Annotated in this window: 105 protein-coding genes (2 of these 105 running past the window's edge); 43 read left to right on the plus strand and 62 right to left on the minus strand. The window is 66.7% G+C overall.

The annotated features are described in order from the left end of the window. Together ACFPME_RS06540 and ACFPME_RS06545 are read left to right on the plus strand one after the other, a co-directional pair. Positions 1–1,601, plus strand: partial view of a TonB-dependent receptor gene (locus ACFPME_RS06540; RefSeq protein WP_377303314.1) — the 3' portion only. It extends 577 nt beyond the left edge of the window; only the last 1,601 of its 2,178 coding nucleotides appear in the window; its start codon lies off the left edge, out of view; it ends in the stop codon at positions 1,599–1,601. A gap of 145 nt (positions 1,602–1,746) precedes the next feature. Then, a complete protein-coding gene (locus tag ACFPME_RS06545; RefSeq protein WP_377303316.1) occupies positions 1,747–2,940 on the plus strand; it encodes a class I SAM-dependent methyltransferase in 1,194 nt (397 codons plus the stop codon). A gap of 31 nt (positions 2,941–2,971) precedes the next feature. Here ACFPME_RS06545 and ACFPME_RS06550 read toward each other — a convergent pair whose 3' ends face one another. The 3 genes from ACFPME_RS06550 to ACFPME_RS06560 form a co-directional block, all read right to left on the minus strand. Beyond that, positions 2,972–5,161: an LTA synthase family protein gene (locus ACFPME_RS06550; RefSeq protein WP_377303318.1), complete on the minus strand. Its 2,190-nt coding sequence runs from the start codon at positions 5,159–5,161 to the stop codon at positions 2,972–2,974. Between the two features lie 71 nt (positions 5,162–5,232). Next, entirely contained in the window at positions 5,233–6,468 is a 1,236-nt protein-coding gene (locus tag ACFPME_RS06555) for a multifunctional CCA addition/repair protein (RefSeq protein WP_377303321.1), read from the minus strand. Positions 6,469–6,679: 211 nt separating this feature from the next. Continuing rightward, entirely contained in the window at positions 6,680–7,375 is a 696-nt protein-coding gene (locus tag ACFPME_RS06560; RefSeq protein ID WP_377303323.1) for a class I SAM-dependent methyltransferase, read from the minus strand. Between the two features lie 186 nt (positions 7,376–7,561). On the opposite strand from ACFPME_RS06560, the gene ACFPME_RS06565 reads away from it, so the two are divergent. Then, a complete protein-coding gene (locus tag ACFPME_RS06565; protein ID WP_377303325.1) occupies positions 7,562–9,160 on the plus strand; it encodes a tetratricopeptide repeat-containing sulfotransferase family protein in 1,599 nt (532 codons plus the stop codon). Between the two features lie 15 nt (positions 9,161–9,175). Here the strand turns inward: ACFPME_RS06565 and ACFPME_RS06570 are convergent, their stop codons facing one another. Together ACFPME_RS06570 and ACFPME_RS06575 are read right to left on the minus strand one after the other, a co-directional pair. Then, positions 9,176–10,111 carry a complex I NDUFA9 subunit family protein gene (locus ACFPME_RS06570; protein WP_377303327.1) on the minus strand — a complete coding sequence of 312 codons (936 nt, stop codon included), beginning with the start codon at positions 10,109–10,111 and terminating at the stop codon, positions 9,176–9,178. A gap of 22 nt (positions 10,112–10,133) precedes the next feature. Further along, positions 10,134–12,173, minus strand: a complete 2,040-nt coding sequence (locus tag ACFPME_RS06575) for a transglycosylase SLT domain-containing protein (protein WP_377303329.1) — start codon at positions 12,171–12,173, stop codon at positions 10,134–10,136. Between the two features lie 163 nt (positions 12,174–12,336). On the opposite strand from ACFPME_RS06575, the gene ACFPME_RS06580 reads away from it, so the two are divergent. Continuing rightward, on the plus strand, positions 12,337–13,890 hold the full coding sequence (locus ACFPME_RS06580; protein ID WP_377303331.1) for a glycoside hydrolase family 17 protein: 1,554 nt from the start codon (positions 12,337–12,339) through the stop codon (positions 13,888–13,890). Here ACFPME_RS06580 and ACFPME_RS06585 read toward each other — a convergent pair. The 5 genes from ACFPME_RS06585 to ACFPME_RS06605 all read right to left on the minus strand — a co-directional run bounded on the left by ACFPME_RS06585 (position 13,807) and on the right by ACFPME_RS06605 (position 17,600). Then, on the minus strand, positions 13,807–14,205 hold the full coding sequence (locus ACFPME_RS06585; RefSeq protein WP_377303333.1) for a hypothetical protein: 399 nt from the start codon (positions 14,203–14,205) through the stop codon (positions 13,807–13,809). The genes ACFPME_RS06580 and ACFPME_RS06585 overlap by 84 nt on opposite strands. A gap of 11 nt (positions 14,206–14,216) precedes the next feature. Continuing rightward, complete coding sequence (locus ACFPME_RS06590; protein ID WP_377303336.1) at positions 14,217–15,029, minus strand: endonuclease/exonuclease/phosphatase family protein; 813 nt, start codon at positions 15,027–15,029, stop codon at positions 14,217–14,219. Between the two features lie 120 nt (positions 15,030–15,149). Continuing rightward, on the minus strand, positions 15,150–15,800 hold the full coding sequence (locus ACFPME_RS06595) for a thiol:disulfide interchange protein DsbA/DsbL (protein WP_377303338.1): 651 nt from the start codon (positions 15,798–15,800) through the stop codon (positions 15,150–15,152). A gap of 70 nt (positions 15,801–15,870) precedes the next feature. Then, on the minus strand, positions 15,871–16,749 hold the full coding sequence (locus ACFPME_RS06600; protein WP_377303340.1) for a thiol:disulfide interchange protein DsbA/DsbL: 879 nt from the start codon (positions 16,747–16,749) through the stop codon (positions 15,871–15,873). Between the two features lie 62 nt (positions 16,750–16,811). Next, positions 16,812–17,600, minus strand: coding sequence for a c-type cytochrome (locus ACFPME_RS06605; protein WP_377303342.1), 789 nt, complete (start codon positions 17,598–17,600; stop codon positions 16,812–16,814). Between the two features lie 115 nt (positions 17,601–17,715). On the opposite strand from ACFPME_RS06605, the gene yihA reads away from it, so the two are divergent. After that, positions 17,716–18,375, plus strand: a complete 660-nt coding sequence (gene yihA / locus ACFPME_RS06610) for a ribosome biogenesis GTP-binding protein YihA/YsxC (RefSeq protein ID WP_377303344.1) — start codon at positions 17,716–17,718, stop codon at positions 18,373–18,375. 30 nt (positions 18,376–18,405) lie between these two features. On the opposite strand, the gene ACFPME_RS06615 is transcribed toward yihA, so the two are convergent. Continuing rightward, positions 18,406–18,897 carry a GAF domain-containing protein gene (locus ACFPME_RS06615; RefSeq protein ID WP_377303347.1) on the minus strand — a complete coding sequence of 164 codons (492 nt, stop codon included), beginning with the start codon at positions 18,895–18,897 and terminating at the stop codon, positions 18,406–18,408. 59 nt (positions 18,898–18,956) lie between these two features. Here ACFPME_RS06615 and ACFPME_RS06620 point away from each other — a divergent pair, with 59 nt between their 5' ends. The 5 genes from ACFPME_RS06620 (at position 18,957) to ACFPME_RS06640 (ending at position 25,004) form a co-directional block, all read left to right on the plus strand. Then, a complete protein-coding gene (locus tag ACFPME_RS06620; protein ID WP_377303349.1) occupies positions 18,957–19,643 on the plus strand; it encodes a TMEM175 family protein in 687 nt (228 codons plus the stop codon). After that, positions 19,640–20,311 (plus strand): dethiobiotin synthase, encoded by a 672-nt coding sequence (gene bioD / locus ACFPME_RS06625; RefSeq protein ID WP_377303351.1) that lies wholly within the window; start codon positions 19,640–19,642, stop codon positions 20,309–20,311. Before ACFPME_RS06620 ends, bioD begins: the two co-directional genes overlap by 4 nt. A gap of 54 nt (positions 20,312–20,365) precedes the next feature. Next, positions 20,366–20,713 (plus strand): hypothetical protein, encoded by a 348-nt coding sequence (locus tag ACFPME_RS06630; RefSeq protein WP_377303353.1) that lies wholly within the window; start codon positions 20,366–20,368, stop codon positions 20,711–20,713. Between the two features lie 120 nt (positions 20,714–20,833). Next, entirely contained in the window at positions 20,834–23,029 is a 2,196-nt protein-coding gene (gene dcp / locus ACFPME_RS06635; protein WP_377303356.1) for a peptidyl-dipeptidase Dcp, read from the plus strand. Positions 23,030–23,168: 139 nt separating this feature from the next. Continuing rightward, positions 23,169–25,004 carry a monovalent cation:proton antiporter-2 (CPA2) family protein gene (locus ACFPME_RS06640; protein ID WP_377303359.1) on the plus strand — a complete coding sequence of 612 codons (1,836 nt, stop codon included), beginning with the start codon at positions 23,169–23,171 and terminating at the stop codon, positions 25,002–25,004. A gap of 60 nt (positions 25,005–25,064) precedes the next feature. Here ACFPME_RS06640 and ACFPME_RS06645 read toward each other — a convergent pair whose 3' ends face one another. Further along, a complete protein-coding gene (locus tag ACFPME_RS06645) occupies positions 25,065–28,514 on the minus strand; it encodes an ankyrin repeat domain-containing protein (RefSeq protein WP_377303361.1) in 3,450 nt (1,149 codons plus the stop codon). 80 nt (positions 28,515–28,594) lie between these two features. Continuing rightward, positions 28,595–28,888: a YcgL domain-containing protein gene (locus ACFPME_RS06650; RefSeq protein ID WP_377303363.1), complete on the minus strand. Its 294-nt coding sequence runs from the start codon at positions 28,886–28,888 to the stop codon at positions 28,595–28,597. 251 nt (positions 28,889–29,139) lie between these two features. On the opposite strand from ACFPME_RS06650, the gene ACFPME_RS06655 reads away from it, so the two are divergent. Then, a complete protein-coding gene (locus ACFPME_RS06655; protein ID WP_377303365.1) occupies positions 29,140–30,636 on the plus strand; it encodes an OmpP1/FadL family transporter in 1,497 nt (498 codons plus the stop codon). A gap of 100 nt (positions 30,637–30,736) precedes the next feature. Here the strand turns inward: ACFPME_RS06655 and ACFPME_RS06660 are convergent, their stop codons facing one another. The 7 genes from ACFPME_RS06660 to putA all read right to left on the minus strand — a co-directional run bounded on the left by ACFPME_RS06660 (position 30,737) and on the right by putA (position 41,866). After that, positions 30,737–32,149 (minus strand): coniferyl aldehyde dehydrogenase, encoded by a 1,413-nt coding sequence (locus ACFPME_RS06660; protein ID WP_377303367.1) that lies wholly within the window; start codon positions 32,147–32,149, stop codon positions 30,737–30,739. 7 nt (positions 32,150–32,156) lie between these two features. Beyond that, positions 32,157–34,607, minus strand: coding sequence for a TonB-dependent receptor (locus ACFPME_RS06665; protein ID WP_377303369.1), 2,451 nt, complete (start codon positions 34,605–34,607; stop codon positions 32,157–32,159). 65 nt (positions 34,608–34,672) lie between these two features. Continuing rightward, a complete protein-coding gene (locus tag ACFPME_RS06670; protein WP_377303371.1) occupies positions 34,673–35,839 on the minus strand; it encodes an SO2930 family diheme c-type cytochrome in 1,167 nt (388 codons plus the stop codon). 1 nt (position 35,840) lies between these two features. Further along, positions 35,841–37,076: a parallel beta-helix domain-containing protein gene (locus tag ACFPME_RS06675; RefSeq protein WP_377303373.1), complete on the minus strand. Its 1,236-nt coding sequence runs from the start codon at positions 37,074–37,076 to the stop codon at positions 35,841–35,843. A gap of 149 nt (positions 37,077–37,225) precedes the next feature. Beyond that, positions 37,226–38,311 (minus strand): AraC family transcriptional regulator, encoded by a 1,086-nt coding sequence (locus ACFPME_RS06680; RefSeq protein WP_377303375.1) that lies wholly within the window; start codon positions 38,309–38,311, stop codon positions 37,226–37,228. Between the two features lie 107 nt (positions 38,312–38,418). Next, a complete protein-coding gene (locus tag ACFPME_RS06685) occupies positions 38,419–38,586 on the minus strand; it encodes a hypothetical protein (RefSeq protein WP_377303377.1) in 168 nt (55 codons plus the stop codon). 124 nt (positions 38,587–38,710) lie between these two features. Beyond that, positions 38,711–41,866, minus strand: coding sequence for a bifunctional proline dehydrogenase/L-glutamate gamma-semialdehyde dehydrogenase PutA (gene putA, locus ACFPME_RS06690; RefSeq protein WP_377303379.1), 3,156 nt, complete (start codon positions 41,864–41,866; stop codon positions 38,711–38,713). A gap of 270 nt (positions 41,867–42,136) precedes the next feature. Here putA and ACFPME_RS06695 point away from each other — a divergent pair, with 270 nt between their 5' ends. From ACFPME_RS06695 to ACFPME_RS06715, 5 genes are all read left to right on the plus strand, one after another. After that, complete coding sequence (locus ACFPME_RS06695) at positions 42,137–42,574, plus strand: DUF2244 domain-containing protein (RefSeq protein ID WP_377303663.1); 438 nt, start codon at positions 42,137–42,139, stop codon at positions 42,572–42,574. Between the two features lie 24 nt (positions 42,575–42,598). Further along, a complete protein-coding gene (coxB, locus tag ACFPME_RS06700; protein ID WP_377303382.1) occupies positions 42,599–43,552 on the plus strand; it encodes a cytochrome c oxidase subunit II in 954 nt (317 codons plus the stop codon). Between the two features lie 75 nt (positions 43,553–43,627). Further along, positions 43,628–45,244 carry a cytochrome c oxidase subunit I gene (gene ctaD, locus ACFPME_RS06705; protein ID WP_377303384.1) on the plus strand — a complete coding sequence of 539 codons (1,617 nt, stop codon included), beginning with the start codon at positions 43,628–43,630 and terminating at the stop codon, positions 45,242–45,244. A 7-nt stretch (positions 45,245–45,251) separates the two neighbouring features. Further along, positions 45,252–45,395 (plus strand): hypothetical protein, encoded by a 144-nt coding sequence (locus ACFPME_RS06710; protein WP_377303386.1) that lies wholly within the window; start codon positions 45,252–45,254, stop codon positions 45,393–45,395. A 115-nt stretch (positions 45,396–45,510) separates the two neighbouring features. Further along, positions 45,511–46,398 (plus strand): cytochrome c oxidase subunit 3, encoded by an 888-nt coding sequence (locus ACFPME_RS06715; protein WP_377303388.1) that lies wholly within the window; start codon positions 45,511–45,513, stop codon positions 46,396–46,398. 207 nt (positions 46,399–46,605) lie between these two features. On the opposite strand, the gene ACFPME_RS06720 is transcribed toward ACFPME_RS06715, so the two are convergent. Then, positions 46,606–46,821, minus strand: coding sequence for a twin transmembrane helix small protein (locus ACFPME_RS06720; protein WP_377303390.1), 216 nt, complete (start codon positions 46,819–46,821; stop codon positions 46,606–46,608). 59 nt (positions 46,822–46,880) lie between these two features. Between ACFPME_RS06720 and ACFPME_RS06725 the strand changes: the two genes are divergently transcribed. The 5 genes from ACFPME_RS06725 to cyoE all read left to right on the plus strand — a co-directional run bounded on the left by ACFPME_RS06725 (position 46,881) and on the right by cyoE (position 50,924). Continuing rightward, positions 46,881–47,639 carry an SURF1 family protein gene (locus ACFPME_RS06725; RefSeq protein ID WP_377303392.1) on the plus strand — a complete coding sequence of 253 codons (759 nt, stop codon included), beginning with the start codon at positions 46,881–46,883 and terminating at the stop codon, positions 47,637–47,639. Continuing rightward, positions 47,636–48,208 carry a cupredoxin domain-containing protein gene (locus ACFPME_RS06730; protein WP_377303394.1) on the plus strand — a complete coding sequence of 191 codons (573 nt, stop codon included), beginning with the start codon at positions 47,636–47,638 and terminating at the stop codon, positions 48,206–48,208. The genes ACFPME_RS06725 and ACFPME_RS06730 overlap by 4 nt, the downstream gene beginning before the upstream one ends. Further along, positions 48,208–49,356 (plus strand): COX15/CtaA family protein, encoded by a 1,149-nt coding sequence (locus tag ACFPME_RS06735; RefSeq protein ID WP_377303396.1) that lies wholly within the window; start codon positions 48,208–48,210, stop codon positions 49,354–49,356. The genes ACFPME_RS06730 and ACFPME_RS06735 overlap by 1 nt, the downstream gene beginning before the upstream one ends. A gap of 163 nt (positions 49,357–49,519) precedes the next feature. After that, complete coding sequence (locus ACFPME_RS06740; RefSeq protein WP_377303398.1) at positions 49,520–49,930, plus strand: EF-hand domain-containing protein; 411 nt, start codon at positions 49,520–49,522, stop codon at positions 49,928–49,930. Between the two features lie 88 nt (positions 49,931–50,018). After that, entirely contained in the window at positions 50,019–50,924 is a 906-nt protein-coding gene (cyoE, locus tag ACFPME_RS06745; protein WP_377303400.1) for a heme o synthase, read from the plus strand. Between the two features lie 110 nt (positions 50,925–51,034). Here the strand turns inward: cyoE and ACFPME_RS06750 are convergent, their stop codons facing one another. After that, positions 51,035–52,633, minus strand: a complete 1,599-nt coding sequence (locus ACFPME_RS06750; RefSeq protein ID WP_377303402.1) for a tetratricopeptide repeat-containing sulfotransferase family protein — start codon at positions 52,631–52,633, stop codon at positions 51,035–51,037. Positions 52,634–53,463: 830 nt separating this feature from the next. Between ACFPME_RS06750 and mgtA the strand changes: the two genes are divergently transcribed. After that, positions 53,464–56,130, plus strand: a complete 2,667-nt coding sequence (gene mgtA, locus ACFPME_RS06755; RefSeq protein ID WP_377303404.1) for a magnesium-translocating P-type ATPase — start codon at positions 53,464–53,466, stop codon at positions 56,128–56,130. A 198-nt stretch (positions 56,131–56,328) separates the two neighbouring features. Here the strand turns inward: mgtA and ACFPME_RS06760 are convergent, their stop codons facing one another. Both ACFPME_RS06760 and ACFPME_RS06765 read right to left on the minus strand, forming a co-directional pair. After that, on the minus strand, positions 56,329–57,114 hold the full coding sequence (locus ACFPME_RS06760) for a LytR/AlgR family response regulator transcription factor (protein WP_377303406.1): 786 nt from the start codon (positions 57,112–57,114) through the stop codon (positions 56,329–56,331). Next, positions 57,111–58,244: a sensor histidine kinase gene (locus ACFPME_RS06765; protein WP_377303407.1), complete on the minus strand. Its 1,134-nt coding sequence runs from the start codon at positions 58,242–58,244 to the stop codon at positions 57,111–57,113. The genes ACFPME_RS06760 and ACFPME_RS06765 overlap by 4 nt, the downstream gene beginning before the upstream one ends. A 198-nt stretch (positions 58,245–58,442) precedes the next feature. Here ACFPME_RS06765 and ACFPME_RS06770 point away from each other — a divergent pair, with 198 nt between their 5' ends. Continuing rightward, positions 58,443–59,117, plus strand: coding sequence for a hypothetical protein (locus ACFPME_RS06770; protein ID WP_377303408.1), 675 nt, complete (start codon positions 58,443–58,445; stop codon positions 59,115–59,117). 597 nt (positions 59,118–59,714) lie between these two features. On the opposite strand, the gene ACFPME_RS06775 is transcribed toward ACFPME_RS06770, so the two are convergent. The 3 genes from ACFPME_RS06775 to dnaG form a co-directional block, all read right to left on the minus strand. Beyond that, a complete protein-coding gene (locus ACFPME_RS06775) occupies positions 59,715–60,716 on the minus strand; it encodes a bile acid:sodium symporter family protein (protein WP_377303410.1) in 1,002 nt (333 codons plus the stop codon). Positions 60,717–60,725: 9 nt separating this feature from the next. Further along, positions 60,726–61,346: a DedA family protein gene (locus tag ACFPME_RS06780; RefSeq protein ID WP_377303412.1), complete on the minus strand. Its 621-nt coding sequence runs from the start codon at positions 61,344–61,346 to the stop codon at positions 60,726–60,728. Between the two features lie 133 nt (positions 61,347–61,479). After that, positions 61,480–63,228 (minus strand): DNA primase, encoded by a 1,749-nt coding sequence (gene dnaG, locus ACFPME_RS06785; protein WP_377303414.1) that lies wholly within the window; start codon positions 63,226–63,228, stop codon positions 61,480–61,482. Positions 63,229–63,319: 91 nt separating this feature from the next. Between dnaG and ACFPME_RS06790 the strand changes: the two genes are divergently transcribed. Then, positions 63,320–63,967 carry a GNAT family N-acetyltransferase gene (locus tag ACFPME_RS06790; protein ID WP_377303416.1) on the plus strand — a complete coding sequence of 216 codons (648 nt, stop codon included), beginning with the start codon at positions 63,320–63,322 and terminating at the stop codon, positions 63,965–63,967. Here ACFPME_RS06790 and ACFPME_RS06795 read toward each other — a convergent pair. Then, on the minus strand, positions 63,962–64,135 hold the full coding sequence (locus tag ACFPME_RS06795; RefSeq protein WP_377303418.1) for a DUF1328 domain-containing protein: 174 nt from the start codon (positions 64,133–64,135) through the stop codon (positions 63,962–63,964). The genes ACFPME_RS06790 and ACFPME_RS06795 overlap by 6 nt on opposite strands. Before the next feature lie 153 nt (positions 64,136–64,288). Between ACFPME_RS06795 and ACFPME_RS06800 the strand changes: the two genes are divergently transcribed. Beyond that, the gene (locus tag ACFPME_RS06800; protein ID WP_377303420.1) at positions 64,289–64,591 is read left to right on the plus strand and encodes a hypothetical protein; all 303 of its coding nucleotides are present in this window, start codon (positions 64,289–64,291) and stop codon (positions 64,589–64,591) included. A 4-nt stretch (positions 64,592–64,595) separates the two neighbouring features. Here the strand turns inward: ACFPME_RS06800 and ACFPME_RS06805 are convergent, their stop codons facing one another. Next, positions 64,596–65,042 (minus strand): GatB/YqeY domain-containing protein, encoded by a 447-nt coding sequence (locus ACFPME_RS06805; RefSeq protein ID WP_377303422.1) that lies wholly within the window; start codon positions 65,040–65,042, stop codon positions 64,596–64,598. Between the two features lie 193 nt (positions 65,043–65,235). Further along, positions 65,236–65,451 carry a 30S ribosomal protein S21 gene (gene rpsU, locus ACFPME_RS06810; RefSeq protein ID WP_007081639.1) on the minus strand — a complete coding sequence of 72 codons (216 nt, stop codon included), beginning with the start codon at positions 65,449–65,451 and terminating at the stop codon, positions 65,236–65,238. Positions 65,452–65,519: 68 nt separating this feature from the next. On the opposite strand from rpsU, the gene tsaD reads away from it, so the two are divergent. Next, on the plus strand, positions 65,520–66,593 hold the full coding sequence (gene tsaD / locus ACFPME_RS06815) for a tRNA (adenosine(37)-N6)-threonylcarbamoyltransferase complex transferase subunit TsaD (protein WP_377303426.1): 1,074 nt from the start codon (positions 65,520–65,522) through the stop codon (positions 66,591–66,593). Between the two features lie 7 nt (positions 66,594–66,600). On the opposite strand, the gene ACFPME_RS06820 is transcribed toward tsaD, so the two are convergent. Genes ACFPME_RS06820 through ACFPME_RS06830 form a run of 3 tightly spaced genes read right to left on the minus strand, consistent with a single transcriptional unit; the run spans position 66,601 to position 69,065 of the window. Next, positions 66,601–67,320 (minus strand): pseudouridine synthase, encoded by a 720-nt coding sequence (locus ACFPME_RS06820; protein WP_377303428.1) that lies wholly within the window; start codon positions 67,318–67,320, stop codon positions 66,601–66,603. A 3-nt stretch (positions 67,321–67,323) separates the two neighbouring features. Continuing rightward, entirely contained in the window at positions 67,324–68,103 is a 780-nt protein-coding gene (locus ACFPME_RS06825; RefSeq protein ID WP_377303430.1) for an ABC transporter permease, read from the minus strand. Beyond that, a complete protein-coding gene (locus ACFPME_RS06830; RefSeq protein ID WP_377303432.1) occupies positions 68,100–69,065 on the minus strand; it encodes an ABC transporter ATP-binding protein in 966 nt (321 codons plus the stop codon). The genes ACFPME_RS06825 and ACFPME_RS06830 overlap by 4 nt, the downstream gene beginning before the upstream one ends. Positions 69,066–69,156: 91 nt before the next feature. Between ACFPME_RS06830 and ACFPME_RS06835 the strand changes: the two genes are divergently transcribed. Both ACFPME_RS06835 and ACFPME_RS06840 read left to right on the plus strand, forming a co-directional pair. Next, entirely contained in the window at positions 69,157–69,903 is a 747-nt protein-coding gene (locus tag ACFPME_RS06835) for a ferredoxin--NADP reductase (RefSeq protein WP_377303434.1), read from the plus strand. Between the two features lie 347 nt (positions 69,904–70,250). Beyond that, positions 70,251–70,565 carry a hypothetical protein gene (locus ACFPME_RS06840; protein WP_377303436.1) on the plus strand — a complete coding sequence of 105 codons (315 nt, stop codon included), beginning with the start codon at positions 70,251–70,253 and terminating at the stop codon, positions 70,563–70,565. Between the two features lie 36 nt (positions 70,566–70,601). On the opposite strand, the gene ACFPME_RS06845 is transcribed toward ACFPME_RS06840, so the two are convergent. The 4 genes from ACFPME_RS06845 to ACFPME_RS06860 form a co-directional block, all read right to left on the minus strand. Next, positions 70,602–71,534, minus strand: a complete 933-nt coding sequence (locus ACFPME_RS06845) for a fimbrial protein (RefSeq protein WP_377303438.1) — start codon at positions 71,532–71,534, stop codon at positions 70,602–70,604. Next, on the minus strand, positions 71,531–74,302 hold the full coding sequence (locus ACFPME_RS06850) for a fimbria/pilus outer membrane usher protein (protein ID WP_377303440.1): 2,772 nt from the start codon (positions 74,300–74,302) through the stop codon (positions 71,531–71,533). The genes ACFPME_RS06845 and ACFPME_RS06850 overlap by 4 nt, the downstream gene beginning before the upstream one ends. Before the next feature lie 23 nt (positions 74,303–74,325). Continuing rightward, positions 74,326–75,069, minus strand: a complete 744-nt coding sequence (locus ACFPME_RS06855; protein WP_377303442.1) for a fimbrial biogenesis chaperone — start codon at positions 75,067–75,069, stop codon at positions 74,326–74,328. An 88-nt stretch (positions 75,070–75,157) separates the two neighbouring features. Next, positions 75,158–75,679, minus strand: coding sequence for a fimbrial protein (locus ACFPME_RS06860; RefSeq protein ID WP_377303444.1), 522 nt, complete (start codon positions 75,677–75,679; stop codon positions 75,158–75,160). Between the two features lie 449 nt (positions 75,680–76,128). Here ACFPME_RS06860 and ACFPME_RS06865 point away from each other — a divergent pair, with 449 nt between their 5' ends. The 8 genes from ACFPME_RS06865 to ACFPME_RS06900 are packed head-to-tail and all read left to right on the plus strand — an operon-like array spanning position 76,129 to position 82,008. After that, the gene (locus tag ACFPME_RS06865) at positions 76,129–77,049 is read left to right on the plus strand and encodes an alpha/beta fold hydrolase (RefSeq protein ID WP_377303446.1); all 921 of its coding nucleotides are present in this window, start codon (positions 76,129–76,131) and stop codon (positions 77,047–77,049) included. A gap of 10 nt (positions 77,050–77,059) precedes the next feature. After that, entirely contained in the window at positions 77,060–77,668 is a 609-nt protein-coding gene (locus ACFPME_RS06870) for a hypothetical protein (protein ID WP_377303448.1), read from the plus strand. Between the two features lie 43 nt (positions 77,669–77,711). After that, positions 77,712–78,116, plus strand: coding sequence for a hypothetical protein (locus tag ACFPME_RS06875; protein WP_377303450.1), 405 nt, complete (start codon positions 77,712–77,714; stop codon positions 78,114–78,116). Beyond that, on the plus strand, positions 78,109–78,306 hold the full coding sequence (locus ACFPME_RS06880) for a helix-turn-helix transcriptional regulator (RefSeq protein WP_377303452.1): 198 nt from the start codon (positions 78,109–78,111) through the stop codon (positions 78,304–78,306). Before ACFPME_RS06875 ends, ACFPME_RS06880 begins: the two co-directional genes overlap by 8 nt. A 3-nt stretch (positions 78,307–78,309) precedes the next feature. Then, positions 78,310–79,890, plus strand: a complete 1,581-nt coding sequence (locus ACFPME_RS06885) for an alpha/beta hydrolase (protein ID WP_377303454.1) — start codon at positions 78,310–78,312, stop codon at positions 79,888–79,890. Between the two features lie 11 nt (positions 79,891–79,901). Further along, positions 79,902–80,075 (plus strand): hypothetical protein, encoded by a 174-nt coding sequence (locus ACFPME_RS06890; protein WP_377303456.1) that lies wholly within the window; start codon positions 79,902–79,904, stop codon positions 80,073–80,075. Then, positions 80,072–80,806 (plus strand): ABC transporter ATP-binding protein, encoded by a 735-nt coding sequence (locus ACFPME_RS06895; RefSeq protein WP_377303458.1) that lies wholly within the window; start codon positions 80,072–80,074, stop codon positions 80,804–80,806. The genes ACFPME_RS06890 and ACFPME_RS06895 overlap by 4 nt, the downstream gene beginning before the upstream one ends. Then, positions 80,803–82,008, plus strand: a complete 1,206-nt coding sequence (locus ACFPME_RS06900) for an ABC transporter permease (RefSeq protein ID WP_377303460.1) — start codon at positions 80,803–80,805, stop codon at positions 82,006–82,008. Before ACFPME_RS06895 ends, ACFPME_RS06900 begins: the two co-directional genes overlap by 4 nt. A gap of 111 nt (positions 82,009–82,119) precedes the next feature. Here ACFPME_RS06900 and ACFPME_RS06905 read toward each other — a convergent pair whose 3' ends face one another. The 3 genes from ACFPME_RS06905 to ACFPME_RS06915 all read right to left on the minus strand — a co-directional run bounded on the left by ACFPME_RS06905 (position 82,120) and on the right by ACFPME_RS06915 (position 84,576). Beyond that, positions 82,120–82,443, minus strand: coding sequence for an EF-hand domain-containing protein (locus tag ACFPME_RS06905; protein WP_377303665.1), 324 nt, complete (start codon positions 82,441–82,443; stop codon positions 82,120–82,122). 8 nt (positions 82,444–82,451) lie between these two features. Beyond that, positions 82,452–83,054 carry a GTP cyclohydrolase I FolE gene (gene folE / locus ACFPME_RS06910; protein WP_377303462.1) on the minus strand — a complete coding sequence of 201 codons (603 nt, stop codon included), beginning with the start codon at positions 83,052–83,054 and terminating at the stop codon, positions 82,452–82,454. Between the two features lie 79 nt (positions 83,055–83,133). Then, complete coding sequence (locus ACFPME_RS06915; RefSeq protein ID WP_377303464.1) at positions 83,134–84,576, minus strand: DNA recombination protein RmuC; 1,443 nt, start codon at positions 84,574–84,576, stop codon at positions 83,134–83,136. A 125-nt stretch (positions 84,577–84,701) separates the two neighbouring features. Between ACFPME_RS06915 and ACFPME_RS06920 the strand changes: the two genes are divergently transcribed. Then, positions 84,702–85,892: an NAD(P)/FAD-dependent oxidoreductase gene (locus tag ACFPME_RS06920; RefSeq protein ID WP_377303466.1), complete on the plus strand. Its 1,191-nt coding sequence runs from the start codon at positions 84,702–84,704 to the stop codon at positions 85,890–85,892. Between the two features lie 83 nt (positions 85,893–85,975). On the opposite strand, the gene ACFPME_RS06925 is transcribed toward ACFPME_RS06920, so the two are convergent. The 6 genes from ACFPME_RS06925 to ACFPME_RS06950 form a co-directional block, all read right to left on the minus strand. Further along, complete coding sequence (locus ACFPME_RS06925; RefSeq protein WP_377303468.1) at positions 85,976–87,148, minus strand: class I SAM-dependent rRNA methyltransferase; 1,173 nt, start codon at positions 87,146–87,148, stop codon at positions 85,976–85,978. Positions 87,149–87,208: 60 nt separating this feature from the next. After that, positions 87,209–87,646 carry a hypothetical protein gene (locus ACFPME_RS06930; RefSeq protein WP_377303470.1) on the minus strand — a complete coding sequence of 146 codons (438 nt, stop codon included), beginning with the start codon at positions 87,644–87,646 and terminating at the stop codon, positions 87,209–87,211. 105 nt (positions 87,647–87,751) lie between these two features. Beyond that, entirely contained in the window at positions 87,752–88,936 is a 1,185-nt protein-coding gene (locus tag ACFPME_RS06935; protein ID WP_377303472.1) for a glutathionylspermidine synthase family protein, read from the minus strand. Beyond that, positions 88,936–89,475: a DUF1190 domain-containing protein gene (locus ACFPME_RS06940; RefSeq protein ID WP_377303475.1), complete on the minus strand. Its 540-nt coding sequence runs from the start codon at positions 89,473–89,475 to the stop codon at positions 88,936–88,938. The genes ACFPME_RS06935 and ACFPME_RS06940 overlap by 1 nt, the downstream gene beginning before the upstream one ends. Before the next feature lie 105 nt (positions 89,476–89,580). Further along, positions 89,581–90,543, minus strand: a complete 963-nt coding sequence (locus tag ACFPME_RS06945) for a serine/threonine protein kinase (protein ID WP_377303477.1) — start codon at positions 90,541–90,543, stop codon at positions 89,581–89,583. Positions 90,544–90,625: 82 nt separating this feature from the next. Continuing rightward, positions 90,626–91,066, minus strand: coding sequence for a hotdog fold thioesterase (locus ACFPME_RS06950; protein WP_377303479.1), 441 nt, complete (start codon positions 91,064–91,066; stop codon positions 90,626–90,628). 63 nt (positions 91,067–91,129) lie between these two features. On the opposite strand from ACFPME_RS06950, the gene ACFPME_RS06955 reads away from it, so the two are divergent. Beyond that, positions 91,130–92,197, plus strand: a complete 1,068-nt coding sequence (locus tag ACFPME_RS06955) for a 2Fe-2S iron-sulfur cluster-binding protein (RefSeq protein WP_377303481.1) — start codon at positions 91,130–91,132, stop codon at positions 92,195–92,197. A gap of 60 nt (positions 92,198–92,257) precedes the next feature. Here the strand turns inward: ACFPME_RS06955 and ACFPME_RS06960 are convergent, their stop codons facing one another. The 3 genes from ACFPME_RS06960 to ACFPME_RS06970 form a co-directional block, all read right to left on the minus strand. After that, positions 92,258–92,704, minus strand: coding sequence for a rhodanese-like domain-containing protein (locus ACFPME_RS06960; RefSeq protein WP_377303483.1), 447 nt, complete (start codon positions 92,702–92,704; stop codon positions 92,258–92,260). Positions 92,705–92,776: 72 nt separating this feature from the next. After that, the gene (locus tag ACFPME_RS06965) at positions 92,777–93,190 is read right to left on the minus strand and encodes a hypothetical protein (protein ID WP_377303485.1); all 414 of its coding nucleotides are present in this window, start codon (positions 93,188–93,190) and stop codon (positions 92,777–92,779) included. A 70-nt stretch (positions 93,191–93,260) separates the two neighbouring features. After that, positions 93,261–93,734: a YiiD C-terminal domain-containing protein gene (locus tag ACFPME_RS06970; RefSeq protein ID WP_377303487.1), complete on the minus strand. Its 474-nt coding sequence runs from the start codon at positions 93,732–93,734 to the stop codon at positions 93,261–93,263. Between the two features lie 90 nt (positions 93,735–93,824). On the opposite strand from ACFPME_RS06970, the gene ACFPME_RS06975 reads away from it, so the two are divergent. From ACFPME_RS06975 to ACFPME_RS06985, 3 genes are read left to right on the plus strand one after another with little or no spacing between them, the layout of a single operon-like run. Next, a complete protein-coding gene (locus ACFPME_RS06975; RefSeq protein WP_377303489.1) occupies positions 93,825–94,595 on the plus strand; it encodes a uroporphyrinogen-III synthase in 771 nt (256 codons plus the stop codon). 57 nt (positions 94,596–94,652) lie between these two features. After that, the gene (locus ACFPME_RS06980; RefSeq protein ID WP_377303491.1) at positions 94,653–95,816 is read left to right on the plus strand and encodes a uroporphyrinogen-III C-methyltransferase; all 1,164 of its coding nucleotides are present in this window, start codon (positions 94,653–94,655) and stop codon (positions 95,814–95,816) included. Next, positions 95,813–97,069 (plus strand): heme biosynthesis HemY N-terminal domain-containing protein, encoded by a 1,257-nt coding sequence (locus ACFPME_RS06985; protein ID WP_377303493.1) that lies wholly within the window; start codon positions 95,813–95,815, stop codon positions 97,067–97,069. The genes ACFPME_RS06980 and ACFPME_RS06985 overlap by 4 nt, the downstream gene beginning before the upstream one ends. Before the next feature lie 177 nt (positions 97,070–97,246). On the opposite strand, the gene ACFPME_RS06990 is transcribed toward ACFPME_RS06985, so the two are convergent. The 3 genes from ACFPME_RS06990 to polA form a co-directional block, all read right to left on the minus strand. Continuing rightward, entirely contained in the window at positions 97,247–99,571 is a 2,325-nt protein-coding gene (locus ACFPME_RS06990) for a 3'-5' exonuclease (RefSeq protein ID WP_377303495.1), read from the minus strand. Positions 99,572–99,640: 69 nt separating this feature from the next. Next, positions 99,641–99,862, minus strand: a complete 222-nt coding sequence (locus tag ACFPME_RS06995) for a hypothetical protein (protein ID WP_377303497.1) — start codon at positions 99,860–99,862, stop codon at positions 99,641–99,643. A gap of 331 nt (positions 99,863–100,193) precedes the next feature. Beyond that, complete coding sequence (polA, locus tag ACFPME_RS07000; protein ID WP_377303499.1) at positions 100,194–102,947, minus strand: DNA polymerase I; 2,754 nt, start codon at positions 102,945–102,947, stop codon at positions 100,194–100,196. Between the two features lie 91 nt (positions 102,948–103,038). Between polA and ACFPME_RS07005 the strand changes: the two genes are divergently transcribed. Together ACFPME_RS07005 and ACFPME_RS07010 are read left to right on the plus strand one after the other, a co-directional pair. Further along, a complete protein-coding gene (locus tag ACFPME_RS07005) occupies positions 103,039–103,548 on the plus strand; it encodes a DUF2782 domain-containing protein (RefSeq protein ID WP_377303501.1) in 510 nt (169 codons plus the stop codon). Positions 103,549–103,624: 76 nt separating this feature from the next. Next, entirely contained in the window at positions 103,625–104,056 is a 432-nt protein-coding gene (locus ACFPME_RS07010; RefSeq protein WP_377303503.1) for an EamA family transporter, read from the plus strand. A gap of 10 nt (positions 104,057–104,066) precedes the next feature. Here the strand turns inward: ACFPME_RS07010 and ACFPME_RS07015 are convergent, their stop codons facing one another. From ACFPME_RS07015 to ACFPME_RS07060, 10 genes are all read right to left on the minus strand, one after another. Next, entirely contained in the window at positions 104,067–104,777 is a 711-nt protein-coding gene (locus ACFPME_RS07015; protein ID WP_377303505.1) for a glutathione S-transferase, read from the minus strand. An 83-nt stretch (positions 104,778–104,860) separates the two neighbouring features. Continuing rightward, positions 104,861–106,471 carry a bifunctional phosphoribosylaminoimidazolecarboxamide formyltransferase/IMP cyclohydrolase gene (gene purH, locus ACFPME_RS07020; RefSeq protein ID WP_377303507.1) on the minus strand — a complete coding sequence of 537 codons (1,611 nt, stop codon included), beginning with the start codon at positions 106,469–106,471 and terminating at the stop codon, positions 104,861–104,863. Between the two features lie 67 nt (positions 106,472–106,538). Then, a complete protein-coding gene (locus ACFPME_RS07025; RefSeq protein WP_377303509.1) occupies positions 106,539–106,736 on the minus strand; it encodes a helix-turn-helix domain-containing protein in 198 nt (65 codons plus the stop codon). A gap of 296 nt (positions 106,737–107,032) precedes the next feature. Next, on the minus strand, positions 107,033–107,884 hold the full coding sequence (locus ACFPME_RS07030; protein ID WP_377303511.1) for a zinc-ribbon and DUF3426 domain-containing protein: 852 nt from the start codon (positions 107,882–107,884) through the stop codon (positions 107,033–107,035). Positions 107,885–107,953: 69 nt separating this feature from the next. After that, entirely contained in the window at positions 107,954–108,853 is a 900-nt protein-coding gene (gene prmA / locus ACFPME_RS07035; protein ID WP_377303513.1) for a 50S ribosomal protein L11 methyltransferase, read from the minus strand. A 106-nt stretch (positions 108,854–108,959) separates the two neighbouring features. Continuing rightward, the gene (accC, locus tag ACFPME_RS07040; protein WP_377303516.1) at positions 108,960–110,327 is read right to left on the minus strand and encodes an acetyl-CoA carboxylase biotin carboxylase subunit; all 1,368 of its coding nucleotides are present in this window, start codon (positions 110,325–110,327) and stop codon (positions 108,960–108,962) included. 121 nt (positions 110,328–110,448) lie between these two features. Continuing rightward, complete coding sequence (gene accB, locus ACFPME_RS07045) at positions 110,449–110,904, minus strand: acetyl-CoA carboxylase biotin carboxyl carrier protein (protein ID WP_377303518.1); 456 nt, start codon at positions 110,902–110,904, stop codon at positions 110,449–110,451. A 72-nt stretch (positions 110,905–110,976) separates the two neighbouring features. Further along, positions 110,977–111,435, minus strand: coding sequence for a type II 3-dehydroquinate dehydratase (gene aroQ, locus ACFPME_RS07050; RefSeq protein WP_377303520.1), 459 nt, complete (start codon positions 111,433–111,435; stop codon positions 110,977–110,979). Between the two features lie 139 nt (positions 111,436–111,574). After that, positions 111,575–112,093 (minus strand): TlpA family protein disulfide reductase, encoded by a 519-nt coding sequence (locus ACFPME_RS07055; RefSeq protein ID WP_377303522.1) that lies wholly within the window; start codon positions 112,091–112,093, stop codon positions 111,575–111,577. 20 nt (positions 112,094–112,113) lie between these two features. Beyond that, positions 112,114–113,057: the final stretch of a protein-disulfide reductase DsbD family protein gene (locus ACFPME_RS07060; RefSeq protein WP_377303524.1), read on the minus strand. 1,237 nt of this gene lie beyond the right edge of the window; only the last 944 of its 2,181 coding nucleotides appear in the window; its start codon lies beyond the right edge, outside the window; the stop codon is at positions 112,114–112,116.

A 113,057-nucleotide genomic window follows, 5' to 3' on the forward strand; every position in this document is an offset into this window, starting at 1 on the left:
GCAGCAACGGTACGCTGAATCCGAACGCGTCGGTCTGGGGCGGCAATGATCGCTGGAGCTGGTTCTTCACCGGCAACTACCTGGAGAACGATGCCGGCATCGAGAATCCCACGCCGAGCCGGAAGCCGATCCACGACCGCACCAACCAGGTGAAGGGCTTCGGCGACATCAGCTACCTGATCGACGACGACACTCGCCTGAGCTTCCTGTTCGGCGTCGCCAACAACCGCTTCCAGATCCCGAACCGGCCGGGCTATATGCCGCAGTTCGGCTATCTGGATACGGTCGACTTCAACTCCGCCAACCTCGACGAACGCCAGCGCGAGAACACCCGTTTCGGCGTGCTGGCGCTGCAGGGCAAGCTGGGTGCGACCGACTACCAGGTGTCGGTGGGCCAGCGCTACAGCCGCCTCGCCTATGCGCCGGACCGGATCGGCGAGCTGATGTTCAACGGCGTCGCCTCCGACGTGACCCGCAGCAACCGCGCCAGCACCCTGCAGGCCGACTTCGCCATGCCGCTGGGCGGCCGCCACACGCTGCGCTACGGCATCTACGGCAGCTTCGAGCGCGCGGTCAGCGGCAACGACGCGTGGGTGTTCCCGGCCGATGCCGATGGCAACCAGGCCAGCACCACGCCGATCAACATCCTCGACAACAGTCGCCTCACCGCCAAGACGTGGTCGGCCTACGTGCAGGACGAATGGAGCCTCGGCGACAAGTGGACGCTGAACTACGGCCTGCGCGGCGACCGCTACCAGCTGGCGCGCAGCGAAAGCCAGCTGAGTCCGCGCCTGGGCCTGGTCTGGCAGGCCACCGGCAGCACCACCGTGCACGCCGGCTACTCGCGCTACTTCACCCCGCCGGCCACCGAGATGATCGCCAGCTCGAACATCGCCAAGTTCGACGGCACCACCAACGCCGTGTCGGACATGGGCAACAACACGCCGCTGGCCGAGCGCTCGGATTATTTCGATGCCGGCATCTCGCAGAACCTCGGTTCGGCCTGGACCGTCGGCGTGGACGCCTACTACCGCAAGGTGCAGCGCCTGCAGGACGAGGGCCAGTTCGGCTCCGCACTGGTCTACTCCACCTTCAACTACGCCGCCGGCCGGGTGAAGGGCCTGGAGTTCACCGTCAACTACGAGCAGGGGCCGCTGTCCGCCTACTTCAACGCGTCGCTCGGCAAGGCCATCGGCAAGCGCATCGTCACCAGCCAGTACAACTTCGCGTCGGACGACCTGGCCTGGGTCAATAACCACTGGATCTTCCTCGACCACGATCAGAAGCTCACTTCGTCCGGCGGAATCCATTACGCGTTGAACGAGAGCACCGGCGTCGGCGCCGACTACCTGTTCGGCAGCGGTCTGCGCAAGGACGGCGACGTGCCGAACGGCGCCTCGCTGCCGGCGTACTTCCAGTTGAACCTCAACCTGTCGCACGACTTCGCCTTCGACCGCTTCGGCAAGCTGCACACCCAGCTGGCCGTGCTCAACGTGCTGGACCGCAGCTACGAGCTGCGCGACGGCAGCGGCATCGGCGTCGGCGCGCCGCAGTTCGGCCCGCGCCGCGGTGTCTACTTGAGCGTGCAGAGGGATTTCTGATCGTCGCGCGACGTATCCTGCTCCCATCGCCGGTAGCGGGAATGATGGGCGCGTGCTCGCAGGGCTCCATCGCAGCCTGCTCCTGCGCTGCCGAGCTGGTCCCATCCGCTATGCTTGCCGCGATTTTCCGCTACCGGCAAGACCGATGCCCTCCCGCCTCCCCGAACCTTCCGTCGACGAGCGCGCGCACTCCGATCACTTGCTGCAGGTGCTGCGCGAACAGATTGCCTCGCATGGGCCGATGCCGTTCTCGCAATACATGGAGCGCTGCCTGTACACGCCGGGGCTGGGCTATTACAGCGCCGGACGCACCAAGTTCGGCGCGGCCGGCGATTTCGTCACCGCGCCGGAGCTGGGCGAACTGTTCGCACGCTGCGTGGTCCGCGCGGTGCAGCCGACCCTGGCGATGCTGGGCGACGATGCCGATTTTCTCGAACTGGGTGGCGGCAGCGGCGCCTTCGCCGAGGCCGCGCTGAAGGCACTGGCCGAAAGCGGCACCGTGCCGCGGCAGTATCTGATCCTCGAACCCAGCGCCGATCTGCGCGAGCGCCAGCGCGAGCGGCTGCGCGCCAATCTTCCTGCCGAACTCAACGCCCGCGTGCAATGGCTGGATCGCCCGCCCGAGCACGATTGGCGCGGCGTGCTGTTCGCCAACGAGGTGATCGACGCGCTGCCCGCCACGCGCTTCGCGATGCGCCAGGGCGAGGTCTACGAAGAATACGTGGCGCTGGATGGCGAAGGCCGACTACTGCGCGTCGACCGCCCGGCCGATGCGCTGGTGACCGCCGCCGTGCGCCATGTCGAGCGCGACCTCGGCGCCGACCTTGCCGATGGCTATCGCTCGGAGATCCTGCCGCAGCTGCCGTACTGGATCCAGGCGGTCGCCGGCTCGCAGGTTGCCGGGCTGATGCTGTTCGTCGACTACGGCTACGTGCGCCGCGAGTTCTACCTGGCGGAGCGCGACGACGGCACGCTGATGGCGCACTACCGCCACCATGCACACAACGACCCGTTGTACCTGCCGGGCATGAACGACCTCACCGCGTCGGTCGATTTCACCGCGCTGGCCGAAGCCGGCAACAGCGCAGGCTTTGGCGTGGCGGCCTACCTGCCGCAAGCGCAGTTCCTGATCGGCGCCGGCCTGCAGGACATTTTCGAAAGCGAGCAGACAAAGGTCGCCGACGAACATAGCCGCTATCGGCTGGCGCAGCAGGTGAAGAAGCTGATGCTGCCCGATCAGATGGGCGAACGCTTCCAGGCGATGCTGCTGGCGCGCGGCCTCGACGTGCTGCCGCTGCCGGCCGAACTGATGACCGCCGATCAGGGCGGTCGATTGTAGGAGCCGCTGGCGGGTGCCGCTTCTGCTGCAGCTAGAGCGCGGCGCTGCTGGCGGGAGCCGGCGCCGAGCCGCTCGCTGCAGGTGTTGCCGTGGGTGCCGGCAGCGGCTCCACGGGCGTCGAATCGGCGGGTCGATGCGCCAGGCCACCGCTCCGGAACAGCTCGCTGGCCACCTGGTAATACGCAATCGCCTGGTCGATCTGGTCCTGGTTCTGCGGCGTGATCGCGGTGGCATCGCCGGTGGCGTAGTCGGGCTTCATCTGCTCCAGCTTGCGTTGCGGTTCCAGCACGGTGAGCACGTCGTCGTGCAGGTAGCCCAGCTTCTCGTAGGTGGCCGGGAACGCGCGCTCGCGGCCGGGCTCCAGCTGGAACAGGTCGTAGCCGAAGAAGCGCGAGCGGTAGCTGAAGTTCAGCAACCCGAGCACGGTCGGCGCGATGTCGACCTGGCCCATCAAGCGCTGCACGCGCTGCGGCTCGATGTGTGCGGGCGCGTAGATCCACAGTGGCACGTGATAGCGGTTGATCGGCACGCTGGTCTTGCCGGCGCTGGCCGCGCAGTGGTCGGCCGTGATCACGAACACGGTGTTGGCGAAATACGGTTTCGCGCGTGCGCGCCTGATGAAGTCGCCGATCGACCAGTCGGTATACGCCACCGCGCCCGCACGGCTGAGCTGGGCCTGTTTCACTCGTCCTTCCGGGAAGGTGTACGGGCGATGGTTGGAGGTGGTCATGATATGCAGGAAGAACGGTTTGCCGGCGGCCTGCGCGTCGTCCATCTGCCTCAGGGCCAGCGTGTACAGGTCCTCGTCGGCCACGCCCCAGACGTTCTCGCTATGGATCGTGGTGCCTTTCGCGATGTCGCGGCGGTCGATCGTGCGGTAGCCGTTGTGGCTGAAGAAGTAATTCATGTTGTCGAATTCGCCATAGCCACCGTAGACGAAATCGGACTGGTATCCGCGATCGTTGAAGACGTTGGCCAGCGTGAACAGGCCTTCGTTGTTGTGCTCCTTCAACAGCGAGTCGCCAGGCGTCGGCGGCACCGACAGCGACAGCGCTTCCAGCCCGCGCACGGTTCGCGTGCCGTTGGCATAGAGGTTGTCGAAGAACAGGCTCTGACTGACCAGCGAATCGAGGTACGGGGTGATGTTCTCCTTGTTGCCGAACGTGCCCATATAGTCGGCTGACAGGCTCTCGACGCTGATCAGCACCACGTTGAGATGCTGCTCCGGGCCGACGCGGCGGATCGCGCGGGTAAGGTCGTGCGGATCATCGCTGAGGTAGGTTGCGTCCGGCGTCTTGAGGCCTTCGCGCACCCGCCGGAACGCCTGCTCGTCCGGCAGCGTGCGGTAGAACTTCGCGTAGTCCAGGTGATTGCTGCGGAACGCGTTGAAGAATTGGTAGATGCCATTGCCCGCCAGCTCGTTGACGTAGTTGTTGCCGGTGCGGTCCTTCATGCCACCATTCGCGGCCAGCGAGAGCACGGTCAGCAGCAGCCACAACAGCGCCACCTTGCCGCGTTGCCAGAAGCGGCTGCCGTCGTCGCGCGCGCGCAGGCCGCGCCGGCCGATCGCGAACGCCACCAGCGCGGCAGCCACCAGCAAGGCCAGCCAGCGGCCGATCGGGTAGGACTCGCGGATGTTGCCGATCACCTCGTTGGTGTAGACCAGGTAATCCACCGCGATGAAGTTGAAGCGCACGCTGAACTCGTTCCAGAACACCAGCTCCGACGCCGCCACGAACAACAGCGCGTACAGCAGCAGCAACGCGAAGCCGTACAGCACCCGTTGGCCCGCGCGCGAGGTATAGGTGAATCCCGCCAGCGGCAGCACGAACAGGAACGGCAGGATGACCGGCCAGGTCGTCTTCAGCGTGGCGTGATACATCAGGTGCAGCACGCCCAGGCAGAGCGCGCAGGCCAGTACCGCGGCGGCGGCGGAGAGCAGCCAGCGCCACAGCCCCGGCATGCGCCCGGACCGCGTCGGCACGAACCAGAGAAACAGCACCAGGGGCCACGCCACGTAGATGAAGGTGATCAGGTCGTAGCCCAGACCCACGCCGAATGCGTACAGCAGGTTCAGCGGCGTGTGCGGCACTTCATTGCCGGACATGATCAGCAGCACCACGCGGGTGACGAACGAGATCGCCACGAAGGTGATGGCCAGCCACCACAGCGGGCGGAACCGCTGACGCAGCGGGGAAGTCGGGGTGAATGCGCTCGGCACGGGCAACTCCAGCAAAAGTGAGATCGGCGGACGCCTTGCGGGCGATACCTATCCGGGCTTTATACCGCGGATCAGCTTGGCGATTGGTTAGTTTTCAGCACGTTGATGGCGGCGACGCGGGCGGCCGTCATGGCCGCGCCGATGGCCGGACCAGTCAGCCCCTGTGCCACGAAGTCCGCGGCATCGACGGCCGCCGCGGCGGCACGCGCCTCGCGCAGATAGGCTGCCTGCGGATAGGCGTCGTGTTCGTGGCGGAGCCGGCCACGCTTGTCCGCTTCGCAGGTCGCCAGGAATGCATCCAGCCGTGCGGGGCGACGCAGCGCGTCCAGGGCGTTCAACAACTTCAGCACGGTGGCGGGCTTCAATTCGAACGCGCGGTGCGCATTCAGATGCTCGCGGCACGCCAGCTCGGCCAGCGCCGCATGCTCGGTCGGCACCTTCAAGCGTGCCGCCAGCGCACGCAGCGGTGCCACGCCGCGATGTTCGTGGCCCACGTGCCGCGGCAGCTCGTCCACCGGGGTCAGCGCCTTGCCGAGATCGTGCACCAGCGCGCAGAAGCCGACCAGGTCGTCGCCGGGCGCCAGCTTCGCCGCCGCGTCCAGCACCATCTCCAGGTGCACGCCGGTATCGATCTCCGGGTGGAACTCGGCGCGTTGCGGTACGCCGTACAGCGCGTCGATTTCCGGAAACAGCACGCGCAGCGCGCCTGCCTCGCGCAGTACGCGCAGGAACGCCGATGGCTGCGGTTCGCCCAGCGCCTTGCGCGTTTCCGACCAGACCCGCTCGGACACCAGATGATCGACCTCGCCATCGCGCACCATCTGCTGCATCAGCGCCATGGTCTCGGCCGCCACGGTGAAGCCGAGCGGTGCGAAGCGCGCGGCGAAGCGCGCCACCCGCAGCACGCGCACCGGGTCCTCGACGAACGCCGGCGACACATGCCGCAGTACGCGCGCCCCGATGTCGCGCACGCCGTGGTAGGGGTCGGTCAGCAGGCCGTGTTCGTCCTGCGCGATCGCGTTGATGGTGAGGTCGCGCCGCGCCAGATCCTGCTCCAGTGTCACCGTCGCATCGGCTTGAACCACGAAGCCGCGATAACCGCGCCCGCTCTTGCGCTCGGTGCGCGCCAGCGCGTATTCCTCGCCGGTCTCGGGGTGCAGGAACACTGGGAAGTCCTTGCCCACCGGCTTGTAGCCCAGCGCCAGGAGTTCTTCCGGCCGAGCGCCGACCACCACGTGATCGTGATCGACCACTGGCCGGCCCAGCAATGTGTCGCGGACCGCGCCGCCGACCAGATAGATGTGCATGGGCGGGATTCTGCCATGCGCCGGATGGATTCGAGGGCCGGGCTCGTGAAGCGCTCCGAAAGGGAGGGTTCGAAAGCCCGGCCATTCCTCGCGACGCGAGCCGCGCGCATGCAAGCGCAACGCCTCGCGCGGCGGCGTTGCGATCAGGGAGTGATGGCGTAACGACGGTTCCTGTCGCCTGCGGTCGCGGCAACGGAAATCAGTCGGGCGTTCAGGTGTCGTGACCGACCTGTCCCTGGTCAAAGCCGCGGGTCTTGCGCAGCGCGAGTTGATTGGTGATGCCCAGCAGCTCGTAGTAGCCGGCGAGCGTCGCCAGCATGCCGTCCACCCCAAGTTTGGGCGTGTCGAGCGCCACGCTGGCAATCTGCTTGACCAGGGCTTCATGCAGCCAATTGCGGCCATGCCATTTGAGCCACTTGCGGATCAGCCGCCCGGGTCGCCGCGGCGGCCCCAGTTTCGGCGGCGCCCACATATAGTCATCGAAGATCATCACGCCCCCGACCTTCAGCAGGGGCCAGCTCATCACGCCATCGGCGAGTGCGCCAAATGCGGAGTGCCAGCCATCGATGTAGATGATGTCGTAGGGCCCGCTGACCCGACGCAATGCGTCGAAACTTGAACCGGCATACTCATGGATCTTGTCCCGCCACGGTGCGGTGTTGTTGCGAAAGCGCGCGTGGTAGTCACCGTAGACCGGATCGTGCTGGAAGAAGTCTGCGCAATCGACGCTGCTGGTTGGCGCCGTGAGGATGTTGTCGCACAGCCAGATGGTCGAGCGGCCCTCGAAACTGCCTATTTCCAATGCTCGCAGCTCCGGCTTTCCGCGCAGATGGGAGAGCCAGCGTTCCCAATGCGGAATGTTGTGATGGAACCAGTCGGTCGAGAACTCTCCCTGTTGGCCATTCATCGTCTTTTTCCAGAGGCAAACAAACGCCGAGAATAAACCAACTGCAAGCGGAAGCAGGCCTTCGCGGTGGAGCTGCCATCTCCCGTGCAAGCCAGGCGGGGCTGAAGCCGACGGCCCGCTTTATGTGGCCATCGCCCTCACGTAAGCTGGCATGCGGAGACTGGCGGGGCAGGGGGAGTTTCGACCATGACGGCAAGGCATGCGCATCCGTTGATGCAGGGACGTGCCGTGGGATTGTCGCCGGCGGCAGGTACCCTGCTGGAAGCGGCGGCGGCGGCGCTGGATCGTCAGGACCCGGCGGCGGCCGCAGTGGCCCTGGACCGCGTACTGGCACTGGAGCCCGATTGCGCAGAGGCCTTGCGCATGCGTGGGCTGATGCAGCATCTGCGGGGCGATTACCGGGCGGCGCTGGCCTTGCTGCGACAGGCGCACGATCTGCGCCCCGGTGACGCATTGATCCGGATGAACCTGGCCACGTCCCTGTACGCCAGCGGCGATGCCGAGGCGGCCGTGGCGTGGCTGCGGCGGGCCTGCGCGATGGTGCCGGATTTCGCGCCGGCATGGTTCAACCTCGGCAAGATGTACATGCTGCAGGGACGTCCGGCCGGGGCGATCACCGCCCTGCAGCGAACACTGGATGTCGACCCGGAGCATGTGTCCGCGCGGATCGTGCTGGCGCAAGCCCAGGCCAGCCTCGGCATGGCGGCGCTGGCGAGCGCGAACTATCGCGAGGTGCTGCACCGGCAACCCGGCCAGCCGAGCGCCTGGTTCGGGCTGGCCAATCTCGATGTCGAGCGTTTCACCGAGGTCGATGTGGCGCAGCTGCAGCAGCAACTGCGGCTGCCACAGGCAAGCATCGCCGCGCGCGTTTCGCTCGGCTTCGCGCTGGTGCGGGCGCTGGAGGATCAGCACGACCCGCGCTCGGCGCTGCGTGCCTTGCACAAGGCCAACGCACTGCAGCAGCGGCAGCTGAACTGGAACGCCATGCTGGCGAGTGCCCGGGTCGATGAAGTCGTCCGGGCTTTCCCGGAACCGATCCAGGCGACGGATCCGCTGCTGGGGGACGGAGTGATCTTCATCGTGGCGCTGCCGCAGTCGGGTTCCTTGCTGACCGAGCAGATCCTCGCCTCACATCCGCAGGCGGTGGCCGCCGCCGAGGGGACCGATCTGGGGCAGATCCTCGATGCCGAGTCGGCGCGGCGTCGGCAGCCGTTTCCGCGGTGGGTGGGCTCGGCGACGGCGGCTGACTGGTCGCGGCTGGGACATGCCTACCTGGCGCGCATCGAAGGCCGGCGTGGGCACCTGTCGCACTACGTCGACCGGAACACGGCCAACTGGCAGCTGGTGGGCGCGGCGCTGGCGATGTTGCCGGGCGCGCGCGTGGTGAACAGCCGACGCGAGGCGTTCGAAAGCTGCTTCGCCTGCTATCGGCAGTTGTTCGTCAGCGGCAACGAATTCAGTTACGACCTCGACCACATGGTCGGCTACTGGCGCGATTACGATCGGCTGAGTCGGCACTGGCAGCGGTTGTTTCCCGCCCGCCTTCTGGAGCACGACTACGAGTCCTGGCTGGTCGACCCCGAAGTGCGGGTGCGGCGGCTGCTGGCGTTCTGCGGTTTGCCGTTCGATGCAAACTGCATTCGGCCGGCGCGTGCAGCGGATGATGCGCACTCGCCCGGCGGCATCTCGACCGAGCAGCTGCTGCGCCGGGACAGCGCGCGCAGTGCATGGTACGGGGACAGCCTGCAGCGGCTGCGCGCCTTGCTCGGGACGGTCGCGCGCTGAGCGGCGCCGTGCGGCTCACCGGTGCGATGATCTCGCCTGTGCCAGCCGGCGCTGCCGGGCGGGCTCGTTGAGCAGCACCGGCAGCCATGCCGTGAACGGTTGCGGCACGATCCCGAGCGCGGCGTAGCCGTCGACCTTGCCGACCGAGTCGGTGCGCAGCGAGCGGAAATTGTCCAGCGAGAAAGGCTTGCCGGGCAACAGCTCGGCGAACTGCGCCTGCAACCGGCCGAGGCTGTCGGGCAGCGCGATGATCGGCGTGCGTACTCCGGCCGCATCGCGGATCCTGTGCACGATCTCGCCGAGCGTGAGCACCTCCGGACCGTATAACTCGTAGGTGCGCCGGGAGGCACGTTCGCTGTCGACGCAACGCGCGATCGCCTCGGCCACGTCGCCGACATGGGTAGGCGCCATGCGTGCGTCGGCACGCGCCAGCGGCAACACCGGCATGCGTCGCAGCAGGGTCGCAAAGCGGCTGACCAGCCCGTCACCGGCGCCGAAGATCACGCTGGGCTGATAGATCGTCCAGTCCAGCGCCGACGCCTTCACCAGCATCTCGGCCTCGCCACGGGTCTTCAGGTACTGCGACAGGCCCTGGCCCGCCTTCAGCGAACTCATCTGGTGCAGTCGCGGCACGCCAGTCGCCTGGCAGAGGGCAACCAGCCGCCGGGTCAGTTCCACGTGCGTGCGCTGGAAAGTGTGCTTGCCGCCGGCATTGAGAATGCCGATCAGGTTGATCACCGCGTCGGCGCCCACGAGTTGCCGACGCAGGGCGTCGTCGTCATAGACATCGACGCTGCGGATGCTTACCCCGGGCAGCACGCCCAGTGCACGATGCTGTTCGCGATTGCGCGAGAGCAGCACGATGCGATGGCCGTCGGCGACCAGCCGGGGCACCAGGTGGCTGCCGACGAAACCGGTGCCGCCGAGAATGACGAGTTGCTGTGCGGCCATGGGAGCGGTCCTCGGGATGAGTTCAGGGCGAGGCACTGAGCGTGCTGGAGGTAGCGGCCGGCGCGGCGGATGGGGCGCCGGCGGAGCAGGCGACCACGCGGTGTGGAGCGGTTCCGTTTGGCCGTCCATACGGCTGTCCGATGGCGCCCATGCGAGCAGCCAGCGACACCGCCTTGCCATGCAGTCGCCAGTCATAGATCACGCTGAAGGCCATGACCCGGGCCACGTACTCGCGGGTCTCCTTGAACGGCATGGTGGCCACGAACAGATCCGGCGCCAGCGAACCGCGCGCGGCCAGCCACTGGTCGATGCGGTTCGGGCCGGCGTTGTAGGCGGCGCTGGCCAGCCACGCCGAGCCGCCGAACCGCTCGGCCAGCTCGGCCAGGTAACGCGTGCCCAGCGCGATGTTGATGGCCGGGTCGTACAGCGTGTCGCCGCCACCCCAGTCGAGTCCGTGGCGCCGGGCAACCGCCGCGCCGGTTTCCGGCAGCAGCTGCATCAGGCCGCGGGCATCGGCGCCGGAATGGGCGTCGCTCATCCATGCGCTTTCGGCGCGCAGGATGCCGTAGGCCCAGGCCGGGTCGACGCCGGCTTGCTCGGCCTGCGGCACCAGGCCGTCCTGGCTGGCCAGCGGGAAGCGCAGGTCGTACAGCCTTAGCGCGTCGCCACTGCTGAAGGTGAACACCGCACGGTCATACCAGCCGCGCTGGTTGGCCAGGTCGGCAGCCACGCGCAAGGTCGACTGATCGGCGCCCTGCAGCGCCTGCGACCACTCGCGCCGCGCGAGCTTGGGCAGGCCGACGGCGTAGAGTTCGAACGCGCGCTGCAGGCCGGGCCTGGCCAGCAGCGCCTGTTCGCGTTGCGGGTCGTCGGCGAGACTCAGCGGACAGATCGCATACGGCTGGTCGAGCCGGTCGGCGGCGAGGAAACCGAAGAACGTCGCGTTGCCGGCCTGCGCCGCGAGCTGCCGGTGCGCTTCCTCGTAGCGGCCCAGTGCCGTCAGCGCGCGGGCGCGGAAGTACTGCCACTCGCCCTCCTGCTGCTGGCTGGCCGGCATGGCGTCGATGCCGGCCAGCACCGCCGTCCAGTTCTGCCTTGCCAGCGCCACGCGCACGCGCCATTCACGGCTGGCTTCGGTTTGCGCCGCGGCGGGCAGGGCGATCAGCCGGGCCAGAGCACCATCATCGAAATCGGTGGCGTGGAACAGCGCCAGCGCGTACAGCACCGCGTTGCGTTGCTGCTCGCTGAAGCTGAAGTGCGGCTGCAGCTGCTGCCACGCGCTATCGGCGCTGGCGGACTGGCGTCGGGCCAGTCGGGTCAGCGCGAGCGTGGCGGCATGCCGGGCGCGCGGAGTGTCCGGCCAGCTGGCCGCGCTGGTCAGCGCGGCGGCCGGATCGCGCAGCGCCAGCGCGAGTTGCTGCGCGCTGGCGCGCTCGTCCGCGGGCAGCCAGCCGGCCAGGCTGGCGATGGTGCCGGGCTGGCCCGCGTCGGCCGCGCGATCGATGCGGGTCCACAGGCGTGCGCTGGTCAGCAGGCCCTGGTCGTGGGCCGCATCGAGTACCGGGGCGCAGCTATCGGGCAGGTCCGGCTTGGCCCAGAGTGCAGCCAGATCCGCGTCGAAGTTCAGCGCGTCGCCGCCGGCCAGCCGTGCCTGCAAGGCGTCACAGGCGAGCGTGTCGCCGAGGCCGGGCTGGTAGAGCGCGCGGAAACCGGTCCAGTCCTGCCGGCGCGCCAGTTCGCGCAGGAAATCGCGGCGCAGGTCGGCGGCGGGGATCCAGTCGGGATATTGCGTGAGGTACTGCTCCACCGTGACGCGGTCGATCTGCTGGATGTCGTGCTCGAGCGCCGCCGCCTCCAGGTACGGGTAGAGCGGATAGTCGCGCAGGGCCGCCGCCGGCGCCTGCCAGCCCGTGCCGCCCTGCTGCGCGGCGGCATAGGCCAGCCGGAAGGCGGCGCGCTGGCCGGGTTCGGCGGCCTGCGCGATCGCACCGGTCAGCCACCAGGCGATGGCCAGCAGCAGCCAGCTCAACAGGACGCGCCGCGATGGGGTTGAAGCAAACATGAAGACTCCTGCGATCGATCCGCTGACCAGTGTAGTCGATGCCCCGCGACGACCCGTTGCGAGGCAGCGGCGTCGGCGCGCCTGCTAAGCTGACACGCTTCATCTTCCGCTCTCCGGGATAGGCATGCCGTCAACAGCTTCACCCGCTTTTCGTCGAAGTGGATTGACGTGGATCGTATTGCTGCTGCTGGCGCTGGCCGGCTTGTACTGGTGGTGGGCGATCGGGCGGCCGGTGGTGTTGCCGGATGCGCCGTCGGCGCGGATTGCCTGCGTGTCATATGCGCCGTTCCGCCGCGCTGGCGAGACGCCGCTGGATGCGACGGCCTTCATCAGCCCTGAACGCATCGACGAAGACCTGCGCGCGCTGTCGCAGCGATTCGATTGCGTGCGCACCTACTCGCAGGGCCAGGGGCTGAGCGCCGTGCCGCAGATCGCCGAACGCTACGGCATGAAGGTGCTGATGGGAATCTGGCTGGGTGGCGACGCGAAGGCGAACGCCCGGCAGATCCGGCTGGGTATCGCTACCGCGCAGGCGCATCCGCAGGTGGTGCGCGGGGTGATCGTCGGCAACGAGGTACTGCTGCGCGGCGAGTTGTCGCCGGCACAACTGGCCGGTTATCTGCACCAGGTGCGCGCGGCGGTCCGCGCGCCGGTGACGTATGCCGACGTGTGGGAATTCTGGCTGCGCCATCCGGAGCTGGCCAGTTCGGTCGACTACCTCACCGTCCACATTCTGCCGTACTGGGAGGATCGGCCGGTCTCGCCGGAGCGCGCCGTGCAACATGTGGCGACGGTGTACGCCAAGGTGCAGCACGCGTTCCCCGGGCGAAGCGTGATGATCGGCGAGACCGGCTGGCCCAGTGCCGGCCGGCCACGCCAGGCGGCCAGCGCCAGCGTCGTCAACGAGGCGCGCTACCTGCGCGAGTTCCTGCGCTACGCGGCGACCGTGCACATGCCGTACAACGTGATCGAGGCGTTCGACCAGCCGTGGAAGCGCGCGCAGGAAGGCGCCGCCGGCGGTTACTGGGGCATCTTCGATGCGCAGGCGCGGCCGAAGTTTGCGATGCAGGGGCCGGTGGTCGAGGAGTCGCTCTGGTGGGCCGGCTGGCTCGCCGGGCTGGCGGGAGCGGGCCTGTTTGGGCTGGCCGGCATCTGGCGGCGCGGGAACGATGGCTGGCGCGGCTGGACCGCGCTGGCGCTGGCCGGGGTCGCCAGCGGCTGCGCGCTGGCCTGGCAATATCGGCAGATGTGGTTCGCCTGTCGCGATGGCTGGGAATGGACGCTGTCGTCGCTCGCCTGCGTGCTGGCCTTGTTCACCGCGTTGTTGCTGGCGCGCCGGATCGCTGCGCGGCTGGCCGGCGCGAGGCCGCCGGCGCCACCGCGCTGGTTGCGCACGGGCTGGCTGTTCGCGCTGGCGTTCTACGGGTTGCTGCTGGTGTTCGACGGACGCTACCGGGATTTCCCGCTGGGCCTGTTCCTGCTGCCGTGCGCGGGCTTTGCGCTGCTCGGGGGATTGACCGACCGGCGCGAACGGCTGAAGCCGTCGCTGGAGGAATGTTTCCTGGCGGCCTGGCTGCCGCTGCTGGCGGCGGCGGTGCTGGTGCAGGAGTCCGGCCTTACCCCGGTGGCATGGCTATGGCTGGGAATGAACCTGCTGCTGGCCGTGCCGGTGCTGGTCGAATGGCGCGACACGCGCCTGCAGCCGCAGCAGCCGTAGGCTGCCGATCAACAGCGCCAGCGCACCGGCTTCGACGCCATACAGTTCCAGGGCAAGGATGCCGAGCGCGGCCGCCAGCCAGGCCAGCCACAGGCGCGGGCGCCACAACGCCAGCGCCGCGGCCGCCAGGGCGGCGATGCCGTAGACGTCGTGCAGGAATCCCAGCACCAGCAGCTGTCGCCACTGGCACCACGCGGGTGCGTCGCCGGCGCTGCATCGCTGGCCGATCACGCTGGATTCGATCAGGCCGTAACGCAGCCACGCCGTCGCCATCGCTACCGCTACCAGCAAGAGCCATGGCAGGGCTCGCCTCATCAGCTTCGGATTCATCGGCGGCGTCTCGGCGTGGCCTTGCCACCGACATGGGCGGGCAGGCGGATCTCCGCGGCCAGCGGCAGGTGGTCGGAGAACGCCTGCGGCAGCGCCCACATCTTGTCCAGCTGGATCGCTGGCGAGGTCAGGATGTGGTCCAGCGCCCGCCGCGGCTTCCAGCTGGGAAAGGTCGGCGTCGGCTGCGCCGGTGGCTGCAGGCTGCATTTGGCGAACAACTGGGCCATCTCGACGCTGTGCGGCTCGGCATTCAGATCGCCCATCAGCACCGCATGGGGGAAATCGTGCAGCAGCTCGGCGATGAAGCCGAGCTGGCGCGCGCGCGCCGGGGCGCTCAGCGACAGATGCGCGATCATCACGGCCAGCGCATTGTCGCCTTCGCCGAACTGCGCCAGCAATGCGCCGCGACCGGGGATCCGGCTGGGCAGCGGGTAGTCCAGCACCGAATGCGGCTTCAGCCGGCTGATCAGGCCATTCGCCGAATGCGCCAGCCGCGCCATCGCCCGATTCGGCTGATGACTCCAGAACGGCATGCCGGCGGTTTCGGCGAGGTACCGGGTCTGGTTGAGGAAGCCCGAGCGCAGGCTGCCGGCATCGGCCTCCTGCAAGCCGATCACGTCGAACTGCGGCAACACCTCGGCGAGCCGGTCGAGGTTGTCCATCTTGCTGCGGCCGGGCAACACCGCGTTGAGGCTGCGGGTGACGTACTCGCTGTAACGCGCCACGCTGGCGCCGGCGAGGATGTTGCAGCTGAGCAGGCGCAAGTGGCGCTCGACGGGTGCGGGTTCAAGAATGGTGGCGCGGGTCATCGCAACACCCTACAGGGGAAAGGGATGTCGACGCTCGCGGAGTGTGACGCGCCTTGCATCCAAGCATGGGCCTTCGCATGTGAACGACATGCCTCGCGCTCGGCAGGCGCGAGGTGCGGCTTATTTGCCGCTCAGTTCGCGTTTGGCCAGCCATTGGGCCACCGCCGCCAGTTCGTCGAGCGAATGGACGTTGGTGACGCGGTACTTGCCGTCGACCACGATGGACGGCGTGCCGTCCACCTGCCATTTCTGGATCAGCGCGAAATCGCGCTTCAGCTTGGCGGTGGTCTCGGCGGACGTGGCGATGCGCATGAACTGCGCCCGGTCGACGCCCTGGCGGGCGTAGAAATCGGCCAGCTCGTCCATCGAGCTGATCGGATAATGCTGGCCGAACTTGTCGGCGAACAATTGCAGGTGCGTGCGATCGACCACGCCCAGCTCTTTCGCCGCGTAATAGGCGCGCGCGTACGGCAGCCACTCGGCGCTGAACGGCGCCGGCAACAGCTTGAAAGTCACGCCCGCGGGCAGCTGCTTGCGCAGTTTGTCGGCGGTCGGTGCGAACTGGGCGCAGTGGATGCAGCCGTAGGAGAACACTTCGACCACTTCCACCTTGCCCTCGCCGCTGTAGCGCTGATGAGGGCCGGGCAGGGTCACGTACTCGCTGCCTTCGGCGTACGGCGCCGGCGCGCTGGATTGCGCCGTGCAGGCGCTGGCGAGCAGCAGGCCGGTGGACAGCGCGAGGAGGTGCAGCAGGACGAATCGCTTGAACATGGGGGCCTACTCTTCGCAGCGCGGCCAGGCGGCCGCTGGTGGGGCAGATCAGCTGACGCGGGAAACCTGTCTACTTGCCCGCCGCTTCCTTCGCCACCAGCCACTGCGTCAGCTCGATCGACTGGGCAAAGCCGCCGGCGGTGATCGGCGTGAAGCGATACTTGCCGTTGATGATCATGGTCGGCGTGCTGTCGACGCCGTAAGCCTTCATCAGGTCATCGGCGCGCTTCATGCGGGTGTTGACGGTGAACGAATTTGCCACGCCGGTGAATTCCTGCGCGGTCACGCCGTACCTGGCGTAGAACTTCGCCGCGTCGTCGATCGTGGGCCACGCTGCCTTGGGCTTCAGGTTGCTGGACCTGAGGTCGTAAGTGGACAGCTCGCCGCTCTTCCACACTGCATCGAACATCGCGTCGTGGGTCTTGCCGACAAGATCCAGCGCCTGCGCCGCGTAGAACGCGCGCTGGTACATCGGCCAGTTCTCGTCGGGGCGGAACGAGGCAGCCAGGTAATTCATCACCGCATTCGACGGCAGGCTCCGGGCGATCTGGTCGACGGTGGAATGAAAGCCGTTGCAGGCGGGACAACCGTAGGAGAACACCTCGGTCACCTCGATCTTGCCCGGGTGGCTGGTCGGCTGCGCCGGCTCGATCGCGAAGTAGTGCTTGCCTTCGACCCACTTGCCGTCGTCCACGAATGGCTTCGCCGCAACTGCAGGCGCGGGTTCGGCCGCGTCGGTGGCGGTATCGCCTGCGGCCGGTGTCGTGCTCCCGGCTGCGGCAGGCGCGGTGGTTGTCGTCGCAGCGGCGGGCGTGGCGGCAGCGACGGAAGCCGGCGTGGCCGCAGTGACGCTGGCTGCCGGTTGCGCGGGTGCGCCGGTGCCGCGGTCATGGCTGCAGGCGGCGAGCGCGAGCAGGGCGGCACACAGGAACGGCAGACGCTTCAACATGGCAAACCTCGCAGGTGGGGCATGAAACCGACAGCGCCGACCCTTCGGTCGGCGCTGGTCAATCAAGGCGTGGCGACAGGCTGGTCGCCGGCGCTGTGCAGGCCTTCGATGTAACTGGACAGCGCGGTGATGTCGGCGGGCTCCAGTTTCTTGGCGATGGCCGGCATGATCTGCGACTGCGCATCGTCGCCCCAGGTAGTGCCGTCGTGCCAGGACTTCAGGGTCGCTTCGACGTACTGTGCGTGCTGGCTGGTCAGCTGCGGATACTTCGCGCCCGGATTGCCGCGACCATCGATGCTGTGGCAGGCCATGCAAGCCGGTATGCCGCGGGTGGCGTCGCCCTGGCGGAACAGTGTTTCACCACGCTCGACCAGCGCCTGATCGGCCACGCCGGGCAGGGGTGTCTTGCTGGAGAAATAGGCGCCGACGTCGTGCATGTCCTGCGTCGACAGCGGTGCGGCCATGCCCATCATGATCGGGTTCTGCCGCTTGCCGGCTTTGAAATCGGTCAGCTGGCGCACGATGTACTGCTCGCTCTGCCCGGCCAGCTTCGGGTACTGCGCGTCACTGGAGTTGCCGTCGATGCCGTGGCAGGCGCCGCAGACGGCGGCCTTCGCCTGGCCCGCGGTGGCGTCGCCCGGTTTGACGGCGGCGGTTGCTTCGGCGGCCGTCGCCGCGGGCGCTGCCGCGGTGGTGGCGGTAGCCGGCGCCGCTGCCGTGGCCGCAGCGGCTGGCGCGGCAGTTTTCGGCTGGGCGTCCTGTGCCATCAGCGCACTGGCGGACAGTGCAAACACGAGGGCTATGGCAGACCCGAGAACAGCGGGCCGAAAACCAGCGGACCGAAAACTCATACACTTGACTCCCGAGAGACTTGCGAACACTGCCCAGATTGCGGCCACGAGGCTTGCAACAGGCAGAAACCGCAGAATTATCCCTGCGCCACCATAGCTTGGTCAAACCATTCCCATGTCGAATCCGCTTCAGGGTGCCCAGTTCGTGCTGGCCGCCCATCGCATCAGCCAGCTTCCTGCCGACCAGGGGGCCGAGGTGGCGTTCGCCGGCCGCTCCAACGCGGGCAAGTCCAGCGCGCTGAATGCGTTGACTGGCCACAAGGGCCTGGCACGCACCTCCAAGACGCCGGGCCGCACGCAGCAGATGGTTGCCTTCAGCCTGCCCCCGCCCGTCCAGGTGGAAGGTCAGCCGCCGCCGGACGTGCGCCTGATCGATCTGCCCGGATACGGCTACGCGAAGGTGCCGCTGGAGATGCGCGAGCACTGGAAACTTGAGATCGATGCCTATCTGCACCAGCGGCGCAGTTTGCGTGGACTGGTGCTGATCGTGGACATCCGCCATCCACTGAAGGAGTTCGACCGGCTGATGCTGGAGTTCTGCTTCGCCACCCAATTGCCGTGCCACCTGCTGCTGACCAAGGCGGACAAGCTCTCGCGCGGGCAGGCCACCCAGGCGCTGGCCGCCTTGCGCAAGCAATTCGCCGCGGAGGGTCTGCACGCCACCGCGCAGATCTTTTCCTCGTCCGCCGGCACCGGCGTGGACGAGGCAAGGCAGGCGGTGATGACGCTGCTGCGGCAGCCGCGCGAAGGCGCGCATCAGGGGCGCGAGCGCTAGAGAAGGTGCCCCGGCAACGGGCGAGCGCGCTCAGCCGCGCACGGATTCCATGAACACCGCACACAGCGCCTGCATCCCGGCGCGATCGTCCTCGTCGAAGCGGTCGATCACCGGGCTGTCGACATCCCAAACGCCAAGCAGGCTGCCATCGGACTTGATCAGCGGCACCACGATCTCCGATTGCGAGGCGGCGTCGCAGGCGATGTGGCCCTCGAACGTGTTGACGTCGCGCACCAGCTGGGTTTCGCGGGTGCGCGCGGCGGTACCGCAGACGCCGCGGCCGAGCGCGATGCGGATGCAGGCGGGTTTGCCCTGGAAGGGACCGACCACCAGTTCGTGGCCGTCGTACAGGTAGAAGCCGGCCCAGTTGAGTTCGGGCAGGCTGTGATAGATCAACGCGCCGAAATTCGCCGCGTTCGCGATCAGATCGCGCTCGCCGGCCAGCAGGCCGCGCGCCTGCGACAGCAGATCACCATAGTGCTCGCGCTTGCTGGCGTACGTGTGGGATTTCAGTTCGAACATGCGATGCGTCCAGCGGCAAAGCCCGTATTATGCGCCGAGCCATCAGACGGGGAGGCAGCATGAGCTTGACCGAGCAGCGCGAAGGAATCGAAGCGGGGCGGCTGGACATGTTCGTGGACGGCGCGTTCGCGTTCATCCTGACCCTGCTGCTGATCGGCGGCGAATCGATCCCCGACAGCACCGGCAAGCTGCTGCACGCGCTGGGCGGCATCCCCGCGTTCGCCGTGTGTTTTTTCCAGATCGCATTCTTCTGGCATGGCCATGTGCGCTGGCGCAAGCGCTGCCACAGCGCGGATGCCACTGGCCGCTGGCTGTCGTTGCTGCTGGTGTTCTTTGCGATGATCTTCGTCTACCCGCTGCACATGGTGTTTTCCGGCGTGTTCTCCTGGCTGAGCGGCGGTCGTCTGCCCAGCGACTTTCGCCTGGTCGGCGGTCCGCTGGACATGCGCACCCTGTTCGCCTGCTACGGCCTGTCGTATGCGTGCATGGCCGGCACGTTGACGCTGCTGTTCCTGCATGCGGCGAAGAGCGCGGCCCGGCGTGGCTTCGGCAACCTGGATGCGCGCCGCGAAATGCGCATATGGAGCGTGCCGGCTGCCATCGGCCTGGTCTCGGCGCTGACCGCGCTGCTGTTGCCGCTGTCGTCGCCCGCGTGGGCGTGGGCGATCCCCGGCTTCATGTACTCGCTGCTGTTCCTGATCGGACCGGTGGTGACGCGCTTCAATCGCCGTTACGCACAGGCGTGATGCCGGCCGTCTTCATTGCCGGCACCGATACCGGCATCGGCAAGACGCACGCAGCGTGCGCGCTGTTGCACGCATTGCGCCGGGCCGGCTACGGCGTCTGCGGCATGAAACCGGTGGCCAGCGGTTGCGTGGCAACCGTCGATGGCCTGCGCAACGACGATGCGCTGGCCCTGCAGGCAGCCAGCAGCACGATGCTGCCGTATGCGTCGATCAATCCGGTTGCGTTGCGCGATCCGCTGTCGCCGCACCTGGCCGCCGCACATGAGGGCGTGGAGATCTCGCTGGCACCGCTGCGCAAAGCCTTCGACCAGTTGCGTGCCGATCATCAATGCGTGGTGGTCGAAGGCATCGGCGGCTGGCTGGTGCCCCTGGCGCCAGGGCTGTTCGCGGCGGATATCGCCAAGCAGTGGCGATTGCCGGTGATCCTGGTGGTCGGGTTGCGGCTGGGTTGCCTCAACCATGCCCTGCTCAGCGCGCGCGCGATCGCCGCCGATGGTTGCCGCCTGCTCGGCTGGATCGGCAACTGCATCGATCCGGCGATGGAGGCGCAGGCGGAGAACCTGGCCACGCTGCGCGAGCTGCTGCCGGCGCCGTGCCTCGGCGTGTTGCCGCATGCGGTGGCGCCGGCGCAGGCGGCCAGCGAGTTGGCGGTATCGGTTTTGGGCTGAGCTTCACATCGGTCATGTTTGCATGGACGTCGATATCCACCGCTGGAGACACGCATGGCCCGCAATCACTACTACCTTTCGATCGCCGACCTGGCCCACGCACGTGGCGACGACCCGCGCTTCGCCTACGATGGTGCCGGGCCGAACGATTTTGCCGCGGCACTGCAGCAAGCCTTGCGCGACGACGCGCTGTTCCGGCGCTGGCGAGCGGCCCAGCCCGACCCGGATGCCGTGGACGGCAGCCTGGGTAGCGTCGACCCGACGGCGCAGGCCACCGCGCAGGTTTCCGACCTGCGTACCGATGTCGACCTGATTACCGATTTGCCGATGAGCGTGGTACGTCACCGGCTGTACCTGCTGATCGGCGCGGCGTGGCAATTGCGTGACCTGCGCGTCGCCTGAACCTGCCTGCGCTTCAGTTGGTGGTACAGCGGTGGTGGTTTGGAAAGTGGCGGCGGTGTGGGTACAGTCGGCGATCACGACTTTCGTGCCCGGCATGGGCACACCACCCGGGGACACCAGATGCTTCGTCTGCGCATGATCGCACTAGCCACCACGGTGGCGCTCGCCGCCTGTTCGCAACAGCCGGAAAGCGCCGCGAATCCACCTGCGCCAGCCGCTTCGGCGGCTGCCGCCAGCACTGCCGCAGCGGCCAGCAACGCCATGACCAGCAACCCGTTCTACAGCGCCAGCACGCTGCCGTTCCAGGCACCGCCGTTCGATCGCATCAAGGACACGGACTATCAGCCGGCCATCGAGGATGGCATGCGCCAGCACATGGCCGAGATCGAGAAGATCGCCGCCGACCCGGCGGCGCCGACGTTCGAGAACACCTATGTGGCGATGGAGAAATCCGGTGCCATGCTGAATCGCGTGATGGCCGCGTTCAATGCAGTGACCGGCGCGAACACCAACGACACGCTGCAGAAAGTGCAGGAGGACGAAGCGCCCAGGCTGGCCGCGCATTGGGACGCGATCCATCTCGACAGTCGTCTGTTCCAGCGCGTCGAGGCCGTCTACAACCAGCGTGACACGCTCAAGCTCGATCCGGAATCGGCGCGGCTGGTCGAGGTGGTCTACAAGAACTTCGTGCATGCCGGCGCAAAGCTTTCCGACGCCGACAAGGCGAAGCTGAAAGACCTCAACAAGGAAGAATCGACGCTGAGCACGGCGTTCACCAACAAGTTGCTGGCCGCCACCAAGGATGCCGCGCCGGTGATCACCGACAAGGCGAAGCTGGCCGGGCTGTCGGAGGGCGAGCTCGCTGCCGCGGCGCAGGCCGCCAAGGAGCGCAAGCTCGACGGCCAGTACGTGCTGTCGCTGCAGAACACCACCCAGCAGCCCGAACTGCAGGACCTGAGCGATCGCGCTACCCGCGAGGCGTTGTTCGATGCCTCCTGGAGCCGTGCCGAAAAGGGCGGCGTCAATGACACCCGCAAGACCATCGTGCGGCTGGCGCAGATTCGTGCCGAACAGGCGAAGCTGCTCGGCTTCCCGAACTATGCGGCGTGGAAACTGGACGACCAGATGGCGAAAACGCCGGAGACGGCGTTGAAGTTCATGCAGGATCTGGTGCCGGCCGTCACCGCCCGCGCCAAGGTCGAGGCGAAGGACATCCAGGCGCTGATCGACCAGCAACATGGCGGCCTCAAGCTTGCGCCCTGGGACTGGAACTTCTACGCCGAACAGGTGCGCAAGGCCAAGTTCGATCTCGATGAAAGCCAGATCAAGCCGTACTTCGAGCTGGACAACGTGCTGCAAAACGGCGTGTTCTACGCCGCCAACCAGCTGTACGGGCTGACCTTCAAGGAGCGCCACGACATTCCGGTGTACCAGCCGGACATGCGCGTGTTCGAGGTGTTCGACAAGGATGGCCGTTCGATGGCGCTGTTCTATGCCGACTACTTCAAGCGCGACAACAAGAACGGCGGCGCCTGGATGGACAACCTGGTCACCCAGTCCAGGCTGCTCGGCACCCAACCGGTGATCTTCAACGTGTGCAACTTCAGCAAGCCGGCCGCTGGCCAGCCGGCGCTGCTGTCGTTCGACGACGTGACCACCATGTTCCACGAGTTCGGCCACGCGCTGCACGGCCTGTTCGCCGACGAGCAGTATCCGACCCTGTCCGGCACCAACACGGCGCGCGACTTCGTCGAGTTTCCGTCGCAATTCAACGAGCACTGGGCGACCGATCCGAAGGTCTTCGCCAACTACGCGAAGAACTACAAGACCGGGCAGCCGATGCCGCAGGCCCTGGTCGACAAGATGAAGAAGGCCGGCAAGTTCAACTCCGGCTACGGCATGACCGAACTGGTTTCCGCCGCGCTGCTGGACATGAACTGGCACATGCTCGGCGCCGACGCGCCGCTGCAGGATGCCGACCAGTTCGAGGCCGCCGCGCTGAAGAAGGACAAGATCGATCTCGGCTACGTGCCGCCGCGCTATCGCTCCAGCTATTTCCAGCACATCTGGGGCAACGGCTACGCCGCCGGCTACTACGCCTACCTGTGGACCCAGATGCTGGCCGACGATGCCTTCGTGGGTTTCAAGGATCAGGGCGGCCTGACCCGCGCCAACGGCGATCGCTTCCGCGCGATGGTGCTCTCGCGCGGCAACACCGAGGATCTGGCGAAGATGTACAAGGACTGGCGCGGCCAGCCACCGCAGATCGAGCCGATGCTGGAGAACCGCGGCCTGAAGGACGCGCCGAAGAAATGATCGGCACGCGTCACCCCGCTTGAAGAACCGGCCCGCCACGTGCGGGCCGGTTCTTCTCCTGGCGGCCCATGGCCGGCGTGGCCCGCATGGATGCCGCGGCGTGGAATAATCGAGCCTCCCCGAACGGAGCCGCCCACGCGTGGACAACCACCACTATCTGCAGACGGCGCTGGTGTTCCTGCTGGCTACGGTGATCGCGGTGCCGTTGACCAAGCGGTTCCGGCTCGGCTCGGTGCTCGGCTACCTGCTGGCCGGCGTGGTGATCGGGCCGCAACTGCTGGCTCTGGTCAACGATACCCAGGGAGTGGCGACGATCTCGGAATTCGGCATCGTGCTGATGCTGTTCGTGATCGGCCTGGAGCTGTCGCCGCGGCGGCTGTGGGTGATGCGCCGATCGGTGTTCGGCACCGGCCTGCTGCAGGTGCTGGCGAGCAGCGTGGCGATCGCGGCGGCGGCCTATTTCCTGTTCGGCCTCACCGGCAAGGCGGCCGCGATCGTTGGCGGCAGCCTGGCGTTGTCCTCGACCGCGTTCGGTCTGCAGATCCTCGCCGAGCGCAAGGAAGCCGGCTCGGCGTACGGGCGGCAGGCGTTCGCGATCCTGCTGTTCCAGGATCTGGCGGCGATTCCGCTGATCGCGATGGTGCCGCTGCTGGCCAGTTCGTCGATCCAGCATGGCCCGGATCTGGTCGGCATCCTGCGCACGGTCGGGGTGATCGTGGCGGTGGTGGTGGGTGGGCGTTACCTGTTGCGCCCGGTGTTCCGTTTCGTGGCGAAGGCGGATGCGGTGGAAGTGTCCACCGCCACTGCATTGATGGTGGTGATGGGCACGGCGTGGCTGATGGAGCTGGCCGGAGTGTCATCGACGCTGGGCGCTTTTCTCGCCGGCGTGCTGCTTGCCGATTCGGAGTACCGGCATGACCTGGAATCCCACCTGGAGCCGTTCAAGGGTCTGTTGCTGGGTCTGTTCTTCATCAGTGTCGGCATGACGATGGATCTGTCGCTGCTGCTGCATCAACCCGTGTACGTGCTTGGTGTGGTGTGCGCCTTGCTGCTGCTGAAAGGCGTGTTGCTGTGGCCGCTGGGGCGCATCGTCGGCGGGCTCGATCATGCCGAGGCGCTGCGGTTGGCGGTGCTCCTGGCCTGCGGCGGCGAGTTCGCGTTCGTGGTGCTGAAGATGGCCGGTGAGCAGCGCATCCTCAGCGAACCGCAGCACAACCTGCTGGTGCTCGCGATCTCGCTGTCGATGGCGTTGACGCCCTTGCTGGTGGCCTTGCTGGGGCGTGTGCTCGGCAACAAGGCGAAGAAGCCGACACGCGCCTACGACGTCATCGATACGCACGTGCCGCGGGTGATCATCGCCGGCTACGGGCGTATGGGCCAGATCATTGCGCGCGTGTTGCGCGCGCAGGGCATCCCCTTCGTCGCGCTGGATCACTCGGTCGAACAGCTCGATCTGGTGCAGCGCTTCGGCAATGTCACCGACATCTTCTACGGCGATCCGGCGCGGCCGGAACTGCTGCGCGCCGCCCAGGCGGACAAGGCCGAAGTCTTCGTGCTGGCCAGCGACGATCCCGAATCGAGCCTGCGCGTGGCGCGCGTGGTGCGCCGGCAATATCCGCATCTGAAGGTCATCGCGCGCGCGCGCAACCGCCAGCACGTGTGGCGATTGATGGATCTGGGCATCGAGGAGCCCGTGCGCGAGACGCTGTATTCCAGCCTCAAGATGACGCGCAAGGCGCTGGAAGCGCTGGGCCTCACGGCGGAACAGGCAACCGATCAGGTGGAGCGTTTCCGCCGCCAGGATGCGGATCTGCTCAAGGCGCAGTACCTGGTCTACGACGACGAAACCAAGCTGGTGCAGACCACCCGCGAGGCGCTGTCCGATCTGGAAAAACTGTTCGAGGCCGACGCGGCTCCGCAGGCCGAGCGCGAGCGGCGGCGCGACGCCGGCGTTCCCTTGAGCGGCGACAACTGACGGGTTGCCGAAGAGGTCTTCCTCGCCCGCAACAGTCCGGGGTTGCGCCGCACCGCTCGCTCAGTCGGCCGGCGCGGAAGGTTGCCGCAGGGTTTGCCGCACGCTGGGAATCGCGCTGGTGCGGGCGGCCAGTTCATGGGCGATGTCGACATAGCCGACCTGCCGCGCCACGTCCGCGGCGGTGCGACCGAAAGCGTCGGCGGCGTGGCGATCGGCGCCGCGAGACAGCAGCACGCGCGCCGGGGGCAGCAAGGCGTGCATCGCGCAGGCGTGCAGCGCGGTGACGCCGCGCTGGTCGGCGTGTTCGACCCGGGCGCCGGCATCCAGCAGCAACGGCACCAGCGCGCCGATGTGGGTGGCATCGCACTCGCTGCCCGGACGCAGCTGTGCGCCGAGCAGCAGCAGCAACGGCGTCTTGCCTTCGGCATCCGCATGGTTGATGTCGGCGCCGTGTTTGAGCAGTACGTCGAACAGGCGCCGCGCGCGCAGGCTGTCGTTGTGTTCGAACCCGAACTGGGCCGCTGCATGCAGTGCACTGCGGCCACCGGCATCGACGGCGTTGACGTCGGCGCCGGCGCCGAGCAGCAGTTCGATGATGTCCGGATAGCCCATGGCCGCGGCCACCATCACCGCGGTGGCGTCGTTCGGCAGCCGCTGGTCGACGGCAACGTGGTGTTGCAGCAACAACGCCACCAGCGCCTCGCGCCGCGCCGCCACGGCCGCCGCCAGCGCGGTCACGCCACTGCGCGCGGCCACCGAGGTATCGGCACCCGCATCGAGCAGGCAGGCTGCGACGTCGCGATGTCCGGCGCCGCAGGCGCGTACCAGGGCGGAAGCGCCTTGGTCGTCGCGGGTGTCTACCGCGAAGCCCAGTTCCAGCAGGCGTTGCACGGTGGCCAGAGCGCCGGCGGTCGCGGCGGCCGGCAGGTCGTCGGGGCGCAACGGGCGATCCGGCCGCTGCCAGTCGCGCCAGTCCAGCCAGCGCTCGACGCCCGGGTGTTCCAGCGCCAGGCCCAGCGGGGTTTCGCCGTTGGCGTCGGCAGCCTCCGGGTCGGCGCCATGGGCGATCAGCGCGCGTACCAGCGGCAGCGCCTGCGCGCCATGTTCGAGCGCGGCAAACAGCGGCGTGCGGCCGTCGCGATCGCGCGTGTTCGGATCGCAGCCGCGGCTCAGCAAGGCCTGCAGCAGCCCGGACTGCCCGTTGATGACCGCCAGATGCAGCGGGGTACGCTCGCGTGCATCCGGACCGAACGGATCGGCCCCCCGCTCCAGCAGATCGAGCGGCAGCGCCGCACTTTGCGCGACGCCGTTCAAACGCGACAGTGCGTGTGCCAGCAAGCCGGCGCCGGCCGGGCTGGCACCGGCCTGCAGCAGGTCGTCCAGCGCCTCGGTCGAACTCGGCAGCTGCTGCAGCAACGCGTCGAACAGGCGTCGGCCCAGCGGCGGCGGAACCGGGTTGCCTACAGTGTCGGCGTCGTCGATGCGCGGCGCTTCCAGCCGCGCTTCGGCATCGAGGCCGTGATCGAGCAGCCAGCGGCGGGCGGCGGCGAGGCCTGGCGTAGCCAGATCCAGATACAGCTGCGCCAGTTGTGGCTGCGGCCATTCGCGCACGCGTTCGGCGAAGCCCGAAACGATCGCCCAGTGGCCGAAGCGCAGCGCATCGAGCAGATGCGCCGGGGTATCGGCGCCCTCGGCGAGCAGATCGTGGCTGAGGCTGGTCGGCAGCGGAGTATCCGGGTCGAGCAGGGCGACCAGATCCCAGCGACCGGCCGCGGCAGCATGGTCGAGTGCACTGCGGCCATCGCTGCCGGGCGCTTTCGGCTCGGCACCGAGTGCCAGCAGGGCGCGCACGGTTTCGCCGTGGGCATGCGGCGACTGGCAGGCCAGGGTCAGCGCATCGCGGCCATGCTGGTCGCGCACCCGCGCATCGGGTTGTGCCTCGGCCAACAGCTGCACGATGCCGCACGCGCCAGCGCGCGCCGCTTCCATCAAGGCGGTGCTGCCGTGCTGATCGGCCAGCTTGACGTCGGCGCCAGCGGCGCACAAGGCGCGGGCGATCTGTTCGTGGCCCTCGGCGGCGGCACTCAGCAAGGCATGCCGGTGGCGCGCATCGACGGCATTGACCGCCGCACGGTGCTTGAGCAGCAGCTTGATCCCTTCGACGTCATCGTCGGCGATGCCGGCGGCGGCGACCAGGGCGGGCTCGCCGTCGGCCGGCGCGGGCTTGGCGCCGCGCTCCAGCAAAAACTTCACCAACGGCCAGTTGGCGGCACGGCAGGCGGTGGCCAGCGGACTGACGCCGGCCTTGTTCAAGGCGTTGATCGGTGCGGCGGCGTCCAGCAGCATAGCGGCCACGCCGGGTTCGGCGCTGAGCACCGCGCCATGCAGCGGGGTGTTGCCCTCGGCGTCCGTGACCAGCGGGCTGGCGCCGTTGGCGAGCAGGGTCAGCACCGCTTCGGCGCGGCCGTGCCAGCTGTCGCGGGTGGCCGCCAGCAGCGCCGTGATGCCGCCGCTGGCACGATTCACGTCGGCACCCCTGGCGATCAGCGCGCGCAGCAGGCGGGTGTCCGGCAGCAGCGCGGCGAGCATCAGTACCGGGCGCTGGTCGCGATCGTCGGCGTCAGGAGAAGTGTCCGGATTCGCGCCAGCCTCGACCAGCGCCAGCGCGCGTTCGATGTCGCCGCCGCGGGTGGCTGCCAGCAGCGCTTCGGCCTGCTCGGGCGTACCGGCCGTGCGCTCCTGCTCGGTCAGCACCGGACGCGACGCCGGTTCACGATTCGCCGACGATGCTCCGTGATCGCCGCGTCGGCGCGGCTGATGCCGCTCGCACAGCAGCGCGCGCAGCGTCCGGTTGGCGATCACCAGACAGCCTAGCGGCAACAGCACCACGCCATAGATCGCCAGCGCGGCGATGCGCGGCTCCGGAGGCAGCACGCCGTACAGCCCGGTCAACGCGATCGCGCCGAACGCCAGCACCAGCAGCGACAATGCGGCCGGCAGGAAATGGCTGAAGAAGCGCTCCTCGTGCGAGAGATGGCGACCGAACGCGATGCTGCGCAAGGTGGCGGTGAAGATCCATGAACCGTCACGCTGGCTCGGGTATGCATCGTCCCAGACGAACACCAGGCCGAATGCAGGCCACAGCCGCCACAACGCGCTCAACGCCAACACCAGGGCTGCCGCCAGGATCAGTGCCGCACCGAGACTGGGGGCCCGACTCAGCTGCAGCATCGGCCAGGCCACCAGCACGAACACCAGCACGCTGTAACCGGAGAACATCACCAGATGTGCCGCGCCACGGCGGAGGACGGTACGGCCGAAGCGCGGCTCCGGGTCGAAACCGATCGCATGACAGATCGCCGCCATGGTCAACGCGTTGGCCAGCAGCAGCGGAATCAGCGTCAGCGGATGGGTGGCCAGCCCGGCGACCGCGACCGCAAGCAGGCCCGGTATGAACCATGCGAGGGCTTGCATGAAGGGAGGGCGGCGTCGCGATTTGGGCTGGGTCATGGCGGCAGTATAGAAATCGTTGGACATGCAGACGGTAACCAAGTGTTAACGCCGATGACAGGTGCCGCGGACGATGGCGATCAATCGTCCCGACGGTCCCGCGGAGAATGGGTGTAATCGGGGTGATTGGCCGCGACCAGGGTTTCCTGTGGGGGCAACTGCAAATGCCAGCCCTGCTCGCGCAGGTGGACGAGCACCTGTTCGGTGTCCTCGACCGGCAGCTTGCGCTGTTCGTCCAGTTGCACCTCCATCACGAAGCGCAGGTCGCCGAGCAGCAGCAGCAGCGATTCGGGCAGCTGGTCGAAGGCGTCGCGCTGTGCCAGCCACAGGTAACTGTCGACCTTGCGCAGGCTGGCGTAGACAAAGCACTGCATGACAACTCCGGTAAGCGGACGGGCGGACTGCGCAGGGTAGCAGTGCAGGGCTGTACCGGCCCGCTGCGGAAACCGGCGATGGTCGGCGGCCGCGCCTGTTCATTCGTTAGTTAAATGTTGCGACCGCACTTGCAACGCCTTGTGCGAGCGGGCAAAGTGCGGCCCAGCGGCTTCAAACGTCCGTATGAATTTGCATGGAACGCTGTCACCGCCATCCATCCGAGCCACATCACGACAAGCAGGAGCAAGCGATGCATATTTCTCACCGTTCCCTCAAGGGCGCCACCCGTCCGCTCGCACTCGCTGCATTGAGCGTGGCCATTGTCGGAGCCTTGTTTGCGCCGGGCAGCGCCAGCGCCAGCGCCTTCCAGCTGAAGGAAAACAGCGCCAAGGGCCTCGGTCGCGCGTATGCCGGCTCGGCCACGGCCGGCGGCGACGTCTCGGTCGTGGTGAACAATCCGGCCGCGATGACCGACCTCAAGGGCACCTATCTGCAGGCTGACATCACCGGCATCAACTTCAGCACCAAGTTCAGCGGGTCCGCACATGACGCCCTGGGCCGGCCGATCAGTGGCGGCAATGGCGGCGATGGCGGCACCACCTTGCCGGTGCCGGCTCTGTTCTTCGCCACCCAGGTCGGCGACCGGGTGCATGTGGGCGGCGGCTTCTCCGTGCCGTTCGGTTTCCAGACCGAATACGACAAGAACTGGGTGGGCCGTTACAACGGCATCAAGTCCAAGTTCGAATCGCTGGATGCGACGCTCTCGGCCTCGTTCGATGTCACCGATACCTTCAGCCTCGGCGCCAGCGTGATCGCGCAGAAGACCAGTGCCGAGTTGACCAGCGCGATCAACTACAACGCGGTGGGCCTCAGCATCCAGCAGGGCATCGGTGCGCAGACGGCAGCCGGCGTGGCGCAGATCCAGGCCGCGGCCGCGGCCGGGCAGATCCCGCCGGCGCAGGCTGCCGCGATGATCCAGGCGGCGGTGCAGCAGGGCCAGGCCGCGGCGGCCGGCGTCGCCGCGCTGACCCCGCAGGGCGCGGATGGCCTGGCCCGCATCAAGGGCGACGACTGGGGCTACGGCTGGCAACTGGGCGGCTACTGGAAGCTGACCCCGAACGACAAGCTGGGGCTCAACTACCGTTCCAAGATCAGTCATCGCCTGGAGGGCACCGGCAATTTCACCACGACGCCGGGCTACGACGTGTTGCTGTCAAATCCGGCGCTGGCCGCCTCGATTCCGCCGTTCAGCCACACCACCGGCACCGCCGACTTCACCACGCCGGCCGTAATCAGCGCGAGCTACTGGCATCAGGCGGAGAAGTTCGGCCTGGGCATCGACGTGGCGTACACCAAGTGGGACGTGTTCAAGAACCTCACGGTGAACTACGGCAATTCGCAGCCGTCGACCTCGGAGGCGTACAACTGGCGCAACACGGTGTTCGCCTCGATCGGTGGCGACTATTACCTCAGCGACAAGCTCACCCTGCGCGCCGGTATCGCGGTCGACAGCACGCCGACCCACCTCGCCACCCGCAGTCCGCGCGTGCCGGATTCGACCCGCCAGATGGCCTCGGTCGGCATCGGGTACAAGGCCAGCGAGCACTTCGAGATCAATGCGTCCTACGCGCATATCTTCGTCAACCAGGCGCACGTGAACACGACGAGCGGCACCGGTGACACGCTGACCGGCAACTTCGACGACTACGGCAACTTGCTGAGCTTCTCGGCGCAATACAAGTTCTGATAGCGGTCGGTCCAGATGCGTGGAAAACAACAGCCTCCCCGTGCAGACGGGGAGGCTTTTTCATGGTCGCGAGGTTGTTGGTGCGGGTCCGCGCGGCCACTCAGCCGCGTTGCAACAGCAGCTTCAGCATGCGTCTGAAGCGCGCGCCATATGGCGGGTTGAGCAGCCCTGCCCCATTGAAACGGGCTTGGCGGAATACCGGTTTCAGATGCGAGAACGTGCGGAAACCGGCCTCGCCGTGGTAGCCGCCCATGCCCGATGCACCCACGCCGCCGAACGGCAGGCCATGCTGGGCGATGTGATACAGGGTGTCGTTGACGCTGACACCACCGGCCTGGGTGCGCGCCAGCACGGCGTCGATGCGGCCTTGATCGTGCTCGAACAGATATAGCGCCAGCGGGTGCGGGCGGGCGCGGACATGGGCGATCGCCTCATCCAGCGTGTCATAGGGCACCAACGGCAGCAGCGGCCCGAAGATCTCCTCGCGCATCACCGCCATGTCGTCGCCGACTTCCGTCAGCAATTGCGGCGGCAGCAGGCGGCGGGCCGGATCTTCCGCGGCATCGCCGAGCGGGTGCAGCCGGGCGCCCGCGGCCAGAGCGTTCTCGCGCAACGCGACGAGGCGCTGATACTGGAGATCGGAAACGATGCTGGCGTATTGCGCGTGCTGCGCAAGTTGCGGATACATGCGGGCCGTGGCGCGCGTGGCGGCCTCGACGAAGTCCGCCAGGCGCGCCCGCGGCAGCAGCACGTAATCCGGCGCAATGCAGGTTTGCCCGGCGTTGACCAGCTTGCCGAAAATGATGCGCTCCACCGCGTGCTCGAAACGCGCGCCGGGACCGATGATCGCCGGCGACTTGCCGCCCAGTTCCAGCGTCACCGGGGTCAGGTTGGCGGCGGCGGCGCGCATGACATGCCGGCCCACTGCTGTCGAACCGGTGAACAGCAGGTGGTCGAACGGCAGGGCTGAAAAGGCTGCGGCCACATCGGCTTCGCCGGTGACCACGAGCACTTCGTCAGCCTGAAAATACTGCGCGGCGAGGGTCGCGAAATACGCGGAGAAGCGGGGCGTGTGCTCGCTCATCTTGACCATCACGCGATTGCCTGCAACCAGTGCGTCGACCAGCGGCCCGACGGCGAGGTACAGCGGATAGTTCCACGGCACGATGATGCCGACCACGCCGAGCGGCTGCGGCCGCAACTCGGTGCGCGCGGGCAGGAACAGCAGATCGGCCAGCTTCCGCCGAGGCTTCATCCAGTGCCGGCCATGCCGCAACGCATGGCGGATCGCCGACAGGCTGGGAAAGACCTCCAGCAAGTCGGTCTCCTCTGTCGGGCGCTGGCCGAAGTCCGCATTGATCGCCGCGGCGAGTTCGACGCGATGCGCCTGTAGCATCGTCCGCAACGCCTGCAGCCGGGCGGCGCGCAGCGGCCAGGCGACCAGCGGATCGTTCGCCTGGGCAGTGCGCAGGCGCTGCAGTTGTTCGTTCAAGGTGGCGGCATGATCTGTCATCGGCTTCTCAGAACTTGGCGCGCCACTCCACACCCCACATGCGTGGCGGCGTGATCGAGGCGTAGGGCGTGCCGAACACACTGGCGGAGATGTTGCTCACCCCGGTGACGTAGCGTTTGTCGAACAGGTTGTTGACGTAGACCGCCACGCCCCAGTGATCGTTCGTCGCGCTCCAGTCCAGCCGCGCATCGGTGCGTTGCTGGCTGGCGCCGGTGCTGAAGTTCGGGCTGACATGGCAGGTGCCCTGCAGCTGCGAGTCGCGGTTGCAACGCGACTCGCCGCGGAACGCATGGTTGAGATTGGCCTCCAGTGTGCCGCCCGCCACCGCGCGCCAGGTATAACCAAGCGCCGCGGCGAACGAGAATTTCGGTTCGCCGGTGGGCTGGCCCGACAGGCTGACGCCGGACGGCGCCACGGCCTTGCTGTAAGTGGCGTCGATGTAGGCCCCGGTGAAGCTCAGACGCAGGTCGTCCACCGGTTGCCACTGCGCCTCCAGCTCCAGCCCCCGGGCCTCCTGGTCGGTGCTGTTGACCAGGTAGCGCGGCACGCCGGAGCCGGCCGCGTTCGGGTCCAGCGTCAATGCCTGCCGGTTGCTGTACTTGTAGTAGTAGACCGAACTGTTCAACAGCAGGTGCTGCTCGGGAAACACGGTCTTGATGCCGGCCTCGTAGTTCCATACCTTCTCCGGCTGGAAACGCGAACCCACCTGCACGCTGTTGTAGCCGCCAGCCTTGTAGCCTTTGGTCGCCGACACATAGCCCATCACGTCAGGGGTGAACTTGTAGTCAAGCACCGCGCGCGGGCTGAAGTCGCTCCAGTTGTCGCCGAACTGCACCGGCACCCCGACCGCGTCGGTGAAGATGATGTTGTTGCCGAACGCGGCCAGCGCGTACTGCGCCTGCGGCGGCAGCATGCCGATCACGCCGGCCTGGCCGAGCGCCGCGATGGTGGCGTCGAACTGGTCGGCGCGGCGTGGCATGTTGTACCAGGAGAACCGCTTCTGGTCGCGCGTGTAGCGGATGCCGGTGGTGAGGTTGAGTTTGTCGCCGAGGTGCCAGATCACGTCGCCGAATGCCGCGTACGCCTTGAAGTGGCCGACATTGCTGATCGCCTCGTGCCAGGGATCGCCGAGCAGCGTGTACGGCAGGCCCATCGCAGCGAGCCCGTTGCTGATGTCGGTCAGCGGGTGGCCCACGCCCATCACGTTGCCGGCCAGGGTGTCGATGCTGTCGGTGAAGACATTGGTCTGGCTGGTCTGGCGCGCGTGCTCGTCGTAGTAGCTGACGCCGCTGACCCAGTCGATCAGGCTGTAGTTGCCGCTCAGCTTGAACTCCTGGTACCAGCTGCGGTTGCTCTCCAGGTTGGCGGTGTCGAGGTAGCTGACGATGTGGTTGGTGCCGTCGTAGTCGCCGCGGTTCTCGGTATGGAAGCGTCGCCACGCGGTGGTCGAAACCAGGCTGCCCCAGGCAAACGAATGATCCACGCTCAGCGTGGCGCCATCGAACTTGCGCCTCTCCACCGCGCCGACGGCGTCGTTATAGAGCGGTGCGTGCAGCGGGTTGAGATAGGTCGCCGGATCGGGCGGATACGGTGGGCGCTGCTGGGTGTCGTTCGACAACGCAATCAGCCCGATCGCCGGCTTCGGCAGTTGCTTGAGGTTCTCGTGATCCCATGACAGCAGCACGCGGGTGTCGTCGGAAAGGTTCCAGCGCCACACGGTGCGGGTGCCGAAGTCATGGTCGCCGCCGTAGCGCCTGCCACTGCCGGCATCGGTGATCCAGCCGTCGCTGCGGTTGCTGTAGCTGCTGAAACGAAGCGCCATGTCCTTGTTGAGCGGCACGTTGAGCAGGCCATCGAGATACTGCCGGCCGTAGTTGCCGAAGCGCGCGCGCACGCGGCCTTCGAATTTGTCGCGGGGTTCGTTGGTGACGATCGAGATCGCGCCCGCGGCAGCATTGCGGCCGAACAGCGTGCCCTGCGGACCCTTCAGCACCTCGATCCGCTGCACGTCGTTGAACGCCAGCAGGGCGGCGCCCGATCGCGCCGCATACACGCCGTCCACATACACGCCGACGGCCGACTCGGTGCCGATGCCGAAATCGTCGGTGGAAATACCGCGCAGCTGGTAACTCGGCTGGGTCGGCTGATCGCCACCGACCACCAGGCCGGGCACGAACAGGCTCATCTTGCTGAGGTCGGTGGCGGCCAGCATGTCCACTTGTTTGGCGGTGACGATCTGCAAGGGAATCGGCACCGACTGCATTTCCTGGTTGCGGCTCTGCGCGGTGACCGTGATGTTGCCAAGTTGCGTGGCCTTGTCCGGAGTCGTCGACTGCTCCGCACGCGGGCGGTCGGTCGGCGACGCCGTCTGCGCGAGCACCGGGCCGCACAGCAGCATGCTGCCGCCCAGCAAAAGGCTGCGCAGCGCGGTCGAAAGTGGACGTTGGCGAATGCTCATTCGGTGCTCTCCCCTTGCATCGGATGCGTGGCGGCGGACATTGCGCCACAAGTCAGGTAGCGGAATCAGTGGATGGCCACGCAGGTTCCCGGCAGGGCGGCGATCCAGGCCCTGATCAGGGCCACGCCTTCGCGGTGCACGGTGCTGCGGCCGATCTCCGGCATCATCACGCCGGGCTCCGTGGACGATAGCCGGTACGGCAGGATCGACTCGTCCGGCTGGCCCGGCACGATGTCGAAGAAGTGGTCGCCGGTGCCCTGGCCGGCCGCGGTCGGTGGCTTGCAGACGCCGAGGTGACGATCCTCCGGCGTGTCGTGGGTCAGCGAGAGGCCGGTGGTGTTGGCGGCGCCGTTGCCGTTGTGGCAATGCCCGCAGTTGATGTCGAGATAGGCGCGTGCGCGTGCGTCCAGCGGCGCGCGGGTGTCTTTCCAGCTGGCCTCGCGCGGCACCTCGGACAGCGCGGGTACGCCGTTGAGATAGCCGAGAGCCGCCAGATGCGCGAGCTGGTTCTGCGCGCCATCGGCGTAGTGGTAATCCTTGTTGAGATGACGCGCCTTCGGCCCGATCGGGTGGATCTTGCGGTCGACCCAGTCCTGGGCGTGGCAGCTCTGGCACTGGCTCTCGTCCGGCACCACGTAGTTGAAGTCCTCGCGGGCGGGGTGTCCCGCGGCAGGCTGCGCATCGACCAGGGTCAGCGGCAGCACGGCGCCGGTGCGCGCCAGCGTGGCTTCAGTCTGCGCCTCGTTCCACACGTACGGCAGCGCAACCCAGCCGCTCGCGCGATGCACCAGGATGCGCGTCTCGACCAGGCGCACATGCGCCATGTCCAGACCCGCGCCGGCGAAGTCGTGCGCGTAGTCGTCGGTGCGCGCCACGTCGCCGGCCTTTCCGCGGCCGGCGCGCGGGTAATAGAACGTCTTGCTGATGACGGTGCCGACCGGAAAGTCGAAGGTGTCGGCGGGCTGGTACGTCGCCGCCGTGCCCTTCGGCATCCAGATCGTGCGCAGCTTGTGCGCGTAGTCGCTGAACAGCGGCGTGGCGAGGTCGTACGGCACCACGCCGTCGTTGAGCTGCAAGGTGCCGTCATGAACCTCCACGACATGCCAGTCACTGAGCTTCTGCGGCCGGCCGTCGGCGTGGAAGGCCACCGGCGACATGCCGCGCTGGCAGCCGCCCAGCAGCCACAGCGCCAGCAGCACCGGGGCGTATTTCGCGAGTTTCACGGCCGCCATGTCAGACCTTCGGTTCGGGGTTCAACACGACCGGCGGCAGCTTCGGCAGCGTGCACTGGTACGGCTTCACGTCGTTGCTGGGATTCTTGTAGTCGTGGGGGCCGTCGGCATTGATGACGCCGTTGACGTCCTGGATGCAGATGCGGTCGTTGGCCGGCGGCAGGCCGTTCACCAGGTCCTTCGGGTCGACATAGCCGTCCCAAAGCACGTCCGGGAAATGGCCGCCGAGACCGTACATGGCGGTCTTCAGCGTCTTCAGCTTGAGCCCGTCGGGCGAATCGCCGCCGCCCTTGAGCCGGTTGCCGTAGATGGCAATTCCTTTCGGGTACGGGTTGTAGTCGGCCGCCACGCCGCGGGTGTTGTAGTAGTTGGTGGAGAAGTAGCTGGAAATGATGACGTTGGCGGTCTTGTTGTCGGCGATGTCGTTGTCGAAGACCTCCACCTTGTCGTTGGAGTTGATGACCACGCCCGAGCCCGCCGGCACGCTGGCCACCGCGGCGCCCTTGGCGGCGAAGTTGTCGAGGTTGTTGGCGTACACCTTGTTCCTGAACACGCGCGTCGCATGCCCGGCCTGCGACAGGTTCGGCATGTTGAACACCAGGATGCCGCCGGTGTTGCCGGTGGCGGTGTTCTCGTAGACGTCGGCGTTTACCGAGTTCTCGATCTCGATGCCGGCGACGTTCCGCTCGGCGCGATTGCGCCGCACGACGATGTTGTTCGATTGGCCGACGTAGATGCCCGCGTCGGATGCGCCGATCACCACCGAATCCTCGACCAGCACGTTCTGCGTCTTTACCGGGTACAGGCCGTAGGCGCCGTTGGTGGTCTTCGGGCCGTCGGTCCACTCGATGCGCACGCCGTGGATGGTGATGTTCCTGCCCTGGTTGATCTTCAGCGCATCGCCCTTGGTGTCCTCGATTGCCAGGTTGGCGATGGTGAAATCATTGGCGTTGACCAGCAGGCCCTCCGGCCCGACCAGCTGGCCTTTGAACGACAGCACGGTCTTGTCCATGCCGGCGCCGCGGATGGTGACGCCGTCGGTGCGCAGGCTGAGGCCGCGCTTGAGCGCGTAGTGGCCGGCCGGGATCTCGATCACGCTGCCGGGCTTGGCATCCAGCAGTTGCTCCTGCAGCTTCGCCTCGAAGCTGGCGTCGACGGCGTTCTGCGGCGGTGCCTCGTGCTTGCCGCAGCCGGCGAGTGCCGCGCCCAGCGCGATGGTGATGAACAGCTTGCGCATGATCATGAACTCCCCATTCGAACGAAAAATCTGCAGATGCTGCGTCTGGCGCAGTACGACAGCGACTGTCGCGCATCGACCAGCAAAGGGGGAGGGCAAAACGGCCAGACGACGGGGGGCAAGCCGGCCAGTTATGGCCTGCGGCCCGCTCAGGCAGCGGCGCGGCGAGCCTGCTGCGGCGCCATCCCGGTCCAGCGCTTGAACGCGCGACGGAACTCGCGCGGATCATTGAAGCCGACTTCGCCGCCGATCTCCGCCACGCTCAGCGTGCCGGCCTGCAGCAGTTGCAGCGCGTGCTCGGCGCGCACGCGGTCGTGGATCTCGCGAAAGATGCGCCCGCTCTCGGCCAGCTTGCGGCGCAGCGAACGCTCGCTGAGGTTGAGCGTGCGCGCCACGTCGTTGAGCTTCGGCTGTTCGCGCAACTGGCCGCGCAGCAAGCGCTCGACCGCAGCGACTATCTCCTGGTGCGGCTCGCCGCCGTCCGGCGTGCGCTGCTGCGCACACAGCGCCAGCGCCTGCTTCGCGGTCAGCGGGTTGTAACCGGGCAGCGGGTGGGCCAGCCAGCGGGTGTCGAGGATGAGCCGGTTCATCGTTGCGCCGAACTGCAGCTCGCACTGGAACAGCTCGGCGTATTCGTCCGCATAGTCCGGCTGCGGATAGCTGAACTCCACGCGCAGCGGGCGCAGTTCGGGGCCGACCAGTTCGCGCGCGATCATCGTCGAACTGGCGAACAGCTCTTCGCAGAAGAACGGCAGCAACTCCCGGTCGCCGAACTGCGGCGCGGCGACGAGTGCCACGGCGTGTTCGCTGACCGCCTCGAACGAAAGATCGAGCAGGCAGCCGCAGATCTTGTGGTAATGGATGCCCGACTGCATCGCCTCGCCGAACGTGCGCGAGGTCATCATCGCCAGCCCGAGCAGGCCGAAACCGCCGATGGTGCCCTCGCGCCCGATGCGCAGCCCGGCATCGGGCACGTCCAGCGTCCGCAACGCGCGGCGCACGAAGGTGCTGGCCTGCCGGTACGACACCCGCAGCGCCGGATCGGCAATCTGGGTGCGGCTGAGCGCCAGCCCGGCAAACCATGGCCGGCTGTCGATACCGCGCGCATCGGCGAGCTGCATCAGGTACAGCAGCTTGTTCGGCGGGAATTCCGCCGCGGTAAAGCGGGCATCGTCGGTCGCCAGCAGTGCGCTGTGGGCCGGGGAGAGACCGATCGTGCCGACGGGACGTGACATGCTGCGGATGCTCCAGCGCATGCCTGCGGGCGCGGGCCGGCAGGCGAGGCGGTCTCTATAGCACGCGAGTCCACTGCGTCGTTTGCGCGCCGCACAACCGGTGCCGGTCAGTGGCCGCTATCACGATCACGATCGTGATCATCATGGCTAACGGAGTCGTCGTGATGCCCCGCCGCACACCCGCGGTCATGCACCGGCACGGTACAGCCGCCGAGCGCGAAGGTGCCCATCACGACACTGAGCGTGACCGGCGCGGTGGAAACGAATCGACGCATGGGATGAGCCCCGGCTCATTGAATGGAACCGGGGGAATGGCCGGCTGCGCGTGATGGCGGCGGGTACGCCGCCGGCTGACGAGAGGTTCGTTCAGCCGGATGGGGCAGGGACAGACGTGGCGGCTTACTCGCCGATCGTCAGCAGCGAAGCATTGCCGCCGGCGGCGGTGGTGTTGATGGTGAGCGTGCGTTCGCCGGCGAAGCGCAGCAGGTAATGCGGGCCGCCGGCCTTGGGGCCGGTGCCTGACAGGTTCTCTCCGCCGAACGGCTGCACGCCGACCACCGCGCCGATCTGGTTGCGGTTGACGTAGCAGTTGCCGACGCGCGCGTGGCTGGCGATGTAGTCGACGGTGTCGTTGATGCGGCTGTGGATGCCGAGAGTGAGGCCGTAGCCGGTGGCGTTGATCTGCTCGACCACCTGCTTCAGCTCGCTGCCTTTCCAGCGGATCACGTGCAACACCGGGCCGAACACTTCGCGCGTCAACGTGGCGAGCGACGGAATCTCGTAGGCGCGTGGGGCGAAGAACGTGCCGTGGGCGGTGGTGGCCGGATCGAGCGCGACTTCACCGATCTTCTTCGCCTCGGTGTCCATCCGCGCGGCGTGGTCGACCAGGATCTTCAATGCATCCGCGTCGATCACCGGACCGACGTCGGTCGACAGTTGCCCGGGATCGCCGACCTTCAGCTCGGCCATGGCGCCGGTGAGCATGGTGCAGACCTTGTCGGCGATGTCCTCCTGCACGAACAGCACGCGCGCGGCCGAGCAGCGCTGGCCGGCGGACTGGAACGCCGAGGCGATCACGTCCTTGACGATCTGCTCGGGCAGGGCGGAGGAGTCGGCGATCATCGCGTTCTGGCCGCCGGTCTCGGCGATCAGCGCGGCGATCGGCGCATTGCGTGCGGCCAGTGCGCGGTTGATCGCCCACGCGGTATCGGTGGAGCCGGTGAACGCGACGCCGGCGACGCGCGGATCGCGGGTCAGGGCGGCGCCGACGGTGGCGCCGTCACCCGGCAGGTATTGCAGCACGTCGACCGGCACGCCGGCGTCGTGCAGCAGTTTCACGGCGGCATGGCCGATCAGCGAAGTCTGCTCGGCCGGCTTGGCGATGACGGCATTGCCGGCGGCGAGCGCGGCGCTGACCTGGCCGAGGAAGATCGCCAGCGGGAAATTCCACGGGCTGATGCAGACGAACACGCCGCGGCCGTTGAGGAACAGCTGGTTGCTCTCGCCGGTCGGGCCGGGCAGTTGTTCGGGCTGGCCGAACAGGCGTCGCGCCATGGTGGCGTAGTAGCGCAGGAAATCGGCCGCCTCGCGGATCTCGGCGATCGCGTCGGGCAGGCTCTTGCCGGCCTCGCGCACGCACAGCGCGATGAACTCGCCGCGGCGCGCTTCCAGCTGCTCGGCGGCGTGTTCGAGGATCGCGGCGCGGCTGGCCGCGGGCAGGCGATCCCAGCCGTGCTGGGCGGCGACCGCATTGCCCAGCGCCTTGTCGACGGTGGCGCTGTCCGCGCTGACATAGCTGCCCACGTTTTGGCGGCGGTCGGCCGGATTGGTCACCTGTACGGTCGGGCCGCTGGCGGTCGCGCCCGGCACCAGCGGAGCTGCGGCCCACGGGCCGGCGTTGGCGTTGACCGCGTCGGCCATCGCCTTCAGTTCGTTGTCGTTGGAGAAGTTGACGCCCATGGAATTCTTCCGAAGTTCACCGTAAAGATTCACCGGCAGCGGAATGCGCGGGTGAGGGACCGAGGCAAAGGCTCGCACCGTTTCGCACGGATCGCCGACCAGCTCGCGCACCGGCACGCTCTCGTCCACCACGCGGTTGACGAAGCTGGTGTTGGCGCCGTTCTCGAGCAGGCGGCGCACCAGGTAGGGCAGCAGATCCTCATGCGTGCCGACCGGCGCGTACACGCGGCACGGCACATTGAGGTTTTGCGGGCCGATCACTTCGGCATACAGGTCGGTGCCCATGCCGTGCAGGCGCTGGTACTCGTACGGACGGCCCTGCGCGATGTGGTGCACGGCGGCGATCGAGTGCGCGTTGTGGGTGGCGAACTGCGGGTAGATCAACTCGCCGCCCGCGTTGAACAGGCGCCGCGCGCAAGCCAGGTACGACACGTCGGTGTTCGGCTTGCGCGTGTAGACCGGGTAACCGGCCAGGCCATTTTCCTGGGCGCGCTTGATCTCCGCGTCCCAGTAGGCGCCCTTGACCAGTCGCACGTACCAGCGGCGGTTCGCGGCGCGTGCGGTCTCGATCAGCCAGTCGATCACGAACGGCGTGCGCTTGGCGTACGCCTGCACCACGATGCCGAGGCCGTTCCAGCCTTCCAGCGAGGGATGCGCGAATACGTCGCCGATGATGTCCAGCGACAGTTCGAGGCGTTCGGCCTCTTCGGCGTCCACCGACAGCGCGATGCCGTACTTCATCGCCAGCTGCGACAATTCCAGCAGCTTCTCCCCGAGCTGGCGACGGGCCAGTTCGCGCTTGGCGACTTCGTAGCGCGGATGCAGCGCGGACAGCTTCACCGAGATCGACGGCGCGTCGGTGTGGTTGGCGAACGGGCCGCGCGCGCCGATGGCGGCGATCGCGTTGCGGTAATCCTGCTGGTAGCGTTCGGCCGTCTCCGCGGTGAGCGCGGACTCGCCCAGCATGTCGTAGGAATACCGGTACACCGCGTATTCCTTCTTGGCGCAGCGGTCCAGCGCCTCGTCGATGGTGCGTCCCATCACGAACTGGTGGCCCATGATGCGCATCGCCTGGCGTACGGCCAGGCGGATCGCCGGCTCGCCGGCGCGGCCGACCAGGCGCTTCAGCGAGCCGGTGAAATCGTGACGGGTGTTCTCGCTCAGATTGACCAGGTGGCCGGTCAGCATCAGGCCCCAGGTAGAGGCGTTGACGAACAGCGATTCGCTCTGGCCCAGGTGCTTCTTCCAGTCCGCCTCGCCGAGTTTGTCGCGGATCAGCTTGTCCGCGGTGCCCTTGTCGGGAATGCGCAGCAGGGCCTCGGCCACGCACATCAGCAGCACGCCTTCTTCGCTGGACAGATCGTACTGGCGCATGAAGGACTCGACCGCGCTCTGGTCCTTCGCGCGCGCGCGCACCCGCGTGACCAGCCCGGCGGCGAGGTCGATCACCTGCTCGCGTTCGGCGGGCGGCAGGGTGGCCTGGGCGAGCAGATCGTTGACCGCCTCGGTTTCATCGCGCAGCCATGCTGCGGTGATGCGCGCGCGCGCCGGGGGGCTGTCGATCGGAAGTTCGGGGCTGAGTATGGGCTGGGTCACGGACTTGTCGTAAAACGCGCTGCTGCGCCGGGAGCGCGGGATTGTACGCTGCGTGGGCGGATTCGGGCAGGATCCGAAACCTCGCCCGCACGGGCCGGAAGCGCTGTGCGGGCGGGGTGTCCGGCAACTGGCCGCCGCCTTGATCCAGGTCAGGCGACTGCGACATTCTTGCCCGCCGCCTCGCCGCGGCCTATCATTCCGCTGTTCCAGGCACGCCGGATCATCATGATCGTGCTTCGACCAGCTACCGCCGGCTTGCCGCGCGTGACGATGTGGCTCAAGCCCAATCGCGCGCTCAGCCGGCGCGGTCTGCGTCGACTGATCGTGGTGCTGGCGGCGCTGGCGCTGATAACGGCTGCACTGGGTGCGTGGCAGGGGAATGTATTTGCTCCGCTGTTTGCCCTGGTGGAATCCGCCGCCGTGGCTGTCGCCTTGAGCGTGGCCTGGCGGGCCGGCGATCGCAGCGAGCGCATCACTCTCGACGCATCGTCGCTGGAGGTGCAGTCGTTGCCGGGCCGGCGCCGCATGCGTTTCCAGGCGTACTGGGTTCGCGTGTTGCTGGAGCCGGGCAACGGGCGTCAACGTCTGCTGCTGTCGTCGCATGGTCGCGAGCTGGAAATCGGTGCTTTCCTGGCGGAACCGGAGCGCGTCGAGCTGTCGAAGAAACTCATGGTGTTGCTGGCCGATTTCCATGACCAGCCACGCTAAGCAAGTTCAACAAAGGTGCAAGACATGACATCTGGCGGCATCAGGCGATCATTCACGGCAGCGGCGGCTCTCGCCCTTGCGTCGTTCGGCAGCGTGGTTCAAGCCGCCCCCGGTCCGTGGCAGCTCAACATGGAGCGCGGCGCGAGCACCTGGTCGCAGGTGCCGTACCACCTGAACAACATTTCGCTCGCCGTGTGCACGGTGATCGGCATCCTGGTGTTCGGCGCGATGTTCATCGCGATGTTCCGCTTCCGCAAATCGCGCGGGGCGGTGGCCGAGAAGTGGTCGCACAACACCATGGTGGAAGTCGTCTGGACCACCATCCCGGTGATCATCCTGGTGGTGCTGGCCTACCTGGCCACCGGCGGCCTCACCACCTGGGCCGACACCACCGGGTCGCAAATGACGGTCAAGGTCACCGGCTTCCAGTGGAAGTGGCGCTATGACTATGTCGAATACCAGGGCAAGCCGATCGCCAAGGTCGGCTTCATGTCCAAGCTCGATTCGCAGAGCAACCAGACCCGTCAGCTCGATTCGGGCATGGATCCGTTCGCGGTCAAGGTGAACGGCGAGAACACCTATCTGCTGGACGTCGACAAGCCGCTGGTGGTGCCGGTCGATACCAAGATCCGTTTCGTGATCACCAGCGGCGACGTGATCCACTCCTGGTGGGTGCCGGCGACGGGCTGGAAGATCGATGCGATCCCCGGAATCATCAATGCCGCGTGGACCAACTTCCGCACGCCCGGCACCTATCGCGGCCAGTGCGCCGAGCTGTGCGGCCAGGATCACGGCTTCATGCCGATCGTGGTGGTGGTCAAGTCCAAGGCGGATTTCGCCCAATGGCTGGCTGGCCAGGAGGCCGCCGCTGCTGCGCCGGCGCCCCCCGCCGGCGCCTCCACCGGGGCCGCACCGCAATCATCCGCCCAGATCACGGTGCCGGTCGCCGCGGTTCCGGGCAGCGCCAAGCAGGGCTGAACCAGCTCCCGCGCGGTTTCCGCACACGTTCTCAAGCAGTCGCATTCAAAAATTACAGGTTAGAGGTGCACGGCCATGTCCTACGCAGCCACCCATGATCATCACGATGATCACCACGGCGCGCCGAAAGGTTTCTTCCAGCGCTGGTTCATGTCGACCAACCACAAGGACATCGGCACGCTGTACCTCGTCTTCGCGCTGACGATGTTCTTCATCGGCGGCAGTTTCGCGATGTTGATCCGTGCCGAGCTGTTCAAGCCCGGCCTGCAGCTGATGCAGCCGTACTTCTTCAACCAGCTGACCACCATGCATGCGCTGGTGATGATCTTCGGCGCGATCATGCCGGCCTTCGTCGGCCTCGGTAACTGGATGATCCCGCTGATGGTCGGCGCGCCGGACATGGCGTTGCCGCGCATGAACAACCTGTCGTTCTGGATCCTGCCGTTCGCCTTCATCCTGATGCTGTCGACGCTGCTCCTGCCCGGCGGTGGCCCGGCCGGCGGCTGGACGATGTACCCGCCGCTGTCGCTGCAGAGCGATTCGCTGGCCTACGTGGTGTTCGCGGTCCACCTGATGGGCATCAGCTCGATCATGGGCGCGATCAACATCATCGCCACCATCCTCAACATGCGCGCGCCCGGCATGGACCTGCTCAAGATGCCGGTGTTCGTGTGGAGCTGGCTGATCACCGCGTTCCTGCTGATCGCGGTGATGCCGGTGCTGGCCGGTGCAGTGACGATGCTGCTCACCGACAAGTACTTCGGCACCAACTTCTTCAACCCGGGCGGCGGCGGCGATCCCGTGCTGTACCAGCACATCTTCTGGTTCTTCGGCCACCCCGAGGTCTACATCATGATCCTGCCGGCGTTCGGGATCATCTCGGAGATCGTGCCGACCTTCGCGCGCAAGCCGATCTTCGGCTACAAGGCGATGGTATTCGCAATCGCCTGCATCGCGTTCCTGTCGTTCATCGTGTGGGCACATCACATGTTCGCGGTGGGCCTGCCGCTGGGCGCCGAGATCTTCTTCATGTACGCCACCATGCTGATCTCGGTGCCGACCGGCGTGAAGGTGTTCAACTGGGTCGCCACCATGTGGGGCGGTTCGATGACGTTCGAGACGCCGATGCTGTTCGCGATCGCGTTCATCATCCTGTTCACCATCGGCGGCTTCTCCGGCCTGATGCTGGCCCTGGTGCCGGCCGATTTCCAGTATCACGACACTTACTTCGTGGTGGCGCATTTCCACTACGTGCTGGTGACCGGCGCGCTGTTCGCCATCATCGGCGCCGCGTACTACTGGTTGCCCAAGTGGACCGGCAACATGTACAGCGAGTTCTGGGGCAAGGTCCATTTCTGGAACAGCGTGATCTGGGTCAACGTGCTGTTTTTCCCGCAGCACTTCCTGGGCCTGGCCGGCATGCCGCGCCGCATCCCCGACTACAACGTGGCCTTCGCCAACTTCAACATGATCAGCTCGATCGGCGGTTTCCTGTTCGGCGCCTCGCAGCTGATCTTCCTGGGCGTGCTGATCCATTGCGCATGGTTCTCGAAGAAGAAGGCCACCGATCGCGTGTGGGAGGGTGCGAAGGGTCTGGAGTGGACGGTGCCGTCACCGGCGCCGCACCACACCTTCGAACTGCCGCCGGTGATTCATGACGACGAACTGGCCCACGGCCACGTCAACGACTGATCTCGACGTGACCAGGCCGACGGCGCAGCAGAAAGCGGACCGAACCGGCGACGACCGGCGCAAGGGCGTGCGGCGCACCGTGACGATTCTTGTGTTGATCGTGGCGGCGTTCTTTCTGGTCTCGTTCGTGCAGATCGTGTTGATGAAATAGCGGCACCGCGGCGATATGTTTTCCTTCAACCGGTCGGGTTTGGACGATCGGCATGCAGTTCCCCGGCCGGTACGGCGGGGCAGAAGTCATCAAGAGAAATCCACGGGGTCTCACCATGGGTCAGCAGCACGACGCTTATTTTGTTCCGGCCAAGAGCTACTGGCCGTTCGTGGCCGCAGTGGTCATGTTCACCACCGTGTTCGGTGCCGCGCACTGGCTGAATGCCGAGCCCGGCGATGCCGGTTTCGGCAAGACCGTGCTGATGGTCGGCGTGATCGGCGTGCTCGGCATGTTCTTCGGCTGGTTCCGCTCGGTGATCAACGAATCGCTGGCCGGCGACTACAACCACCAGGTCGACACCTCGTTCCGCATGGGCATGATGTGGTTCATCTTCTCCGAGGTGATGTTCTTCGGCGCGTTCTTCGGCGCGCTGTTCTACATCCGCATGTTCTCGGTGCCCTGGCTGGGCGGCCACGGGCACGGTGCACTGACCCACCAGTTCCTGTGGAGCGACTACGCCGCGTCGTGGGGCGCCAGCGCCGGCAATGGTCCGGAACATGTCGGCGGCGCATTCAGCACCGTGCCGGCCTGGGGCCTGCCGTTGCTGAACACGCTGATCCTGCTGACCTCGAGCGTCACGGTGACCATCGCCCATCACGCGTTGCGCGCCGGTCATCGCGGCAAGATCCTGTTGTTCCTCGGCCTCACCGTGCTGCTGGGCGCGACCTTCCTGTACTTCCAGGCCCACGAGTACATGGAGGCCTACAAGGAGCTCAACCTGACCCTGCACAGCGGGGTCTACGGCTCGACCTTCTTCCTGCTGACCGGCTTCCACGGCCTGCACGTGACGCTGGGCACGATCATGCTGGCGGTGATCTGGCTGCGGGTGCTCAAGGGCCATTTCAGCAAGGAGCACCACTTCGGTTTCGAGGCGGTGGCCTGGTACTGGCACTTCGTCGACGTGGTCTGGCTCGGCCTGTTCATGTTCGTCTATATTCTTTGACGCGAAATCCGTGTCGCGAAGAGCAGAGCCGGCGATCGGTGCCGGACTGCTCCACAGAAAGTCGCCATCCGGATCCCCGACAAAAAAACCCGCCGATGGCGGGTTTTTTGCTGTTTGGCCCGGGGCAATTCGACCGTCCCTGCCGCTCCGCAACCGCGTCGCGCCATTTGTCGCAACCGGCCCGCGTGGAAGGCGCAGACGCTACAATTACTGGCCTACGTCGTGCGGATGCAGCCAACCCATCCAGATGCCCAGCGCGACCATGCCGATCAGCAGCAGTGACAGTCCGATGCGACGGGTCAATGCCCACACCGTGCGCTTGTCGTCGTCCTTGTCGGTCATCATGAAATACAGCGCCTGGCCGAGGCTGAAGATCACCACCAGCAACACCACCACCAGCGCGATTTTGTAGACGGTTTCCACGTGATTGATCCGATCCATTTCGACCAAGCCAGTATAGCCACCAGGGGCGGGCTCGCCGCGTGATCCGTTTTCGGCGGCCACCGTGGTGGGCCTTGCTGCTGACGGCGGCTGGCGCCTTGCTGTTCATACGTTTGGGCGTCTGGCAGCTGCATCGCGCGGACTTCAAGGAAGCACTTCTGCGGCGGTATGCCGCATCGGCCTCGGCGCCATGGCGAGACTTTGCGGAGGTGGCCGCGAAGCCGCTCGCCGATGGCTTTCCGCGGGTGCGCGTGAGCGGCCACTATCTCGCTGGCCGAACGTACCTGCTGGACAACCCCAGGCATGATGGCCGCGGTGGGGTGGAGGTATTCGCGCCGTTCGTGGTGCGCGATCAGCCGCATACCCTGCTGCTGGTCGACCTGGGTTTCCTGACCGGCAACGGCACCCGCCAGCGGCCGTACCTGCCACCGCTGCCGGACGCCGAGGTCACGCTGCAGGGGTTGTACGTGCCACCGCCGCCGACCGGCTTCGAGATGGGTGGCGACGCGCTGGCGCGGCAGTCCCGTTGGCCGAAGGAAAGCATCTTTCTCGACCCGGCGGAAATCGCCCGCGACCTCGACCAGCCGCTGTATCCGCGGGTGCTGGCGCTGGACGCCGATCCTGCCTCGGTCTACGTGCGCGTGCACGCGCTCGACCTGTCCTCGATGCCGCCGGCGCGGCACCGGGCATATGCCTTCCAGTGGTTCTCGTTCGCGCTGGCGGCGGTGGTGATCCTGCTGGTGCTCAATCGCCGCAAGCCGCGCAAACCCCGTTATCCGAATGACGATGAAGCCCGATGAACAATGTTGATCCGAAATCGCTGCGTCGCAGCCGTCTTTTCCTGCTGCTGATCGCGTTGGTGTTCGCCGCACCGATGATCGTCGCCGGCCTGCTCAACTGGAGCGGCTGGCAGCCGGGCGTCAAGGGGACCGGTCAGCCGATCCAGCCGCAGCGCAATTTCGTCGACGAGAAGCTGCCGGTGCGGCTGGCCGATGGCCGCCTGTATGCGTGGCGCGACAGCGAGCCGCGGCTGACCCTGGTGGCCCTGGCGGGGCCGAACTGCGCGTTGCATTGCTTCGAGGCGCTGACCGGGCTGGCGAAGGCGCGCCTCATGCTCAACCGCAGCCAGGACCGGCTGCGCCTGCTCTACCTCGGCGCGCCGCCGACGGATGTGTCCCGCCGCGCGGCCATGCAGACCTACTGGTCGCTCGGCAGCGACGTCGATGGCAAGCTTGCCGAGTACCGGCCGACCACGCCTGACAGCGTGAGCGCGTTGCTGGTCGAATCCAACGGCACTGCACTGGCTTTCTATCCGGCCGGCTTCGACGGCCCGGGCCTGCTGCGCGACATGAAGAAGGTGATCAAGTGATGGCGCCGCGCGCGCTGAAGATCCTGCGCGGATTGTCGCTGCTGGCCGCCGTGTTCGCGTTCGGGCTGGTGATGTTCGGCGCGTTCGTGCGGTTGTCCAACGCAGGCCTGTCCTGTCCGGACTGGCCGACGTGCTACGGCCAGGTCACCTGGCCGCAGCACGCGCAGGCCGTGGCGCACGCGGACGCGGCATTTCCCGAACGTCCCTACGAGGCGCACAAAGCCTGGCGCGAGCAGGTGCACCGCTTCCTCGCCGGCACGCTCGGCGTGATGGTGCTGTTGCTGGCGCTGCTGGCGAGCGCGCGCAAACGCAGCGCACTGCTGATGGTGATCGCGGGCGCGGCGTTCGCCGCGGCAGGCGTGGGGCTGTACATGCGCGGCGAACACCTGTGGTCGTCGTTGCTGGCGGCATTCGCCATCGCGCTGCCGCTGTTCGCGGCGATCAGGCTGCCGCAGCCGGGTGCGTCGAAGATCAGCGTGCTGGCGCTGGCGGTGATCATCTTCCAGGCCATGCTCGGCATGTGGACGGTGACGTTGCTGCTGAAACCGATCGTGGTGATGGGTCATCTCCTCGGCGGCATGACCACGTTCGCGCTGCTGGCGTACGCCGCGCTGCGTTTTGCCGGCGCGGCTGCGCCGGACGAGCGCATGGCAGACCTGCGCCGGCTGGTGGCCATCGGCATTGCGCTGCTGTTCTGCCAGATCGCGCTGGGTGGCTGGACTTCGGCCAACTACGCGGCGCTGGCCTGCGGCTATGGTCCCGGCTCGTTCCCGCAATGTCTGGGCCAGTGGACACCGCCGACGGACTTCCACCAGGGCTTCGTGCTGTGGCGCGGGATCGGTGTCAACTACGAAGGCGGCGTGCTCGACATGGCTGCGCGCAGCGCGATCCAGATCGTGCATCGACTTGGGGCGCTGGTGGTGCTCTGCTATCTCGGCTGGCTGGCGATCAAACTGGCGCGGCGCGGCCTGCGCCTGTCCGGCACGGCGGTTGCACTGGCACTGGTGAGCCAGGTGCTGCTCGGGATCAGCAACGTGTACTTCGGACTGCCGCTGATCGTGGCCACCGCGCACAATGGCGTCGCCGCGGTGCTGCTGTTTACCCTGCTGGCCGCGCTGGCGCGCACGCAGCAGCGAACGACGTGGTAGCGAAGGGGAAGCGGGTCCGCCTGCCTGATCCGTGGAACCTGGAACCTGCCGAAAGCAATGTTCTCAAGCTTCGTTGATGTCCGCTAAGGTGGAGCCTGCTGGCGCGGTTCAGTGGCATCCGTGACCGTGCTTCCTCGGTACCAATCGGGAGGGAATACCCATCATGAAGAGGCATTGGTCGGTCATTCTTTGTGGATCCCTGGCGATCTGCCTGAGCTCGGCCGGCGGCGCGGCGGCGCAGGAGCAACCGCAGAAGGGGCAGTCCGCCGGCAGGCTGGAGATGAGCCAGCAGATTCGCGCCGCCAGCGGCGACTCGTTCGAAGAGAAGCAGGCCGAGTCCCTGCGGCATTCGCGCAAGAAGCCATTGATGACCCCGCTTCAGTCGACGGATGCCTTCCTCGAACTGGATCGAAATCACGACATGCGGCTGACACGTTCCGAGCTGCCGGAAAGAATGTCCATCCTGCGCATGCAGTTCGACAAGTACGATCTCGACCACGATCATCGGCTGAGCTACTCGGAATTCGCGAACTACACCGACGTGGCTTCGGGCGAGCTGGTTGACTCGCCATGAGGCTTTTGCCGGAGCAGCGGGCCCCGGGCGGCTGTCTGGCGGGTCCTGAGGCATTACACTACGCAGTCGCCCGCTGCCGAACCCCGCCGTGAATCTGCAATTCTCCCAGTACCTGCAACTGACCAAGCCGCGCATCGTTGCGCTGCTGGTGTTTTGCGCAGTGATCGGCATGTTCCTGGCCGTGCCTGGCCTGCCGCAGTGGCGTTCCCTGGTGTTCGGCACCCTGGGCATCTGGCTGGCGTCTTCTTCGGCTGCCGCGTTCAACCAGCTGATCGACCAGCGCATCGACAAGGTGATGGTGCGCACGTCGCATCGGCCGCTGGCCACCGGCGAGCTCAATGCGACGCAGGTGTTCGTGTTTGCGCTGGCTCTGGGCATCGCGTCGATGCTGGTACTGGTGCTGCTGGTCAATACGCTGACCGCGGTGCTGACGTTTGCGGGTCTGATCGGCTATGCGGTGATCTACACAGCGTTCCTCAAGCGCGCCACGCCGCAGAACATCGTCATCGGCGGTCTCGCCGGTGCGATCCCGCCGGTACTGGGCTGGACCGCGGTGACCGGCTCATTGCACCCATACGCATTGCAGCTGTGCCTGATCATCTTCGTGTGGACACCGCCGCATTTCTGGGCGTTGGCGATCTTCCGACGTGACGACTATTCGCGGGCGCAGGTGCCAATGCTGCCGGTGACCCATGGCGTCGTCTTCACGCGCTGGCACATCTTGTTCTACACCGTGCTGCTGGTGATGGTGACCTTGCTGCCCGCATTGACCGGCATGAGCGGGCCGATCTACCTGGGTGGTGCGGCGGTGCTCGGCGCGGCGTTCCTGTATTACGCGGTGCGACTGTTGAATCCACCCGATGAGTTGTATGCGATGAAGGTGTTCAACTATTCCATTGTCTACCTGATGGCGCTGTTTGCGTTCCTGCTGGCGGATCATTGGCTGGCCGAGCCGATCGTGCGGCAGGGCCTGGCACTTCAGCAGCTGGCCTGATCGGGCATCCGGGTCGCAGTGGCCAGGATGCTTCGGCACTGGCCATGTATCGACGGGCTGCACGGGCGATGGGCCTCACGCCGGCCGCCGGACAGGAAACAGTTTGCAGATCATTGATCGCAATCAATCCCCGCGGCCGTCAACAACTCGCGCAACCCAGTCAGTTGGGCCTCGTACTTTTTCCAGCGCCTCACCGCGGACTGATGAATCGGTGCGCGCACCTGCACGGAACTTGCCGTACTCGCCGGCGCCTGGTTGCGCTCGAAGTGAAGGCAGGCGGCGTTCCACGGCAGGCCGCAGTGCTCGAGCAGATGCCGGGTGCTGGCTTCCTGCTCGGTCACGAGAGTCTCGTAATCCACTTCCAGAATCCGGCCTGGCAGAACGCGCTTCCAGTGCGCCATCAGGCGATCGAACAGCACGTAGTAGCGACCCGTATCGAGCAGGTCGAACGAGTAACCGTGGAACGGCGATGTTTCGGCAAAGGGTTCGCGGAAATTGCTGAGGCATGTGTCCAGCGGATTGCGCCGCAGGCAGATGATCCGGGCGTTGGGCAGTGCGTTCGCAATGAACCCGGCATACAGGAAATTGTGCGGCAACTTGTCGATGAAGCGCGGTTTGAGACAGGTCGCGGGGCGCGTGCTGGCGAGATAGAGATCGCCCAGTTGCTCCCAGTTGATGTGACGGGCCCGCTCAATCACGCCCTGGTCCAGCATCACGGGAGACCGGCCGCCGGACAGGCGCTCCAGCATGACGCCGAAGTTCTGCAGCTCGCCGGCGGCATAGACCTCCGGATGGCTGGACAGGATCCGTTCCAGCAACGTGGTGCCCGAGCGCGGCATGCCGATGATGAAGATGGGTTCATCGGTCTGGCAGCCGGGTGGCTGCAAACGCGGTTCGGGGAAGGCATCGATCAGCGCGTTCACGATGGCTTCGTCCCGACCGATCGTGTAGTTGCGCGCATGCCAGTTCGCCGCCTTGCCGACGCACAGATGCTCGAAGGCTTGCGGGTAGTTGCCCAGATCCTCGTATTCCTTGGCCAACGCCATGTGCAACTGCATCTGCGCGGCAGGATCGCCACTGGTCCGCTGGGCAAGCAAAAGCAGGCGCTCGATGTGATTGCTGGCCGGGGACTGCTGGCGCAGTCTCGACAACACGCCATAAGCAGGCCAGTAATCGGGGGCCAGCGCCAGGCAGGTTTCGAGTTCGCCCTCTGCCAGCTCGACATTTCCGCCAAAGACCAGCGACGTGGCGAAATTGAAGTGGCAGATCGGATTGGCGGGGGCAAGCGCCACCGCGCGGCGAAACACCGAGGCGGCACGCTCATGGGCATGGCATTGCGTATATACCGTGCCGAGCATATCCAGCATCAGTGGATCGCGTGGCGACAAGGCGAGCGCAACATTGGCGACCTGCAGCGCTTCACCAGTGCGATGGGCCCGGACCAGTGCCCGGGCGAACTGCACGGCGTAATCGGAGTGGCGCGGCCGCATGCTGGCTGCCTGATGCAGGTGTTCGAGCGACTTCGGCATCTGTCGCAGCTCCAGCGCAGCGCAGCCCGCCAGGTAATGCGCATCCGGATGGTTGGGCTCGGCCTGCAGGAGGCGCGCGGCGAATTCACCGGCATGGCGCGCGTCGCCACGCTTGAGCGCCGCCCTGGCCTCGGCGAGAAGCTCATGGGCGCCAGGCAGCAGTGGGGATGGGTTCGTCATGGCATTCCGCTGGAAGGTGGACAGAGCAATGCATAGCTCCGTAAGTGCGTTCTCGATTTCTGACCGCCTTCGGCCTTTCACGCGACCGACGGCGTCAAACCACCGAGAGCTCAGGTGTGCATGAGTCGGCCGGTGAATATAACAAGACGACCACGGCACGATGGTTCGCCCAGCGAAACAAGTGCACCTGGCGATTGACACTTGCGCAGCGCAGCACGACAATGCGCGCGCCCTCCGGCGCGCTGCGCCGATGGGCTCCCAGTCCTGACAAACCAAGGCATATGGACGTTTACCCTAGTCGCAACGTCGACACCCGCTCGCTTCGGGTGCCGGCGCCGCATAACAAGTTGAACACCTGCGGCGACCGCCTGCGGTCGGCTGGCGCTTTCCACTAGGGAAAGCCTGGCCCACCCCTGACGACGCCGTTGGCGTCGTTACGAGGAGATGGGCCGATGAAGCTCCTTCGCGATTTCTACCGCCTGTGCGCTGCAGGCGTCCGTACCGCATCCGGTCGCGGTGCCGCCGCGTCGCGCGGATTCCATGTGACCGTGCCCGCCGCCTTGGGTCGGACGGCCAGTGAGGGTTCCGTGGTGGTCGAGCTGACGCAGGCCGGGCGGTCGCCCGCGGTTCGGCGTGAGCCGGCGTCGTTCCTGAGGACGCCGCGTCACCGGCGTCTCGGTGCGGGTCGCGGATGAGCGCCGTGCACCGCAAGGGCTGGCCTCCCCCACGTCCGGATTGATCTGCGGCCCGCGCGAGCGGGCAGGATCGTGGCGTGGCGGACTGGTGCCGCCGCGCTTCGCCACACAGCATTCCGATAGCGGTAGCGAATCATGAACAGGATTTCCAACCCGTCCGTCATGCGACCGGCAGGCAAGGGTGCAGCCAGGCCGCTGGCCGTTGCCGCGGCAGAGCAGGCTCTTTGCGACGCGGACGTGTTGCTGCGGCAGCTGGACACCACGTCAGCCGGCCTGGACGCCGAACAGATCGGAGCGCGGCTGCATCGTGATGGCTTGAACGAAGTGGCGCATGAAAAACCGCCGCACTGGTCGCTGCAGTTGCTGCGCGCGTTCAAGAACCCGTTCATCGTGGTTCTGCTGGTGCTCGCTGGCGTGCAGCTGGTCACCGAGGGCAACGACCTGACCGGTCCGATCATCATCGCGGTGATGGTCGGCATCAGCGTGCTGCTGAGTTTCAGCCAGGAGTATCGCTCTTCGCGCGCCGCCGAAACCCTGAAGGCCATGGTGCGCAATACCGCCACGGTGACGCGGCGTGCCTCCGACGGCCACAGCGAGCAGATCGAAGTGCCCGTGGTCGAGCTTGTCGTGGGCGACATCGTGCATCTCGCGGCCGGCGACATGGTGCCGGCCGATCTGCGTCTGCTCGGTGCGAAGGATCTTTTCATCAGCCAGGCGATTCTCACCGGCGAATCGCTGCCGGTGGAGAAGTCGGCGCCGGCGCGCACCCGCGCCGATGACGGCCACGGCAGCACTCTGCCGGATCCCGATCCGCTGGATCTGCCCAGCGTCTGCTACATGGGCACCAACGTGGTCAGCGGTACCGCGACCGCCGTGGTACTGGCGACCGGTGCGCGCAGCTATCTCGGCTCGTTGGCGCACAGCATGAGCGGTCAGCGCGTGCAGACCAGTTTCGATCGCGGCGTGAGCAGCGTCAGCTGGCTGTTGCTGCGCTTCATGGCGGTGATGGTCCCGGTCGTGTTCCTGATCAATGGACTGGACAAGCACAACTGGACCGAGGCGTTCCTGTTCGCGCTCTCCATCGCGGTGGGGCTGACCCCGGAGATGCTGCCGCTGATCGTCACGGCGAACCTCGCCAAGGGTGCGCTGGCGATGTCGCGGCGCAAAGTGGTGGTGAAACAGCTCAACGCGATCCAGAACTTCGGCGCGATGGATGTGCTGTGCACCGACAAGACCGGCACGCTGACGCTGGACAAGATCGTGCTTGAACGGCACCTCGACCTCGATGGCGAGGAATCCGACGAGGCACTGGAGTACGGCTATCTCAACAGCCGTTTCCAGACCGGGCTCAAGAACCTGATGGACAAGGCGGTGCTGGCGCATCGCGACCTGGAAGCAGCGGCGACACGGTACCGGGTGGTCGACGAGATCCCGTTCGACTTCCAGCGCCGGCGCATGTCGGTGGTGGTCGCCGACGGCGGCGGCGAGCACCTGCTGATCTGCAAGGGCGCGGTCGAGGAGATGCTGTCGATCTGCGCGTTCGCAAAAGTCGGCGACGTCACCGGGCCGATGACCGATGAACGTCGCCGCGAGATCAAGGCGATGACCCACCGGCTCAACGAGGACGGCCTGCGCGTGCTGGTCGTCGCGGTGCGGCGCCGGCCGGCGCATGAACGGCCCTACAGCGTGGCCGATGAAAGCGACCTGATTGCGGTTGGCTGCCTGGCGTTTCTCGATCCGCCGAAAGACTCCGCCGCCACCGCGATCCGTGCGCTGCACAGTCACGGCGTCGAAGTGAAGGTGATCACCGGCGACAACGAGGCGGTGACGCGCAAGATCTGCCGCGAGGTCGGTCTGGATGTCACCCATTCCGTGCAGGGCAGGGATGTCGAAGCGCTGGATGATGCCGCGCTGGATGCGCTGGTCGCGCGCGTCACCGTGTTCGCCAAGATGTCGCCGCTGCAGAAGGCGCGCGTGGTGCGCGCGCTGCAGCGGGTCGGCCACACGGTCGGATTCCTCGGCGACGGCATCAATGACGCGCCGGCGCTGCACGATGCCGACGTGGGCATCTCGGTGGACACCGCCACCGACATCGCCAAGGAATCCGCGGACATCATCCTGCTGGAAAAAAACCTGATGGTCCTGGAGGAGGGCGTGATCGAAGGGCGGATCACCTTCGGCAACATCATGAAGTACATCAAGATGACCGCCAGCTCGAACTTCGGCAACGTGTTCAGCGTGCTGGTGGCCAGCGCTTTCCTGCCGTTCCTGCCGATGCTTCCGCTGCAGATCCTGGTGCAGAACCTGCTGTACGACATCTCGCAGTTGTCCATTCCGTTCGACCGCATGGACGAGGAGTACTTGAGCAAGCCGCGTCGCTGGGACGCCGGCGACATCGGCCGTTTCATGGCGTGGGTGGGCCCGGTCAGCTCGATCTTCGACATCACCACGTTCTGGCTGATGTGGCACTACTTCGGCGCGAACACACCGGCGCGGCAGTCACTGTTCCAGTCCGGCTGGTTCATCGAGGGCCTGCTGTCGCAGACGCTGATCGTGCACATGATCCGCACGCGGCGAATCCCGTTCGTGCAGAGCATCGCCTCGGCACCGGTGCTGGGGCTGACCCTCGCGATCATCGTCATCGGCATGCTCATCCCGTTCAGCGCGCTCGGCGCGAAGATCGGCATGGTGCCGCTGCCGCCGATGTACTTCGCGTGGCTGGCGCTGACCCTGATCAGCTATTGCGTGCTGACCCAGCTGATGAAACTGATCTACATCCGCCGCTACGGGCGCTGGCTTTGATCGCTGCCCGCCTGCTCCATTGCCGATAGCATTCGGCGGGTGTTTCGTAGCTGGGGGTGTCCCAGATTTTGTGTAAACGGGCCACAGGCAGGAAACTGCCACGAGATCCCGCGTGATCGGCAAGGCAGCTTCGAGCCGCAGCGAGCTCCGTTTACACAAAATTCCGCACGCCCTAGTGACTGCGCTGATAGGCGCGGGTCACATCTGGCGGAACAGGTGCAGGTACGTGCGGCTCACGGGCAGCACGTCCGCGCGGCCCTTCAGGTGGATGTCCGCGGTCTCGTTTTCGCCACGCAAGACATGGCTGATCGCGCGGAGATTCACGACCACGGAACGGTGCACCTGCACGAAATGCGCAGCATCCAGTTGCGCCACCAGTTCCTTCAGCGGCGTCCGGATCAATCCCCCGGCTGTCTTGCCGTCGTCGCCGCGCCATGCAACCAGGGTGTACTTCTCGTCAGAGCGCAGGAAGTCGATCTGGTCGACCGAAACCAGGCGCAGCGCCTGCCCGACCGAAACGCGGATCCAGCGCAGCGGCGTCAGTGCCGCCTTCTTGCAAAGGTGCGCTTCCAGTTGCTCCAGAAGCGTGCGGGTGTCGGGTACCGGTTGCGCGGCGCGCAATCGTTCCTGCAGACGCGCCACCGTGTCGCTCAGGCGCGCCAGTTCCACCGGCTTCACCAAGTAGTCAAGCGCACCCTGTTCGAAGCCCTGCACAGCGTACTGGTCGAACGCGGTGACGAAGACGAGATGTGCACGGCGATCGATGAAGCGCGCCACCTCCACGCCGGACAGGGCCGGCATATGCACATCGAGAAAGCAGATGTCGGGCCGCAGCGCCTCGAACTGCTCGACCGCCTCGCGGCCATTGCGCGCCTGAGCGACAACATGCAGTTCGGGCCAGGCCTGCGCAAGCAGCCGCATCAGCTGCTTGCGCAACAGCGGCTCGTCATCGGCGATCAATGCAGTGGGGCGCGAACTGCTCATGCCGGCCTCTCCCGCGCAGGAAACTCGAGTTCGGCGCAGACGCCCTTCGGTTCGAGCGGCAGCAACCGCAGCTGCGTATCGCCGCCGAAGGCCAGCTGCAGGCGCTCGCGCAGGTTCGAAAGTCCGGTGCCCAGCCCATCGCCGGCCTGCCCCAGGCCTACGCCGGTGTCGATGACTTCAGCGCGGCAGCGCCCGTCCCTCACGCGCACACGCACATCGATCCGGCCGCCTTCCTCGCTTGGGTCGATGCCATGCCGTACAGCGTTCTCGACCAGAGTCAACAGCGTCATCGCCGGAAGATGCGATGCCAGGGCCGCTTCATCGGCGTGCAGCGTGAACTGCAGGCGGTCGGGCATGCGCATGTGCATCACTTCCAGATACGCGCGCACCAGCTCGATTTCCTGTGCGAGTGTGGTCATCGGCTCGTGCAGGCGCGGGACCGCCGCACGCAGGTACGCGATCAGGCTGCCGAGCACCGCGGAGGCCTGCGGCGATCCGGAATCGACCAGCTCGCGCACGTTGGCCAGCGTGTTGAACAGGAAATGCGGCTCGACCTGCGCCTGCAACAGCCGCAGACGGGTTTGCGCGGCATTGCGCTCGTACTCACTGCGCTCCAGCTCGAAGGCCAGCGCCTGGCCGTTGATGTGCCGGTACAACGCCGTCATGGCGATCCATGGCGTCAGCAGGATGCCGAGCCCGGTGATCATCGCGAAGCCGGACAGCCGGTCTTCACTGTGCGGCCACGGCACTGCGTCGCCAAACGTCGTCAGCGAATAGGCGATCGCCACGGCGAACGGCACCGCAATCGCCACGCCTGCGACCTGCAGCACCCAGCGCGCCATCCAGCGCGGCAGACGCCTGGGCCAGCGCTCGAACAGTCCGAAGACCATCAGTTGGAACAGGCCCAAGAACATCATGCGGACAAACAGCACGACCCACGGACCCTCCCAACTCGGCAGCAGGAGAACGCTCAGCACCAGGCTCGTCATCAGTACGAGCCGCACGCGTCGCCAGCCCAGCATGCGGGGAGCTAGGCCTCGTGGTTCTACTGAGGGAACAGTGGTCGCCATTGACCAACTATAGAATAGGGTGCGGGCGGATTCGCACTGTGCGACCCGGCTGCGCAGCACATTTCCGCCGTTCGTCCGCGGCAATCGTCAGCCGACCCGCCCAGGCCGTCGTCCATCGCAAACAGCTCGCTTTCGCGCCTTCCCACGGTCAATGTTTCGCTCGCGAGGTCCGGAACGGGAGAGGGGTGAGATATGACGTGGCAGTTGGTGGTGCACATCGTTGGCGGAGCCCTGGGTCTATTGTCCGGAGCCGCGGCCATGATCGCGGCGAAAGGCAGTCTGCCCCATCGCATCGCAGGTCGCGTCTTCTTTGCCTCGATGTTGGTGATGGCGGTCATGGGTGGATATATCGCCGCTTTGGCGGAGGTGCGTGTCTCGATGCTGGCGGCAGCGCTGACGGCCTATCTGGTCAGTTCGGGCGGGCTGGCCGCCAGGCGCGCCGACGGCGAGGCCGGCATCCTGGAATGGCTGGTACTGGCCCTTGGGGTTTCGGTCGCCGCCTATGGCCTGCACCTTGGTATCGAGGCCCGGAACGGCCACGCCGACGTGCTCGACGGCACGTTCGTCGTTCCCGCGGCGATCTATTTCGTCTTTTCCGGGATCGCCGCCTTCGGTGCCGTCAGCGATGCATGGACGCTCGCGCGTGGTGGCCTGAAACGCCGATCCCGAATCCTGCAGCACCTCTGGCGAATGTCCGTGGCGCTCTATATCGCGGCGAGTTCGTTTTTCATCGGGCAACAGGACGTCTTTCCGGAGACCTTGCAGGGCTCGTTCCTGCTCCAACTGCCGGAGCTTCTGGTGATCGGCCTGCTCGTCTTCTGGGTGCTGCGGGTCGCGCTCTCAAAGCGGTACCGCGGGCAGAGGCTTGCGAAGGCGGATCAAAGAATAGAAGTGAAATCGCCATCACTTCGAAGAAACGACGGATTCTCGTAACTTCGAAATTCGCCAGAGATGCGCAGGGGAGCGGAATTCGTCGGCAATCGCTATCGTCCCGCGAGCAGGCCCAACCATTCACTCAAGGCGAACCCGCCATACAGGTCGGCTCAGTTCACGCCTATCCGCTTATGGCCGATAGCAGACTCCCTCCCCCGCTTGAACAATCGTCCACTGCCGCCTGCCTTTTGCTGTCGCAACCGCGCAGCGGTCGCGTATCGAGTGCGGACCAGGATGGGCCCGCTGCTCTGCCGGGGCCCCTGTGCGGCGGCGAGCCCGGCTCGACAGGCCGCGCAGCGGGAACCGACATGGATGTCGGTTCCTTTTCGCATCGGCGGGATGCCCGTTCGCAAAGCCCGGCTCCGACTCGCGGACGTGCCGCCCATGGATGGGCGGCAAGCGCCAAGCGGGGTGCTTTTTCTCTCTGGTTACTTTCTCTTGGAGCACGCAAAGAGAAAGTGACTCGCGCGCCGGAGGCGCACGAAAGCTCTTCGCTCTGAATGCAACAAGAGCGTCGCGCACAGAGCCTGCCCCGGACTTGATTCTGGGGGTGCGCTCCTACGGGTGGTTTGTCGCTGGTCACTATGACAGCAGCCATCAATCCGCTTCGCGATCATCCTCGGCAACGGGACGCGTACCGTGCGCCGCGTAACGCCGCGCCACCACCGCGCACACCATCAGCTGCAACTGGTGGAAGATCATCAGCGGCAGCACCAGCGCGCCGAGGCCGCCGAGCTGGCCGGCGAACAGGATCTTCGCCATCGGGATGCCGCTGGCCATGCTCTTCTTGGAGCCGCAGAACACGATGGTGATTTCGTCCCCGCGCGAAAAGCCGAACCGGCGCGCGGCCCAGGTCAGCGTCGGCATCACCGTTGCCAGCAGCAGCGCGCACATCGCCAGGGTGGACAGCAGGGCGGAGATCGGCGTGTCGCGCCACAAGCCATCGATCACCGCGGCACTGAACGCGGTGTACACCACCAGCAGGATCGTGCCCTGATCGGTGTAGCCCAGCAGCGGCCTGTGCCGGTCGACGAAGCCGCCGATCCAGCGCCGCGCGACGTGGCCAAGCGCGAATGGCAGCAACAACCGCAGCATGATGTCCAGCACACCCTGCCACGAGGCGCCCCCGCCATGGCTGGCCAGCAGCAGCCCGACCAGCAGCGGTGTCAGCACGATGCCGATGAGGTTCGACATGGATGCGCTGACCACGGCGGCCGACACGTTGCCGCCGGCGATCGAGGTGAATGCAATCGATGACTGCACGGTCGACGGCAACGTGCACACGAACAGCACGCCGAGATAGAGCTGGGGCGTCAGCAACGCATGCCCAAGCGGCATCAATGCCAGCCCGAGCAGGGGGAACAGCACGAAGGTGCTGGCGAAGACGGTCAGGTGCAGCCGCCAGTGGGTCAGGCCCTGCATGATCGCCGCACGCGGCAGCTTGGCCCCGTGCAGGAAGAACAACAGGGCGATGGCGCCATCGGTGATTCCGTCGGCGATCCGTGCTGACGGGCCGCGACACGGCAGCAGAGAGGCGAGCAGCACGGTCGCGAGCAGGGCAAGAGTGAAGCGGTCCGGGCGGACGCGGCGCAACGCCATGCGGGCGACTCAGTCCAGCCCGAAGCGCGCGCGCCGTCGATGCCGCCACCACAGCACCAGCCCGGTCAGCAGCACGATGCCGACCAGCACCCACAGGCTGCTCTGGCCGCGATGCATCCACTTCACCAGCCACTCGTGGTTGTCGGCGCCGAAGAAGCCCAGGTAGACCCAGAACGGCACGCTGATCAGCGCCGCCAGCGTGTCGATCAGCAGGAAGCGCAGGAACGACACCCGGTGCGTGGTGCCGGCGGTGAGGTAGACGGTGGTGCGCATGCCGGGCAGGAAACGCGCGAAGAACAGCATGCGGTTGCCATAGCGATCGAACTTTTCCTGCACCTTGGCATAGCGCTCCGGCGTCAGCACGCGCGCCACGAAGCGCCATTGCAGGATGCGCGCGCCGTAGTGATGGCCGAGCATGAAGATCGCCGCGTCGCCGAGCAGCACGCCGAACATCGCCAGTGCGAACATCGCGTGCACGTTGGCGTAGCCGAGCCCGGCGATCACACCGCCGGCCACCAGGGTGATGTCCTCGGGCAGCGGCAGGCCGGCGCCACAGATCATCAACGCGATGAACACCGCGATATAGCCGTTCTCGGCAAAAATCCTGATCAGTTGCTGCAGCAGATCCATCGATATCCTTGCATGCCATGCGACGTCCGCCGGTCCGCAGCTCGACCCGATCCCTTTGCCGCGTTCGCCGGCCCCAGGCCGGCGAGCGTGGCAAAGGGACGCCTGGCGACGATGGGTGCGCTCCTCGTCATGGTCAGGCCGACGCCGCTGGTGGCCGCGCGCGCGCGGCCAGCAGTTCGCGCAGCTCGGCTTTTTCGGCGCTGTCCAACGCACCTTCGCGGCTCTTGCTGGTCAGCGCGTCGCGGCGCTGGGTGATCGCCTGATCCTCCATCCGGGCCAGCGCATCGAAAAACTCGATCTGCTGGATTTCCGGCTCGCCCACCGACACCGAGGCCATGAGCTTCTGCAACGAGGCATACTCCGGGCGCTCGGCAAAGTGCTCCACCAGCATCGCGGAGTTGATGCCGGGCCGCGAACGCGCGATGTCGAGCAGCTCGGCCAGCAGACCCACGCCGGGTTTGTCCAGGCGCAGAAAGCGGTAAGGCCTCTCCACCTGGTCGGCCAGGCCCGGCTGCGCCAGCAGCAACGAGATCGCGCTGCGCACCAGACTGCGCTGCACCGCCACCGGTCGCTGCACGGCGCGATGCGCGGCCGGATCGCCCTGCAGCATGGCGCGGGCGCCACTGCGCTTCTCCAGCTCCTGTGCCATCAGGTCGCGGAACGCACCATCGGGAAGCTTGGCGATCAAGGGGCGCGCGCGCTCGGCCAGCCGCGCGCGGCCGTCGAGGCTGCCCATTTCCACGTCGTGCGAGAGTTCGTTGAAAAAATAATCCGACAAGGGCATCGCTTCCTTGATGCGCTTTTCGAAACCGTCCTTGCCTTCCTTGCGCACCAGCGAATCCGGATCCTCGCCATCGGGCAGGAACAGGAAGTACGCCTGGCGGCCGTCGCGCAGGCGCGGCAGCGCCGACTCGAGCGCCTTCCACGCGGCAGCGCGGCCGGCGCGGTCGCCGTCGAAGCAGAACACCACGTCCGGCGCGGCGCGGAACAGAACCTCGGTGTGCTCCGGCGTGGTCGCCGTGCCCAGCGTGGCCACCGCGATCGGCAGCCCGGCCTGGTGCAGGGCGATCACGTCCATGTAGCCCTCGACCACCACGATCCGCAGCAGGTTCGCGTTTGCCTGCTTCACCTGCCACAGCGCGAACAGCTCGCGGCCCTTGTGGAACAGCGGGGTCTCGGGTGAGTTGAGGTATTTCGGCGGCGCCTGCCCCGATGGCGGCGCGGCCTGCACCACGCGCCCGCCGAACGCGATCACGCGGCCGCGGCGGTCCAGGATCGGGAACATCAGCCGCTCGCGGAAACGGTCGTACTTGCCACGGTCGCCGGTGGCGAGCATGCCGGCTTCGTCGAGCAATGCCCGCCGCCGGTCGTTGCTGCCCAGCGATTTCATCAAGCCGTCATAGCCGGCTGGCGCCCAGCCGATGCGGAAGCGCTTGATCGTCTCCGCGTCCAGCCCCCGCTTCTTGCAGTACGCCTGCGCCTCGGCGTTCCGCGGCAGCTCGGTTTCGTACCAGCCGGCGGCCGCATCGAGCAGGGCATAGAGATCGGTCTTGTCCTCGCGCGGCGCGGCCTCGCGGCCGCCTTCGCGCGGCACGGTCAGCCCGACGGTCTGCGCCAGCTCCTCGACCGCGTCGGGGAACTCCAGCCGCTCGTAATCCATAAGGAACTTCACCGCGCTGCCGTGCGCACCGCAGCCGAAGCAATGGAAGAACTGCTTGGCCGGGCTGACGTAGAACGACGGCGAACGCTCGTTGTGGAACGGGCAGCAGGCGGTCCACTCGCGCCCGGCCTTCTTCAACGGCACCCGCCGCTCGATCACGTCGACGATGTCGACGCGGGCAAGCAGTTCATCGATGAAGCTGTCGGGAATCAGGCCACGCATAAGCGGCCTAGTTTAGTCGGTTGCCAACGGGGAGGTTCGGCCGGATTGCGTTAACCTTTGACAGGATGTCGCAGGGGAGCGTTCGAAGACGATGGCTGGACTGACCTTCCGCCCCGCGCTGGCCGGGGACGTTGACGCCGCCGTGCCTCTCATCCACAGCTCCGGGCCGGCGGCGTTCGAGTTTGTGTTCGCGGTGCCGGGCGTGGGCGATGCGCAGGCCTTTCTGCGGCAGGCGTTCGTCGACGGCGCCGGTGAATTTGGCTGGCGCAATCATGTGGTGGGCCTGCTCGACGGCGAGGTGGTGGCGGTCGGGGCGGCTTATGGCGGCGATACGAAGTGGTCGTACACGCGGGCGGCGGCGCGGCAGATCCTTGGCCATTACGGCTGGCGCCATGCCGCCGGGGTAATCACGCGCGGGCTGAAGGTGGAGTCGGTGATCCCGCCGCCCAGCGGCGCCATGTACTACCTTGCCCATCTTGGGGTGAGCGGGCCGTTGCGCGGGCGGGGCGTGGGGACGGCGCTGGTCCATCACCTGCTAGCGCAGCCCGCGGCTGCGGGCTGTCCGGCGGTGCTGGACGTGGCCACGACGAATCCGGACGCCCAACGGCTGTATCAACGCCTGGGCTTTGCGGTCATCGGCGAGCGCCGTTCCACGCTGGCCAACGCCCAAGGCTGCGTAGCGGATCACCGGCGCATGCAGTGGCACGCGCCTGCGCAATCCGGCCAGGCGGCGTCATAGCACCAGATGGAACACGCCGATCACGGCCAGCAAGGCCAGCACGAACAGGATGACGAAGCAGACGAACAGCACTTTGGCGATCGTGGCGCTGGCGCCGGACACGCCGCCGAAGCCGAGCCAGCCGGAGACCAATGAGACGATGGCGAAAATGATGGCCCACTTCAGCATGTGTTTCTCCCGCAACATGGATTGCCCGCCGGGCTGGATGACCGGCAAGTCGAATGCCCTGTGTAACGGAGCAGGCGTGAACACGATGCATGGCCGAGCGGCTTGGCGCGCAAACGGGTATGCCGCGCCGCCACGCAGATGGCAGCGGCAAGCATGGTGATCACGGCCATCCTGATGCGCAGGCAACGCGCGCTGGTGCGCGTATTCGAGGGTGTCGGAGCAACCAGCGCCGCGCAGGCGCGTTCCGCGGAAGAGTTGGGTGTGGCCCCCGGCATGGCCTGGCACCACCTGGTCGGCCACGCGGTATTGCGTTGTCCGGGCGAGGGGCGCTACTTCCTGGACGAGGCAAACTGGCAGCGCTTGCGCAGGCGCCGCCGCGTCATCGCGCTGGCCGCCATCGCCGGTTTGCTGGTGCTGCTGGCGCTGATCCTGCTGCTGACAGTGCGGCGCGGCTGAAACCTTACCCGGCCAGGCGGGCCTTGATCTTGCCCGACACCGCGGCCATGTCGGCGCGCCCGGCAGCCTTCTCCTTCACGGCGGCCACCACCTTGCCCATGTCGCGCGGGGAGCTGGCGCCGGTCTCGCTGATCGCAGCGTCGATCAGCGCGTCGATCTCGGCTTCATCCAGTTTGGCCGGCAGATAGGTCTCGATCACCAGCATCTCGGCACGCTCGATCGCCGACAGATCCTCGCGCCCGGCGGCGTCGAACTGGCTGACCGAATCGCGGCGCTGCTTGAGCATCTTCTCCAGCGTGGCCAGCACCTGCAGGTCGTCCAGCTCGATGCGTTCGTCCACTTCGCGCTGCTTGATCGCCGCCAGCATCAGCCGGATCACGCCAAGCCGGTGCTTGTCGCCGGCGCGCATGGCGTTCTTCATGTCTTCGGTGAGCTGCTGCTTGAGCGTCATGACGATAGTCTCCAGGGACGGGATATCGATTCTACGAAAACGACAAAGCCGGCGTTGTCCTTGGGGGGACAACACCGGCCAGTTCGAATCTGCTGTGCTTGCGGTGGCTGCGAGAACCCGCGCCGACCGTGCTTCCTGTGCGCGCAGCGCCGTGGCGCCGCAGGATCCACCGAGGAACGGCGGATCGGGAAACTCAGTACAGGCGGACCTTGCGCGAGACGTCGCGCGACAGGCGGCGCAGGTGACGCTTCACCGCGGCGGCGCGCTTGCGCTTGCGCTCCTGGGTCGGCTTTTCGTAGAACTCACGCTTGCGCGTTTCGGCCAGGACGCCGGCCTTCTCGCAGGTACGCTTGAAACGACGCAGTGCAATCTCGAACGGCTCGTTCTCGCGAACTTTTACGTTGGGCATGGAAACTCCGAGTGGTAATCTGCCCGCTGGTACGGGACTGTCAAATAGGGCGAGCCGCGAATTATACCGTGGATATCACAGAATTTTCAAAGCCGGCGAACAAGCCGGTAACCGGCCCGGTGCTGGGCATCGAAACTTCGTGCGACGAGACCGGCGTGGCCCTGCTGCGCTGGGAGCCGGATGCGCCGGGCCGCGGCCTGCTGGCGCATACCCTGTACAGCCAGATCAAGCTGCATGCCGATTACGGCGGCGTGGTGCCGGAACTGGCGAGCCGCGACCACGTGCGCAAGCTGCTGCCGCTGATCCGCGAGGCGCTGGCCCAAGCCGGGCTGACCGTGCGCGACCTGGGTGGAGTGGCCTATACCGCCGGCCCGGGCCTGGTCGGCGCCTTGCTGGTCGGGGCCTCCGTCGGCCGCGCGCTGGCTTGGGCGCTGGGCGTGCCGGCGATCGGCGTGCACCACATGGAAGGCCACCTGCTGGCGCCGTTGCTGGAGGAGAACCCGCCCGCCCCGCCCTTCGTGGCCCTGCTGGTTTCGGGGGGGCACTCGATGCTGGTCGAGGTCAGGGCGATCGGCCAGTACACGATATTGGGCGACACCCTGGACGACGCGGCAGGCGAGGCCTTCGACAAGACCGCCAAGTTGATGGGGTTGCCGTATCCCGGCGGCCCGGCGCTGGCCAAGCTGGCCGAGCAGGGCCGCGCCGGCGCATTCCGCTTTTCGCGCCCGATGACCGATCGGCCCGGGCTGGATTTCAGCTTTTCCGGCCTGAAGACCCAGGTGCTGCTGGCATGGCAGAAGTCGGACCAGGGCGAGCAGACCCGCGCCGACATCGCGCGCGCGTTCGAGGAAGCGATCGTCGACACCTTGATCATCAAGTGCCGGCGATCGCTCGAGGCCAGCGGCGCGCAGCAGCTGGTGATCGCCGGTGGCGTCGGTGCGAACCGGCGATTGCGCAGCGAGCTGGCCAGGGCCGGCGGGAAAGACGGCTTCCAGGTGTATTTCCCGCGGCTGGATTTCTGCACCGACAACGGCGCGATGATCGCGCTGGCCGGCGCGATCAGGCTGGCCAGCGGCCAACATCAGGACGAGAGCGTGCAGGTCTATCCGCGCTGGGATCTGCAAACGCTGCCCGCCGCCTGACGCACGCTCACCACTGCGTGCGCCCGGGCAGCAGGCCCTTCAACTCGGCTTCGGTGAGGTTGCGCCACTGGCCGACCTTCAGGTGGGCCAGCTTCACGTTATCGATGCGCACGCGACGCAGCTGGGTCACGCGGTAGCCGAACGCGGCCGCCATCAGGCGGATCTGCCGGTTCAGGCCCTGGGTCAGCACGATCGAGAAGCCGAACTTGGCGATGCGCCGCACGCGGCAGGGCTGGGTCATCTGGCCGTGGATGCGCACGCCTTTGGCCATTCCGGCCAGGAACTCGTCGGTGATCGCCTTGTTCACGCCGACCAGGTATTCCTTCTCGTGGTGGTTTTCCGCGCGCAGGATCTCGTTGACGATGTCGCCGTTGCTGGTCAGCAGGATCAACCCCTCGGAGTCCTTGTCCAGCCGGCCGATCGGGAAGATCCGCTGCGGGTGGTCGATGAAGTCCACGATGTTGCCGTCCACGCCGTGGTCGGTGGTGCAGGTGATGCCGACCGGCTTGTTCAGCGCGATGTAGAAGGCTTTCTTCGCCGCTGGCGTGGCGGCCAGGATGCGCGCGCGTACGATCTCGCCGTCGACGCGCACCTCGTCGCCCTCCAGCGCCTTCGCGCCGGTCGTGACCACTTCGCCATTGATGCTGACGCGGCCAGCCAGCAGCAACTCATCCGCCTCGCGGCGCGAGCACAGGCCGGCTTCGCTGATGTATTTGTTGACGCGCATGGCTTACGAGCGCAAGCCGACGCCGCGCTTGAGCAGCTGTAGCGCCACGATCGACAGCGCGGCCACGAAGCCGATCATTACCGCGAACGCCATGCCCACGTGCACGTCGCTGATGCCGAGCACGCCGTAGCGGAACGCGTTGACCATGTACAGGATCGGGTTGGCGCGCGAGATGGCCTGCCACGGTTCGCCCAGCATGTTCACCGAATAGAACACGCCGCCCAGGTAGGTCAGCGGGGTCAGGATGAAGGTGGGCACCAGCGCGATGTCGTCGAACTTCTTCGCGTACACCGCGTTGACGAAGCCGGCCAGCGAGAAGATCGTGGCGCCCAGCAGCACCGAGGCAAGCGTGATCAGCGGGTGCAGCACGTGCAGGTCGGTGAAGAACAGCGCGATCAGCAGAACCAGGATGCCGACCACCAGGCCGCGCGCCACGGCGCCAGCCACGTAGCCGAGCAGGATCACCCAGTTCGGCATCGGCGACACCAGCATCTCCTCCACCGCGCGGCTGAACTTGGCACCGAAGAACGAGCTGGAGATGTTGCCGTAGCTGTTGGTGATGATGCTCATCATCACCAACCCGGGCACGATGTACTGCATGTAGGTGAAGCCACCTTCGATGTTGCCGATGCGGCTGCCGATCAGCTTGCCGAAGATCACGAAGTACAGCGTCATGGTGATCGCGGGCGGAATCAGCGTCTGCGTCCAGATCCGCATGATGCGCACGATCTCGCGCCGGACGAGGGTGTTCAGCGCGACGAGGTTGGCGGCGGCATGGCTCATGCGGCGGCTCCCGCGGTCAGTTCGCTGCGGCCATGCTCCACCAGCCGCACGAACAGCTCCTCCAGCCGGTTGGTCTTGTTGCGCATCGAGGTCACCATGATGCCGTTGGCGGACAACGCCGCGAACAGCGAATTGAGGTCGTGCGAACGGGCCATCTCCGCTTCCAGCGTGTGTTCGTCGCGGCGGCGCAGGGTGACGTTGGGCAGGTTCGGCAGTTCGTCCGGCATCGCCGCCACGTCCAGCACGAAGGTCTCCACGTCCAGCGTCGCCAGCAGGCGCTTCATGCTGGTGTTCTCGATGATCGCGCCGTGGTCGATGATCGCGATGTTGCGGCACAGCGATTCGGCTTCCTCCAGGTAATGCGTGGTCAGGATCACCGTGGTGCCGGCCGCGTTGATGGCGCTGACGAATTGCCACATCGAGCGGCGGATCTCGATGTCGACGCCGGCGGTGGGCTCGTCCAGGATCAGCAGCCTGGGCTCGTTCATCATCGCGCGGGCGATCATCAGCCGCCGCTTCATGCCGCCGGACAGGGTGCGCGCCTGCATCTGCGCCTTGTCCCACAGGCGCAGCTCCTTCAGGTATTTCTCCGCGCGCTCGGCGGCGATCTTGCGCGGGATGCCGTAGAAGCCGGCTTCGTTGACGCAGATGTCGAACGGCTTCTCGAACTGGTTGAAGTTGATCTCCTGGGGGACCAGGCCGATCAGCCGCATCGCGGCGCTGCGGTCCTTGTTGACCGACACGCCGAACACCTGCGCGTCGCCGCTGCTGGAGTTGACCAGCGAGGACAGGATGCCGATCAGGGTGGACTTGCCGGCGCCGTTCGGGCCGAGCAGGGCGAAGAAGTCGCCGGGCTGCACGGTCAGGCTGATGCCTTTCAACGCTTCGACGCCATTGCCGTAGGTTTTGCGCAGATTGTCGACGACAAGCGCGGGGGCCGTATCTGGATACTGCGGGGACATGGGCTGCACCAAGGGGGTTAGCCTTTATTATAGCGGGCTACGCTCCGCCGCCTGACCTGCCAGGCGGCACACACCGTTTCCGGAAACCTTCATGGCCGACCACTTCCAGCTCCGTCTCGTCGACAGCGTCATGCTCGCCCCCGCGGTGCGCCATCTCGTCTTCGAGCGCGTCGACGGCCAGCCGCTGGCATTCCAGCCCGGCCAGTTCCTGCAGGTGCACTTCCACTATGACGACGGCAGCTCGACCAAGCGCAGCTACTCAGTGGCCACCATCGGCGACGGCAGCTCGCCGGTGCAACGCATCGAGATTGCGGTGAGCTACGTCGAAGGCGGTGCCGCCACCAAACTGCTCGGTGAACTTCCCGTGGGCGGCGTGATCGACGCCAGCGGGCCATACGGCCGGTTCTGCCTGCAAGCCGCCGACACCCATCCCCGCTACTTGCTGCTGGCCACCGGCACCGGCGTCACCCCTTATCGCGCGATGCTGCCGCAGATCGAGAAGCTGCTCGCCCAGGGCGATCGCGAAGTGGTGCTGCTGTACGGCGCGCGCACCGAAGCCGAACTGCTCTATGGCGAGGAGTTCGAGGCATTCGCGCAGACCCATCCCGGCTTCCTGTTCCACGGCTGCCTCAGCCGGGAAGCCCGCGCCACCCCTCGCCCCGGCGACCGCAGCGGCCACGTACAGAACGTGCTGGCCGAACTCGGCCCGCACGCCGACCGCGACATCGCCTATCTCTGCGGCAACCCCAACATGGTCGATGCCGCCTTCACCGTGCTGAAGGAGTTCGGCCTGCCGGTGCCGCAGATCCGGCGCGAGAAGTACATTTCGTCGCGCTGATAAAGATTGCCGCCGCCGCGCCGATACGACATCAGGTCCGGTATCAAGCCATTGGGGCGGACCCAGACGTTTTCGTTCTCCACACCGTTGCCTCACGCGGAACTTACGGGAACAGGGGGTAAATCGAGCAGGAATGATGGGTGGCTGCGGTGAAATCCGGTCCCAATGCGCCGCTTTGTGTGATGTACATCACGCTTTGCGGCATGGGCCGGTTCAAACGGGTAAAGCTCGGCCGGAGCAAGCCGAAAGCCACTTAAGGAACCCTGTAATGGCCGGGGTCTCCTCAAGAGGTGAGCGATATGGCAGGTCCGGTTTGCACCAGGTTCCTAGGTTGCGCATCGATCGTAATGATCATGTTCGCGAGCGCGTCGAACTCGCATGCCGCCACCGGCCACATCACGCTTTCCGGTGCCGTGGTGGAGCCGACCTGTTCCACCGAAGGGACCCATGTCGATATGACGGCCGGACTGCCATCGGCTGCGCCAGGTCGCTTGGTCTGCGGCAAGACGCCAACCGATCCGGGGCGCTCTTATTCACGCATCGTGGTCAGCCTTGATGCGGCAACCATTGCGACCGACCGGCTGCTGAGCTACTTCGCCGGTTATGCGGATGTCGGCGGCGTGGGTGGACAGGCAAAGCTGGTCGTTCGCACCTACGATTGACCACCGATGGTTTCCCCCGCGATGCGGGGCAGGCGGCTACTGATAGAAGATATCGAAGGTCACCGTAGCCTTGACCGGGCCACCAGTTACCGCCGGAGCAGTCTGGAAGTATTGCGCGAAGTAAGGAATCGATGTCGTCGCATTCGGCGGAGTGACCACGGTCTGGGTCTCGAAAACCATCGGACTCGAGTTGCCGTCGAGAACCTGCACGCCAATACCTGCCGCATACCCCGCACCGGAAGGTTGAACCACGCCCGGATGACTGTCCGGAGCGGCGGTGTGCATCGTGATCTTGGCCACTGCCGTGCCTGCCGGGCAATTCAACTGGATCTGGAACGGGGTCTTGCCCGATGTCGAGCCCACACCCGTGAACGCGCTGGTAGTCACGACAGGCAAGGTGACGTTGATCGGGTTGGTGACGATCGTGCAGCTCGGCGTGGTGAAGGTGATCGGGTTGCCGAGCCGGAAGGTTTCCGGTGACAGCGTGCCCCATTGCCAGTCCGCAAGGTCGCCCGACGCCAGCACGCTGCCGGAAGCGATCGGACCGGTCTTGATCAGCTGCAGGCCGGAAGTCACGCTGAACGTCGTGGTGGTGACGTACTGGCTGTTTTGCGGATAAGGCGTCAGGTAGTCGGTCGGATGGGTGATGCGATAGCCCACGCCCGGAATGCCTGTTTCATAGGTGACGTTGTCCGCCAGGTAACTGCCGCGCGAGTTGGCCACGCCGTATATCACCATCTCGCCAAAAACATTGCCACAGGTAATGTCTGGCGGATTCGCTGGAGACACCTGCCCCGTGGAGGCAATGATCGTCCCGTCGGCCATATTGGCCGGAATGCTGATGGTCGGCGGCAAACTGAAGGTGACGGTGGTCGGGCCGCCCGAGCTGTATTTGCATTTGGCACTGCCAACGGCCGGCACCAGCGCCAGCAGCAACAAGGCCATCCACAGGCAGATTGCGCGCGTCATGTTCCACTCCTGGCGATCTGCGCCGTGGTTCGTGGCTGTTCACAGGTCGCTTTGACCTGTTCGATGGCGCCGGCCTTGCGCTTGTCCTTGCCGCGGGACTTCAGCTGGTACCGCAGCAAGCAGGCCCGGGTGAGGTCCTGCTCCTGCCACTGCACGCTGAGGCGCCCGGTTTCATGAGGGACGCGCACCATGATGCGACCGGCCTGTCCCACCACACCGATCGTCTGGCCTTGCTCATCCTCCACTTCCGCGCCGAACGGCAGCGTCTTGCCATCGGCGAGGCTGGCCTGAATCAGCACGAAGCGTCCGCTCTCACTCTTGAACTTCACCATCACCACGGCTCCGGCGCGCGGCGCCACCTGGACGCTGGTGTTGTCGAGCTGCACGTCCAGTGACAGGCCGGTGGGATCGATGTCGATGGTATTGAGGATGTAGGGAGTGACGTAGGGGACGAGCGCGTAGCCGGCGCGGTCGATGCGCACGCCGGCCGCGTTGCCGATGCGCGCGCCCGCTGCGTCGGGTGCCGACACGATGGCGACGGTGTCGCCCAGCGGCAGGCCAAAGGAAACACCGCCCGGATGCGCGACGATGCCACCTGCCACGCTCAGCGACGCCTGCGAGTAGCCGCTGCCTGCCCCGAACCCGGCGTTGAGCTGCGCATGCGTGCCACGGTAGCCCGCGTTGATGCTGCCGGTGCTGCCCGTGGTGGCGTTGTCGTTGTTGCCGCTTTCATGTGTGGCAGTGGCGCCGTAATTGAACCGATCGTCGACCCCGGCGGTGCCGCTGAGTGTTGCCTGTTCCTGCATGCCGCCGCTGCTGTCGCGGGTGAGTCCGCTGGTGAGGATCGGGGCGTGCGAACTGTTGCCCAGCGGGATCGTGACATTGGCCATGTAGCGGTTGTCGCTGCGACCGAACAGGTCACGCTCGCGGCTGGCGGAGAGGTTGTAGCTGATCCGGCCGAACGAGTTGTTGTAGCCGACCTGGAACTGCGTGTCGGTGCTGGTGCGGTTCCAGTAGTCGCGAGCGGACCCGTTGACATAGAGCGAGCCGCCGCGGGCTCCCAACCTCTGGCTGAGGTTGATGCTGAAGTTGTTGCGCTGGCGATCGACACCGGTAGGCACCACGAAGTCGCGGTAGTCGTAACCGCCCAGTGCAGCCTGCTGAGCCGGGGTGAGCAGATCCGATACCGGAACGCCGTTGATCGTCTGTGGATAGGCCGGCCGACCCGATGCAAACACGGGCAGGCCGCGGCGCGCATAGTCCCGCGCCCGCACGGCGTCGCCTAGGGTGAGATAGCCGCTGGTCGAATAGCGGTACGCGGCCACGGTCAGCGATGTGCCGGTCTGCGCCAGCGTCTTGCTGTAGCTCAGGCGCATGCTCTGTCCGGACATCGCGTCCATGCCGGGGATACGCGCGTGCGCCGCGGTAACGTCCATGGCAAACGCGCCGTAGCGCGTATTCAGCGCACCGCCCAGCAGCAATGCGGCGTAGCCTTGCGAGGCCACGGCGCCGGCGTAGCCGGTCAGCAGGTTGGTGAAGCCACGCTGCAACGTGCCTTGCATCACGTCCGGCTTGTGTACGATCGAGTCGTCGCGAAGCTGGCCGGCGGCCACGCTGAAGCGAGTGACGCCCGGTCGAAGCAACTGCGGCACCGAGGCATACGGCACCGAGAACGTGTGTACGCGGCCATTGGCCTCGGACACGCTGACTTCGAGGTCGCCGCCGTAGCCAGTGGAGTACAGATCATCGATGGTGAACGGGCCGGGCGCCACCGTGGTCTGGTAGATCAGCATGCCGTTCTGGTGCACGGTTACCTTGGCATTGCTGTCGGCTACACCGCGCACGCTGGGTGCGTAGCCGCGCAGCGACTGCGGCAGCATGCGGTCGTCGGTGGCAAGCTGTACGCCGCGCAAGCCGATGCTGTCGAAGATCTCGCCACTGGTCCAGGAATCGCCCAGAGTCAATTGTGCGCGCATCGCCGGCAGGTCGCGCTGCGCGTAGGTCGCGATGCTCTGCCAGTGATGGGTGGAACGCGCGCCATTGATGCCCGATTGCCCGTTGAGCGAGGAATCGTGGCGGAGGTGCCAGCGGCCCAGGTTCAGGCCGGCGTTCAAGCCGAGGTATGACGATGTCTGCGCCACGCCCTGGCTGCTGGTGCGGTAGCTGTTGAAGTTGTAGTTGAGCAGGCCGGCATTTACGCCGGAGTCCCAATGGGCCGGGTCCACGTAACCGCGCGCGGTCTGCCCCAGGTAGGCCTGCGGCACGCTGGTATCCAGGCGCAGGTCAGACATCTCGAACGCCATGCTGGCGCCGGGAATCACGCTGGCCATGTCGACGCAGACGTTGTCGTTGGTCAGATCCGCTGTGGTCCGCACCGACAGCTTGTCCGGGTGCAGCGCCAGCTTGTCGAGCAGGGTTCGCGTCACACAGGGCGTTGCGCTGGCGTCGGCCGATGGTGCGGCAAAACGCACGTTGCTGCGACCAACGGGAGTCTCATTGAGATAGAGGTCGACGCTGTAAGTGCCGGACGCGACGAAATTGCCGCGCTCGAAGCGGGACAGGTCGGTGGTGTTCTGGCCCGCACCGGAAAGCATGCCTCGGTCGAAACGGGCATCCATCGCCTCGACGGCCGGAGTGCTCGCGGACGCATTCGGGCCAGCGGCGGCTGGCGCAGCCGCCATGGCATGACCACCCCCACTGCACAACGCCAGGCCGATCAGCGCGGACAGCAGCTGGCGGCGAGCCACGGGTTCGCGCGAAGCTGCCATCGAAGCGCTTGCGCGAGCAGGGTTCACGGCGAAATCGCGCCCTTGTACGTCGTCGCGGCGCCGAAATCATTGATGGTGGTGTAGTCCACCACCGCGCCCGGCGCTGGCGCACGAGCGAGATCCTTGACCGGCAGGAGCAACGTGGACAATGGCGCCACCATGCCGTTGCCCGGCGTATGGCTGACATTGTCAACGCTCAGCGACAGCTTGCTGAAGGTGATGTAGTACGGCGTGGGGTTGCGGACCTCGAGCGCATACCCGCTGCCGTCCGCAATCACTTTCCAGGTGACCTGCCGGGCGGCGGCGTTCGGCTCATCGGCTAGGTTCGGCGGACGGAAGAACAGCTTGAGCCGCGAACGCACGGCAAACTGCAGCGTGTTCTGCTCCTCGCCCGGTTTCGCGGTGGGCTTGGGCGGAATCTCCAGCACGTTCAGCCAGAACAGCGATTCGCGATCCTTTGGCAGCGGCTGGCCGGTGTAGACGATGCGCAGGCTCTGGCCCTTGCCCGCATTCATGCGGGCCAAGGGGGGCGTGATCAGAAACGGCACATTGGCGGTATCGGGGGTGGAGGCGGGATCGCCGCTGTCGATCCATGCCTCGACCAGGGCAGGCTGGCTGCCATCGTTGTTGAGGCGCACGGTCACCTCGCCATTCGCGGCCGGAAACACCACGCGGGTGCCCGCGATCACGACGCTGGCGTCGGCGCTGCCGACGATTGTGGAAAGCGCTATCAAGGCTGCGCCAGCCGCGCAGAGCAGGCTTTTCATCGAAGGTATTCCGTATCGGATCGAAGCGGCGAGGCGGCCGGCAGAGGCTGCTGCAGCCAGAAGCTGGCTGCAGCGCGCCGAGTGCTGTTTACAGGTAGCTCAGCGTGAAGTTGACGGTCGTCGAGACGAGGCCGGCAGTGGCTGCCGCTGTGGCGGCAACGTATTGAGCCTTGAGCGAGGCCGAGCCCGTGCCGGCGGCAACCGCGATGACTGGTGCGTTGGTGTTGTTGTTGGTGTTGATCACCGACGCGCCGTTCAGCAGCTGGACCTGAACATTGGAGCCACTGGCGGCCGTGTTGTTGAGGTTGCCGGTGGTGGCGTTGATGTTGCTGCCGGTGAACGCCATCGTCGCGCTGGTGGTGTTGGTATCGCAGCCGGTCAGGCCGACGGTGAACGCGGTAGCGCCGGCTACCGAGCCGACCGTGGTCAAAGAGCTCGACATGACGGTGGGCAGGACCACGGTGGATCCGCCGTTGACACTGACGACGCAGGTGTCGGTGAGCACCTTGCCGCTGATGTTGATGGTGCCGCCGGCGGCCTGGGCGGCTGGGGCGAAAGCTGTGGCAGCCATAGCGGCAACCAGCGCGGTGGAAAGCAGGGTCTTGTTCATTTCGGATTCCTGTTGAGTGTTGGTTGGCAAAGGCTTGCGCCGGTGGAAATGGGCAGTTCTTTCGCCTCGCGGCTTGGCCTCCTGCCGGTGGGTCGCCTGTCGTCCCGGACGGAATGTCTACCGCGGATTGCGTTGCGGCTCGTCCAGCTAAAGCAAGCCACGTGCCAAATAAAGCGTGTAGATGGTTCCTTCAGGTGCTGGGCCGGTTGCTGCGGAGCGAAATGTGATACAGGACAATGGCTGCGCTCGATGCCTAGGCCATCGCTGACAAATTACGGCACCAAAAAATGCGAACTGCGTCACCTTAATTTGGCGAACTCTATCACGAAAATTTTACATTCGGAAGCTGATATAGGTCGATTTGTAAAGCATGCTTGACATGAGCGACGCGCACTACCTATGCTGCCGCCTGTCAAGTTTGCTTGACATGACCATGCGCAGGAGATCCCATGACCAAGCCGTCCTTCCGAAAGACTTTCCCCCTGCTGGGCCTGGCCTTCGTGCTGCTTGCCGGCACGGCCGCGTTGGCCCGCGAAGCAGCCACCAGCACGGTCGGCACTTTCCACGTCGAACGTCACGGCGACCACGGCCGGGCCGTGATCCTGATTCCTGGCCTGCAGGGCGGCCCATGGGTGTGGCAGCAGACGATCGCGCAGTTGCAGAAGAACCATGTGGTGTATGCGGTGACGCTGGCCGGCTTCGACGGCGTGCCGGCACCGGTCGATGGCGGCAACCTGTTCGATCGCGCCGACGCGTCGCTGCTGCAGCTGATCGAGCAGTACAAGATCGACAAGCCGGTGCTGGTGGGCCACAGCCTCGGCGGCACGCTGGCGCTGCGGTTCGCCGGGGAGCACGCCGAGCGGATTTCAGGCGTGGTCGCGGTGGATGGGCTGCCCATCTTTCCCGGCATGGAGCGGGTGGGTGAGGAGCAGCGCCAGGCGATGGCGGCGCAGATGCGCGGCACGATGGCGGCGGCAACGCCGGAACAGTTCAAGGCGCAGTCCCTGGGCTACATGCAGAAGATCGGCGTGATCGATCCGCAGCTGGCGGCTCGCTATGCGCCGATGAACGCGCGCAGCGACATCAAGGCCAGCGCCCAATACATGGCCGAGGATCTGGCGTTCGACGGGCGCGCGGGCTTGAAGAAGGCGGCTGTTCCGATCCTCGAGATCTCGCCGTACAACGCGCCGGATTTCAGCACGCCGCCGATGGCGATGAGCGAAGCGCAGAAGACGGCGTACTACCAGAGCCTGCTGGCGAATGCGCCGAACGCGAGGGTGACGTCGATCTCGCCGTCGCGTCATTTCGCCATGCTCGATCAGCCGGCGAAGTTCCAGCAGGTGCTGGACGACTTCCTGAAGTCGCTCTGAGGACGCCCGAATGCCCCGGTTTACCGAAAAGCGCTATCAAACCCACGTGATCCTGGCGATGCTGCTGTATGTCGCCGTGATGCTGCTGGCATGGCCGCTCGCGCGCGGGACTACCAGCCTGCCGCTCAAGATCCTGCTGGCCCTGTTGCCGGCGCTGCCGATGCTCTACGTGATCGGATTGATGGTGCGGCGTGTGCGTGATAGCGACGAACTGCAGCAGCGTACGCATCTGATCGCGCTCGGTGCGTCCACGGCAGTCGTCGGTGTAGCCAGTCTGGTCGGTGGCTTCCTCGCTGCGTCGGGGGTCGTGCACCTGGATGGTTCGATCCTGACCTGGGTATTCCCGATGATGCTGATCAGCTACTACGCCGCGCAGTGGTGGGTTGCACGGCACTATGGCAACGATCCGTCGTGCGACGGGAGTGATGGCGGCATACCGCTGCGCTGGCGCCTGCTGATCCTTGCCGTGTTGACGGGTCTGGGGGCCTGGTTTGCATACCTTCGGCACGATGCGCTCGATATCGGCATGGCGATAGGTATGGGTGTAAGCGTCGCATGTTTCGCGCTGGTACGGGGGTTCATCTATTTGCGCCGGAGCCCTGTGCAGCCCGACAGGTAGGGTGATGGCGGCCCAGTCACTACTGAATCGAAAGGAAACTTCCATGCGCGCCGTCCATAAACGCTATCTGCGCGAATTCATCCCGGCGATGCTGGCCTACGTGGTGCTGGTCGTGCTGTCGGGCTTCCTGCTGCCGAAGACCGCCAGCCTGCCTTGGCGCGTGGTGCTGGCAGTGCTGCCGTTGCTGCCGATCGTGCTGGCAATCCGCGCGATGGTGCGGGTGTTGCGCGATCAGGACGAACTGGAGCGGCGTATCGACCTGGAGTCCTTTGCGATTGCCGCCATGGCGACCGGGTTCGGCTTCTTCAGCTTCGGTCTGTTGCTGCTGGCGGATCTGGGCTGGCAGGTGCGTGGGGGCGCGGTGGCGATCTGGGTGATGCCGTGCCTGTTCGCCACATTCGGCCTCGCCAAGCTGTTGGTCGTGCGGCGCTATCGTCACCATGAATAACCACGTCCGCGAGCTGCGCGGCGAACAGGGCTGGTCGCAGGCCGATCTGGGCGAGCGGCTGGACGTGTCGCGGCAGACGATCAACGCGATCGAGACAGGCAAGTACGACCCCAGCCTGCCATTGGCCTTCAAGATCGCCAAGCTGTTTGGACGTCCCATTGAAAAGATATTCGTACCGGTCGAGGAATAGGGCATGGCAATGAACGGACGTACCGCGTTGCGCATCGGCGCAGTAATCGTCGGTCTGGGCGCGCTGGCCTGGAACCAGTTGCATCACGGCGAACGAGCCGCCGCACCGGCGATGGCGGCAGTCGCCGCGCCCGCGATCACCGGCAAGGCGCAGCCGCCGGCAAAACCGCAAACATGGACGCGTGGTTCGCTCACGCTGACATCGTGCAATCTGGCCCAGCCCAACAGCGGGCTCAGCACGGCGGCCTGGTGCGCGGACTTCCCGGTGCGGGAGAACCGTGCCGACCCGCACAGCCGCATCATCACGCTGAAGCTGGCGGTGTTGCGCTCCGGCGCCCAGGTGGCGAGCAAGGACATGCTGGCGTTTCTCGTCGGCGGCCCGGGTCAGGCAGCCACCGACTCGGCCAGCCAGATCGCGGCGACGTTGAAGCCGTTGTTGGCGCATCGTGACGTGCTGTTGCTGGACCAGCGCGGTACCGGCGGCTCGAATGCGCTGGCCTGCAAGGATTCCCCTGGCACGACCGGGGCCGACGACGACAGCGTGTTCGATGCAGCCAGGATGCGCCGCGCCGCCGCCGATTGCCTCAAGCAATTGAGCGACCGCGCCGACCCGCGCTACTACACCACCACGATCGCGACGCAGGATCTGGAGGACGTGCGCAAGGCGATCGGCTCGCCGCAGTTCGACCTGCTCGGCGTGTCCTACGGCACGCGGGTGGCGCAGCAGTACCTGATGCGTTATCCGCAGGCGGTGCGCAGCGTGGTGCTGGACAGCGCGGTGCCGAACTCGCTGGCTCTGGGCGGGGATTTCGCGCGCAATCTGGACGACGCGCTGAAGGCGCAGTTCGCGCGCTGTACGGCGGAACCGGCCTGCAAGAAGCAGTTCGGCGATCCGGACCAGACGCTGTATCAGCTGCGCGACGCACTGCGGGCGAACCCGCATGAAGTCAGCTTTCGCGATCCGCAGAGCTACCGCACGGTCAAGCGCGTGCTTAACGAGAACTCGCTGGCCAGCGTCGTGCGCATGTTCGCGTACACACCGGCTACCGCTGCGCTGTTGCCATTGTCGATCGACGCGGCCGCGCACGGCGATGTCGGTCCGCTGCTGGGTCAGGCGAAGATCCTGTCCAGCGATCTATCCGAGTTGATGGGCAGTGGCATGCAGTATTCGGTGATCTGCAGCGAGGACGCCGACCTGCTCAAGCCGCGTCCGCAGGATGTCGACACCATCCTGGGCACGCACATGGTCGATGCGCTCAACGCGATCTGCTCGGTGTGGCCGAAGGGTACGCGCCCGGCCGATTTTCATCAGCCGCTGAAATCCGACAAGCCGGTGCTGCTGCTGGCCGGCCAGTACGATCCGGTGACGCCGCCGCGTTACGCCGATGAGGTGGCCAAGGGCCTGCCGAACGCGCGCGTGCTGGTTTTCAAGGGACAGGCGCATAGCGTGATGGCGGCCGGCTGCGGACCGCAACTGGTCCAGCACTTCATCGAGAAACTCGACCTGAAGACGCTGGACGCGAGCTGCCTGGATCGCCTGCAGGCCACCCCGATCTTCATCGACTTCAACGGCTCAACCCCTTAAGGAGCAGCGCCATGAAAAAACACTACCTGCTGGCGAACGCCGCGCTGTGGGCAGCGGCCATGCTCGTTGCCGCCGTGCTCAAGGCGCCGAATTTCCTGTCTCTGGTCCTGCTGCCGATGCTGGCCACGCTGTCGCTGCTGATGGTCGGTCCGGGCGCATGCCTCAAGCGGAGTGACATCTCGTGATCGAAGTCAGGGATCTGCACAAGGCCTTCGGTACGGTGAAAGCCGTCGACGGCGTCAGCTTCACTGCCCGCGACGGCGAGATCACCGGCCTGCTCGGCCCCAACGGCGCCGGCAAGACCACCACGCTGCGCATGCTCTACACGCTGATGGCGCCCGACCGCGGCCAGGTGCTGGTGGACGGCATCGATGCGGCGGTCGACCCGCTCGGCGTGCGCCGCCGGCTCGGCGTGTTGCCGGACGCGCGCGGCCTGTACAAGCGGCTGACCGCGCGCGAGAACATCGACTACTTCGCCCGGCTGCATGGCCTGCCGGAGGATCTGTTGAAGACCCGCCGCGACGCGCTGGTCGCGGCGCTGGAGATGGGCGACATCGCCGACCGCCGCACCGAGGGTTTCTCGCAGGGCCAGCGGGTGAAGACCGCGATCGCCCGCGCGCTGGTGCACGACCCGCGCAACGTGATCCTCGACGAGCCGACCAACGGCCTCGACGTGATGGCCACGCGCGCCTTGCGTCAGTTCATGTTGCGGTTGAAAGGCGAAGGCCGCTGCGTGCTGTTTTCCAGCCACATCATGCAGGAGGTCGCTGCATTGTGTGACCGCATCGTGGTGATCGCGCATGGCCGCGTGGTAGCCGATGAATCGCCCGATGCGCTGCGCGCGCAGACCGGCGAGAACAACCTGGAGGATGCCTTCGTGAAGATCATCGGCAGCGACGAGGGCCTGGCCGCATGAACAACGTGACCCGCAAGATCCAGCGCAGCCGCGCCTTCCTCACCGTGTTCCTGAAAGAGGTGAAGGAGAACCTGCGCGACCGGCGCACCCTGATCAGCGCCTTTCTCACCGGCCCGCTGCTGGGCCCGCTGATGTTCGTGATGCTGATCAACATCACCCTCAACCGCGAACTGGACAAGGCCGAGAAGCCGCTGGCGGTGCCGGTGATCGGTGCCGAACATGCGCCCAATCTGGTCGATGCGCTGAGGGCCGGCGGCGTGGTGCCCGGTGCCGCCGTGGCCGACCCCGAGCAGGCCGTGCGCAAGCAGGAGGCCGACGTGGTGCTGCGCATCGCCGCCAACTACGGCGAGGCCTGGCGCAAGGGCGAGCCGGTACAGGTGGAGTTGTTCTACGACTCCTCCCAACGCGACGCCAATACCTCGGTGGAGCGGGTGACCCAGCTGGTCGAAGGCTACGCCCGCCAGCAGGGCGCGCTGCGGCTGGTTGCGCGCGGCCTGTCGCCGAGCGCGGCCTGGCCGCTGCAGGTGGCCAGGCGTGACCAGGCCACGCCGCAATCGCGCGCGGTGCTGATGTTCGCGATGCTGCCGTATTTCTTCGTGATCACCATCTTCATGGGCGGCATGTATCTGGCCATCGACCTCACCGCCGGCGAACGCGAACGCCAATCGCTGGAACCGCTGTTCGCCAACCCGGTGCCGCGCTGGAAGATCCTGTGCGGCAAGCTGGCGGCGATCTGCACGTTTTCCACCGCGAGCCTGCTGATCACCCTGCTGGCGTTCGCCGTGGTGGGCCAGTTCATTCCCGCCGAGAAGATCGGCATGGAACTGGACCTCGGCGTGCACTTCGCCTCGCACGTGCTGCTGCTGATGCTGCCGCTGGTGCTGCTGCTGTCCGCGTTGCAGTCGATGGTGGCGGCGTTCGCCAAGAGCTACCGCGAGGCGCAGACCTATCTTTCGCTGTTGATGCTGGTGCCGATCATCCCCAGCGCGGTGCTGTCGTTCATGCCGATCAAGGCCCAGGCGTGGATGTATGCGGTGCCGCTGCTGGGCCAGAACCTGGGCATCATGCAGTTGCTGCGCGGCGACGGCGTCACCGGCGAGCAGCTCGGTCTGTGCCTGGCCGGCAGCCTCGCGGCGGCGCTGCTCGCGGTGCTGGCGACGATCCAGCTGTACCGCTCCGAGCGGCTGGCGATCTCCGTGTAGCGCCGGCAGCGCGGCAAGATCCGCGGGTGGCCGACGCAACGTCGCCCGCCAGCGGCTCCGGCAGGAATCCGGGCTCCGCCTGTCGCTCCAGGGCGTGCGGAACGGCCGGAATCAACGCGGCGGTGCAGTCAGTTCCCGCGCGTTGAGGTAGCCGTCCCGGTTGCGGTCGAGCTTGTGGAACTGGCTGCGCAGGTTGTCCTGGAAATCTATCAGCGTGATCGGCCGCCCGCGGCCGCCGGGCAGCTCGCCGGCCTCGATGGTGCCATCCCCGTTGCTGTCCATGTTCTGGAAGCTTCGGGTCATGTATGCCAGATACTCCGCCTCGCTGACCCGGCCATCGCCCGTGCTGTCGAACAGCTGCAGGTATTGCGAACGCGTGTCCTGCGCCAGCGCGGCCGACGACGCCAGCAGCGCGACCAGCGTGGCGGCATGCAGGCGCGTGTTCAGCGGCTGCCGCCGTGGATGCCGATGAACTGCAGGAACTCGGCGCGGGTGCGCGCGTCGTCGCGGAAGGTGCCCAGCATCTGGCTGGTGATCATCGACACGCCGCGCTTGTGCACGCCACGGGTGGTCATGCATTCGTGGCTGGCGTCGATCACCACCGCCACGCCGGCCGGCTGCAGGGTTTCCTGGATGCACTGGGCGATTTCCGCGGTGAGTTTCTCCTGCACCTGGAAGCGGCGCGCGAAACCGTCGACCACGCGGGCCAGCTTGCTGATGCCGACCACGCGGTTGGTCGGCAGGTAGCCGACGTGGGCGCGGCCGATGATCGGCGCCATGTGGTGCTCGCAGTGGCTCTCGAACTCGATGTCGCGCAGCACCACCATCTCGTCGTAGCCGGCCACTTCCTTGAAGGTGCGGCGCAGGTAGTCGGCAGGGTCGGAGGCGTAGCCGGAGAACCAGTCGCGATACGCCTTGACCACCCGCTTGGGCGTGTCCAGCAGGCCCTCGCGTGCCGGATCTTCGCCGGCCCAGCGCAGCAGCGTGCGCACGGCCTCTTCGGCCTGTTCCTGGCTGACGTCGTTCGGATGGGGCTGGTCGCTCATGCGGATGCCTTCGGGGTTGCGGGTCGGGCCAGTTTAACGGCAGCGTCAAGCCCGCGCGGGCGCGGACATGGCGGGACGCTCAGGCTTCCGGGTCGTCGTTGTCGTCCGGCGCAGGCACGTCGTCACCCAGCAACTGCTGGGCGACTTCACCCGGCGCGGTTTCCACGCCGCGCAGTTTGCGTTCGATCGCACGGGTGCGCACGCCCGTCGCGTCGATTTGATTGCTGGCCTGGTCGAGATTCTTCTTGACCTTGTCCAGCACCATGCCGAACTTGCCGAACTCGGTCTTGACCGCGCCCAGCAGCTGCCATACCTCGCTGCTGCGCTTCTCGATCGCCAACGTGCGGAAGCCGGCCTTGAGGCTGGTCAGGATCGCCGCCAGCGTGGTCGGTCCGGCGACCGTGATGTGATGGTCGCGCTGCAGCGACTCGAACAGGCCCGGCCGTCGCAGCACTTCGGCGAACAAACCTTCGGTGGGCAGGAACAGGATGGCGAAATCCACCGTGTGTGGCGGTGCCACGTACTTGCTGCGGATGCGCTTGGCTTCCTCGCGCACCCGCCGCTCCAGCGCGTTGGCGGCATCCACGGCGGCGGTGGCGTTGGCGTTTTCCTGGGCCTCCTGCAGGCGCTGGTAGTCCTCCAGCGGAAACTTGGCGTCGATCGGCAACCACAGCGCGGCACCATCCACGCCGTTGGGCATGTGAATGGCGTATTCCACCCGCGCATCGGAGTTGGGCACCACGGCCACGTTGACCGCGTACTGATCAGGCGTCAGGAGCTGTTCGAGCAGCGCTCCGAGCTGGGTTTCACCCAGTACACCGCGCGTCTTGACGTTGCCGAGCACGCGCTTGAGATCACCCACGCCGGTGGCCAGGCTCTGCATTTCGCCGAGGCCGCGCTGCACCGCTTCCAGCCGGTCGGAAACCAGCTTGAACGACTCGCCCAGGCGGGTTTCGAGGGTGGTGTGCAGTTTCTCGTCGACGGTGGCACGCATCTGTTCGAGCTTGGCCGCGTTGTCCTGCTGGATCGCGCCGAGCTTGGCCTCCAGCGTGGCGCGCACTTCGCCCATGCGCTTCTCGTGCTCGGCACTGAGCGCGGCGAAGCGCTGTTGCTGCTGCTCGCCGAACTGGTTGAGCGCGAGGGTGGCTTCCGCGCGGCTCTTGCGCGCGTCCTCGGTGAGCTGCTGGGCCAGCGTCTGCAGGCCCTGGTTGGTGCCGTCGGTGAGCGCGGCCAGGCGCTGGCCGAAGCCGTCGATGCGCTCGGCCTGCTGCCGCGACATGCCGTTGAGCTGTTCGCCGAGGTGGCCACGGAAGCGGTCGAAGCCCTGTTGCAGTTCCTCGCGGCCGGCGCGCTGCTCCTCGCGCAGGGTGCGCTCGACGCGGGCGCTGTCGTCTTTCAGGGCATCCAGCTTCGCGCCCAGAGCGGGGTCGCCGCGGCCGCGCAGCAGTGCCGCGAGCTGCAACAACAGCACCAGCGCGACGAGGATGACGAGGGCGATCAGCAGGATTTCATTGAGCGGCATGGAACATTTTCCCGGGTCGATGCATCCAGTGTACGTCGGGCAGTCTCACCGGCTGCGCCCCGATTTCACCTCGCCGCTGCCGCGGCGGTGCATCATGGGCCGATTCGTCGGCCAGGGAGAGCGTCATGGAACATGTTCACGATTACCTGATCATCGGTGCCGGCATGGCCGCTGATGCGGCTGCCAAGGCGATCCGCGAGATCGATGCCGCGGCGAACGTCGGCATCGTCGGCGCCGAGACACCGCCGCCGTATCAACGGCCGCCGCTGTCCAAGGCGCTGTGGAAGGGCGACAAGTCGGTGGCCGACGTCGATCTGGCCACCGCGCAAAGCGGCGCGACCCTGCATCTGGGCCGCCGCATCGAATCGCTGGATCGGGTGGCGCGCATCGCGCGCGATGACCACGGCGACAGCTACCGTTACCGCCGCCTGTTGCTGGCCACCGGCGCGACCCCGCGGCGGCTGCCGTTCGACGGCGGCGAGCGGGTAATCCATTTCCGCACGCTGGACGATTACCAGGCGCTGCGCCGCTATGCCAAACCCGGTGCCTACATCGCCGTGGTCGGCGGCGGTTTCATCGGCAGCGAGCTGGCGGCGTCGTTGAGCAGCGTGGGTTGCAAGGTGACGATGCTGTTTCCCGGCGCGGCGATCGGTGCGGGGCGTTATCCGCACGGGCTGACCAGCTATCTCGACGACTACTACCGCAGCCACGGCGTGGATGTGCGCAGCGGCATCAAGGTGATCGGCGGCAGCAAGACCGACGGCGGCGTGGAACTGGAACTGTCCGACGGCGAGGTGTTGCGGGTGGAAGCAGTGGTGGCCGGTCTCGGCGTGACGCCCGACACCGCGCTGGCCGAGCAGGCCGGGCTCTCGGTCGACAATGGCATCGTGGTCGACGCCCACCTGCGCAGCAGCGATGCGGACATCTGGGCCGCCGGCGACGTGGCCAACTTCCACAGCCCGGCACTGGGCCGGCGCCTGCGAGTGGAACATGAGGACGCGGCGGTCGGCATGGGCCGGCTCGCCGGCCGCGCGATGGCCGGCGTCGAGGAGGCGTACACCACGCTGCCGTTCTTCTATTCCGACCTGTTCGATCTCGGCTATGAAGCGGTCGGCCTGCTGGATACGCGACTGGAGGTGGTCGAGGACTGGCGCGAGCCGAACCGCGAAGGCGTGGTGTATTACCTGGACGGCGGCCGCGTGCGCGGCGTGCTGCTGTGGAACGTGTGGGACCAGGTGGATGCCGCGCGCGAGTTGATTGCGCAACCCGGACCGTTCGATGCGGCGTCGCTGCGCGGGCGGCTGCCGCGCGGCTGAAACCACCGGTAGGAGCCCGCTCGCGGGCGATGCTCTTGCAGATCCCGAGTCCCGGCGGAAAAGCATCGCCCGCGAGCGGGCTCCTACTCCACCCGGCAGAACACCGCCTTCAGGTAGCGCCCTTCCGGCACGTCGGTGCGGAACGGGTGGTCGGCGCCGGCACCGCGCACTTCCAGCACCTGGATTTCGCGGCCGGCGTTGAGCGCCACCCGGCGCAGCATCTCCAGGAATTCGCCTTCGCCGACCAGGCCGGTGCACGAGCAGGTCAGCAGCAGGCCGCCAGGCGGGATGATGTCCAGTGCCATGCGGTTCATCGCGAAGTACTTCTTCAGCGCGTCCATCACCTTGCTGCGGTCGCGGGTGAGCTTGGCCGGATCGAGGATCACCGCGTCGTAGCGCTCGCCGCGGGCCACCGCCGCGCGCACCCAGTCGAAGATGTCGGACTGCTCGAACGTCACGGCCACGTTGTTGGCCGCGGCGTTGGCGCGGGCAACGTCGAGGATGCCCGCGTCCAGATCGACGCCGACCGCTTCGCGCGCGCCGGCCGCCATCGCGTGTACCGCGAAGCCGCCGGCGTTGCAGCACAGATCGAGCACGCGGCGGCCCCTGGCCAGTTCGGCGAAGCGCTTGCGGTTGTCGCGCTGATCGGCGAAGAAGCCGGTCTTGTGGCCGGAGCCGGGCGCGGCGTGGAAGCGCAGGCCGTGTTCGTGCACCTCGAACGCTACGGGCACCTCGGGGCTGCGGCAGTCGAACGACTCCTGCTTCTGCACGTGCGACTCGGCGAACCAGTACAGCTGCGCGCCGGGGAAGTGCGTCAGCAGGGCGGCGTGGATCGCTTCGCGGAAACGCCACATGCCGGCGGCGAAGTATTCGATCACCAGGATGTCGGCGTAGCGGTCGACGATCAGGCCCGAAAGCCCATCGCCCTCGCTGTGCACCACGCGCCAGGCATCGCTGACGGCGTCGAGCTGCAGCCAGTCGCGGCGCAGCTGCACGGCGCGGGCGATCCGCGCGGCGATCCAGTCGGCGTCGATGCCGGCGTCCGGATGCGTGTCGAGCAGGCGCAGCGCGATGCGCGCGTGGCCGTTCCAGAACGCGCGGCCGACGAAGCGGCCCTTCGCATCCTGCACCTCGACCACGCTGCCCGGCGGCAGCTTCGACTCCGGCTTGTAGATCTGCGCCGACCACACCCATGGGTGGCCGGGGTTGCGATCGGACTTCAGGCGGATGACGGGCAACGCGGCGGGGCTATTCATCCACGCATGATAGCTGGTGCTTCGCTTGTCCCCGGCAGGCAGTGCAAGGGGGAAGCGTTATCAGCGCAGGCGCAGCACCAGCCACGACAGCAATGCCAGCAGGTTGATGCCCAGCCGCGAGACGGACGGGCCGGCCACTGCCAGCACGAAGCCCTGGCTGCCGAAGTGCCAGTCGATGCCCAGCCGCGGCGTCGCTTGCAAGGTGGCGAACACATTCACGAACGCACCGCAGTGCAACGCGTAGCTGAAGACCGGCAGTGCGATCAGCGGCAACTGCAACAACTGCGCCCAGCTCGACATGCGCACGCCGCGATCGCTGCCGTCGATCAATTGCACGCCGGCGGCGAGCACAAAGCCGTACAGCGCCAGGCCGATCAACGCGAGCACGCTGTCGTGGGCGGAGCCGAACGGCAGCAGTCGGTGCAGCATTGCGGCCACGCCGTAAAGGCCGCCGGCGATTTCGAGGATGCCGATCAGGCGAAAGAGAATATGGCGCACGGGTGGCCTCGCTCAAAAAACGCAAGCTTAGCTGAGCGGAACCGATGCGATCTGCGCGGGGCGTCGGGATATTTCATGCCAGTTCGTTGGCGGGCCGTACGCGACTCAGGCGATCAGTACGCCGCGCGCTTCCTCGGCGATGATGGCGTGCGGCACGAAGCGGGCGCTGTCCTGGGTGACCAGCGAGCTGTCCTCGCGGATGCCGATGCCGCAGGCGCGGTCGCCGACGACCCAGCTGCCGATCAGCGGATAGTGGCCGTCGAAAGCGGTCAGCGGATGGCAGGCCTGGCGGATGCACGGGCCATCGCGGTACGGGCCGTCGGTGCGCAACTCGCGGCCGTCATCCAGGTGCATGGCGATGTTGGCGCCCTCGCGCGAATGCAGCGGTTTGCGCACCCAGCCGCGCGGCAGCTCGCCGCCGTCGTCGAACGCGGCCGGCAGCAGGTTCGGGTGACCGCGATGGGCGTCCCACAGCAGCGGCAGGATGCCCTTGTTGCTCAGCAGCGCCTTCCACGGCGGCTCGATCAGCTGCAGGCCGGAGCGCGGCAGGTGCTGGCCGAACGACTCGCGGAACATATCCTCCAGCGGATACAGCTTGAACAGGCAGCCGATCACGTTGTCGTCGAGGTCGGTGAAGCGGCCGTCGGCGGAGATGCCGAGGTCCTCGATCGCCAGCACGCCGCAGTCGATGCCGGCCTGCAGCGCGCAATCGCGCAGGTAGGCGACCGTGCCCTGGTCCTCCACCGAGTCGCGCACTGCGGCGAAGTGGAACGGCCGCGCGATGCCACGTGCGATCGTGCCGAACGCTTCCACCAGGGATTCGTAGATCGAGTTGAACTGGTCGCTGCCGGCCGGCAGCCGGCCGCGTGCAAGCTGGTCTTCCAGCCATTGCCACTGGAAGAACGCGGCCTCGAACAGCGAGGTCGGCGTGTCGTAGTTCAATTCGTAGAGCTTGGCCGGACCGGTGCCGTCGTAGGCGAAGTCCATGCGGCCGTACAGGTGCGGCTGGCGCTCACGCCAGCTCTGCGCGATCCAGTCGCGGTACGGTTCCGGGATCGCCAGCTGCTGCATGTGCTGTTCGCTGCCCACGATGCGCTCGACCATGTCCAGCGCCATCGCGTGCAGCTCCTCGCTGGGCGTCTCGATGTCGACCTCGATCTCGCGCAGGTTGAACGCGTAGTAGGCCGACTCGTCCCAGTACGGCGCGTCGTCGATGGTGTGGAAACCGAAGCCGCACGCGGCAGCCTTGGCGCGCCAGTCGGGGCGCTCGGCCGTGGCGACCCGGCGCATCAGCCGCCGATGCCGCGGCTGCTGCCGGACGTGCCGAAGCCGGAACGGCTGACCGTGACCGCTCGGTTCGGCGTGGCGTTGACCGGCACCATCGCGGTACCGGCGCCGCCGCGGTAGACGCCGCCGGCGCCGGTGGCCGGGCGCTGCCAGCCGCCATTGCCGTCGCGGAACGCCGGCGCGCTGTTGAAGCCGTTCGCGGCCACGCCGTTGCGCGACATCATCTGCGACAGGAAGAAGCCGGTCATCAGCGGGCCGAAGAACGAATGGCTGGCGCCATCGTTGCGCTCGGCGCACTGCTCCTTGCCGTAGCTGGCCTCGCACGCTTCGCGGTTGGCGAAGCGCGGCGCGGAGGCGACGGCGTCCTGCTTGGCCTTGGCGAACGCCTGCTGGCAGGTATTGCTGTCGTTGGTCTGCGCCACGCAGGCCTCGACCGAGGTGTACAGCCCTTCGCGCGACGCGCTATCGCTGCGGTCGCAGGCGGTCAGCAGCAACGGGGCCGCACTCATCAGCCACAGGGCGGCGGTCTGGGATCGCTTCATGGGGACACTCGCGCGGGATTCAGCCCAAGCATGCCTGCTTGCCCGTGCGGATGAAAGCTCCTGCGGGCCCGGCGTGCGCAATCGTCACAGCCGCTCTGCGGTTGGCTATTCGAGCTGGTCGGCCAATTCGTGCAGGTCGGCGACGTGTTGTTCCCACCAGCGCGATTCGGCGGCGAACGGGAACGCGGCGGGGAACGCCGGGTCGTGCCAGCGTGCCGCGATCCAGCCGGCATAGTGCAACTGGCGCATGGCGCGCAGCGCCGGGACCAGCGCCAGCTCGGCATGGTCGAAATCGCGAAACTGCTGGTAGCCCTCGAGCACCGCTTTCATCGCGCGCTCGTCGCCGGCCAGCATCCACAGGTCCTGCACGGCTGGCCCGGTTCGCGCATCGTCGAAATCGACGAAGTGCGGGCCGGCGTCGGTCCACAGCACGTTGCCGGGGTGGCAGTCGCCGTGCAGGCGCAGTTGCCGCACCGGGCCGATTGCTTCCAGGCGTGCGCCGATGGCGGCGTCGAGCCGCATCGCCGCCGCACGATAATTTGTCTGCAGCGATGCCGGCAGCAGCGACGACCCCAGCACGGCCTGCATCGGCTGCCGCGCCATCGTGTCGCGATCGAGCCTGCCGCGATGCACGAACGGCGCCTGCCCGCCGACGACATGCATGCGCGCGATCAGGCGGCCCAGCCACTGCAGCTGATCGAGCGCTTCCAGTTCCGGCGCGCGACCGCCGCGGCGCGGCGTCAGCGCGTAGCGGAAGCCGCCGTGCCGCAGCAGCGTCTGGCCATCGAAGCAGAGAGGCGCGACTACCGGCAGTTCGGCGTCGGCCAGCTCCTGCGCGAAGCTGTGCTCCTCGATGATGGCCGCGTCACTCCAGCGGCCGGGCCGGTAGAACTTCGCGATGACCGGCGACGTCGGCTCCAGCCCAACTTGTTCCAGTCCGATCTGCCACACGCGGTTCTCGTAGCTGTTCAGCGCCAGCAAGCGGCCGTCCGGCCACAGCCCGCAGGCGCTGACGGCGTCCAGCACCAGATCGGGCGTAAGACGGGCGTAGGGCGCGTCGGCCGTCATGAAAGAACGGCTCTTTGTGTTCGCCGGCTCTCCCCGCCGAGGACAGGATTGAGGAGAGGATCGGCGCGTGGAGCAGCCGCGTTCAACGCAGCCCCGCGGTACGCGCAGCGATCACCGCCATGGTGATGCGCGAGATGCATACCAGTGCGCCATCTTCACTCTCGATGCGAATCTCCCACACCTGGGTAGTGCGCCCGACGTGCAGCGCACGCGCGGTGCCGGTGACGGTGCCGCTGCGCACGCCACGGAGGTGGTTGGCATTGATGTCCAGCCCGACCGCCAATTCCTTTTCTGGATCCAGCGTGAGCATGGCGGCCGTGCTGCCCAGCGTCTCGGCCAGCACCACCGAGGCACCACCATGCAGCAGCCCGTACGGTTGATGGGTGCGATGGTCGACCGGCATGGTGCCCTGCAGCCAGTCGTCACCGATCGCGGTGACGCGGATGTCCAGCGTCTCCATCATGGTGTTGGCGCTCCAGGCGTTGATGCGGGCGAGGTCGGCGGGCTGTTTCCAGAGACTCATCGTTGATTCCTTCGGTGCGAGCCCGCATTGTTGTCCGCTACGATCATCGCGACAATGTGCCTGGTGCATACCGTCACTCTCAAATCCTCCGGTCGCCAGTTCTCGGTGGCACCCGGAGAAACCGTGCTGGAGGCGGCGCAACGGGCGGGCGTGGCCTTGCCGTACTCCTGCCGCGCCGGTGTCTGCGGCAGCTGCAAGGCGACCTTGTTGCAGGGGCATTGCGACTACCCGCGCAATCCGCCGCTGGCGCTGAGTGCCAGCGCGCTGGCGCAGCACGCGGTGCTGTTGTGCCAGGCGGTGCCGAGCAGCGACCTCTTGCTGGAGGCGCGCGAGGTGACCTCGGTGGAGGACATCGCGCGGCGCCAGCTCGGCATGGTGGTGACCGAGAAGTGGCAGTTGGCGTCGGACGTGACCGGCTTGCGCCTGTTGCCCTCCCATGGCGAACGCCGGCTCAACCGGTTGCCGGGTCAGTATCTGGATGTGCTGCTGGAGGACGGCAAGCGGCGACCGTTCTCGATCGCCAACGGCCCGCAGGCGGATGGCATGATCGAACTGCATGTGCGGCATGTCGCCGGCGGCGGCTTCACTTCATGGGTCAACGATGCGCTGAAGGTGGGTGATCACCTGCGCGTCGAGGGTCCGCTGGGCACCTTCGTGCCGCGCGAGGATTCCGAGCGGCCGATGCTGTTCGTGGCCGGCGGCACCGGCTTCGCGCCGGTCAAGGCGATCGTCGAGCATTTCATCGCGCTGGGCACGCGCCGGCCGATGCAGTTGTACTGGGGCGCACGCACCGCGGCGGATCTGTACCTGCGTCCGCTGGCCGAACGCTGGGCCGCCGAATTGCCGAACCTGCAGTTCCACGCGGTGGTGTCCGATCCCCTGCCTGGCGGGCAGGCGGCGGGCCTGCGCACGGGACTGGTGCATGAGGCCGTACTTATCGACCACCCCGACCTGTCCAGCTTCGACGTGTACATGGGCGGGCCGCCGGCGATGATCGACGCGGCGCACCAGCGGTTTCTCGATGCGGGGTTGCCGGAAGAGCGTCTGTACTACGACTCGTTCGAGTACGCGCCCGACGTGCTGGCGCAGATCATCGCGGCGCGTGCGGGCATCCACGATCGACAGGGTTGAGGGCGAGCCACGGCTTGCGTGGCCGGGCCCGGTGCGCGGCAGGCATTCGCGATCGCGCGTCTACTTGTTGCCCTTGGCAACGGGCAACTGCGCCGCATGCCATGCCAGCACGCCGCCACCCAGCGTATGCACCTTGGTGAAGCCGGCCTTGACCAGCCGCTGCGCGGCCTTGACCGAGTTGCCGCGGCCGTCCTTGTCCATCACCACCACCGGCAGCTCCTTCGCCTTGGCCAGATCCTTCTTTTCCGGATCGAACTGGCTCATTGCCACGTGCCGGGCACCGGGCACGTGCATCTTCTCGAAGTCGGCCAGCGACGACAGGTCGATCAGCAGCGGGCTGTCGCGGTTGATCAGGCCGGTCAGGCCGGCCGGGCTCAGCTCGCGGGTCTTGCTGAACAGCATGGCGACCTGCATGACGATCAACGCCACCAGCAGCACCACGAACAGGGCCGCAAGGGCCACATGATTGCCGATAAATTCGGGCAGCTTGTGCAGGAAATCGTTCATCGTCAGTCCACAGGCGCGTTGACCGCGCCGATCGGGTAAACCGCCGATTATACGGGTACTGCGCGCGGCGGTTCAGTTCTGCGTGATGTCCGGCAACCCGCTGGTCAGCCACCAGTGCTTGGTCTTCTCGTCGTAGTGCCAGGTCTGGTGATCGACGATGGTGCGTTCGGACTGGGTATGTATGTTCACCAGGCTGATCTGCGCCGTCTGCTGCACGTCGAAATCGCCGGTGGGCACCGGGCCGGCGCCGTTGTCGTACTCGGTCACCCGGATCTGCTGGTAGCGCGCCAGGTCCAGCGCCTTGATCGGATGGGCGGCGCGCAACGTGGGTTCGATGAACTGCGCGGCACTCTGGAAATCGCCCCAGCGCAGCGTGCTGCCGTAGGCGGTGATCGTGGTGGTCAGCGCATCGCTGCGGGTCTTGGTGGCGCAGCCGCCCAGCAGCAGCACGGACAGCGCGACGAGGATGCTCGGTATGCGGCGCATGATGGTTCTCCCCCGATGGATACGCGCCCATTCTGCCTCAAGCGCACGTCGACCATTCACCGGGCCGGATTCAGTCACGTCGTTTGGCGACGAAACGGGCGCTCAGGGTGGCGGCGGGCTTGCCGTCATCGCCCGGTACCACGCAGGCAATCTCGATGCGCGCGCGGCCGCGCGTGGTCAAGGTGTTGAAGAACGTGGTCCAGCTGGCGGTCGCGGCCAGCCGTGCCTCGCTGCGGAAGTCCTGCCACAGCGGCGAGAGGTAGCGTACGCTGGACTCGGCCACGAACACGTCGCAATCGTGGCCATACCGGCGCAGCGCCATCTCCACCAGCGCCCAGCCACTCAACGTCATCAGGCTGACCAGGCTGCCGCCGAACGCGCAGCCCTTGTCATTGACGTTCGGCCCCAGCGGGGCCAGCAGGCTGAGCATGTCGTCGTCGCTATGGACCAGTTGGAGATCCATCGCATGGGCCAGCGGCATCTCGTTGCGGATGAACTGGATCAGCTGCTGCGCCTGCTCGGTGGTGTCGTCGGTCGTGCTCACGGTGATCGGGGTCCAAGGGGAGGGAAGACCGCCCAGTGTAGGGCGACCGTTACACTGCGGCCATGGCAATGACCGGAGTGTGGTGCGCGGATGCAGCGACAATCTCCAGCGGGCAAGACGGATCTGGGCGGCCGGATCGTGGTGATCACGCGGCCCGCCGGTACCGCGACGGCGTTGGCGCGCCGGGTGCGGGCCTTGGGCGGCGTGCCGCTGCTGCTGCCGGGCATGGCCTTGCGCGGCGCGGCCGATCCGGCGGTGGCGCGCGCCGGGCTGCGGGCCGCGCTGGCCGATGATCTGCTGATCTTCACCAGTCCCGCAGCGGTGCGTCACGCCGCGGCACTGCTGCCCCTGGCGACCGTGGCAAGCGTACTGGCGGTGGGCCAGGGCACCGCGCGCGCCCTGCGGCGGCATGGCGTCGCCGCTCCGCTGACGCCGTCGCGCCAGGACAGCGAGGGTCTGCTGGAGCATCCTGCCCTGCACGAACTGCAGGGTCGTCGCCTCGCGCTGATCGGCGCGCCCGGCGGCCGCGGCGTGCTGCGCGAACAACTTTCCGCACGCGGCGCCCGGCTGCGCGAGCTGCACGTCTATCGCCGCGCACCGCCGCGGCTGGACCGCCGGCACGTGGACGCATTGCTGCAGTTGCCCGTGTCGGCGCGGGTGTTGTTGTCCAGCGTCGAAGCACTGCAGAACCTGCGCGAGCTGTTGCCGCCACCGGCCTGGGCGCGGCTGTGTGCGGCGACCGCCGTGGTCAGCAGCGAACGACTCGATGCCATGGCGCGTGCTGCGGGTTTCACGCGTACCGTGCGCGCCGACTCGGCGTTGTCGGCCGACCTGCTCGCTGCCGCGATGCGCGCGCACTGATCCTTCTTCACGCGATCATGCTACGGGCCCGATCGCATGGCCTGTTAGCATGCGCGAATGAGCAACGTAGACAAGCCGAACGAGCCCGCCGCGCCCAAGGGCGCACGACCCGACCCGCTGCTGGTCGACCCGCTGCCGACACGTCCGATGCGCGATGTCCGGGCACCCGCGCCGCGCCCGCGCGGCGGCGGCAGCCTGGCCCTGGCGGTGCTGCTGTCGCTGCTCGCGGTGGGCGCGTGCGGCTACATCGGCTGGCGCCAGTGGCAGCAGGAGCAGGGCGTCAGCACGGCGGTGCGGGATGCGATCGACCTGCATGCGAGGGTGGCATCGCTGGAAGCCACCCTGGGCACGATCAGCGGCGAACGCAGCAGCCTCGATCAGCGGCTCGCCGATGCCGCGGCGGTCAACCGCTCGCTGCGCGAGGAGCTGCTGGGTCAGGCCGAGCGCACCCGCAACCTCGAAGATGCGGTGGCGAAGCTGGCCGAGAAGAGCCTGTCCGGCCACGACGCGATGCTGCTGGATGAAACCGAATCGCTGCTGCGCATGGCCAGCGAACGCTACACGCTGTTCCACGACGCGCAGGGCGCCGCTGCGGCTTATGCGCTGGCTGATCGGACGCTGGCTGCAGTGAACGACAGCGCGTTCGGTGGCCTGCGCCAGAGCATCGGCGCGGAACGCGAGGCGTTGGCGAAGAATCAGCCGGCCAGCCAGGCCAGCGCGTTGCAGCAGCTTGCCGAACTGCGCGGCAGCCTTGATCGGCTGCCGCTGAAATCACTCGACACGGCGAACAGCAGCCAACCCACGGATGCGTGGTCGCGCATCGGCCGCGCGCTGGCGCGTGTGGTCACCGTGCAGCGCGACAACGGCGCGCCACTGGCCGTGGCGGATGCACGTTTCGCACGTGAGCTGGCCGCGCTCGATCTGGCCCAGGCGCAGGCGGCGCTGCTGGCTTACGACAGCAAGGCCTATGCCGCCGCGCTGCAGCGCGTGGACGCCAGTCTCGCCAGCCAGTTCGACGGCAACGCGCCGGCGGTGCAGCAGGCGCGCGACACGCTCAGGCAGCTCGCCGCCCAGCTGCCGGCCGGCGCGCCGGTGCAGCTGGGCGCGGCGCTGACGGAGCTGCGCAACCTGCGTAGCGTGCATGCCCTCAGCCCGGCGGGCGACGGCACCGCCCCGGCTGCCGCCGCCACGGTTGCGCCGCCGGGCGGAGCCCGGCGATGAAGCTCTGGCGCGCGATCCTCCTGCTGGTGGTCGTCGCCGCGCTGGCCGCGTTCGGCTGGCACTGGGTGGCGGAAGATCCGGGCTACGTCCTGCTGCGCCTGCGGGGTTGGCGGGTGGAAACCACGGTGGTCGCCGCGGTCGCCATCCTGCTGTTGACGTGGGCCCTGCTCGGCGTGCTGTGGCGATTGCTGCGCTGGCCATTCGGTGCGTTCTCGCGGCGCCATCGGCGGGTCAGCCAGCAGCGCCTGGGTGAAGGCCTGGTGGCGCTGATCGAAGGGCGCCACGGCGACGCCGAACGCGATCTCAACCGTGCCGCGCGGCTGGACAGCCTGCGCGGCCCGGCGCTGCTCGCCTCGGCCGAGGCCGCCTCGCGCCGCGGTGAACATGGCCGTGCGTTGGAGGCATTGAACCAGGCCGCGCAGTCCTCACCGCAGGCCGCCCGCGTATTGCGTGCCCGCGTACTGCGCCGCGATGGCAAGTCGGCCGAGGCGCTGGCGTTGCTGGCGCCGGAATCGGACAAGGGCACGCTGAGCCCGGGCGGCTGGCGCGAGCTGGTGCTGGCGGCGTTGGCCAACGGCGACCTGCGGCGCGCGCGTGCCGCGCTCGAACCGCTGCAGAAGAGTGGCGCCCTCGGTGGCCGCGCCTATGCAGCGCTGGAGGCCCAGGTGCTGGTCGCCACCATCAACGCCGCCGCAGACGGGGCTGCACTCAACGCGCTGTGGTCGCAGTTGCCCAAGACGCAGCGCCGCGCACCGGCGGTGATCGACGCTTATGCCCGCCGCGCAGCCTCGTTCGGCTTGACGCTGCCGGCGATGGACGAGGTCGAGTCCGCGCTGCGGCGCGAGTGGTCGCCGCTGCTCATCGAAACCTACGGCACGCTGTCCGGCGAAGACATCGAGGCCCGCCTGCGCCGCGCCGAAAGCTGGCTCGACGCGCATCCGAACGACGCCACCCTGCTGCTCACGCTCGGGCGCATGTGCGTGCGGCTGAAACTGTGGGGCAAGGCGCGCCAGCATCTCGAACGCTCGCTCGCGCTGGTGCCTGGTGCGGCCGCCTGGGAAGCACTCGGTGACGTCTTCGCCGGGCAAGGCGATCCCGCGCAGGCGCAGCGCTGCTATCGCAACGCGCTGGCGTTCGGACGCGGCGAAACCATTGCGCCACTGGCGCAGGGTGCGCGCAGCGGCCAACCCGACACGCATCCGATCGCGATCGAGGAACGGGACGTGCACGGCGTGCCGCGGTTGCGCGAATAGGTTCCGGCCCGAAGCAGGCCGGCACGGCGAGGGGGCCTGAATCCATCGCGCAGCGTCCCTCGTCCCGCCCGCGGCGAACCGCGCGTACCGGGGATAACGCATCGCGGTCGTGGAGCACGGCTTTCAATGCGGCAACGCGGTGTTGTGGATGCGAACCGAGTCCTCTGCCGCGCTGCGTTACAACGCCGTCAGGTTCGCGTACGCCGCCACCAGCCATTTGCTGCCGGCGCCCTCGAAATTCACCTGCAGGCGCGTGTGCACGCCGCTGCCCTCGGCGCTGATCACCACGCCTTCGCCGAAGCTGGGGTGGCTGACGCGCTGGCCGAGTTTCACGGGGAGGCTTTCTTCGAGTGAGGGTGAGATGTCGGCGGGCCGGCCGGCGTAGAGGGGCCGGGTGACGTGCACGCGCGGGCGCACTTCGTCGATCAATTCCGCCGGCATCTCGCCGAGGAAGCGCGAGGGTCGCGCCAGCATCTCGGTGCCGTGCATGCGGCGCGATTCGGCGTGGGTGACGATGAGTTTCTCGCGGGCGCGGGTGATGCCGACGTAGGCGAGCCGGCGCTCCTCTTCCAGCCGGCCCTCGTCGTCGACCGAGCGCTGGCTGGGGAACAGGCCTTCCTCCATGCCGACCAGGAACACCACCGGAAACTCCAGTCCCTTGGCCGAGTGAAGGGTCATCAGTTGCACGCAGTCGTCCCACGCCTCGCCCTGGTTTTCGCCGGCTTCCAGGGTGGCGTGCGACAGGAACGCGGACAGCTCGCTGAGGCCGGCATCGATGTCCTCGGCGGTACGCTCGAAGCGGCTGGCCACGTTGACCAGCTCGTCCAGGTTCTCCACCCGCGACTCGGCGTTTCCACGCGAGTCTTTCTCGTAGAAGTCGCGCAGGCCAGTGTGGGTGATCGCGTGGTCGATCTGTTCGGCGAGGGTCAGATGACAGGCAGCGGGGAATGGGGAACGGGGGATTGGAAGCGATGCGGCTGATGCCTGCTCTTCGCTGTCGCCTGATGTGATCGAAGCGGGTTCGGTGTCGGTTTCGTCGGCGGTGACGTTGCCCGCTCCCCGCTCCCCGTTCCCCGCTCCAGTGAACGCCTTCGCCATCCCGTCGATCAGCACCAGAAATGCCTTCACCGCATTCTTCGCACGACCGGCGAGTTCACTGCCGCCACTCAACTCGACCAGTGCCGATTCCCACATCGAGGTGTTGTCGCTGCGCGCGCGCCGACGCAATGCATCCAGCGTGCGGTCGCCAATGCCGCGCGGCGGCGTGTTCACCGCACGCTCGAATGCCGCGTCGTCGTGGCGGTTCGCGGTGAGGCGCAGATAGGCCAGCGCGTCCTTGACCTCGGCGCGCTCGAAAAAGCGCTGGCCGCCGTAGACGCGGTATTTGATGTTGCGCTGGATCAGCTGCTCCTCGAAATTGCGCGATTGCGCATTCGAGCGGTACAGGATCGCGCAGTCCTTCGCCTGGCCGTGTTCGGCGATGTATTCGCGGATGCGCTCGATCACGAAGCGCGCCTCGTCCTGCTCGTTGTAGGCGGCGTACAACGCGATGCGTTCGCCGTCCTCGCCGGCCGTCCACAGCTCCTTGCCGAGGCGGCTGGCGTTGCGCTGGATCACGCTGTTGGCGGCCTTCAGGATGGTCGAGGTGGAGCGGTAGTTCTGTTCCAGCTTGATCGTGCGCGCGCCGGGGAAGTCGCGCAGGAACTGCGCCATGTTCTCGACCTTGGCGCCGCGCCAGCCGTAGATCGACTGGTCGTCGTCGCCGACTGCGAAGACCTTGCCGGTGCTGCCGGCGAGTACGCGGATCCACGCGTATTGCAGTGTGTTGGTGTCCTGGAATTCGTCGATCAGCAGGTACCGCCAGCGCTGCTGGTAATGCTCCAGCACGGCGGGATTCTTCAGCCACAGCTCGTGCGCGCGCAGCAGCAGTTCGCCGAAGTCGACCAGGCCGGCGCGGCGGCAGGCGTCCTCGTAGGCCTGGTAGATCTTGACGAAGGTATGCGTAACCGGATGATCGCGATGCTCGATGCCGTCCGGACGCTTGCCCTCGTCCTTCCAGTGATTGATCTGCCAGGCGGCCTGGCGATGCGGATATTTCGCGTCGTCAAGGCCCAGCCCGGCGATCACGCGCTTGACCAGCCGCAGCTGGTCGTCCGAATCGAGGATCTGGAAGCCTTCGGGCAGACCCGCCTCGCGCCAGTGCCGGCGCAGGAGCCGATGGGCGATGCCGTGGAATGTGCCCACGGTGAGCCCCTGGGTTGCCCCGGGGATCAACGCTTCCAGTCGCGCGCGCATTTCGCCAGCCGCCTTGTTGGTGAAGGTGACGGCGAGGATCGCCCACGGCGGCACGTGCTCGGCCCGGGTCAGCCAGCCGATGCGGTGGGTGAGTACGCGGGTCTTGCCGGAGCCGGCGCCGGCCAGCACCAGATAGTGGCCGGGCGGGGCGCAGACAGCTTCACGCTGGGCTTCATTGAGCGGATCGATCAGGTACGAGACATCCATCCGCTTCATTGTAGTGGGCGCAAAAGAAAACCGCCGCGGAGGCGGCGGTTTTCCGTATCGATGAGTTGTTCAGCGGTTCTTGCTGGCGATGCCGCCGATGATCAGCAGGCCGCCAATTACGATGCCGGCGATGCCGAGCCACTGCGGAACGGCCTTGGTATGGGTAGCCTCGATCTTGGCTGGCCCGAGTTGCGCCACCGTGTCGGTCTGCTTGTAGCTGCCATTGCCAACGGTGACCCAGATGCCGGCGATCAACAAGATGATGCCGGCGATAAGAAGCCCTGCGCGCATGGTTATTCCCCCTTGGTGGATGTGGCCCGAGTATGCCGGGCGCCCCTGTGCACGAAATGTACATGCTGCTGCGCGGTCAAAACAAAAAAAGCCCCGGAGGCTAGGGGGAGCCTCCGGGGCGGGACGGACATGAAGACCCAGGGGAGAGGTTCATGTCCGTGGCGGGCTCAGGGAGGTGAACCCGCCATGGATGCCGTTGCGTGCATCCGTAGTGTTAGTACGCGATTCGAGGGAAAAGTTGCAGGATTTCCCATGAAATTTAGGAATGATTCATTCTCATGAAAAATTAACCGGCAAGTCGTTGTTGTTGTGGCTGTTCCGCGCAGGTGCTTCAGTGGGCTTCGTCCCAGTTCGCACCTACCCCGACATCGACCACCAGCGGCACCGCCAGTTCCGCGGCGCCGGACATGCGCTCGACCACCGCCGCGCGCACTTCGTCGACCGCGTCCGCGCGCACTTCGAACACCAGTTCATCGTGCACTTGCATCAGCATGTGGGCATCGTCGCGATCTTTCAGCCATGCCGCCACGGCGATCATCGCGCGCTTGATGATGTCGGCCGCGCTGCCCTGCATCGGCGCGTTCACCGCGGCGCGCTCCGCGCCTTGGCGCAGGCCCTGGTTGCGCGAGGTGAGGTTTTCCAGATACAGCCGGCGGCCGAAGATGGTCTCTACATAGCCGTTGCGGTGCGCCTGCTCGCGCGTGGCCTCCATGAAGGCCCGTACACCCGGGTAGCGCGAGAAGTAGCGGCCCATGTAATCGCTCGCTTCGCCGCGATCGACGCTGAGCTGGCGCGCCAGCCCGAACGCGCTCATGCCGTACATCAGGCCGAAATTGATCGCCTTGGCGGCGCGGCGCTGGTTGGTGGTGACCTCTTCCGGCGGCACGCCGAACACTTCCGCTGCAGTGGCGCGATGCACGTCACCGCCCGCATGGAACGCGCGCAGCAGGCCTTCGTCGCCGGACAGATGCGCCATGATGCGCAGCTCGATCTGCGAATAGTCGGCCGCCAGCACCTGCCATCCCGGTGGTGCGATGAATGCCTGGCGGATGCGCCGGCCTTCCTCGGTGCGCACCGGAATGTTCTGCAGGTTCGGATCGGACGAGGAGACCCGCCCGGTCGCCACCGAGCCCTGGTGGTAACTGGTATGCACCCGGCCAGTGCGCGGATTGACGATGCTGGACAGTTTGTCGGTATAGGTGGAACGCAGCTTGGCCAGGCTGCGGTAATCGAGGATCAGCCGCGGCAGTTCATGTGTGTCGGCGATCGCTTCCAGCGCTTCCTCGTTGGTGGACGGCTGCCCGGTGGGGGTTTTCAGTTTCGCCTGCAGGCCCAGTTCGTCGAACAGCACGGTTTGCAACTGCTTGGGCGAATCGAGGTTGAACTCGTGTGTGGCCACCGCATGGGCCTGCTGCTGCAACTCCAGCATGCGCTTGCCCAGCTGCTGGCTCTGCCGGCGCAGCACGTCGCCGTCTATCAGCACGCCGCGCTGTTCCATTGCGGCCAGCACCGGCACCAGCGGGATCTCGATCTCCTCGTAGACCTTGCGCAGTGCCGGCACGCTATCAAGCTTGGGCCACAGCGCATGGTGCAGGCGCAAGGTGATGTCGGCGTCCTCGGCGGCATAACGGCAGGCGGTGTCCAGATCCACCTGCGAGAACGAGATCTGCTTCGCGCCCTTGCCGGCGACCTGCTCGTACTTGATCGTCTCGTAGCCGAGATACTTCTTCGCCAGCGAATCCATGTCGTGGCGCGTGGCAGTGGCGTTCCACACGTAGGATTCCAGCATCGAGTCGTGTTTCAGACCCTGCACGGCGATGCCGTAGTTCGACAGGATGTTGATGTCGTACTTCGCATGCTGGCCGAGCTTCGGCCGCGTCGGGTCCTCGAAGACCGGTTTCAGCGCGGCCAGTACGTGGTGGCGGTCGAGTTGCTTCGGTGCGCCGGGATAATCGTGACCGAGCGGGATGTAGCAGGCCTTGCCCGCCTGCACGGCGAAGCTGATGCCGACGATGTCCGCGCGCATCGCGTCGATGCTGGTGGTCTCGGTATCGAAGGCGATCAGCTCCGCATCGCGCAGTCTTTCCAGCCAGGCATCGAACTGGGTCAGCGTGGTGACCAGCTCGTAGTCGCCGGGAGCGGACAAGGCGGCATCAATGACCGCGACAGGCCCCGACAGGACGGCCGGCTCGACGGCCCCGGCCTCTCCCGTCGGCTGCTCCACGATTCCCGTTGCCTGCTCGGCGGCGTCCAGATCCTTCAGCGCCGCCTTGAACTCATAGCGCGCATACAGCTCGCGCAGCTGCGCGGTATCGGGGTCGCGCTGGGCCAGGTCGGTGGGACCGAATTCCAGCGGCACGTCGGTCTTGATCGTCACCAGCTGGCGCGACAGCGGCAGCAGCGGCAGCGCCTCGCGCAGGCATTCGCCGATCTTGCCGCCGACCTTGTCGGCGTTGGCGATCACCCCGTCCAGCGTGCCGTATTCGGCCAGCCACTTGGCGGCCGTCTTGGGCCCGCACTTGGACACGCCGGGCACATTGTCGACGGTGTCGCCAGTGAGGGTAAGGAAGTCGACGATCTGCTCCGGCCGCACACCGAACTTGGCCATCACGCCGTCGCGGTCCATCATCGTATTGCTCATGGTGTTGACCAGGGTGACGTGCGGGCTGACCAGCTGCGCCATGTCCTTGTCGCTGGTGGAAACCAGCACCTCGATACCCAGGGCCTGCGCCTGCACGGCCAGCGTGCCGATCACGTCGTCCGCTTCGACCCCAGGAACCCGCAGGATCGGAAAGCCGAGTGCACCGACGATGGCCAGCATCGGTTCGACCTGGGCGCGCAGATCGTCCGGCATGGGTGGGCGATGCGCCTTGTATTGTGCGTACAGCGTGTCGCGAAAGGTCGGGCCGGGCGCGTCGCTGACAAAGGCGAGGTACTCGGGCTTGGCCTTCAACGTCGCGCGCAGCATGTTGACCACGCCGAACAGCGCGCCGGTCGGCTCGCCGCGGGCGTTGCTGAGCGGCGGCAGCGCGTGGAACGCGCGATACAGATAGGAGGAGCCGTCGATGAGGATGAGTTTGGCCATGCGCCATTCTCGCATGCAGGGCGGAATGCCGCGCTTCACGGAAGCCCGCGTGGAGCACTGCTATGCTCGGCTCCCCGATCGAGGTGCTGTCATGAGAAACGCTGCCTTGCTGGCTGTCGCCAGCGTCGTGTTCGCTTCAAGCCTGTCCTTCTCCGCTGCGTTCGCGCAATCGGCGCCGTCGGCCAATGTGCCGCCACCGCCCGGCATCAACGATCCGGGTGTGCAGGCGGCGAAGCCTGCAACGGCCAAAGCGACTCCGGCCTCCGGCCCGCTGGATCTGAAGCCGCAGGCCTTGCCCGCGATGCAGGACGATCGCGCCGCGCGCCCCAGGCGCGACAAATCGCTGCCGCTGATCAAGGTGCGCCAGGAAGGCGACAACAGCATCCAGGAATACAGCCGCAATGGCCGCGTCTACATGGTGGTGGTGACTCCGAAGAACGGCATCGAGCAGACGTACATGGTCGACCCCCAGGGCCGGCTGGTCGACGAGCACGGCAAGAAGCCGGTGGGGCCGGTGATGTACAAGGTGCTGGAGTGGGGCAAGAGCAAGCCGCCCGCCGAGGAATCGACTGCGCCGGCGCAGGACGACGGCGGCAACTGAGTCATTCGGCGTACGCCGTCAATGGCGCCCGGCGCCGTGACGGTTCCGGATCGGCATCGAGCGGAGGGCCGCGCCCATGCAATTGCGTGAAAGCTGGCTGCTGTTTGCGCTCGGTTCGGCGCTGTTCGCGGCATTGACGGCACTGTTCGGCAAGCTCGGCGTGGTCGGCATCAACTCCAACCTTGCCACGTTCATCCGCACCATCGTGATCCTGGCCGTCACCGCCGGCATCCTCAGCCTGCGCAACGAGTGGGCCAAACCCACCGGGTTGCCGCTGCACAGCTGGCTGTTCCTGGTGTTGTCCGGCATCGCCACCGGGCTGTCGTGGCTGTGCTACTACCGTGCGCTGCAGTTGGGGCCGGTGAGCAAGGTGGCGCCGGTCGACAAGCTCAGCGTGGCGCTGGCGATCGTGCTGGGGCTGGTGTTCCTGGGTGAGCGGCCGAGCTGGCCATTGCTGATCGGCGGCGTGCTGATCGTTGCCGGCGCGATGGTGATCGCGCTGTTCTGAGCGATGCCGGTCAGCGCGGATCGTCGAGTTCGGGGTAATGGCGGAAGATGCCGCTCTCGTTGAACGGAAGCCGCCTGGGTGAATCCAGATACGCCGCGATACGTGGCCGTTCGGCGACATGCTGTTTCAGCGCATGCAGGAACGGCAACTGGTGCGCCAGCCGCTGCATCGCGCGGGGGAATGCGTAATCCAGTCCGGCCATCAGCTGGAACAGCGAAAGGTCGACGTAGGAGTGCTCGCGCAAGGCATGGCGGCCACCGCCGCGCTCGAGCACCTGCTCGAAGTAGTCCAGGAATTTCGGCAGCCGCGTCTGGCGCAGATCAGCCGCACGCCGTTGCGCTTCGGCGCGCTGGTCCTCGTAGTACAGGCTGCTGGCGATCGGGTGGTGCGCATCGTGCACCTCGGCCACCAGGTCGCTGATGGTGAGCTGCAGCTGATGCGCGTACAGCCGCCGGCTTTCGCTCTCCGGCACCAGGCCAAGTGGCGGGCCGAGATACTGCAGGATGTTCGCGACTTGGGCGATCACCAGCCGGCCCGCCTTGAGGAACGGTGGCGCGAACGGCAATGCGCCTTCGTGGGCGCCATCGAGGTAACGCACGATGGCGTCATCGCCCTGCACGCGCGCCACGTCGTCGTAGTCGGCGCCGGCATCTTCCAGGGCCAGCCGCACGAATTCGCCGCGGCCCTGGATACCGGTCCAGTAATACAGCTCGTAATGCATGGCGGCCTCCGCTGCGAAGGCCTCAATGCTGGGGCGAGTGACTTCTACGGGGTGTGAGCGAGCTCGCGCTCCCGCAGGCTGCCTCAGTGCCGGAAATGGCGCATCCCGGTGAACACCATCGCCATGTCGTGCTCGTCGGCGGCGGCGATCACCTCGGCGTCGCGCATCGAGCCGCCGGGCTGGATCACTGCGCTGATGCCCGCGGCCGCGGCGGCGTCGATGCCGTCGCGGAACGGGAAGAACGCATCGCTGGCCATCACCGAGCCGCGCACCTCGAGCTTCTCGTCGGCCGCCTTGATGCCGGCGATCTTCGCGCTGTAGACGCGGCTCATCTGGCCGGCGCCGATGCCGATGGTCTGGCGGTTGCGGGCGTAGACGATGGCGTTGGACTTGACGAACTTGGCCACCTTCCAGGCGAAGATCAGGTCGTGGATCTGCGCTTCGGTGGGCGCGCGGCGGGTGACCACCTTGAGGTCAGCGGCCGTGATCATGCCGGTGTCGGCGCTCTGGATCAGCAGGCCCGAACCGACCCGCTTGGAGCTGTTGCCGGGATGCGCGGCCAGCAGGTCGCCGTCGGCCGGCAACGGGATCACCAGCACGCGCACGTTGCCCTTCTTCTTGAACGCGGCCAGCGCGTCGTCCGCGTAGCCCGGCGCCAGCACCACCTCGACGAACTGGCGCTCGACGATCGCGCGCGCGGTGGCGCCATCGACCTCGCGGTTGAACGCGATGATGCCCCCGAACGCGGAGGTGGGGTCGGTCTGGAACGCAAGGTCGTAGGCCTTGCCGATGCCGTCCAGGCTCACCGCCACGCCGCACGGGTTGGCGTGCTTGACGATCACGCAGGCTGGCTTCACGAAGCTGCGCACGCACTCCCACGCCGCGTCGGCGTCGGCGATGTTGTTGAACGACAGCTCCTTGCCCTGCAACTGGCGGAAAGTGGCGAGCGTGCCCGGCACCGGATACAGGTCGCGGTAGAACGCCGCCTGCTGGTGCGGGTTCTCGCCGTAGCGCAGGTCCATCAGCTTCACGAAACGGCCGTTGACCTGGCCCGGGAAGGTGGCATGGCCGGCGATCGCGTCCTGCGCGTCGTTGAGTTCCAGCCCGGACAGGTAGTCGCTGATCGCACCGTCGTAACTGGACACGTTGTTGAACGCGGCCACCGCGAGCTTGAAGCGGGTCGCGCGGGTGAGGCCGCCCTGGCTTTCGATTTCGGCCAACGCGCTCTCGTACTGCTCCGGCGAGGTCAGCACGCCGACGTCGCTCCAGTTCTTCGCCGCCGAGCGCAGCATCGCCGGGCCGCCGATGTCGATGTTCTCGATCGCCTGTTCCAGCGTGCAATCGGGCTTGGCGACGGTGGCTTCGAACGGGTACAGGTTCAGCACCAGCAAATCGATCGGCGCGATGCCGAGTTCGGCCATCACCTTGTCGTCGGTGCCGCGGCGGCCGAGCAGGCCGCCGTGCACCTTCGGGTGCAGCGTCTTCACGCGGCCGTCCATGATCTCGGGAAAACCGGTGAGGTCGGTGACCTCGGTGACCGCGATGCCGGCCTCGCGCAGCGCCTTCGCGCTGCCGCCGGTGGAGAGCAGATCGATGCCCCTGGCGGCGAGGCGCCGACCCAGATCGATCAGGCCGGCCTTGTCGGAGACGCTGAGCAGGGCGCGACGGACCGTGACGAGCTGAGGGCTGCGCATGAGCGGTTTCCATGGAGGGAAAGCCGATCATTATAGCCGTCCGGATGGGCGGCGGTTCTGGCGGGAGTTACAGCAGGCCGTGCGCGGCCAGCTTCTTGCGCAAGGTGGCGCGGTTGATGCCGAGCGCGCTGGCGGCGCGACTCTGGTTGCCATCGTGGAACGCCAGCACCTCGCGCAGCAGCGGCGTCTCGACCTCGCGCAACACCAGCGCGTGCAGGCCCTCGGTGCAGGGAGTGTCGCCGATGTCCGCAAGGTAGCGGCGCACCGTGCGCGCAACGCATTCACTCAACGCACTGGCGCTACTTGAGCCGGCACCGTTCTGAGGGCTGGAAGCTTGTGCGCCTGCGCTATGCGACGAGGTCGGTTTTGCGGCCTCGGCAACAGGCAGTCTTACGGCGTTCACGGGCATCTTCCCTCACGTACGAAGCGGCGGCTGCGCGGGGCCGCTGCCTGTGGTTTATGGCTGGTCTGCAGTCGCGGCGTGTATCGAATGCCATTCGGCAGTCTGCGCGAGGGGTCGAGTCTACCCGCGTGCGGCGATAATTTTAAGTACCGGCGCAATTATTCGAAGGTGAATTCGAACGCTACGGCCTGGTCGCCCGGGTCTTCGACCTCCAGCAGCAACACGGCACTGGCACCCGGCGCGATGCCGCGCTGGCGAATCGCACTGTCGTCCAGATATTCACGCGGTTGCAACCGACGCATCACAAGCCGTTGTCCTTGGGCGTTCGACAGCGTGATGGTCAGTACCGGATACGGCTGGGCGAAAACCGCATCGTTGCGCACGCTGGCGCTGATCATCAAGGCACCCGCCACGCTGGGATGGGCCTGCACGTTGCTGGCGAGCAGTTGCAGTTGCTGCGGTGCGGCGACCAGCGGCAGGTTGCACCCGAGCACGGCACAGCTGCCGCGCAGCCAATGACCGATGGTCGGGTTGCGGATCAGCGGATCGCGCTGGGCCCAGGCCAGCTGCACCGCAAGCAGCAGCAGCAACGCCATGCAGGCGACTACCCATGGCCAGCGCCGTTCGCCGGACGCTCGTGCGCGTTGGCGATGACCTTGCCGGTGCAACCTCGCCGGTTGGCGTGCACGCGCCTCGCGCGCAAAACGCGGCGAGAACACCAGTTGCGAGAAATCCTCGACGGGTTTGTCGACGGCCCCGATGTCGCCGTCGGCCACCGCCGGCGGATCCGGCCGTGGCCGGTACACCACGAGGTCGAGGCAGGGTGGTTCGAACGCCGGCTCGTTCACCGGCAGCTCGACGAACGGCTCGGGCACCAGTTGCTCGGTCAGCGTGGCAAGACTGTCGAAGCCGGCGTCACAATGTCCGCACACGACATGGCCGTGGGCTTTCGCGAGCGTCGCCGCATCGAGCGAAAACACGGACAGGCATTCGGGGCATTGTGTATACATGCAGGCCGCTTTGAATCGGTATCGGGCAAGCTTAGCAGGCTGGTCGCATGGGCCTTTCGGCCGATCGATTCAGGCGCGGCGATGGCCGCTGATGCGTACCCAGTCCTCGCGCGTGTCCACGCGCAGCTCGTCGAACCATTCGGCGTAGCGCAGCAGCAGCTCGTCCTGCTGGCCGACCAGGATGCCCGAGATCGCGAACGGCGCGCCGGGTTTGGCGGCCGCGGCGAAGGTCGGCGCCAGTTCGCCGAGCGGGCCGGCGAGGATGTTGGCGATGAACACATCGGCCGGTACCGCGACGTGATCCCCAGGCAGGTATACCGACAGGCGATCGGCAACGCCGTTGCGTTCGGCATTGTCGGCCGATGCGATCAGCGCTTGCGGATCATTGTCGACGCCGACCGCGCTGGCCGCACCCAGCTTCAATGCGGCAATGGCCAGGATGCCGGAGCCGCAGCCGAAGTCGGTGACCGTCTTGCCGGCAAGGTCGAGGCCGTCCAGCCATTCCAGGCACAGCGCCGTGGTCGGATGGGTGCCGCTGCCGAAGGCGAGGCCGGGGTCGAGGCGCACCACTACCGAATCGTCTTCGGCGGGTGGCTCGATGTTCCACGGATAGATCCACAGCCGCCGACCGAACGACATCGGTTCGAACTGGTCCATCCATGCGCGCTCCCAGTCCTGGTCGGCGACATCGCGGAACGTCAGTTGGTCCGGCTCCAGCCACGGCAACAGTTCGCCGAGCGCCTCGGCGAGGCCGCGACGATCGGCGTGCTCATCGAACAGCGCGTTCAGCGTGATCGTCGGCCACAGCGGCACCTCGCCCACGCCCGGCTCGAAGATGGCCTGCTCGTCCGGTGTCTCTGCATCGGCATCCTGCAAGGTGATCGACAGGGCGCCCAGATCGTCCAGCGATTCTTCCGCGCCGGGCTGCTGTTCGATGCGGACGATCAGGGAAAGTTCGAGAAAAGGCATGGGTGGTCTTCGACAGCGTTGATTCTGCGGCAGCCCGCAGGAAGCGGCGCTCTCATGCGTCGTCCTCCAGCAGGCTGCCGCCACAAGGGCGGGCGCTTCGGTGGAACTACTGGCCGGTCGCGGCTTTTTCCTTCTGTTCCGCCATCCGCTTTTCCAGATAGTGGATGTTCTGGCCGCCGTGCTGAAAGCCGACGTCGGCCATGATCCGCTGTTGCAGCGGGATATTGCACTTGACGCCTTCGATCACCGTCTCCGCGAGCGCCAGGCGCATGCGCGCGATCGCGGTCTCGCGGTCGGGACCATGCACGATCAGCTTGCCGATCATCGAGTCGTAGTTCGGCGGAATCCTGTAACCGTCGTACAGATGGGTATCGACGCGCACGCCGGGGCCGCCCGGTGCCTCGAAGCGCTTCACCATGCCCGGGCTCGGCATGAAGGTATCCGGATCCTCGGCGTTGATGCGGCACTCGATCGCGTGACCGCGGATCACGATGTCTTGCTGCCTGATCGACAGCTTCTCGCCGCCGGCGATCAGCAACTGCTCACGCACCAGATCGACACCGGTGATCAGCTCGGTCACCGGATGCTCGACCTGGATGCGGGTGTTCATCTCGATGAAGTAGAAGCGGCCGTTCTCGTACAGGAATTCGAACGTGCCGGCGCCGCGGTAGTTGATGCGCAGGCAGGCGTCGACGCAGACCTTGCCGATCGCGGCGCGCTGTTCGTCGGTGATGCCCGGTGCCGGCGCTTCCTCGACCACCTTCTGGTGGCGACGCTGCATCGAGCAGTCGCGTTCGCCCAGGTGGATCGCGTTGCCCTGGCCGTCGGCCAGCACCTGGATTTCCACGTGGCGCGGATTCTCCAGGAACTTCTCCATGTATACCTGTTCGTTGCCGAACGCCGCCTTGGCCTCCGCCTTGGTCATGCTGACCGCGTTGCCGAGCGCCGCCTCGGTGCGGACCACGCGCATGCCGCGGCCGCCACCGCCGCCGGCCGCCTTGATGATCACCGGGTAGCCGATCTCGCGGGCGATCTTGATGTTGGCGTCCACGTCCTCGCCGAGCGGCCCCCCGGAACCGGGCACGCACGGCACGCCGGCCGCCTTCATCGCGCGGATGGCCTCGACCTTGTCGCCCATCAGGCGGATCACGTCGGCGGTCGGGCCGATGAAGATGAAGCCGGATTGCTCCACCTGTTCGGCAAAATCCGCGCGCTCGGAGAGGAAGCCGTAGCCGGGATGGATCGCCTGGGCGTCGGTGATCTCGGCTGCCGCGATGATGCGTGGAATGTTGAGGTAGCTGTCGACCGACGGACCCGGCCCGATGCAGATCGACTCGTCGGCGAGGCCGACATGCTTCAGGTTGCGATCCACGGTGGAATGCACCGCCACGGTCTTGATGCCCAGACTGTGGCAGGCGCGCAGCACGCGCAGCGCGATTTCGCCGCGGTTGGCGATGACGACTTTTTCTAGCATGGGAGCTCCAAGGAGCGCAGAACGGGGAACGGGGAACGGGGAACGGAAAGATCAAAAGCGCGATACCGCAGCTCCTGGCTTTTTCGTTCCCCGTTCCCCGTTCCCCGTTCCCGCTCAATCATCAGGCAATCACGAACATGGGTTCGTCGAATTCCACCGGCTGGCCGTTCTCGACCAGGATGGCCTGCACGGTGCCGGCCACGTCGGCCTCGATCTGGTTGAACATCTTCATCGCTTCGATGATGCCCAGCGTTTCGCCGGCCTTGACCTGCTGGCCGACCTTGACGAAGGCGGGCGTGCCGGGCGTGGCGGAGGCATAGAAGGTGCCCACCATCGGCGCCTTGACCACATGGCCGGCGGGCAAGGCATCGGCAGCAGGAGCCTCGGCGACGGCAGCCGCCGGAGCGGCAACGATCGGCGCGGGTGCGGCGGCCACGGCGACTGGAGCGGCAACGGGTGCGGCGCTCTTGGGTACGCGTGACAGGCGGACGACTTCCTCGCCCTCCTTGATCTCCAGTTCGGCGAGGTTCGACTCTTCAAGCAAGTCGATCAGTTTCTTGATTTTGCGCAAATCCATCGGATCAGCCTTTGTCAGTCATGCCACCGGAGTGGCCGGAAGTGGAAGGGGTGGCCGTACGGCCTGATTCGTTCATGCCGCGCCGGGCGGGTCGGCGGGCAGTCGCTGGATCGCCGCTTCCAGCGCCAGCCGATAGCTGTCGCCGCCGAAGCCGCAGATCACGCCGACCGCGATGTCGGAAAGATACGAGTGATGGCGGAAAGGCTCGCGGGCGAACACGTTCGACAAATGCACTTCGATGAACGGGATCGCCACCGCAGCCAGCGCATCGCGTAGCGCAATGCTGGTGTGGGTAAGCGCGCCGGCATTGACCAGGATGGTTGCGGTCCGGTCATCGCGAGCCTGGTGCACGCGCCCGATCAGCTCGTGCTCGGCATTGGACTGGTAACAGTCCAGCGCATGCCCGGCAGCCTGCGCCTGTGCGGCCAATCGCTGGTTGATGTCGGCCAGCGATTCGTGGCCGTAGATATCCGGCTCGCGTGAACCCAGCAGATTGAGATTGGGTCCGTGCAGGACCAGGATCTTTGCCACGGAATACCCCGCTCGCGTCCGGCCGTCCCGGAACCGGCCGCAGTGTGCGCGCCGCGATGATTATTGTCCAGTTCACTGCAGATCGGCGATGTTCAGCGGAGAAGCGCTAAGTTCCGTGCGGAACCGTATGTCGACGCCTTCAAGGCTCACGCCGCGCCGGGCCGAACCATTGCCTCAACTGGGCGGCGGGGATGGCTCCGGCGTGGGTAGCCAGAACCTGGCCGTCGGCGTCGATCAGGACGCTATAAGGCAGCATTTCTCCCATATTGCCCAAGGCCAGCGAGGTGCTTGGCGGGCTGAGCCGGCCCAGCAGGATCGGATAGTTCGCTGGATGAGCGGCCAGAAAGGCGCGCGCGCGAAGGGGATCATCCATCGCGATACCCACCACGATCGGAGCGTGATCGCCAAACTCTTCCTGTGCATGGGCCAGCGAAGGCATCTCCTGCAGGCATGGTTTGCACCAGCTCGCCCAGAGATTCAGCAGCACGCGGCGACCCCGGTAATCGCTCAGCCGATGGAGCTTGCCGTCGAGGTCGGGCAGTGTCAGGTCGGGCAGCTGTCGGCCGACCAGGGCTGCGCCGGTAGCTGTGGGCGCTTCGCCGCGGTGCTGCATGTAGCCGCCCGCAGCCGCGGCCAGCACCGCCAGCCCCAGGATCATCCAGTTGTTGCGGCTCAACATCACCGTGCCGCCTCGGTCAGCGCCTGCTCCACCGCCGAGGGTGTCAGCACCGTCGACAGCTGCTTGCCTGGGCCGCCGTTCTTGGGGAACACCACGTACAGCGGTACGCCGGGCGAGTGGTACTGCTGCAGGAATGCGCTGATGCTCGGGTTGACGTCGGTCCAGTCGCCTTTCATGTAAACCGCGCCGGCGCGCTGCAGCAGCCCGCGGAACGCCTGGGTGTTCAGCACGGTGTGCTCGTTCGCCTTGCAGGTGACACACCAGTCGGCGGTCATGTCGACAAAAACCGGCGTACCGGCCGCGCGCAGCTCGGCCAGCTTTCCGGGACTGTAGGCGACCACGCCCTCTACGGCGCGGACGGCTCTGGACGATGGCGGCACGTGGGCCAGCAGATACATCGGCGCCAGGGTGGCGATGGCGAGCACGATGACCAGCGCCTTGCTGGCCGCGCCGCGCGAGCGGCTGCGCTCGAACCACCACAGGGTCATGGCCAGCAGCACCATCGCCACCAGCACCAGGCCGACGGCATCGGCGCCGCGCTGATTCGCCAGCACCCACACCAGCCATACCGCGGTGAGATACATCGGAAACGCCAGCACCTGCTTCAGGGTTTCCATCCAGCGTCCGGGTTTCGGCAGGAGACGAGCCAGCGCCGGCACGAAGCCGATCGCGAGGAACGGCAACGCCAGCCCGAGGCCCAGCGCCAGGAACACCAGCAGCGCCGTCAGCATCGGTGCGGCAAAGGCGTACGCCAGCGCGCCGCCCATGAACGGCGTGGTACACGGGCTGGCCACCACCACCGCCAACACGCCGGTGAAGAAATCACCCGCCGGGCCGGAGCGCGCGGCCAGGCCGGCGCCGGTATTGCCCAGCGATGCGCCGAACTGCACCAGGCCGGACATCGACAGCCCTACCGCCAACATTACGCAGGCCAGCGCGCCGA

This window comes from Rhodanobacter umsongensis (genome assembly GCF_042654965.1).
Lineage (GTDB): Bacteria > Pseudomonadota > Gammaproteobacteria > Xanthomonadales > Rhodanobacteraceae > Rhodanobacter > Rhodanobacter umsongensis.

Bases quoted from the DNA above. Each gene is read 5' to 3' on its own strand.
- ACFPME_RS06545 (WP_377303316.1), top strand. From the start codon at position 1,747: ATGCCCTCCCGCCTCCCCGAACCTTCCGTCGACGAGCGCGCGCACTCC.
- ACFPME_RS06555 (WP_377303321.1), bottom strand. From the start codon at position 6,468: ATGCACATCTATCTGGTCGGCGGCGCGGTCCGCGACACATTGCTGGGC.
- ACFPME_RS06560 (WP_377303323.1), bottom strand. From the start codon at position 7,375: ATGAATGGCCAACAGGGAGAGTTCTCGACCGACTGGTTCCATCACAAC.
- ACFPME_RS06565 (WP_377303325.1), top strand. From the start codon at position 7,562: ATGACGGCAAGGCATGCGCATCCGTTGATGCAGGGACGTGCCGTGGGA.
- ACFPME_RS06570 (WP_377303327.1), bottom strand. From the start codon at position 10,111: ATGGCCGCACAGCAACTCGTCATTCTCGGCGGCACCGGTTTCGTCGGC.
- ACFPME_RS06575 (WP_377303329.1), bottom strand. From the start codon at position 12,173: ATGTTTGCTTCAACCCCATCGCGGCGCGTCCTGTTGAGCTGGCTGCTG.
- ACFPME_RS06585 (WP_377303333.1), bottom strand. From the start codon at position 14,205: ATGAGGCGAGCCCTGCCATGGCTCTTGCTGGTAGCGGTAGCGATGGCG.
- ACFPME_RS06590 (WP_377303336.1), bottom strand. From the start codon at position 15,029: ATGACCCGCGCCACCATTCTTGAACCCGCACCCGTCGAGCGCCACTTG.
- ACFPME_RS06595 (WP_377303338.1), bottom strand. From the start codon at position 15,800: ATGTTCAAGCGATTCGTCCTGCTGCACCTCCTCGCGCTGTCCACCGGC.
- ACFPME_RS06600 (WP_377303340.1), bottom strand. From the start codon at position 16,749: ATGTTGAAGCGTCTGCCGTTCCTGTGTGCCGCCCTGCTCGCGCTCGCC.
- ACFPME_RS06605 (WP_377303342.1), bottom strand. From the start codon at position 17,600: ATGAGTTTTCGGTCCGCTGGTTTTCGGCCCGCTGTTCTCGGGTCTGCC.
- yihA (WP_377303344.1), top strand. From the start codon at position 17,716: ATGTCGAATCCGCTTCAGGGTGCCCAGTTCGTGCTGGCCGCCCATCGC.
- ACFPME_RS06615 (WP_377303347.1), bottom strand. From the start codon at position 18,897: ATGTTCGAACTGAAATCCCACACGTACGCCAGCAAGCGCGAGCACTAT.
- ACFPME_RS06620 (WP_377303349.1), top strand. From the start codon at position 18,957: ATGAGCTTGACCGAGCAGCGCGAAGGAATCGAAGCGGGGCGGCTGGAC.
- ACFPME_RS06630 (WP_377303353.1), top strand. From the start codon at position 20,366: ATGGCCCGCAATCACTACTACCTTTCGATCGCCGACCTGGCCCACGCA.
- dcp (WP_377303356.1), top strand. From the start codon at position 20,834: ATGCTTCGTCTGCGCATGATCGCACTAGCCACCACGGTGGCGCTCGCC.
- ACFPME_RS06645 (WP_377303361.1), bottom strand. From the start codon at position 28,514: ATGACCCAGCCCAAATCGCGACGCCGCCCTCCCTTCATGCAAGCCCTC.
- ACFPME_RS06650 (WP_377303363.1), bottom strand. From the start codon at position 28,888: ATGCAGTGCTTTGTCTACGCCAGCCTGCGCAAGGTCGACAGTTACCTG.
- ACFPME_RS06655 (WP_377303365.1), top strand. From the start codon at position 29,140: ATGCATATTTCTCACCGTTCCCTCAAGGGCGCCACCCGTCCGCTCGCA.
- ACFPME_RS06660 (WP_377303367.1), bottom strand. From the start codon at position 32,149: ATGACAGATCATGCCGCCACCTTGAACGAACAACTGCAGCGCCTGCGC.
- ACFPME_RS06665 (WP_377303369.1), bottom strand. From the start codon at position 34,607: ATGAGCATTCGCCAACGTCCACTTTCGACCGCGCTGCGCAGCCTTTTG.
- ACFPME_RS06670 (WP_377303371.1), bottom strand. From the start codon at position 35,839: ATGGCGGCCGTGAAACTCGCGAAATACGCCCCGGTGCTGCTGGCGCTG.
- ACFPME_RS06675 (WP_377303373.1), bottom strand. From the start codon at position 37,076: ATGCGCAAGCTGTTCATCACCATCGCGCTGGGCGCGGCACTCGCCGGC.
- ACFPME_RS06680 (WP_377303375.1), bottom strand. From the start codon at position 38,311: ATGTCACGTCCCGTCGGCACGATCGGTCTCTCCCCGGCCCACAGCGCA.
- ACFPME_RS06685 (WP_377303377.1), bottom strand. From the start codon at position 38,586: ATGCGTCGATTCGTTTCCACCGCGCCGGTCACGCTCAGTGTCGTGATG.
- ACFPME_RS06695 (WP_377303663.1), top strand. From the start codon at position 42,137: ATGTGGCTCAAGCCCAATCGCGCGCTCAGCCGGCGCGGTCTGCGTCGA.
- coxB (WP_377303382.1), top strand. From the start codon at position 42,599: ATGACATCTGGCGGCATCAGGCGATCATTCACGGCAGCGGCGGCTCTC.
- ctaD (WP_377303384.1), top strand. From the start codon at position 43,628: ATGTCCTACGCAGCCACCCATGATCATCACGATGATCACCACGGCGCG.
- ACFPME_RS06715 (WP_377303388.1), top strand. From the start codon at position 45,511: ATGGGTCAGCAGCACGACGCTTATTTTGTTCCGGCCAAGAGCTACTGG.
- ACFPME_RS06730 (WP_377303394.1), top strand. From the start codon at position 47,636: ATGAACAATGTTGATCCGAAATCGCTGCGTCGCAGCCGTCTTTTCCTG.
- ACFPME_RS06735 (WP_377303396.1), top strand. From the start codon at position 48,208: ATGGCGCCGCGCGCGCTGAAGATCCTGCGCGGATTGTCGCTGCTGGCC.
- ACFPME_RS06740 (WP_377303398.1), top strand. From the start codon at position 49,520: ATGAAGAGGCATTGGTCGGTCATTCTTTGTGGATCCCTGGCGATCTGC.
- ACFPME_RS06750 (WP_377303402.1), bottom strand. From the start codon at position 52,633: ATGACGAACCCATCCCCACTGCTGCCTGGCGCCCATGAGCTTCTCGCC.
- mgtA (WP_377303404.1), top strand. From the start codon at position 53,464: ATGAACAGGATTTCCAACCCGTCCGTCATGCGACCGGCAGGCAAGGGT.
- ACFPME_RS06760 (WP_377303406.1), bottom strand. From the start codon at position 57,114: ATGAGCAGTTCGCGCCCCACTGCATTGATCGCCGATGACGAGCCGCTG.
- ACFPME_RS06770 (WP_377303408.1), top strand. From the start codon at position 58,443: ATGATCGCGGCGAAAGGCAGTCTGCCCCATCGCATCGCAGGTCGCGTC.
- ACFPME_RS06775 (WP_377303410.1), bottom strand. From the start codon at position 60,716: ATGGCGTTGCGCCGCGTCCGCCCGGACCGCTTCACTCTTGCCCTGCTC.
- ACFPME_RS06780 (WP_377303412.1), bottom strand. From the start codon at position 61,346: ATGGATCTGCTGCAGCAACTGATCAGGATTTTTGCCGAGAACGGCTAT.
- dnaG (WP_377303414.1), bottom strand. From the start codon at position 63,228: ATGCGTGGCCTGATTCCCGACAGCTTCATCGATGAACTGCTTGCCCGC.
- ACFPME_RS06790 (WP_377303416.1), top strand. From the start codon at position 63,320: ATGGCTGGACTGACCTTCCGCCCCGCGCTGGCCGGGGACGTTGACGCC.
- ACFPME_RS06795 (WP_377303418.1), bottom strand. From the start codon at position 64,135: ATGCTGAAGTGGGCCATCATTTTCGCCATCGTCTCATTGGTCTCCGGC.
- ACFPME_RS06800 (WP_377303420.1), top strand. From the start codon at position 64,289: ATGGTGATCACGGCCATCCTGATGCGCAGGCAACGCGCGCTGGTGCGC.
- ACFPME_RS06805 (WP_377303422.1), bottom strand. From the start codon at position 65,042: ATGACGCTCAAGCAGCAGCTCACCGAAGACATGAAGAACGCCATGCGC.
- rpsU (WP_007081639.1), bottom strand. From the start codon at position 65,451: ATGCCCAACGTAAAAGTTCGCGAGAACGAGCCGTTCGAGATTGCACTG.
- ACFPME_RS06820 (WP_377303428.1), bottom strand. From the start codon at position 67,320: ATGCGCGTCAACAAATACATCAGCGAAGCCGGCCTGTGCTCGCGCCGC.
- ACFPME_RS06825 (WP_377303430.1), bottom strand. From the start codon at position 68,103: ATGAGCCATGCCGCCGCCAACCTCGTCGCGCTGAACACCCTCGTCCGG.
- ACFPME_RS06830 (WP_377303432.1), bottom strand. From the start codon at position 69,065: ATGTCCCCGCAGTATCCAGATACGGCCCCCGCGCTTGTCGTCGACAAT.
- ACFPME_RS06835 (WP_377303434.1), top strand. From the start codon at position 69,157: ATGGCCGACCACTTCCAGCTCCGTCTCGTCGACAGCGTCATGCTCGCC.
- ACFPME_RS06840 (WP_377303436.1), top strand. From the start codon at position 70,251: ATGATCATGTTCGCGAGCGCGTCGAACTCGCATGCCGCCACCGGCCAC.
- ACFPME_RS06845 (WP_377303438.1), bottom strand. From the start codon at position 71,534: ATGACGCGCGCAATCTGCCTGTGGATGGCCTTGTTGCTGCTGGCGCTG.
- ACFPME_RS06850 (WP_377303440.1), bottom strand. From the start codon at position 74,302: ATGGCAGCTTCGCGCGAACCCGTGGCTCGCCGCCAGCTGCTGTCCGCG.
- ACFPME_RS06855 (WP_377303442.1), bottom strand. From the start codon at position 75,069: ATGAAAAGCCTGCTCTGCGCGGCTGGCGCAGCCTTGATAGCGCTTTCC.
- ACFPME_RS06860 (WP_377303444.1), bottom strand. From the start codon at position 75,679: ATGAACAAGACCCTGCTTTCCACCGCGCTGGTTGCCGCTATGGCTGCC.
- ACFPME_RS06865 (WP_377303446.1), top strand. From the start codon at position 76,129: ATGACCAAGCCGTCCTTCCGAAAGACTTTCCCCCTGCTGGGCCTGGCC.
- ACFPME_RS06870 (WP_377303448.1), top strand. From the start codon at position 77,060: ATGCCCCGGTTTACCGAAAAGCGCTATCAAACCCACGTGATCCTGGCG.
- ACFPME_RS06875 (WP_377303450.1), top strand. From the start codon at position 77,712: ATGCGCGCCGTCCATAAACGCTATCTGCGCGAATTCATCCCGGCGATG.
- ACFPME_RS06880 (WP_377303452.1), top strand. From the start codon at position 78,109: ATGAATAACCACGTCCGCGAGCTGCGCGGCGAACAGGGCTGGTCGCAG.
- ACFPME_RS06885 (WP_377303454.1), top strand. From the start codon at position 78,310: ATGGCAATGAACGGACGTACCGCGTTGCGCATCGGCGCAGTAATCGTC.
- ACFPME_RS06890 (WP_377303456.1), top strand. From the start codon at position 79,902: ATGAAAAAACACTACCTGCTGGCGAACGCCGCGCTGTGGGCAGCGGCC.
- ACFPME_RS06900 (WP_377303460.1), top strand. From the start codon at position 80,803: ATGAACAACGTGACCCGCAAGATCCAGCGCAGCCGCGCCTTCCTCACC.
- folE (WP_377303462.1), bottom strand. From the start codon at position 83,054: ATGAGCGACCAGCCCCATCCGAACGACGTCAGCCAGGAACAGGCCGAA.
- ACFPME_RS06915 (WP_377303464.1), bottom strand. From the start codon at position 84,576: ATGCCGCTCAATGAAATCCTGCTGATCGCCCTCGTCATCCTCGTCGCG.
- ACFPME_RS06920 (WP_377303466.1), top strand. From the start codon at position 84,702: ATGGAACATGTTCACGATTACCTGATCATCGGTGCCGGCATGGCCGCT.
- ACFPME_RS06925 (WP_377303468.1), bottom strand. From the start codon at position 87,148: ATGAATAGCCCCGCCGCGTTGCCCGTCATCCGCCTGAAGTCCGATCGC.
- ACFPME_RS06935 (WP_377303472.1), bottom strand. From the start codon at position 88,936: ATGCGCCGGGTCGCCACGGCCGAGCGCCCCGACTGGCGCGCCAAGGCT.
- ACFPME_RS06940 (WP_377303475.1), bottom strand. From the start codon at position 89,475: ATGAAGCGATCCCAGACCGCCGCCCTGTGGCTGATGAGTGCGGCCCCG.
- ACFPME_RS06945 (WP_377303477.1), bottom strand. From the start codon at position 90,543: ATGACGGCCGACGCGCCCTACGCCCGTCTTACGCCCGATCTGGTGCTG.
- ACFPME_RS06950 (WP_377303479.1), bottom strand. From the start codon at position 91,066: ATGAGTCTCTGGAAACAGCCCGCCGACCTCGCCCGCATCAACGCCTGG.
- ACFPME_RS06960 (WP_377303483.1), bottom strand. From the start codon at position 92,704: ATGAACGATTTCCTGCACAAGCTGCCCGAATTTATCGGCAATCATGTG.
- ACFPME_RS06965 (WP_377303485.1), bottom strand. From the start codon at position 93,190: ATGCGCCGCATACCGAGCATCCTCGTCGCGCTGTCCGTGCTGCTGCTG.
- ACFPME_RS06975 (WP_377303489.1), top strand. From the start codon at position 93,825: ATGCAGCGACAATCTCCAGCGGGCAAGACGGATCTGGGCGGCCGGATC.
- ACFPME_RS06980 (WP_377303491.1), top strand. From the start codon at position 94,653: ATGAGCAACGTAGACAAGCCGAACGAGCCCGCCGCGCCCAAGGGCGCA.
- ACFPME_RS06985 (WP_377303493.1), top strand. From the start codon at position 95,813: ATGAAGCTCTGGCGCGCGATCCTCCTGCTGGTGGTCGTCGCCGCGCTG.
- ACFPME_RS06990 (WP_377303495.1), bottom strand. From the start codon at position 99,571: ATGGATGTCTCGTACCTGATCGATCCGCTCAATGAAGCCCAGCGTGAA.
- ACFPME_RS06995 (WP_377303497.1), bottom strand. From the start codon at position 99,862: ATGCGCGCAGGGCTTCTTATCGCCGGCATCATCTTGTTGATCGCCGGC.
- polA (WP_377303499.1), bottom strand. From the start codon at position 102,947: ATGGCCAAACTCATCCTCATCGACGGCTCCTCCTATCTGTATCGCGCG.
- ACFPME_RS07005 (WP_377303501.1), top strand. From the start codon at position 103,039: ATGAGAAACGCTGCCTTGCTGGCTGTCGCCAGCGTCGTGTTCGCTTCA.
- ACFPME_RS07010 (WP_377303503.1), top strand. From the start codon at position 103,625: ATGCAATTGCGTGAAAGCTGGCTGCTGTTTGCGCTCGGTTCGGCGCTG.
- ACFPME_RS07015 (WP_377303505.1), bottom strand. From the start codon at position 104,777: ATGCATTACGAGCTGTATTACTGGACCGGTATCCAGGGCCGCGGCGAA.
- purH (WP_377303507.1), bottom strand. From the start codon at position 106,471: ATGCGCAGCCCTCAGCTCGTCACGGTCCGTCGCGCCCTGCTCAGCGTC.
- ACFPME_RS07030 (WP_377303511.1), bottom strand. From the start codon at position 107,884: ATGTATACACAATGCCCCGAATGCCTGTCCGTGTTTTCGCTCGATGCG.
- prmA (WP_377303513.1), bottom strand. From the start codon at position 108,853: ATGCCTTTTCTCGAACTTTCCCTGATCGTCCGCATCGAACAGCAGCCC.
- accC (WP_377303516.1), bottom strand. From the start codon at position 110,327: ATGCTAGAAAAAGTCGTCATCGCCAACCGCGGCGAAATCGCGCTGCGC.
- accB (WP_377303518.1), bottom strand. From the start codon at position 110,904: ATGGATTTGCGCAAAATCAAGAAACTGATCGACTTGCTTGAAGAGTCG.
- ACFPME_RS07055 (WP_377303522.1), bottom strand. From the start codon at position 112,093: ATGATCCTGGGGCTGGCGGTGCTGGCCGCGGCTGCGGGCGGCTACATG.